Origin of the sequence: Yeguia hominis (genome assembly GCF_014384705.1) — a bacterium.
Classification (GTDB): domain Bacteria; phylum Bacillota; class Clostridia; order Oscillospirales; family Acutalibacteraceae; genus Yeguia; species Yeguia hominis.
Genome location: NZ_JACRSN010000004.1, coordinates 57,672 through 173,014 on the forward strand (window position 1 = coordinate 57,672; position 115,343 = coordinate 173,014).

Annotated in this window: 90 protein-coding genes and 4 tRNA genes (2 of these 94 cut by a window edge); 41 read left to right on the top strand and 53 right to left on the bottom strand. The window is 57.3% G+C overall.

Annotated elements, in window-relative coordinates:
• On the top strand, nt 1-117 hold the end of the coding sequence (locus IAG03_RS14385) for a hypothetical protein (protein ID WP_346726098.1). It extends 156 nt beyond the left edge of the window; only the last 117 of its 273 coding nucleotides appear in the window; its start codon lies off the left edge, out of view; the stop codon is at nt 115-117.
• Between the two features lie 180 nt (nt 118-297).
• On the opposite strand, the gene IAG03_RS03800 is transcribed toward IAG03_RS14385, so the two are convergent.
• From IAG03_RS03800 to IAG03_RS03815, 4 genes are all read right to left on the bottom strand, one after another.
• A tRNA-Ala gene (locus IAG03_RS03800) sits at nt 298-373 on the bottom strand.
• A 108-nt stretch (nt 374-481) separates the two neighbouring features.
• Nucleotides 482-1,501, bottom strand: coding sequence for a sugar-transfer associated ATP-grasp domain-containing protein (locus IAG03_RS03805; RefSeq protein WP_249318486.1), 1,020 nt, complete (start codon nt 1,499-1,501; stop codon nt 482-484).
• The gene (gene ectB / locus IAG03_RS03810; RefSeq protein ID WP_249318487.1) at nt 1,488-2,798 is read right to left on the bottom strand and encodes a diaminobutyrate--2-oxoglutarate transaminase; all 1,311 of its coding nucleotides are present in this window, start codon (nt 2,796-2,798) and stop codon (nt 1,488-1,490) included. The genes IAG03_RS03805 and ectB overlap by 14 nt, the downstream gene beginning before the upstream one ends.
• 133 nt (nt 2,799-2,931) lie before the next feature.
• Nucleotides 2,932-3,942 (bottom strand): sugar-transfer associated ATP-grasp domain-containing protein, encoded by a 1,011-nt coding sequence (locus IAG03_RS03815; protein WP_249318488.1) that lies wholly within the window; start codon nt 3,940-3,942, stop codon nt 2,932-2,934.
• A gap of 235 nt (nt 3,943-4,177) precedes the next feature.
• Here IAG03_RS03815 and IAG03_RS03820 point away from each other — a divergent pair, with 235 nt between their 5' ends.
• Nucleotides 4,178-5,305, top strand: coding sequence for a DnaD domain protein (locus IAG03_RS03820; protein WP_249318489.1), 1,128 nt, complete (start codon nt 4,178-4,180; stop codon nt 5,303-5,305).
• 32 nt (nt 5,306-5,337) lie between these two features.
• On the top strand, nt 5,338-6,336 hold the full coding sequence (locus IAG03_RS03825) for an ATP-binding protein (RefSeq protein ID WP_249318490.1): 999 nt from the start codon (nt 5,338-5,340) through the stop codon (nt 6,334-6,336).
• Between the two features lie 404 nt (nt 6,337-6,740).
• Here IAG03_RS03825 and IAG03_RS03830 read toward each other — a convergent pair whose 3' ends face one another.
• The 8 genes from IAG03_RS03830 to IAG03_RS03860 form a co-directional block, all read right to left on the bottom strand.
• Nucleotides 6,741-8,558 carry an InlB B-repeat-containing protein gene (locus IAG03_RS03830; RefSeq protein ID WP_249318491.1) on the bottom strand — a complete coding sequence of 606 codons (1,818 nt, stop codon included), beginning with the start codon at nt 8,556-8,558 and terminating at the stop codon, nt 6,741-6,743.
• A 297-nt stretch (nt 8,559-8,855) separates the two neighbouring features.
• Nucleotides 8,856-9,113 (bottom strand): TnpV protein, encoded by a 258-nt coding sequence (locus tag IAG03_RS14505; protein WP_430472434.1) that lies wholly within the window; start codon nt 9,111-9,113, stop codon nt 8,856-8,858.
• Nucleotides 9,034-9,915 (bottom strand): D-psicose 3-epimerase, encoded by an 882-nt coding sequence (locus IAG03_RS03835; RefSeq protein WP_249318492.1) that lies wholly within the window; start codon nt 9,913-9,915, stop codon nt 9,034-9,036. Before IAG03_RS03835 ends, IAG03_RS14505 begins: the two co-directional genes overlap by 80 nt.
• 63 nt (nt 9,916-9,978) lie before the next feature.
• Entirely contained in the window at nt 9,979-10,665 is a 687-nt protein-coding gene (locus tag IAG03_RS03840; RefSeq protein WP_249318493.1) for an MgtC/SapB family protein, read from the bottom strand.
• A gap of 111 nt (nt 10,666-10,776) precedes the next feature.
• Nucleotides 10,777-12,204 (bottom strand): FAD-dependent oxidoreductase, encoded by a 1,428-nt coding sequence (locus IAG03_RS03845; protein ID WP_249318494.1) that lies wholly within the window; start codon nt 12,202-12,204, stop codon nt 10,777-10,779.
• A gap of 670 nt (nt 12,205-12,874) precedes the next feature.
• The gene (locus tag IAG03_RS03850) at nt 12,875-13,291 is read right to left on the bottom strand and encodes a hypothetical protein (RefSeq protein ID WP_249318495.1); all 417 of its coding nucleotides are present in this window, start codon (nt 13,289-13,291) and stop codon (nt 12,875-12,877) included.
• Between the two features lie 96 nt (nt 13,292-13,387).
• Nucleotides 13,388-14,728, bottom strand: coding sequence for a glucose-6-phosphate isomerase (locus tag IAG03_RS03855; RefSeq protein ID WP_249318496.1), 1,341 nt, complete (start codon nt 14,726-14,728; stop codon nt 13,388-13,390).
• A 263-nt stretch (nt 14,729-14,991) separates the two neighbouring features.
• Nucleotides 14,992-16,128 carry a D-alanyl-D-alanine carboxypeptidase family protein gene (locus tag IAG03_RS03860; protein ID WP_249318497.1) on the bottom strand — a complete coding sequence of 379 codons (1,137 nt, stop codon included), beginning with the start codon at nt 16,126-16,128 and terminating at the stop codon, nt 14,992-14,994.
• A 156-nt stretch (nt 16,129-16,284) separates the two neighbouring features.
• On the opposite strand from IAG03_RS03860, the gene IAG03_RS03865 reads away from it, so the two are divergent.
• The 11 genes from IAG03_RS03865 (at nt 16,285) to IAG03_RS03915 (ending at nt 29,119) form a co-directional block, all read left to right on the top strand.
• The gene (locus tag IAG03_RS03865) at nt 16,285-16,770 is read left to right on the top strand and encodes a YbaK/EbsC family protein (RefSeq protein WP_249318498.1); all 486 of its coding nucleotides are present in this window, start codon (nt 16,285-16,287) and stop codon (nt 16,768-16,770) included.
• Nucleotides 16,771-16,932: 162 nt separating this feature from the next.
• Nucleotides 16,933-17,745, top strand: coding sequence for an amino acid ABC transporter substrate-binding protein (locus IAG03_RS03870; RefSeq protein WP_249318499.1), 813 nt, complete (start codon nt 16,933-16,935; stop codon nt 17,743-17,745).
• A gap of 149 nt (nt 17,746-17,894) precedes the next feature.
• Nucleotides 17,895-18,530, top strand: coding sequence for an amino acid ABC transporter permease (locus IAG03_RS03875; RefSeq protein WP_249318571.1), 636 nt, complete (start codon nt 17,895-17,897; stop codon nt 18,528-18,530).
• Between the two features lie 3 nt (nt 18,531-18,533).
• Nucleotides 18,534-19,301, top strand: coding sequence for an ectoine/hydroxyectoine ABC transporter ATP-binding protein EhuA (ehuA, locus tag IAG03_RS03880; protein WP_249318500.1), 768 nt, complete (start codon nt 18,534-18,536; stop codon nt 19,299-19,301).
• Between the two features lie 294 nt (nt 19,302-19,595).
• Nucleotides 19,596-20,885 (top strand): nickel pincer cofactor-dependent isomerase, group 22, encoded by a 1,290-nt coding sequence (locus tag IAG03_RS03885; protein ID WP_249318501.1) that lies wholly within the window; start codon nt 19,596-19,598, stop codon nt 20,883-20,885.
• A gap of 17 nt (nt 20,886-20,902) precedes the next feature.
• Entirely contained in the window at nt 20,903-21,940 is a 1,038-nt protein-coding gene (locus tag IAG03_RS03890; RefSeq protein ID WP_249318502.1) for a LacI family DNA-binding transcriptional regulator, read from the top strand.
• A gap of 436 nt (nt 21,941-22,376) precedes the next feature.
• Nucleotides 22,377-22,892 carry an N-acetyltransferase gene (locus tag IAG03_RS03895; protein ID WP_249318503.1) on the top strand — a complete coding sequence of 172 codons (516 nt, stop codon included), beginning with the start codon at nt 22,377-22,379 and terminating at the stop codon, nt 22,890-22,892.
• Between the two features lie 493 nt (nt 22,893-23,385).
• Nucleotides 23,386-25,431, top strand: a complete 2,046-nt coding sequence (locus IAG03_RS03900; RefSeq protein ID WP_249318504.1) for a pyruvate formate lyase family protein — start codon at nt 23,386-23,388, stop codon at nt 25,429-25,431.
• A gap of 48 nt (nt 25,432-25,479) precedes the next feature.
• Nucleotides 25,480-26,325 (top strand): glycyl-radical enzyme activating protein, encoded by an 846-nt coding sequence (locus IAG03_RS03905; RefSeq protein WP_249318505.1) that lies wholly within the window; start codon nt 25,480-25,482, stop codon nt 26,323-26,325.
• Between the two features lie 539 nt (nt 26,326-26,864).
• Entirely contained in the window at nt 26,865-28,298 is a 1,434-nt protein-coding gene (locus tag IAG03_RS03910) for an esterase/lipase family protein (RefSeq protein ID WP_249318506.1), read from the top strand.
• Between the two features lie 68 nt (nt 28,299-28,366).
• Nucleotides 28,367-29,119 (top strand): AAA family ATPase, encoded by a 753-nt coding sequence (locus tag IAG03_RS03915; RefSeq protein WP_249318507.1) that lies wholly within the window; start codon nt 28,367-28,369, stop codon nt 29,117-29,119.
• 369 nt (nt 29,120-29,488) lie between these two features.
• Here the strand turns inward: IAG03_RS03915 and IAG03_RS03920 are convergent, their stop codons facing one another.
• The 9 genes from IAG03_RS03920 to ligA all read right to left on the bottom strand — a co-directional run bounded on the left by IAG03_RS03920 (nt 29,489) and on the right by ligA (nt 40,241).
• On the bottom strand, nt 29,489-29,641 hold the full coding sequence (locus tag IAG03_RS03920; RefSeq protein WP_249318508.1) for a rubredoxin: 153 nt from the start codon (nt 29,639-29,641) through the stop codon (nt 29,489-29,491).
• A 19-nt stretch (nt 29,642-29,660) separates the two neighbouring features.
• Nucleotides 29,661-30,203, bottom strand: a complete 543-nt coding sequence (locus IAG03_RS03925) for a ferritin family protein (protein ID WP_249318509.1) — start codon at nt 30,201-30,203, stop codon at nt 29,661-29,663.
• A gap of 59 nt (nt 30,204-30,262) precedes the next feature.
• A complete protein-coding gene (locus tag IAG03_RS03930; protein WP_249318510.1) occupies nt 30,263-30,676 on the bottom strand; it encodes a Fur family transcriptional regulator in 414 nt (137 codons plus the stop codon).
• Nucleotides 30,677-31,711: 1,035 nt separating this feature from the next.
• A complete protein-coding gene (gene hydF / locus IAG03_RS03935) occupies nt 31,712-32,935 on the bottom strand; it encodes a [FeFe] hydrogenase H-cluster maturation GTPase HydF (RefSeq protein WP_249318511.1) in 1,224 nt (407 codons plus the stop codon).
• A 15-nt stretch (nt 32,936-32,950) separates the two neighbouring features.
• The gene (hydG, locus tag IAG03_RS03940) at nt 32,951-34,375 is read right to left on the bottom strand and encodes a [FeFe] hydrogenase H-cluster radical SAM maturase HydG (RefSeq protein WP_249318512.1); all 1,425 of its coding nucleotides are present in this window, start codon (nt 34,373-34,375) and stop codon (nt 32,951-32,953) included.
• A 654-nt stretch (nt 34,376-35,029) separates the two neighbouring features.
• Nucleotides 35,030-36,067: a [FeFe] hydrogenase H-cluster radical SAM maturase HydE gene (hydE, locus tag IAG03_RS03945; RefSeq protein WP_249318513.1), complete on the bottom strand. Its 1,038-nt coding sequence runs from the start codon at nt 36,065-36,067 to the stop codon at nt 35,030-35,032.
• 5 nt (nt 36,068-36,072) lie between these two features.
• Entirely contained in the window at nt 36,073-36,321 is a 249-nt protein-coding gene (locus IAG03_RS03950) for a TM1266 family iron-only hydrogenase system putative regulator (protein WP_249318514.1), read from the bottom strand.
• Between the two features lie 267 nt (nt 36,322-36,588).
• The gene (locus IAG03_RS03955; protein WP_249318515.1) at nt 36,589-38,238 is read right to left on the bottom strand and encodes a ribulokinase; all 1,650 of its coding nucleotides are present in this window, start codon (nt 38,236-38,238) and stop codon (nt 36,589-36,591) included.
• Nucleotides 38,235-40,241, bottom strand: coding sequence for an NAD-dependent DNA ligase LigA (gene ligA / locus IAG03_RS03960; protein ID WP_249318516.1), 2,007 nt, complete (start codon nt 40,239-40,241; stop codon nt 38,235-38,237). The genes IAG03_RS03955 and ligA overlap by 4 nt, the downstream gene beginning before the upstream one ends.
• 795 nt (nt 40,242-41,036) lie before the next feature.
• Here ligA and IAG03_RS03965 point away from each other — a divergent pair.
• From IAG03_RS03965 to IAG03_RS03995, 7 genes are all read left to right on the top strand, one after another.
• Nucleotides 41,037-41,924, top strand: a complete 888-nt coding sequence (locus IAG03_RS03965; protein WP_249318517.1) for a carbohydrate ABC transporter permease — start codon at nt 41,037-41,039, stop codon at nt 41,922-41,924.
• The gene (locus IAG03_RS03970) at nt 41,921-42,823 is read left to right on the top strand and encodes a carbohydrate ABC transporter permease (RefSeq protein WP_249318518.1); all 903 of its coding nucleotides are present in this window, start codon (nt 41,921-41,923) and stop codon (nt 42,821-42,823) included. The genes IAG03_RS03965 and IAG03_RS03970 overlap by 4 nt, the downstream gene beginning before the upstream one ends.
• A gap of 38 nt (nt 42,824-42,861) precedes the next feature.
• Nucleotides 42,862-44,331 (top strand): efflux RND transporter periplasmic adaptor subunit, encoded by a 1,470-nt coding sequence (locus IAG03_RS03975; protein WP_249318519.1) that lies wholly within the window; start codon nt 42,862-42,864, stop codon nt 44,329-44,331.
• Between the two features lie 18 nt (nt 44,332-44,349).
• Nucleotides 44,350-45,366, top strand: coding sequence for an ABC transporter permease (locus IAG03_RS03980; protein ID WP_249318520.1), 1,017 nt, complete (start codon nt 44,350-44,352; stop codon nt 45,364-45,366).
• Between the two features lie 12 nt (nt 45,367-45,378).
• Nucleotides 45,379-47,709, top strand: coding sequence for an ABC transporter substrate-binding protein (locus tag IAG03_RS03985; RefSeq protein WP_249318521.1), 2,331 nt, complete (start codon nt 45,379-45,381; stop codon nt 47,707-47,709).
• A gap of 2,139 nt (nt 47,710-49,848) precedes the next feature.
• Nucleotides 49,849-50,151 (top strand): hypothetical protein, encoded by a 303-nt coding sequence (locus tag IAG03_RS03990; protein ID WP_249318522.1) that lies wholly within the window; start codon nt 49,849-49,851, stop codon nt 50,149-50,151.
• A gap of 9 nt (nt 50,152-50,160) precedes the next feature.
• Nucleotides 50,161-50,991, top strand: coding sequence for a Cof-type HAD-IIB family hydrolase (locus IAG03_RS03995; protein ID WP_249318523.1), 831 nt, complete (start codon nt 50,161-50,163; stop codon nt 50,989-50,991).
• A 138-nt stretch (nt 50,992-51,129) separates the two neighbouring features.
• Here IAG03_RS03995 and secF read toward each other — a convergent pair whose 3' ends face one another.
• The 4 genes from secF to asnS form a co-directional block, all read right to left on the bottom strand.
• Nucleotides 51,130-52,086 (bottom strand): protein translocase subunit SecF, encoded by a 957-nt coding sequence (gene secF, locus IAG03_RS04000; protein WP_249318524.1) that lies wholly within the window; start codon nt 52,084-52,086, stop codon nt 51,130-51,132.
• On the bottom strand, nt 52,083-53,492 hold the full coding sequence (locus IAG03_RS04005) for a preprotein translocase subunit SecD (RefSeq protein WP_249318525.1): 1,410 nt from the start codon (nt 53,490-53,492) through the stop codon (nt 52,083-52,085). Before IAG03_RS04005 ends, secF begins: the two co-directional genes overlap by 4 nt.
• 171 nt (nt 53,493-53,663) lie before the next feature.
• A complete protein-coding gene (locus IAG03_RS04010) occupies nt 53,664-54,944 on the bottom strand; it encodes an aspartate aminotransferase type Ic (RefSeq protein ID WP_249318526.1) in 1,281 nt (426 codons plus the stop codon).
• A 1,291-nt stretch (nt 54,945-56,235) separates the two neighbouring features.
• On the bottom strand, nt 56,236-57,630 hold the full coding sequence (gene asnS / locus IAG03_RS04015; protein ID WP_249318527.1) for an asparagine--tRNA ligase: 1,395 nt from the start codon (nt 57,628-57,630) through the stop codon (nt 56,236-56,238).
• 156 nt (nt 57,631-57,786) lie between these two features.
• Between asnS and IAG03_RS04020 the strand changes: the two genes are divergently transcribed.
• From IAG03_RS04020 to IAG03_RS04045, 6 genes are all read left to right on the top strand, one after another.
• A tRNA-Ser gene (locus tag IAG03_RS04020) sits at nt 57,787-57,872 on the top strand.
• A 271-nt stretch (nt 57,873-58,143) separates the two neighbouring features.
• A complete protein-coding gene (locus IAG03_RS04025) occupies nt 58,144-58,656 on the top strand; it encodes a zinc-ribbon domain-containing protein (RefSeq protein WP_249318528.1) in 513 nt (170 codons plus the stop codon).
• A 1,468-nt stretch (nt 58,657-60,124) separates the two neighbouring features.
• On the top strand, nt 60,125-60,403 hold the full coding sequence (locus IAG03_RS04030) for an OadG family protein (protein WP_249318529.1): 279 nt from the start codon (nt 60,125-60,127) through the stop codon (nt 60,401-60,403).
• Nucleotides 60,404-60,437: 34 nt separating this feature from the next.
• Nucleotides 60,438-60,797, top strand: coding sequence for an acyl-CoA carboxylase biotin carboxyl carrier protein subunit (locus tag IAG03_RS04035; RefSeq protein ID WP_249318530.1), 360 nt, complete (start codon nt 60,438-60,440; stop codon nt 60,795-60,797).
• A 70-nt stretch (nt 60,798-60,867) separates the two neighbouring features.
• Nucleotides 60,868-62,085 carry a sodium ion-translocating decarboxylase subunit beta gene (locus tag IAG03_RS04040; RefSeq protein ID WP_430472437.1) on the top strand — a complete coding sequence of 406 codons (1,218 nt, stop codon included), beginning with the start codon at nt 60,868-60,870 and terminating at the stop codon, nt 62,083-62,085.
• 14 nt (nt 62,086-62,099) lie between these two features.
• Complete coding sequence (locus IAG03_RS04045) at nt 62,100-63,515, top strand: oxaloacetate decarboxylase subunit alpha (protein WP_249318532.1); 1,416 nt, start codon at nt 62,100-62,102, stop codon at nt 63,513-63,515.
• Nucleotides 63,516-63,714: 199 nt separating this feature from the next.
• Here IAG03_RS04045 and IAG03_RS04050 read toward each other — a convergent pair whose 3' ends face one another.
• The 3 genes from IAG03_RS04050 to IAG03_RS04055 are packed head-to-tail and all read right to left on the bottom strand — an operon-like array spanning nt 63,715 to nt 64,354.
• The gene (locus IAG03_RS04050) at nt 63,715-63,966 is read right to left on the bottom strand and encodes a hypothetical protein (protein ID WP_249318533.1); all 252 of its coding nucleotides are present in this window, start codon (nt 63,964-63,966) and stop codon (nt 63,715-63,717) included.
• Between the two features lie 47 nt (nt 63,967-64,013).
• On the bottom strand, nt 64,014-64,100 hold the full coding sequence (locus IAG03_RS14390; RefSeq protein WP_346726101.1) for a hypothetical protein: 87 nt from the start codon (nt 64,098-64,100) through the stop codon (nt 64,014-64,016).
• On the bottom strand, nt 64,073-64,354 hold the full coding sequence (locus tag IAG03_RS04055) for a hypothetical protein (protein ID WP_346726100.1): 282 nt from the start codon (nt 64,352-64,354) through the stop codon (nt 64,073-64,075). The genes IAG03_RS14390 and IAG03_RS04055 overlap by 28 nt, the downstream gene beginning before the upstream one ends.
• Before the next feature lie 811 nt (nt 64,355-65,165).
• Here IAG03_RS04055 and IAG03_RS04060 point away from each other — a divergent pair.
• Nucleotides 65,166-65,537 (top strand): hypothetical protein, encoded by a 372-nt coding sequence (locus IAG03_RS04060; RefSeq protein WP_249318534.1) that lies wholly within the window; start codon nt 65,166-65,168, stop codon nt 65,535-65,537.
• A gap of 806 nt (nt 65,538-66,343) precedes the next feature.
• Here the strand turns inward: IAG03_RS04060 and IAG03_RS04065 are convergent.
• Nucleotides 66,344-67,072, bottom strand: coding sequence for a histidine phosphatase family protein (locus tag IAG03_RS04065; protein ID WP_249318535.1), 729 nt, complete (start codon nt 67,070-67,072; stop codon nt 66,344-66,346).
• A 949-nt stretch (nt 67,073-68,021) separates the two neighbouring features.
• Here IAG03_RS04065 and IAG03_RS04070 point away from each other — a divergent pair.
• The 6 genes from IAG03_RS04070 (at nt 68,022) to feoB (ending at nt 76,447) form a co-directional block, all read left to right on the top strand.
• On the top strand, nt 68,022-68,282 hold the full coding sequence (locus IAG03_RS04070; protein WP_249318536.1) for a DUF2508 family protein: 261 nt from the start codon (nt 68,022-68,024) through the stop codon (nt 68,280-68,282).
• A gap of 20 nt (nt 68,283-68,302) precedes the next feature.
• Entirely contained in the window at nt 68,303-68,563 is a 261-nt protein-coding gene (locus IAG03_RS04075; protein ID WP_249318537.1) for a pro-sigmaK processing inhibitor BofA family protein, read from the top strand.
• Between the two features lie 1,659 nt (nt 68,564-70,222).
• Nucleotides 70,223-71,356, top strand: a complete 1,134-nt coding sequence (locus IAG03_RS04080; protein WP_249318572.1) for a CDP-glycerol glycerophosphotransferase family protein — start codon at nt 70,223-70,225, stop codon at nt 71,354-71,356.
• On the top strand, nt 71,349-72,629 hold the full coding sequence (locus tag IAG03_RS04085) for a CDP-glycerol glycerophosphotransferase family protein (RefSeq protein WP_249318538.1): 1,281 nt from the start codon (nt 71,349-71,351) through the stop codon (nt 72,627-72,629). The genes IAG03_RS04080 and IAG03_RS04085 overlap by 8 nt, the downstream gene beginning before the upstream one ends.
• 1,411 nt (nt 72,630-74,040) lie before the next feature.
• Nucleotides 74,041-74,280: a FeoA family protein gene (locus tag IAG03_RS04090; RefSeq protein WP_249318539.1), complete on the top strand. Its 240-nt coding sequence runs from the start codon at nt 74,041-74,043 to the stop codon at nt 74,278-74,280.
• A 28-nt stretch (nt 74,281-74,308) separates the two neighbouring features.
• Nucleotides 74,309-76,447 (top strand): ferrous iron transport protein B, encoded by a 2,139-nt coding sequence (gene feoB, locus IAG03_RS04095; RefSeq protein ID WP_249318540.1) that lies wholly within the window; start codon nt 74,309-74,311, stop codon nt 76,445-76,447.
• A gap of 10 nt (nt 76,448-76,457) precedes the next feature.
• On the opposite strand, the gene IAG03_RS04100 is transcribed toward feoB, so the two are convergent.
• On the bottom strand, nt 76,458-77,168 hold the full coding sequence (locus tag IAG03_RS04100; RefSeq protein ID WP_249318541.1) for a DUF6291 domain-containing protein: 711 nt from the start codon (nt 77,166-77,168) through the stop codon (nt 76,458-76,460).
• Between the two features lie 1,486 nt (nt 77,169-78,654).
• Here IAG03_RS04100 and IAG03_RS04105 point away from each other — a divergent pair.
• Together IAG03_RS04105 and IAG03_RS04110 are read left to right on the top strand one after the other, a co-directional pair.
• A tRNA-Ser gene (locus IAG03_RS04105) sits at nt 78,655-78,743 on the top strand.
• Nucleotides 78,744-78,784: 41 nt separating this feature from the next.
• A tRNA-Ser gene (locus IAG03_RS04110) sits at nt 78,785-78,874 on the top strand.
• Nucleotides 78,875-79,194: 320 nt separating this feature from the next.
• On the opposite strand, the gene IAG03_RS04115 is transcribed toward IAG03_RS04110, so the two are convergent.
• Complete coding sequence (locus tag IAG03_RS04115) at nt 79,195-79,437, bottom strand: Veg family protein (RefSeq protein WP_249318542.1); 243 nt, start codon at nt 79,435-79,437, stop codon at nt 79,195-79,197.
• Between the two features lie 59 nt (nt 79,438-79,496).
• Nucleotides 79,497-79,745 (bottom strand): hypothetical protein, encoded by a 249-nt coding sequence (locus IAG03_RS04120; RefSeq protein WP_249318543.1) that lies wholly within the window; start codon nt 79,743-79,745, stop codon nt 79,497-79,499.
• 303 nt (nt 79,746-80,048) lie between these two features.
• On the opposite strand from IAG03_RS04120, the gene IAG03_RS04125 reads away from it, so the two are divergent.
• Together IAG03_RS04125 and IAG03_RS04130 are read left to right on the top strand one after the other, a co-directional pair.
• Nucleotides 80,049-81,455, top strand: coding sequence for an MATE family efflux transporter (locus tag IAG03_RS04125; RefSeq protein WP_249318544.1), 1,407 nt, complete (start codon nt 80,049-80,051; stop codon nt 81,453-81,455).
• A gap of 739 nt (nt 81,456-82,194) precedes the next feature.
• Nucleotides 82,195-82,647: a low molecular weight protein-tyrosine-phosphatase gene (locus IAG03_RS04130; RefSeq protein ID WP_249318545.1), complete on the top strand. Its 453-nt coding sequence runs from the start codon at nt 82,195-82,197 to the stop codon at nt 82,645-82,647.
• A 73-nt stretch (nt 82,648-82,720) separates the two neighbouring features.
• Here IAG03_RS04130 and IAG03_RS04135 read toward each other — a convergent pair whose 3' ends face one another.
• The 3 genes from IAG03_RS04135 to IAG03_RS04145 all read right to left on the bottom strand — a co-directional run bounded on the left by IAG03_RS04135 (nt 82,721) and on the right by IAG03_RS04145 (nt 85,451).
• Nucleotides 82,721-83,980 (bottom strand): MATE family efflux transporter, encoded by a 1,260-nt coding sequence (locus IAG03_RS04135; RefSeq protein ID WP_249318546.1) that lies wholly within the window; start codon nt 83,978-83,980, stop codon nt 82,721-82,723.
• A gap of 839 nt (nt 83,981-84,819) precedes the next feature.
• Nucleotides 84,820-85,020, bottom strand: a complete 201-nt coding sequence (locus IAG03_RS04140; RefSeq protein ID WP_249318547.1) for a helix-turn-helix domain-containing protein — start codon at nt 85,018-85,020, stop codon at nt 84,820-84,822.
• Between the two features lie 161 nt (nt 85,021-85,181).
• Entirely contained in the window at nt 85,182-85,451 is a 270-nt protein-coding gene (locus tag IAG03_RS04145) for a hypothetical protein (protein WP_249318548.1), read from the bottom strand.
• 399 nt (nt 85,452-85,850) lie between these two features.
• Here IAG03_RS04145 and hcp point away from each other — a divergent pair, with 399 nt between their 5' ends.
• Nucleotides 85,851-87,422 carry a hydroxylamine reductase gene (hcp, locus tag IAG03_RS04150; RefSeq protein WP_249318549.1) on the top strand — a complete coding sequence of 524 codons (1,572 nt, stop codon included), beginning with the start codon at nt 85,851-85,853 and terminating at the stop codon, nt 87,420-87,422.
• Between the two features lie 95 nt (nt 87,423-87,517).
• Here hcp and IAG03_RS04155 read toward each other — a convergent pair whose 3' ends face one another.
• The 11 genes from IAG03_RS04155 to IAG03_RS04205 all read right to left on the bottom strand — a co-directional run bounded on the left by IAG03_RS04155 (nt 87,518) and on the right by IAG03_RS04205 (nt 103,861).
• Entirely contained in the window at nt 87,518-88,213 is a 696-nt protein-coding gene (locus IAG03_RS04155; protein WP_249318550.1) for an N-acetylmuramoyl-L-alanine amidase, read from the bottom strand.
• 1,728 nt (nt 88,214-89,941) lie between these two features.
• On the bottom strand, nt 89,942-91,039 hold the full coding sequence (locus IAG03_RS04160) for a DUF362 domain-containing protein (protein ID WP_249318551.1): 1,098 nt from the start codon (nt 91,037-91,039) through the stop codon (nt 89,942-89,944).
• 35 nt (nt 91,040-91,074) lie between these two features.
• Entirely contained in the window at nt 91,075-91,710 is a 636-nt protein-coding gene (locus IAG03_RS04165) for a glycerol-3-phosphate acyltransferase (RefSeq protein WP_249318552.1), read from the bottom strand.
• Between the two features lie 7 nt (nt 91,711-91,717).
• The gene (locus IAG03_RS04170; protein WP_249318553.1) at nt 91,718-92,839 is read right to left on the bottom strand and encodes an MGDG synthase family glycosyltransferase; all 1,122 of its coding nucleotides are present in this window, start codon (nt 92,837-92,839) and stop codon (nt 91,718-91,720) included.
• Nucleotides 92,840-93,418: 579 nt separating this feature from the next.
• Complete coding sequence (locus tag IAG03_RS04175) at nt 93,419-94,270, bottom strand: LicD family protein (RefSeq protein ID WP_249318554.1); 852 nt, start codon at nt 94,268-94,270, stop codon at nt 93,419-93,421.
• 39 nt (nt 94,271-94,309) lie between these two features.
• A complete protein-coding gene (locus IAG03_RS04180; protein ID WP_249318555.1) occupies nt 94,310-96,871 on the bottom strand; it encodes a glycosyltransferase in 2,562 nt (853 codons plus the stop codon).
• A gap of 2 nt (nt 96,872-96,873) precedes the next feature.
• On the bottom strand, nt 96,874-97,359 hold the full coding sequence (locus IAG03_RS04185) for a hypothetical protein (RefSeq protein ID WP_249318556.1): 486 nt from the start codon (nt 97,357-97,359) through the stop codon (nt 96,874-96,876).
• 429 nt (nt 97,360-97,788) lie between these two features.
• On the bottom strand, nt 97,789-99,627 hold the full coding sequence (locus IAG03_RS04190; RefSeq protein WP_249318557.1) for an iron-containing alcohol dehydrogenase: 1,839 nt from the start codon (nt 99,625-99,627) through the stop codon (nt 97,789-97,791).
• Nucleotides 99,624-100,745: a phosphonopyruvate decarboxylase gene (gene aepY / locus IAG03_RS04195; protein ID WP_249318558.1), complete on the bottom strand. Its 1,122-nt coding sequence runs from the start codon at nt 100,743-100,745 to the stop codon at nt 99,624-99,626. The genes IAG03_RS04190 and aepY overlap by 4 nt, the downstream gene beginning before the upstream one ends.
• A gap of 1 nt (nt 100,746) precedes the next feature.
• Nucleotides 100,747-102,081, bottom strand: coding sequence for a phosphoenolpyruvate mutase (aepX, locus tag IAG03_RS04200; RefSeq protein WP_249318573.1), 1,335 nt, complete (start codon nt 102,079-102,081; stop codon nt 100,747-100,749).
• Nucleotides 102,082-102,463: 382 nt separating this feature from the next.
• Complete coding sequence (locus IAG03_RS04205; RefSeq protein ID WP_249318574.1) at nt 102,464-103,861, bottom strand: MATE family efflux transporter; 1,398 nt, start codon at nt 103,859-103,861, stop codon at nt 102,464-102,466.
• Nucleotides 103,862-104,048: 187 nt separating this feature from the next.
• On the opposite strand from IAG03_RS04205, the gene IAG03_RS04210 reads away from it, so the two are divergent.
• Entirely contained in the window at nt 104,049-106,481 is a 2,433-nt protein-coding gene (locus IAG03_RS04210) for a cation-translocating P-type ATPase (RefSeq protein ID WP_249318559.1), read from the top strand.
• A gap of 458 nt (nt 106,482-106,939) precedes the next feature.
• Here IAG03_RS04210 and IAG03_RS04215 read toward each other — a convergent pair whose 3' ends face one another.
• The 7 genes from IAG03_RS04215 to IAG03_RS04245 all read right to left on the bottom strand — a co-directional run bounded on the left by IAG03_RS04215 (nt 106,940) and on the right by IAG03_RS04245 (nt 115,008).
• Nucleotides 106,940-107,491 carry an LOG family protein gene (locus IAG03_RS04215; protein WP_249318560.1) on the bottom strand — a complete coding sequence of 184 codons (552 nt, stop codon included), beginning with the start codon at nt 107,489-107,491 and terminating at the stop codon, nt 106,940-106,942.
• Between the two features lie 490 nt (nt 107,492-107,981).
• The gene (locus tag IAG03_RS04220; RefSeq protein WP_249318561.1) at nt 107,982-108,728 is read right to left on the bottom strand and encodes an N-acetylmuramoyl-L-alanine amidase; all 747 of its coding nucleotides are present in this window, start codon (nt 108,726-108,728) and stop codon (nt 107,982-107,984) included.
• A gap of 24 nt (nt 108,729-108,752) precedes the next feature.
• Entirely contained in the window at nt 108,753-109,655 is a 903-nt protein-coding gene (locus IAG03_RS04225; protein WP_249318562.1) for a polysaccharide deacetylase family protein, read from the bottom strand.
• Nucleotides 109,656-110,025: 370 nt separating this feature from the next.
• Nucleotides 110,026-111,720 (bottom strand): PASTA domain-containing protein, encoded by a 1,695-nt coding sequence (locus IAG03_RS04230; RefSeq protein WP_249318563.1) that lies wholly within the window; start codon nt 111,718-111,720, stop codon nt 110,026-110,028.
• A gap of 68 nt (nt 111,721-111,788) precedes the next feature.
• Nucleotides 111,789-112,526: a YebC/PmpR family DNA-binding transcriptional regulator gene (locus IAG03_RS04235; RefSeq protein ID WP_249318564.1), complete on the bottom strand. Its 738-nt coding sequence runs from the start codon at nt 112,524-112,526 to the stop codon at nt 111,789-111,791.
• Between the two features lie 1,509 nt (nt 112,527-114,035).
• The gene (locus IAG03_RS04240) at nt 114,036-114,314 is read right to left on the bottom strand and encodes a zinc-ribbon domain containing protein (protein WP_249318565.1); all 279 of its coding nucleotides are present in this window, start codon (nt 114,312-114,314) and stop codon (nt 114,036-114,038) included.
• A 106-nt stretch (nt 114,315-114,420) separates the two neighbouring features.
• Complete coding sequence (locus IAG03_RS04245; RefSeq protein WP_249318566.1) at nt 114,421-115,008, bottom strand: sigma-70 family RNA polymerase sigma factor; 588 nt, start codon at nt 115,006-115,008, stop codon at nt 114,421-114,423.
• A 218-nt stretch (nt 115,009-115,226) separates the two neighbouring features.
• On the opposite strand from IAG03_RS04245, the gene IAG03_RS04250 reads away from it, so the two are divergent.
• Nucleotides 115,227-115,343, top strand: the beginning of a protein-coding gene (locus tag IAG03_RS04250) for a YifB family Mg chelatase-like AAA ATPase (RefSeq protein WP_346726102.1). It continues 1,404 nt past the right edge of the window; the window shows 117 of its 1,521 coding nt (coding positions 1-117); its start codon is at nt 115,227-115,229; the stop codon falls past the right edge of the window.

Sequence of the window (115,343 nt, forward strand, 5' to 3'; positions counted from 1 at the left end):
CGCGTGACGGTTGATGCTTTAAACATTCGTAAAGGCGCAGGAACCCTCTGCAAAAAGGTCGGAATGATTACAGATCGGGGCGTGTATGCCACACTAAAGGTAATTGGGGTAAACTAAAATCTGGTGCCGGATGGATTTGCTTGAAGTACACGAAAAAGGTTTAAAAAACGGAGATCACCTATAATGGGTGGTCTCCGTAATTACCACATAAAAAAGACACTCTTTATTACAAAGAGTGTCTTTTGGTTTGGACGAAAACCGTCCCCCATACAATATAGGGTTCGGATATGCGTCCAATGGTGGAGCATAGCGGGATCGAACCGCTGACCTCTACACTGCCAGTGTAGCGCTCTCCCAGCTGAGCTAATGCCCCGAATCGGAGCCGCCATTTTGACGGCTCAATTATCATAGCACATTTTCCTGCGTTTGGCAAGAGGAAATTTCCGTTTTTCCGCAAAAACTTGACTGCAAAAGCGCAAACTCAAAGATTCGGCAGCAGAGACCGGTAATACGGCAAGAGGCCGATTTTATCCGGCGTGTGCTCCGGAAGCTGATAGAAATCATAACCCGGAAAATCATTGCCTTCGATGATTGCCGGGCCGTCCGGCATAATGCAGACATCCCAGCCGACATATTTGATCTGCGGCACTTCCAGCGCCGCGCGCTTGCACATCTCGATGGCTTCCTTGACGTAAGGCAGCTGATATCCGATCAGCGGGATCCCGGTATACGGGTGCGTATCGTAATTGATCAGCTTCGAGGTATGCGCAACACCGCAGATTTTTCCGGTTTCCTGATCGATCGGACAGGCAAGGCCGCTGTTTTCCATGTTGTCGACGAACTTGCCCTCATTTCCCATCTTGCACACCGCATAGGCGCAGTGCGCTATGCCGTCCGGCGCAACCAGCGTCACAATCCGCATGGTGTTGACCGCAAGCGGATAGAGCTTTGCCATGTCGGGATGCTGGACGATCAGCTCTTCCAGCACGCCGAAGTTCTTTTCCGGATTTTTCACATATGCGTACATCTCGGAAAGGTCCTTAAACGATGCGCGGTCGAGCTTTTCAATGCCCTTGCCGCTCTCTGCGACATTGGGCTTTGCAATAATCGACTCTTTGCCGTCCATAAAGGTGCAGAAGGCTGCCGCATCCGCCTCGCCAAGATCGAGAAAATCGCGGCGCAGATAGGCGCGAAAGCGCTTGTTAAAGACATTTTTCTCGTCAAAGATATACGAATACGCCTGGTCGTTGAGCATCATAATGATTTTTTTGTTGATTGTCCGCGTCACATAGGTTTTCCGCTGTTTCGCGTTCATATCATAAAATCCGAAAATGATGTAATCATAATACCCCGCACCGTACCGGACTGCACAGTTGAGGATATCAAAAAACAGAAAAACCTTGTTTTTGCCGCACCGGTCATGCACACGGTTGATGACGTCGGCCATCTTCCGGAAACGCGCACCGGTCAGCATCTGAAAGAAATATTTAACTCTGCTCATGTTTCTCCGCCTCAATCTGTTGATTTTCGGACGCTGCCGGCTGCTCTGCAAGAACCGTCTCGAGAGAGCGCCTGAGAATGCCCAGCCCCTCATAGAGATATTCGTCCTCGATCACAAGCGGCGGCATAATTTTCAGCACATTATTTCCGCGTCCGGCGCGTTCGGCAATCAGGCCGTTTTGGAAGCACGTTGAAACGACCTTGGCGCTGATGGAAGGATCCGGCATGCCGTTAAAGTCGATTCCCCAAATCAGGCCGATTCCGCGCGTCTTTAAACGGGAATCGAGCGGCTCGATTTCTTCCTTGAGGAATTTCCGGACAATTTCGCCTTTGCGCCGGGTCTCTTCTTCGATGTGGTTTTCCAGCATAAATTCCAGTCCGGCCTTTGCCGCAACAAATGCAAGCTGGTTGCCGCGGAAGGTGCCCGTGTGCTCGCCCGGCTTCCAGACATCGAGTTCCGGCTTGAGCATCACAACCGCAAACGGCAGGCCGTAGCCGCCGATCGATTTCGAAAGCGTGACAATATCCGGCACAATGCCCGCACGTTCAAACGAGAAGAACCAGCCTGTCCGCGCAGAACCGACCTGGATATCGTCGACGATCAGCAGAATTCTATGGCGGTCGCACAGCGCGCGGAGCTGTCTGAGCCACTCTGCGTCAAACGGATAGACCCCGCCGTCCGCCTGTACGGTTTCCAGAATGATCGCCGCCGGTTTTGCGACGCCGGAATGGTCGTCCGTCAGGATGGTTTCGAGATATGCAATGGTATCGAGCTCCGGGAACTGGTACGGCGCGGGAATATGTGTGACATCCGTCAGGGCAACGCCGGCGGCCGCACGGGATTCCGCGTCTGTTGTCAGCGAAAGCGCGCCGAGCGTCATGCCGTGAAATGCGCCTGTAAAGGCGAAAATACCCGAACGTCCCGTTGCCTTGCGCGCAAGCTTCAGCGCAGCCTCCACCGCGTTGGTTCCGGTCGGCGCCGGGAACTGCAGCTTGTAATGCAGTCCGCGCGGGTGGAGAATTTTGTCCTCGAAATAGGCAATGAATTCCCGCTTTGCCGTCGTGTACATATCGAGCGAATGGAGAATTCTGTCCTCAGTAAGATACCGGATCAGCTTTTCTTTAATATACGGATTGTTGTGTCCGTAGTTGACCGCGCCGGCGCCGCAGAAAAAGTCAAGATAGGACCGGCCGGATTCATCGCGCAAAAACTCGCCTTTTGCATATTCAAAAACAACAGGATAGTGCCGGCAGTAAGACCGCACCTCGGATTCGTATTGTTCAAAAATAGTTTCCACGAAACGATTCTCCTTTTTATTCTGGAGGGCAAAGCGTTCCCCACCATAATCAGATCGTTCTTATTATGCGGTTTTCCCTTCGGTTTGTCAAGAAGAGGCGTCCCGGCAAATTCTTAAATCTTTCTAAAAAATATCAGAGATCCATATATTGCCGGTACAGCGGAAGGTCCCCGGTCTTTTCCCCGGAAAGGCTCGGTTTCATCTGAAAGATTCCGCAAAACCAGTTTCCCTCAATCAGCGCGCAGCCGTCCGGCAGCACCGCAACGTCCCAACCGACATACCGCAGCTTGGGCACCAGACGCGCCGCTTCGCAGACCAGCGCGTCCGCTTCTTGCATCAGCGGAACCCGGAATCCGGAAAAGGGCACTCCGCTTGCCGGGTGCTTTTCAAACACATGCCCCTCTTCGTCTATGGCAGGCGCAAGCACCGTGCCGTCCGGCGCGCAGAACGTATACATGCCGCCGGAAGAAAAATTATCGGTCACGCCGCCGTTGCCGACCTTTAAGACCCGTTTGAGCACCACCGGCTCTCCATTCTCCTGCAAAAAGGTGATCATCCGCAGCGTATTGACCGCGCCGGCATAGAGTTTATCCATCTCCGGGTGCTGGATGAGCACTTCTTCCACCAGGACCTGTCCGTTTCTGCGCAGCCGGTGAAAGAGCGCCGACAAATCCGGCTCTTTTTCGGTATCGATCCGCTCGACACCGCGGCCGCCGCAGCCGCAGACCGGCTTGACGATCAAAACCGGGTGGCGCGCTGCAAAGGCGCGGAATGCCTCTTCCCCGCATTCCCGCAAATCCAGCCATTCCCGCTTTAAAAACCGGGAAAACATCCGGTTAAAGGCCGCTTTATCCTCCAGGCTTTCCCACGCAGATTTGTCGCAGTAACGCGTCACAATCGAATTGTTGATGCCGCTTGTCAAATAGGTTGCGCGCTCCTTGGCATTCAGAAGGTAAAACTCGAATTCATAGTAATCCATATATCCGGACTGATACCGCAGGCTGCACAGGATGATATCCAAGAGCACCGCCAAACCCGGACGCCGGGTCTTTTGGGCAACTTTCTTTGCAATCCGCCGCATATTTTGAAAATCAACATCCTTCAGGCGCGAAAGATAGTACCGTACCTGCTGTATTTTGTGCATATTCATTCCACTCCTACTCAAATTCCCTGTTCTATTATCATTCTGCAATGCGGGCTTGTCAACCATATTCCCAAAATCCGTGCCGAAAAACGCGAATTTGCGGAAATTCGCGCAAAAGGCCGGAATCCCTCTTTTCTCAGTATCTCCAATATGCTATAATAAATTAATCTGTTCTTTGGCGCCGGAGCCTTTCGGTACCGGCCCGATACAGAAAGAAATCGAGGGACAATGGATCATGGAATATTCTGTAAATCACGGCGCCTGGAATGCGGTTTTTGCCGTTCCGAGCAGCCTTGTTGACCAACATATCCGCCTTGCCGGCGCTTTGCAGCTTAAGGTGCTGCTCTGGGTGCTGCGCCATGCGGGGGAACGCTTTACACCGGAGATGATTGCCGAGGCGGTCGGCGCCAGCGCTGCCGACGTCCGCGACGCGATGCAGTACTGGACGATCACGGGTCTGCTCAGCGAAACCGCTGCACAAGACGACGATGCACCAAGCGCCGCTGCGCCTGCACCGCAAAAAAGCACAGCGGATGCGCATACGCCGGCTTCGCTTTCGGAACCGGCAGCCAACCCGCCGGCCAGACAGGCTCCAGCGGGCGATGCTGCCCAAACTGCCGCCGCGTCTGCGCCCAATTTTTCTGCTCCGGCGGCCGCTTCGGCAGCGTCTCCGGCAGCTGCGCCGAACGCCGCTTTTCCGGCGCCGCGCAGAATTCCGAAGCCGGACGGGCTGTTTCTTGCCAAGCGGGTTTCGGAATCGGAAGAGCTTTCCTGCCTCATGCAGGAAGCGCAGGTCATCCTGGGACGCGCGCTTTCTCCGGGGCTTTCTTCCGGGCTGCTCATGCTCTTTGACGATTACGGTCTGCCGGCAGACGTCATTCTGATGCTTTTGCAATACGCCAAAAGCCGCGGCCGCGATAACACAAGCTACATCGAATCGGTCGGTAAAAGCTGGGCAGACGAGGGGATCAACTCGCACGAGCGCGCAGAGCAGAAACTGCGCCGCCTGGATGAAACGGCGCTGGCCTGGCGGCGGTTGCAGACGCTTCTGGGAATTGACCGGCGCAGCCCCAGCCGCCGGGAAGAGCAGTTTGCTTCCGCCTGGATTACCGACTGGAAATTTTCGGATGCGCTCATCCGCGAAGCCTACAACCGCTGCATCGATGCAACCGGCAAGATGAAGCTCAGCTATATGAATAAGATCCTGGAAGGCTGGCATCTCAAGGGAATTTCCACCCTGGAGGCCGCACAGGCAGAGCAGCAGGCCGTTCGGGACCGCAACCGGAAAAAGGCGCAGCCGCGCGCCGTGACCTATGATCTCGATGCACTTGAGCAGATGGATCTGACTTCGCTGCCGAAATAACAAGCGAAACGAACGGGAAGGATCACAACGCCATGGGATACAGTAAGGAATTATATGACCGCGTTTTGAAAATTCTGCGGGAACGCAGGGTCTCGGCAGAATTGCAGGCCAAAGAGCGTGCAGCTGCCTTTTATGCAATGGAGCCGCGTGCAGGGGCGCTTGAGCGGGAAATCGCCTCGACTGCGGCAAAGGCCGCAAAAGCCATCCTGCAGGGGGCCGACGCCGTCGAAAAGATGAAGGCGCAGCGCGACCGCAATCTCGCCCTGCAAAAAGAGCGCGCCGCTCTTTTGCGGAAAGAAGGGCTGCCGGAAACCTACCTGCAGCCGGATTACCACTGCAAGCTCTGTAAAGACACCGGGTTTCTCGACGGAAAAATGTGCGGCTGCCTCAAGCGCCTGCTGCGGGAGGAGGCGTACCGGGAACTCAATGCACTGACGCCGCTGACGCTCTCTTCTTTCGAAAATTTTTCCCTCGATTTTTACCCGGACACGCCCACCGCGGACGGAAAGCCCTCCGCGCGCAAGCAGATGGAACATAATTTGCAGATCTGCAAGGACTACGCCCGCGATTTTTCGGAGGAATCCCCCAGCCTTCTGATGCAAGGCGGCACCGGACTCGGCAAAACGCACCTCTCCCTCGCAATTGCCCGCGCGGTCATCGACAAGGGCTTCGGCGTGGTTTACGGTTCCGCACAGAATCTTGCCATCAATCTCGATAAAGAGCGCTTTGGCAGCGGCGGCAGCGAGACCATGCAGCATCTGCTTTCCTGCGATCTTCTGATTCTCGACGATCTCGGAACCGAGTTCTCGACCAGCTATATCAGCGCCGCCATCTACAATATCATCAACACCCGCCTGCTCTCACAAAAGCCCACCATCATCAACACGAATCTTTCGACCCCGGAGCTGCAGGAACGCTACACCGAACGGTTTGTCTCCCGGATTATCGGCGCGTATCTTTTCCTGGCGTTTATCGGACAGGATATCCGGCAGGAAAAACGCCGGAGGAAAGTCGGCCGCTCCTATAGCTAAGGAAAGCTCTCCGCACCGGCATGCCGCGGCAATGAATGAAAGAAAGCGCCGTGCAAACTTCCGGAGCCAAACCTGAGGCTGACTTTCTGAAAATTGCGCGGAAAAGCGCGTGCAGCACGTTCCTTTTCGGAGCCAATGGGAGAGGCTGTTTTTTAACCCCTCTGCAAGATTTTTGAAGGTATCTAGAACGACAAACAGAGCCGGTACATAGTTTCATCAAAGCTATCGGCGAGAGATTTTCTCCCGCCGATTTGATGTGCTGTGTACCGGCTCTGTATTTCAGAACCCTTGAATGTTTGCCTTTTCCACATTGCAGGCAGATGCTGCTATGGGACGGCGGCGCCGCAATCTCTTTTTCGGCGGCTACCGTTTCTGATAGCCGCCGCATCCGTTAAACCGTTTTGTTATCTGTTGTACTTTCTCTTTCTGCTGACAACCATTGTACCGATGGCTGCGCCGCCGCTGACAAACAACAGCGTGATCCAGAGGATCAGATTGCCGGTGTCGCCGGTTTTCGGGCTGGTCGTTTCGCCTGTGTTCGGCTTGGTATCGCCCGGTGTTGCCGTCGCAGAGTCGGACTTCCAAGTCGCCTCATAGGTGGCGTTGCCTGTCACTGTGGCTGCAACCGCAGGCTTCCATCCGGCAAAGGTATAGCCCTTACGGGTCGGCGTACCGCTGAACGCAGGCGTCGCCTTGCCGGATTCTACGGTATAGGTCTGATCCTTGAAGATTTCTTCATTGTCAACACCGTCTGTATAGGTAACGGTGTACTTCTCGGAAGGCGTCAGCTTCTCCCACTGTGCGGTGTAAGTTACATTTCCGGTCACAGTATCGGCAACTGCGGGAGACCAGCCGATGAATTTATAGCCATCACGGGCAGGCGTACCGCTGAACGCAGGAGTTGCCTTGCCAGATTCTACGGTATAGGTCTGATCCTTGAAGATTTCTTCATTGTCAACACCGTCTGTATAGGTAACGGTGTACTTTTCGGAAGGCGTCGTACCGCCTGTCTCTGGGGTCATCGTCAGGTCGGTAAGAACCCACATGGTGCCGTCGGAACCGTCGCTCTCATCGCCTTCGTAGCGCGTGTAATTTACAAATTCGCCGTTGATCTTCAGCTTGGTGTCGGGGCCGAATACATAGCGGTCGCCATAAATAGTCGTCACATATACACCGTAATGATAGGTCTTTCCTGCTTCAAAAGCGGTGATTTTGTTATTATAAAAATTCCCGAAGTCCGTAGACATCGCGCCGGTCTTGCTGTCCAGCTCCCACCACTCGCACCGGTATGCGTAGTTTGCGCCCTCGGGCACCTTGCCGGTGAACACGGGCTTATCGCCATCCTTGAAGCTGACGGTGACACCGTCGATCTCTACCACATCAATGACGGTCAAGGTAGGCATCGTGATCGTTTTAATAGCGGGGATATACATAGAACCGCCGACGAAAGGTGCTGATACTTTTTGTCCGTTCACGGTAATGACGGTTTCACTGCTAAAGGAATATCCGTCTTTCGGCTCCAGCATAAGAGAATATACATAGCTCTTGCCGCTTTCAAACTGCGTGATGGCCGGCAGCGAACCGTGTGCGCCGTTATCAGAATACCAAGCGGCAACGGGTTGGTTGTTTTCAAACTGCTGCCAGCATTCATAAGCAATTTCGTATTTATCGGCATCGAAGTTTGGCACCTCGGCTGTTGCCTGCGGGGTATCGCCCGGCTGATAGTTGAAGTTCACATTCTGAACAGCGGCAGATGGGATTACTGAATCGTCAGGATATTCAGAGATCTGCTTAAAATGGGCCGTGAACGTCACGTCACTTTTCACGGTAACTTTGTTCTGTAGTTGATCAGAGGAAAGAGCGGTGCCAGCAGGAATGGCAGTATCACTGCCGACCTGGTAGACGGTAGCATCGGCTGTCCAGTAGGCGAACTCATAGCCTGAATTTGGAAGCAAAACATCGATGATGCTGCTGGCAAAGCTGAGCGTCTCTGTCTCGGATACATTCAGCTTGTAGTAGTAGGGCTTGTTAACATCATCGTCAATGCCATAATACACAAACGGAATCTGGTCGTTTTTAGTCATGGTTCCATAATCTCCAGGATAAAATTTAACAGCATACGTTCCAGATTCCGCAAACGCCGTCATCGGCATCAGCGTCAGCACCATGCACAGCGTCAGCAGTGCTGTCAGCAGTTTGGTTTTTATGGGGCTGGGTTTCATTGGGCTTGCTCCTTTCTGCGGCCTATGCCCGCAATCAACGCTCTTTTTTAAATGCTTTAAATGCAGTTTATCTCGCTGATAAACGCCCTAGCATATTTAGGCATGTCAATTATACCATATAAAGAGGTATGATTCAGCTTGTTTCCCAAAGTGTCAATTGACTCTTTTGGTAATTCTCCTTGTTCCTCACATTTTTTACGGAGAAACACGATATACCCGCCATAGATACTCTCTAAATTGACAATTTCGGAAGCCCTGTTTCGGATGCAGCTTATTTTACCCGCCCACAACATCGGTTCACTGTTTTTTCATCTTTTCGGTAATCCCTTCAGCTTCTGCCATCTGTTTTTCCAGCCGAAAAAACAAGTCCTTCGCCTGCTGGCCGATGCCGGCAAGATAACCGTTCCGCTTACCGCTGGTTATCAGATTGGTGCAGCACGCCCTGCGGCGGCTTTTCAGAAACCGGCAAAGCCGGTCAAACCGCGTGCTGCCGGCCGAGCACCATTCTGGAGAAGGCAAGCGCGTCCTTGGCGTCCCGATCGAGCACCTCGGCATCGGCGCCCTCGGAAAGATCGCGCCAGACCTTAATCGCGCTGCCGATCGTGCCGCCCTGCTGCACAAACGGCTCCATCACAACATCGCCGTCAAACCCGATTGCATGCAGCGCATTGCCGATTTCAAACCACGGCATTCTGCCCTTGCCCGGCACCCGGCGGTTTGCTTCTCCGGTGTGCAGACGGCCAAGGCGGCTTCCCGCTGTCACGATGGCGGAATAGAACGAATCCTCCTCGATGTTCATATGGAAGGTATCCAGCAGCAGCTTGACGTTCGGAAGGCCGACCTCCTCACAGAAGCGGACGCCTTCGGCTGCCGTATTGGTCAGGTAGCCCTCAAACCGGTTGAGGCATTCAATGCAGAAATCGACGCCGCAATCCGCCGCGACCTTTGCGACTTCCCGGACATTCTCAACGCCGATTGCCCAGTCACGGGCCTTGTCGACCGGTTTACTGTAATCGACCGGCCAATAGGAATTGAGCCCGCCTCCAATGGAGTCGATGCCCATTTTCTGCAGACGCTGCATCAAATCGATAAAATAGGCCTTGGCCGCTTTGGCAACCGCAGGATCCGACGAAGACAGATTCCGCTGCGGTGTCGGCCCATAGCCCGCCGTCAGACGAACGCCGTAATGCGCCGCCGTATCGCGCAGACGCGCCATGTAAGCGTCCGTGTAGTGCTCCATCGGTGCACAGCTGAGCTCCATGACATCAAATCCGAGATCCGCCGCTTTTCGAATATAGTGTTCATAGTCGGCGTTCCATTCTTTTTCCCAATAAGCAAAATAAATTCCAAATTTCACGCTGTATTCGCCTCCTTTTGTCCTGATTGTAGCATAACAGGCACATGCTTTGCAAGATCGTTTCTATACTTCTTCCAAACGGTGGACGCCCGGCGCACTGCCGAGCAGCTGCATCATTTCCATATGGCTGCGCGGAACCTCGCTCTTTGCCGTACAGAGCACGCAAAGCCCGCTGTCCTCGGTGAAGCCGTCTTTCATGATCTGAATTTCCGTCAGCGAAAATCCATGTTCGCGCGCGTAGTCGAAGAAGGTGGAAAACGCCACGCCTGCCTGAAATTCGGCATAGAGGTCGATCCACTTCGAGCGGCTGTGAATTTTGTTATCCAGGCGCTGTAAAACGGCCATGACAAGATAAATCGCCGCACCGCCGGCCAAGGCGCCCTCATAAAAGCCGATTCCAACCGCCAGGCCGCAGCATCCGGCTGTCCAAAGCCCGGCGGCAGTTGTGATGCCCTTGACCTGATTTTTGCCGGTCACGAGAATACTTCCCGCGCCGAGAAAGCCGATCCCGCTGACGACCTGCGCGCCCATCCGAACCGGATCCGATCCGCCTTCGGTCTGAAAAACGTATTGGTTCGTCATCATCACGATGGCGGCGCCAAGGCTGACGAGCATATAGGTCCGAAACCCGGCCGGACGGTTTTTGCGGCCGCGTTCGATGCCGAGCAGTCCCCCGATCAGGAGCGCCAGCAGAATTCTGACCGGAACGGAAATCCAGTTGAGCTCCCGCAGTACTTCGAGTTTTTGCATAAAGATCCCTCCTGCACGCCCGGAAGCAATCCGGGACGGCATGTTTCATTATATTATATAGAAATTTACGCAAAAGTTCAACTGGTTTTCCGCGTTTCTCCCTGCAGATGCCTACGCCAGATGGTGCAGCGCCGGGCCATCGAGCAGCCTGCCGTCGATGTCGAAGCGCGACCCGTGACACGGGCAGTCCCAGCTGTGCTCGTCCGGATTCCATTCAAGCTGGCATCCCAGATGCGCACAGCGCGTCGGCACGACGTGCACCGTGCCGGTTTCGTCCTTGTAGACGCCGATTTTCTGGCCGCGGAACTCAACAAGCTGACCCTGTCCGCGGGGAACCGCCTCGGCGGCCTCTGCAGGCAGGGTGAACCACTCTGCGGTCAGGCCTTTTACAGACTGCAAACTTTCGTCCATCAGCGCTTTCGCAGAAGCGGAAAAATGGAACCGCTGCGGCGAAAAGAGTGGATACCGCGCTTTTCCATGCAAAATTTCCTCCGAAAGGCTCTGCGCGGCGGCCATTGAGCCGGTCATCCCCCATTTTCGGAACCCGGCCGCAACGTACAGATCCGGCGTGCTGGCGGAGTATCGCCCGACATAGGGCAAGCCGTCCAGCGTTGCGCAGTCCTGCGCCGACCAGGCCGCTACCTCCCGGCTCTCCGGAAACAGCGTCTTTGCAACCGCGCGCAGGTCGTCATATTTTCCGCCGTGGGTTTCGCCGGTGCGGTGTCCGCCGCCGCCCAAAAGCAGTGTTTCCCCCGCGCTGCGAAACGAGTAGCCGTCCTCCTCGATGCCGTAATACGTCCCGAGCAGCTTCGGCGCGCCGCGAAGCGCCAGCACATAGGAGCGCTCCTGGTGCATCCGCATGAAATAGTACCCGGGGCGGTTTAAAAACGGAAAATGCGTCGCTATGACAATTTTTTCTGCTTCGACAACGCCGTGATCGGTAATTACCGCATGATCGCGCACGTCCATGGCGCGTGTGTGTTCGTAAAGATGCAGCTCTTTTGCAAGGCCGCCCAAAAATTTGAGCGGGTGCAGCACGGCGCTTTCCGGAAAACAGAGCGCGCCCTTTACGGCAAACGGCAGTTCTGTCCGATCGGTCAGCTTTGCGGAAATTCCGCAGAGCGCCGCCGCATGCGCTTCTTCTTCCAGCGGCGCCGCGGTACGCCTGGCGTAGAGAAAGGCCGGCGCCTTTTGCAAATCACAGGCAATTTCTTCCGCTTTCGCTACCGACCAATAGGCGGCGACTGCCCCAGCCATGGCGCTTGCGTATTCCTGTGCGGCAGGCTCGCCGAGTTTTCGGATCAGTTCCGCATACGTCAGACCGTGCTGTGCGGTCATTTTGGCGGTCGTCTTTCCGGTCGCGCCGCATCCGATGCGCGCGCCTTCCAGCAAAACGACCTTTGCCCCGCCTTTTTTTAAAAAATAGGCGGTCAAAACGCCGGCCATCCCGCCGCCGATCACGGCAACTTCTGTTTTGAGATCCTGATTGAGCCGATCGTGTTCCGGCAAGGCGCCGGTTTCATACCAAATGGATTCCATCTGCTCGCTTCCCTTTCCCTTTGCGTTTTGATTTTATTAGGATGGATCCGATCCGGAAAAATATGCAGAAGCGGGAATGGATTCGATGTATAGAGCAGAAGGCCTTTTGGCCCAAACACAGCATTACCAAGGCAGTCTGTCTGTTTGAAGCGTCAAAAATTCGGTCGGCGTGCAAGCGGACGCTGCAAAACCGGCTCTGCAAAATACACGAAACCGCGCAGGCCACCGGGCGCAGCCGCCTTTTTCGATGCAAACATGAGCATTCGGCGGGTCTTTTTCCAACACGCGCACATGCAAACACGCGCCGCCCAAAATTAGCCCCTTAGCCGGCTTTCCAAAACCGGAAGCGCATCCGCGCCGGCATCGACCCACCGGAGACACAGACTCCGTCAGCCCATCCAGTCTTGTTGTCCGCCGGATTGCAGATCGGCCTTCACAATCGCGCTGCACCGCGTCCGCCGAATGCATGCGGTTGATTCTCCGAGACAAACGGCGGCTTTCAAGCCAAATTGCAGGTCTGCGCGAACCGTGCCCTCCGAATTTATACGGTGAAGGGCATGCGGCAGCCTGCAGGCGCACACGTGCCGCAGAAATTTGAGCAGCAAAAAGCGCACCCAGCCGCAAGAGCAGGATGCGCTTCGATTTTTAAAAACACAGCAGACAGATTTCCTTACGCAAATTTGACGATGGATTTTACGCTCTCCGGCAGCTTATCGGACTCGAGCGACACTGAAAGCGTCACGTTCGTGCCGGTGTGCGTCGACATCGTGGACAGCTTCTCGACAAACGCCGCAAGCGTCTCAATGTCATCGCCGATGATTTTCAGCGTCGTGTCTACGAAAATGTCCGTGACGTCATAGTTGCCGGCGCAGATTCCGCTGAGGAAACCAAAGAGCATATCGACGCCCTGGATGCCGTATTCTTTGACATCGATCAGACGCGCTCTGTGGTTGATATCATAACGGAGCTCCATTCCCCGCGCAACAACTGCGACATATCCTTTCGAGCTCTCGATCGCTTCGTTGGCCTGTGCAATTAACCGCTTTGTTTTTCCTGTCCCTTTTGTGCCGATCAGTAAATTTACCATAGATAAACACCTTCCGCCTTTTTATTTCTCCGCGCAAAGCCGCGCGGGGATTCTTGATCTTTGTTTTGGATTTGTCCGTGCCGAATGACCGGCAGATTACTTTTGCAGGCGCGCTTCCAGCGCATTCTTTGCATCCTCATAGCCGGGTTTGCCGAGCAGCGCGAACATGTTCTTTTTGTAGCTCTCCACGCCGGGCTGATTGAACGGGTTGACGCCCATCAGATATCCCGAAATCGCGCAGGCCTTTTCAAAGAAATAGATCATCCGGCCGAGGGAATCCTCCGAAAAATCCGGTGCATGCAGCACGAGGTTCGGAACGCCGCCGTCGTTGTGCGCCAGGACCGTGCCCTCATAGGCTTTTTCGTTGACATAGGACATGGTTTTGCCGGTAAGGAAGTTCAGGCCGTCCACGTTCTCCGGATCGTTTTCAATCACGACTTCGCGCTGCGGGCGGTCGATCAGGACAACCGTCTCAAAGAGGTTGCGGGTGCCGTCCTGAATAAACTGACCCATCGAGTGCAGGTCCGTCGAGAAGATAACGGACGCCGGATAGACGCCCTTGCCGTCCTTGCCTTCGCTCTCGCCGAAGAGCTGCTTCCACCACTCGCACATCAGCGCAAAGCGCGGCTCATAGCTGACGAGAATTTCTGTTGTTTTGCCCTTGCGATACAGGATGTTCCGCGCCGCCGCGTACTGATAGCAGGGGTTTTGGGTCAGATCGTCGCTCGTATATTCCGCGCGGGCATTGGTCGCACCCTGCATGAGAGCCGAAATATCTGCGCCGGAAACGGCAATCGGAAGCAGTCCAACCGCCGAAAGCACCGAATACCGGCCGCCGACGTCGTCCGGAACGACAAAGGTCTCATAGCCCTCGCGGTCTGCAAGCTGCTTGAGCGTTCCGCGCGCCTTGTCGGTTGTGCAGTAGATCCGGCCGCGGGCTTCTTCTTTGCCGTATTTTTCTTCGAGGAGCTTGCGGAATACCCGGAACGCAATCGCGGGTTCCGTCGTGGTGCCGGATTTGGAGATCATGTTGATCGAGACGTTTTTGCCCTTGCAGATTTCAATCAATTCTGCAAGCGCGTCGCCGCTGATGCTGTTGCCGGCGAAATAGATCTCCGGCGTGCCCTTGCGCAGGGCGTTGTAGTTGTTTGAGTGCAGATACTCAATCGCAGCGCGTGCGCCAAGATACGATCCGCCGATTCCGATGACGATAAAGACGTCGGAATCCGACTGGATTTTTTTGGCCGCAGCCTGGATCCGCGCAAATTCTTCCTTGTCATACGCGACCGGAAGATCCAGCCAGCCGAGGAAATCGTGGCCTTCGCCGGTTCCTTCGTGCAGCACCTGATGCGCCGCTCTGACCTGGTGCGCAATTGCGCTGTACTCGTTTTCGCGGATAAATCCATCTGCATAGCGTGTTTGAAAATTCAGAGACATTGTGTTTCCGGTATTCCGGGTTTTGCAGTCCTTGTTTTTTGGAAAGCCTTGCGGCTTTCTTTCTAAAAACGGCCCCAAAACGAAAACCGGCACCCTCCCTTTTTCTTTTAGATTTGTCCGTTTCGGCGGAAAAATTCCGGACGGACACAGAATAGAACACAAAATATGGGGGATTTTTTCCAGCTCCATAAGTTGTCTTGTATTTATTTTACAATAGGTGCGGTTGTTTTGCAAGGCAGGCTTTCAGAAATTTACAAATTTCTTTAAAATCGAAGCAGTTCCTCCAAAAGTACTGTCAATGCCGACGGAAGGGTGATCTTTTCCACCGCCGCTTTTGTCAAAACCTTCCGAATCTGCAAGACTTCTCCGTCCAGGGTATAGGTCAGAACACCGGCCTCCTGCCCCATCTCGACCGGCGCTTCCAGCAATTCGCTGATCGACACCTCGCAGGTCACTTCGCTTTCGCTTCCCTTTTTCACCAGCATCGGCAAAGCCGCTTCCGCTTCGATTTCAACCTCTGTCTGCATGCCGTTTTTTACCGGAACCGGCACCAGCTCCGGCGTTTCCGGCTCTGTGACCGTCCAGCCCGCAAACCCGTAATCCAAAAGCGCCGCCGCGTCGGCAAAGCGGTCCTTGGTGCTCGGGCAGCCGAGAACCACCGCGATCAGCTTCAGGCCGCCGCGCTCGGCCGTCGCGCTGATGCAGCTGCCCGCCGCGCTGGTCGTACCGGTTTTCAGACCCGTGATGCCCGGATATGTTTTGATCAGCTTATTCGTATTGACCAGCTGCGTCTGTCCACCGCGAACCTCGTCGATCCAAATCGTCGTATAGTCGAAAATTTTCTCGTGCCGGATCAGCTCCCGCGACATGACGGCAACGTCGTGCGCGCTCGTCAGGTGGCCCTCCTCGTCCAGGCCGTTGCAGTTTTTGAACACCGTATCCGCCATACCGAGTTCCTTCGCGCGCGCGTTCATCATGCCGACAAATTCATCCTCTGTGCCCGCCACGTGCTCCGCCAGCACCACGGCGGCATCATTCGCGCTCATCACAACGGTCGCCTTGATCAGGTCGTCGACGCTCATCACTTCGCCTTCCTTGAGCCAGATATCCGACCCGCCCATCGAGGCTGCGTGCGCGCTGGCCGCGACCTCATCGGTCAGCGCAATTTTCCCGCTGTCGATGGCCTCCATGGTCAGCAGCAGCGTCATGACCTTCGTGATGGAGGCACAGGGCCGCACTTCGTGCGAAGCCTTCTCATACAGGATGCTCCCCGTCTCAGCCTCCATCAAAATGGCAGACGGCGCGCTGAGCTCCTCATCTGCAATCGCCTTTACGCCGGGCGCCGGCCACAAAAAGCACAACACTGCCGCCAAAAGAACCGCTATTATCCGTTTACGCATACCGCACCTCCAAGATTCTATCCTGTTTTCATGTCTATGCGGACAAAAAGCATGACATGCACACTTGCATCGCCGTACCGCAGGCCATATAATAGGAATCATGAGGCGGCAAAAACGCCCGGATCTCTTGTTACATGATAAAAGGAAGTGAATCCCATGTCCGTAGCATCCGTAAAAGCCTATCTGCGCGCATTCGGAAAAGAGGACGACGTGCAGGAATTTCCGGTTTCCAGCGCAACCGTAGAGCTTGCAGCACAGGCTTTGCAGGTCATTCCTGCGCGAATCGCCAAAACGCTTTCCTTTGCCCATAAGGACGGGCACGGCATCTTACTGGTTGCGGCAGGAGACGCTAAAATTGACAACGCAAAATTCAAGCAGCAGTTTTCCTGCAAGGCAAAAATGCTCACCCCGGAGGAGGTCATCGCCTGTACCGGGCACGCTGTCGGCGGCGTGTGCCCCTTTGCGATTCCGGACCCGCACACAGAAACCTACCTTGACCGTTCGCTTCTCCGGTTTTCTTCGGTATTCCCCGCGGCAGGAAGCGCAAACTCCGCTGTGGAGATGACCTGCGACGAGCTGTACGCTGCTGCAAACGCGCGCGGCTGGGTCGACGTCTGCAAGGGCTGGCAGACAGAAGCCTGACCAAATTTCGCGCAGTTTCACCGGTTTCTTTGGTTCCTTTTTAGAATTCGCCCGGAATCCGCAAAAAGTTTCCGCCCGGCATTGACAAGCGTGCTTTGTTATGCTATTATAGTCACAGTTTAGCACGCTAATACATTAAATTATCAACTGGAGGAACCAACCATGAAGAAACTTTTTGCATTGCTTCTCGCAGTTTTGATGCTCAGCGCCGTTCTGACCGGCTGCGGCGGCACAGAAAAATCCGGCGGCTGGGATTATATCGAAAAGAAGGGCGTTCTGGTGATCGGCCTGGACGATACCTTCGCACCGATGGGCTTCCGCGACGAAAACAACAACCTTGTCGGCTTTGACATCGACCTCGCAACCGCGGTCGGCGAACAGCTCGGCGTGGAAGTGGAATTCAAATCGATCGACTGGGACGCCAAAGAGATGGAGCTCTCCTCGAAAAAAATCGACTGCATCTGGAACGGCATGTCCGCCACAGAAGAACGCCAGAAGACCATGGCGCTGACGAAAAAGTATCTCAACAACAAGATCGTCATCATGACGATGGATCCGAACGTCAAGGTCGATTCCGTCGAAGATCTGCAGAATCTCAAAATTGCGACGCAGGCCGACAGCGCAGCGCTCGAAGCCATGCAGGCAAACGAAGCCTTTGACAGCTTCTCTGCCAACATCTCGGAATATCCGACCTATGACGAATGCATCCTCGATATGCAGAGCGGCCGGATGGACTGCATGGTCGTCGACCAGGTTCTCGGCGAGTACAAAAACTCCAAGATGGACGGAAAAATGACCGTCTGCAATTTCGATTTCGGCAACGACTTTTACGCGATCGGCTGCCGTAAGGACGACACCGGCGTTGCCGATAAAATCAGCGATGCCATCGGCGCACTGATCGAAAACGGCAAGGCTGCGGAGATCAGCGACAAATGGTTCGGCAAGGATATCGTCATCCTCGAAGATTACGAATAAGCAGGTCCTGGCAAAGAACAGAACAGCAAAAGGGAGCGCAGCGGGTTTGCGCTCCCTTTCGGACACTCTTAACGCTTTAGAAAACAGGTGAATGTATGCAGGAATTTTTCACACAGGCGGCGGATACCCTCTCCTACGTCGGGCTTTTGATGCCTTCTCTCTTGCAGGGTGCGCTCGTAACCGTCAGACTGTTCGTATGGACGCTGCTGCTCTCCATTCCGCTCGGTCTGCCCTTTGCGCTCGGCAGCAACAGCCGGTTTTTCCCGGTACGCTGGCTTTGCAAGGGCTATATCTGGATTTTCCGCGGCACGCCGCTGATGCTTCAGCTCTTTTTCTTCTATTTCTTCCTCCCGATTACCCTCAATATTACGCTCGACGAATTCACCACAGCGGTTGTGACCTTTGTTTTGAATTACGCCGCCTATTTTGCGGAAATCTACCGCGCCGGCATTGAAAGCATCGACAAAGGCCAGTACGAGGCGGCAAAGTCGCTCGGTATCGGCCCGCAGCGCACCATGTTCGGCATCATCATCCCGCAGACGATCAAACGGGTTCTGCCGCCGGTGTCCAACGAGGCCATCACGCTGATTAAAGATACCGCGCTGGTTTCAGTTATCAGCGTTGCCGAACTGATGAAAGCGGCAAAGGGCGCTGTGAACCGCGACGTCAACGTGACCGCCTATGCCATCGCGGCCATCATCTACCTTGTTTTTACATTCCTTCTGACCATGCTCTCGCGCTATCTGGAAAAACGCTTTTCGCGCCACGAGCAGAAAGGAGTCTAAGCGATGGAACCTGTATTGCAGATGAAACACATTCTCAAACAGTTCGGCTCCCTGCGCGCGGTCGACGATGTCAGCCTTTCGGTCTCAAAAGGCGAAACGGTTGCCATCATCGGGCCGTCCGGCTCCGGCAAGAGCACGCTCCTGCGCTGTGTCAACCATCTTGAAAAGATCACCAGCGGGGAAATCATTGTCAACGGCGAAGTCATGGCGCATACCGGCGCTTCCGGTGCGGCGCAGTACCCCTCCGACAAGGAGATCCGCCGAATCTGCCAAAACACCGGCATGGTGTTTCAGCATTTTAACCTTTTTCCGCACATGACCTGTCTGCGCAACATCTCCTATGCGCCCGTCAAGGTCAAAGGCATTCCGAAGGCGCAGGCCGAAGCGCGCGCCAGAGAGCTTCTGCAGATGGTCGGGCTCTCCGAAAAGGCGGATGCCTATCCCGCGCAGCTTTCCGGCGGACAAAAACAGCGGATCGCCATCGCGCGCGGACTTGCGATGGATCCTGCCATCATGCTGTTCGACGAACCGACCAGCGCGCTCGATCCGGAAATCACGAGCGAGGTGCTCAATGTCATGCGTTCCCTCGCACAGGCGGAAACCACCATGCTCGTCGTCACGCACGAGATGGGCTTTGCGCGCGAGGTTGCCGACCGCGTCCTCTTTATGAATGAAGGCAAGCTTCTGGAAGAGGGCACGCCCGACGAAATTTTCGGTCATCCGAAGAGCGACCGGCTGCAGGCATTTTTGAATATGACACTAAAAATCTGAGAAAACTTGGAACGCACCGGTTCCTGCACACATTTTATCCTGAAAAACGCGCCGCCGGACAGCATACCCGCATGAAAAAAACGGGCGTGCTGCCCGTTTGGCGCTTTTGCGTCTCTATTGTGCGCCGGCTCTGCCGCACAAAAGGCAGCCGCACGGCGCGCTTCGCTCACGGCTCGCTTTTATAGGGGGCGTTCTGCGCAGCCTCCGCACAAACACACCTTCGCCGTTTGCTGTGCGTCATTTTGGTCTGGTTTTTTATTTTGATAGAACAATTTATAGAAAGGATCCTGCCTGATGAGTATGATTTTTTCGCTTCTGCATGAAATTGAGATTCCAAAATTCTACCGAATTCAAAATCATCTGTGCGCGACGCACCTTACAGATGTTCCTGCCGCGGTACGCAGCGCGCTGACGCGTCCGGGGACGCTCGACCGGATCTTTCCGGGCGCGACCGTCTGCTTTACCGGATCCAGCCGGGAAATTGCAAACGCCGTCCCGATCCTGCGCACGCTGGCGGAGGAATTCCGGCGTGTCGGCGCAAACCCGGTTCTCGTGCCGGCCATGGGAAGCCACGGCGGCGCGCTCGCCGAAAATCAGCGCGCCATTCTCACGCACTACGGCATCACCGAAGCGAGCATCGGCTGCCCCATTCACTCCTCTATGGACACGGTCGAAGTCGGCAAAACGCCGGAGGGGCTTTCTGTCCACATGGACGCCTTTGCGGTTTCCTGCGACTTGATTGTGCCGGTCGGGCGCATCAAAGCGCACACGCAGTTCCACGGCTCTGTGGAGAGCGGCATCATGAAGATGATCACCATCGGACTCGGCAAACAGCACGGCGCCGATCTGTGCCACGCGTTCGGCATGCGCGCACTTGCCCGCTATGTGCCGGAGTTTGCGCGGGTTTCGCTAAAGAACTGCAATATTCCGTTCGGTATCGGCATTCTCGAAAACGGCGTGCACGATACCTATCAGATTGCGGCCATTCCGAGCGAACACATTGAAGAAGAAGAGCCGGAGCTGCTGAAACTCGCCAAAAGCCTGATGCCCTCTTTCCCCTATGATGAGATCGACATCGTGATGGTCGACCAGATGGGCAAGGAAATCAGCGGCGACGGCATGGACACCAATGTGATCGGCCGCGACTTCTTTGAACGTGGAAGGCGTCCCGGCATCCAGCGAATCGCGGTGCGCGATCTCTCCAAAAAGACCGGCTCCAATTTTTACGGCATCGCGCTGGCCGACATGGTCACGCGCCGGCTGTTCGATAAAATCAGCTTTGAGGAAACCTATCCGAATTTTATCACGAATGTCACACCGGAAGGCGTCACCATTCCGGCGGTACTCGCTTCCGACAAGCTCTGTCTGCAGGCCTGCATCAAGACCTGCACCCGCAAAGGTCCGGATTTCCCGCGGGTTGCGTGGATCCGGGACACGCTCCATCTCGGCGAATTCTATGTTTCGGAATCGCTTCGCCGGGCGCCGATCACCGAGGGGTATACCTGTACCTTCGAGGACACGCCGCTGCACGCGGAGTTCGATCCCGACGGGAATTTCCTCGGGTTTCAGCACGAATCTGCCTGAAAGGCTAGGAATACACTATGGACAAGCAACAACCCAAACGCCCAGTCACGCTCAAGGACATTGCCGCCGCAACCGGGTTTTCCATCAATACGGTTTCGCACGCGCTCAAGGACCGCGAGGACATCTCCCTTGCAACGCGCGAAACCATCAAGGAAACGGCCAAAAAAATGGGATACGTCGGAAACGCCTCCGCGCGGTTTCTGCGTTCCGGCGTCAGCAAGCTGATTGCCATCATTCTCGGCGACCTCTCCAACCCGCATTTTTCCATCATGGTCAAGGAAATTGAGACCTATTTTCGGCGGGAAGGGTATGTCTCGTTTGTGATGAACACCGACGAAAAGTCCGATGTCGAACGGCAGGCCATCCTGACGGCGGCGGAACGGAATGTGGACGGCATTTTAATTTGCCCGACGCAAAACAGCCGGGAAAATCTCGCCTGCCTTCGGAGCACCGGAATTCCCTTTGTTCTGATCGGGCGCCGGTTTTTGCAGGAAGACTGCAGCTATGTCGTCTGCGACGACGAGCACGGCGGCTATATCGCCGCGCGCCATCTGCTTCGGCTCGGCCACCGGCGGATCCTCTTTTTAAACGGCCCGGCTTCGATCTCCAGCGCCCGGGAACGCCGCGACGGCTATCTGCGCGCGCATCGGGAGGCTTCTGTTCCTGCGGATCCCGATCTGCTTGCCACAACGCCCGTGACGCTCGGCAACATCAGCGTTGACGGCATCGGGGAAGCCGTCCTGCAAAAAAAGGCCACCGCCATTCTTGCCTTCAGCGATCTGATTGCATTCGAGGCCATCACCGCGCTGGAGAGGCAGGGCATCCGGGTGCCGGAGGAGATTTCGGTGGTCGGATTTGACAATATTCAGTCGAAATATCCCTTTCCCGTGCTGCTGACCTCGGTCACGTCCTCCAAAACGACCATGGCGCGCAGAGCATCCGCGCAGCTGCTCCGGCTTCTGCGCGACCGCACGCTGCCGCCGGAACAGCTGATGCTCACGACGCAGCTTGTCGTCCGCGAAACCTGCGCGCCGCCGAAACCGCAGCCGAAATAGACGGAACAGACGGGCAGGCGCACCCATCCGGCACGCGCTGCTGCTCCGGCTTCTGCGCGACCGCACGCTGCCGCCGGAACAGCTGATGCTCACGACGCAGCTTGTCGTCCGTGAAACCTGCGCGCCGCCGAAACCGCAGCCGAAATAGACGGAACAGACGGGCAGGCGCACCCATCCGGCACGCGCTGCTGCTCCGGCTTCTGCGCGACCGCACGCTGCCGCCGGAACGCCCAAAATAGCGTCCAAGCCGCCGCTCGAAACGGAAGGATGCAGTGCGCGGTCTTTATGAGGCACACCGCTTTCGAAAGGCTCCGCCGCAGGGGCTATCCCACCGTTTTGCGGGTACATTTCATCGCATGCAGCCTTTGCAAACCGCCGCCGTAAAGCAAAAAACAGGCTCGGACGCGCGCCGGGCCGCAAAAGGAGGAGCAATTTCATGGAACCCTTCTGCATCGAACCGGCAGTCCCCGAAGAGCTGCCAAAAATTCTGGAAATTTACGCCGCTGCGCGCCGTTTTATGGCGCAGACCGGAAACCCGACCCAGTGGCAAAACGGATATCCGCCGCAAAAGCTGCTCGCAGCCGATATCGCGGCAGGGCAGCTCTATGTATTAAAAAGAGACGGCATCCCCCGCGCCGCGTTTTGGTTCTCAATCGGCGCGGATCCCACTTATCAAACAATCGAGCAGGGCAGCTGGCGTTCCGACACGCCGTACGGCGCGGTGCACCGGATCGCAAGCGACGGCACCGAACACGGCGTACTCCCGAAAATTCTCGCGTTTTGCCAAAAGAAAATCGGCCATCTGCGAATCGACACCCACGCGGACAACCGCGTAATGCAGCATCTGCTCTGCAAAAACGGGTTTCAGCGCTGCGGCATCATTCATCTGGAAGATGGTGCCCCGCGAATTGCATACGAACGGCTTCCCTCGGACGCCGTACAGCCCGGCTGATCCCGGGCTGTTTCTTTTTTCTGACAAAGCACACCGCGGGCGGCTTCTCCGGATGGTTTCACCGGAGGGCGGTACCGGGGCGGATTTTTTTTGGGTTGGGCTTGCCGACTTGCCTGTCCCGAAGCCGTTTGTTTTGCGTTTTGGCTATCCCGGAGACGCATCTGTCTCGGGTTTGTCTTCCCTGGCGCCCTGGTTTCGGCTTATCTACCTGTGTTTTGTCCGTCTTCGGCACGTCTGTTTTGCGCTTTGTGTCTCAGGCTTTGTCCGCCGCCGACCCGGCTGTTTGGGCCTTCCCTGTCGGCTGCCTTCGGCGAAGCTTGTTTCAGGCTTTCCGATCTCGAACCTTGGCTGTTACAGCTTGTGCCTGTTCCAGATTTTCCTCTTGACAGCAAATCGGAGATTTTGTAAAATAAATCCATACATTAACGTTAATGCTGTACAGTTCAACGGAACCGCACAGCTTCTCAAAGTTTGAAAAAAGGATGATGAACCGATGACCGAACGAATTGCCCGGATGCTCCACGCAGTCCGCAGCGGCGCGCACCACGTCTATCGCCGCGAAGTTTCCTTCCAGAGCGCCGAAACCTTTGCCGGCGTCTCCCCGACCCGGCGCGTTACCGAGCGTTTAAAGGAAGTTCTCGCCGCAGAAACGCCGGTTTTGCTGCCCGACGAGGCCATTGTCCTGACCCGCACGGTCAAAAATCTGCCGCCGATTTTCACGGAATCCGAATGGGCGGAGATTTCCGGAAGCCATTTTATCCACGAACAGGGCCGTGTCTGCAACCTTTCGCCCGACTATGCGCGCGTGATCCGCAACGGGCTGGATTTTGAACGTCAGCAGGCGGTTTCCATGCTGGAAGGCGCCGATGCCGCGCAGACGGAGTTCCTAACCTGTGTCATCGAATCGATCGACGCGATTCTTGCTTTCTCCGAACGCTACCGCAAGGCCGCAGCCGACGCCGGAAACGAAATCGCCGCCGACTGCTTGTCGCGCATTCCGCATCAGGGCGCGAAAACGTTCCGGGAAGCACTGCAGTTCTTCCGGATCCTGCACTTTTCGCTGTGGTGTGAAGGCGAATACCACAACACGGTCGGCCGCTTTGATCTTGATCTGCTCCCCTATTTTGAGGCGGACCGCAAAGCCGGTCTTCTCGACCGCGACTCCGCGCTGGAGCTTCTCGAAGAATTTTTCCTCACCTTTAACCGGGACAGCGACCTGTATCCGGGCATCCAGCAGGGCGACAACGGCCAGAGCATGATGCTCGGCGGCGTGGACGCAGACGGCAAGGCGGTCTATTCTCTGCTTTCGGAGCTGTGCCTTGAAGCCTCCCGGGAGCTGAAGGTCATCGACCCGAAAATCAACCTGCGCGTCAACCGCAATACCCCGATTGCAGTCTACGAAACTGCAACCCAGCTGACCAAAGCCGGACTCGGATTTCCGCAGTACGCAAACGACGACGTGGTCATCGAGGGCCTTGTGCGCAAGGGCTATGATCTCGAAGACGCCCGCAACTACGCGGTCGCGGCTTGCTGGGAATTTATCATTCCGAAAGTCGGCATGGATATTCCGAACATCGCCGCCGTCAACTTCCCGAAACTCGTCGGCGACGCGGTGCGCGAAGATCTTTCCGGCGCAGCAGATTACGACGCCTTCTACCGCGCGTTCCGGGAACGTCTGTTCCGCGAATGCGAAGCGATCAGCGCCTCGATCCATGATCTCTATATGATTCCCGCGCCGCTGATGTCCCTCTGCATGGACGGCTGCATCGAACGCCGCCGGGATATCTCTCTCGGCGCCAAATACAACAACTTCGGCTTCCACGGTGTCGGCATCTCGACCGCGGTCGATTCCCTGGCCGTTGTCAAAAAGTGCATTTTCGAGGAGCATTCGCTCACCAAAGCGCAGGCCGTCGCCATTGTCAGCGGTGCGGAAACCGACGACGTGCTATTGACCCATCTGCGCTATGAAGAGCCGAAATTCGGCGACGGAAACGCGCTGACCGATGATATCGCCGTCCGGGTCTTTTCCGATTTCGGCGACGCGGTCGAACCGCTGCGCAACGAACGCGGCGGCTGTATCCGCGCGGGCACCGGCTCTGCAATGTTCTATCTCTGGTGCGCCGCAGACGTTGGAAATGCGCTCAGCGGCCACCGGAAAGGCGAGGCGTTCTCCGCCAACTACGCGCCGGAGCTCTTTGTCAAAAACCGCGGCCCGCTCTCGGTGATCCTGTCGCTGACAAAGCCGGATCTTAAAAAGGTGCCGAACGGCGGACCGGTCACCATGGAATTCCACTCCACGGTATTCCGCGAAGAGGACGGCATCCGCAAGGCAGCCCAGCTTGTCCAGCAGTTTATCCGGCACGGCGGACACCAGCTGCAGCTCAATTCCGTCAACCGCGAAACGCTGCTCGACGCACAGCGCAAGCCGGAAAATTATAAAAACCTGATTGTCCGCGTCTGGGGATGGAGCGCCTACTTTACGGAGCTTGACCGGGAATATCAGGATCACGTCATTTCCCGTCAGGAATTCGTGGTTTAACCGGGCGGTCGGCAATCCGCTGTAATCCACAAAGAAAAGAGGATTCTCGTGGCAAAAGGCATTGTCTTTGACATTAAGGAATTTACCGTTCACGACGGGCCCGGCATCCGGACGACTGTATTTTTGAAGGGCTGTCCGCTCCGCTGCCTGTGGTGTCACAACCCGGAAGGCATGGACGTAAAGCCCCAGCTGATGATTCCGCAGAACGGCTGTCTGCACTGCGGAAAATGCATGCGGCCGTGCAGCCATCCGGAATGCGCACCGTTTTCGCGCTGCACCAAAATCTGCCCCAAGGGGCTCGTCAAAATTGCCGGAAACGAAATGGATTCGGAGACGCTTGTCGCGCAGCTTCGCGAACAGGCGATGTTCTTTGAGGACGGCGGCGTTACGATTTCCGGCGGAGAACCGACCATGCAGCCAACGTTTCTCTTTGCCCTGCTCGACGGGCTTGCGGGCATCCACACGGTGGTGGAAACCTGCGGGTATACGACGCCGGAGATTTTTCAGACGGTCGTTGAAAAGGCCGGAACCGTGTATCTCGATATCAAGCACATGGACTCTGCCGTGCATAAAAAGCTGACCGGCGTGCCAAACGAGCGCATTCAGGCAAACCTTTCGTATCTGATCGGACAGGAAAAGCCGTTTTTGGTTCGGATGCCGCTGATTCCGGGCCTCAACGACGATGCTGAAAACCTTTCCGCCCTTGCCCGGCGGCTATCCGGCGCCAAGGCGCTGCAGCGCGTGGAATTTCTCCCCTACAACCCCTTTACCGGCGCAAAATACGCGATGGCCGAAATGCCGTTCCAGCTTGCGGAGATTGACGGCCATTCCTATAAGCCCAGCATTCCAAACGAGGCGTTTGCAGCGGCCGGTGTCCCCTTCGCCGTCTTGTAGCGGATTTTCGGCGCGCATATGCGCGCATGGACGCGCGGTGATTTTTTGCGGGTCAGGCCGCATTCCAGGCCTGCGTGAACGGTCTCGAGCGGCTTTTCGCGGAGTCAGGCGCGGTCAGCGCAGCACTTTCGCCGTGCTGCCATCTTAAATTTCTGGGCTTATCAAAACAATCAGGTTATATGCCGTTATGTATTGTCCCGAAAAGTATGCAGTATTCGGGACGAAAATCCGTTGTATGCTGAATTGTATTGCTTTGCCAATCGCGCGAACCCGAAAAATTTTGATTCTGCACGCTGGCAAAACCGGTTCCAAACGATGCGTTTTTGCGAAAAATCCCGAAATCTCAATTTCTTTCCAATCCAAACGCAGGCCTGCACATTGCGGGTCTGCGTTTTTTGCGCTCCGGTTCGTTTTTCGGTTTGGCGTTTCACCGGACGCTCCGACGCTTTGCGCCGTTTTTTCGGAACCCGTCCGTCTCCGCTTTTCATCCTGTGCCGGATATGATAAAATGAAGAAAACGTCTCATGCCGGAGGACTTTATGGACATCTGGATTTCTCTTGCGGTCTCTTTGGGCGCGCTTTGCCTGCTGCTGCTCGACGCGACCGGCGTACTCGATCTGCTGCGCCCGGTCGGTCTTTTCTTTTATCTGCCGATTGCGATGAACGCGGTCGGCATCTATGCGCTGCTCATCGCCGCCGGGTACTTTTCCGGCATTGTGCCGATTCTCAGCGGGGTTCTTTTTGCGGTACTGCTGCTTTATCTCGGGGTTCGCCTGCAGATTGTGCCGGCACGCGCAAAACCGGACATTCCCAACCGCCTGCGCGCGTTAAACGGCGGCGCACGCCTGCTCGGCGCTTCGCTTTACGCCTCGGTCTTTCAGACCGGATTTTCCGTCTGGGTCATCGTCAAGATGGTGCAAAAGCAGCTGCCCCTTTTGCCCTGGATTTTCGATCTTGTACTCGCCGCCGGGCTGCTCCTGCTTTTGTTTTTCAACGGCCTTTTGCGCGTGCTGATCCTTTCCCGCCGGCTGAGCGTGACGCGCCGGGTTCTGACGGCGCTCTTTCTCTGGATTCCCGGCATCAATCTGGTTCTCTGCGCCGGCACGTGCCGCATTGTCCGCCAGGAATACGCCTATCTCTGCGAAAAGGAAGCGCTTTTGCGCACACGCCCGGAAAACACACTCTGCGCGACGCGCTACCCCCTGCTGCTCGTACACGGCATCGGGTTTCGGGACTTCCGTTTCTGGAATTATTGGGGCAGAATCCCGCAAACGCTCAAAAAGAACGGCGCGGTCCTGTTTTACGGCAATCAGGAAGCCCTCGGCACCGCCGCTGACAACGCCGCCGACATCAAAGCCCGGATTTTTGCGATTTTAAAGGAAACCGGCGCCGAAAAGGTCAATATCATCGCGCACTCCAAGGGCGGGCTTGATGCGCGCTATGCGATTTCCCGGCTCGGAATGGCGCCCTATATCGCTTCGCTGACCACCATCTCGACGCCGCACCGGGGCTGCCGGTTCGTGGACAGTGCCTGCAAGCTTCCCGACGGTTTTTACCGCTTTGTCGCCGGCCTTTTTGACCGAACCTTCCACCGGTTCGGAGATCGATCCCCGGACTTCTACACAGCCACGCGCCAGTTTTCGACTGCCTACAGTGCGAAATTCAACGCGGAAACACCGGACGACCCCGGCGTCTACTATCAAAGTTATGCCTCGGTGATGCGCGCCTGGTACAGCGATCTGCTGCTCGCGGTTCCCTATCTCCTCGCAAAAGCGTCGGGAGGCGCAAACGACGGGCTTGTCAGCGTCGAATCTGCAAAATGGGGTCATTTCGAGGGCACGTTTCAAAACTGCCGCGCGCGCGGGATTTCCCACGGGGACATCATCGATCTCAAACGCCAGGACTATCGGGAATTTGACGTGCAGGAGGCCTATGTTTCGATCGTTTCCGTGCTCAAAAAGCGCGGGTTTTGACACGCGTTTTTGTGTTACAGCGTCCTGCTTTCGAAAGAAACCATTTCATTTAGAAAGGAGCCATAACAATGGAGGATTCCATTTTTTTAAGGCGCATCAGCCTTGCCAGGACACCGGAGGATTATACGGCGGCGCTTCCGGTTGTCCGGGCGCTGCAAAAATCCGGCGGGCTTTCATTTTCCGCGCCGGTCACCTTTTTTGTCGGCGAAAACGGAAGCGGAAAATCGACGCTGCTCGAGGCGATTGCCGTGGCATCGGGCTTTAATCCGGAGGGCGGCAGCCGGAATTTCTGCTTCTCGACGAATGAAACGCACGCCGCGCTCGCTGAGGAGCTCCATCTGGTCCGCGGTCCAAGACGCGCGCGGGACGGCTATTTTCTGCGCGCGGAGAGCTTTTACAACGCGGCCAGTTACCTCGACGAACTCGATGAGATTCCGGCATACGCGCCGCATCTGCTGGATGCCTACGGCGGAAAATCGCTGCACGAACAGTCCCACGGCGAGAGCTTTTTCTCGCTGCTTCTCCATCGGTTTGCCGGCGGCGGGCTCTATCTGCTTGACGAGCCGGAAGCCGCGCTTTCACCGCAAAAGCAGTTTGCGTTTCTCTCGCGTTTGCACGCGCTGGTGCGCGCAGGCTCGCAATTCCTGATCGCGACCCACTCCCCCATTTTGAGCGCCTACCCGAACGCGGAGATTTTTGTTCTGTCGGAACAGGGCATTCAAAAGACGCCCTACCGGCAAACCGACCCCTACATTCTGACGCGTGAATTTTTAAACGCACCGGAGCACATGCTCTCGATGCTGCTTGCTGATCCGGACTAGCCGGGCTCAAAAGCGCGCTGAGTTTCCCCGTTTTTATTACTGCCGGCTTTTTCTTGCCTCTCTTTCCTCGGATTTCGCACGAATTGATATTATATGGAGCAGACAGGCAAAAAAGAACGAGCTTTTCTAAACTCGTCAGCAGGACCGAAAACAAGAGGACACCAGGACACCGTTTCGCAAGACGCATTTTCTTACTTTGGGACAACCGTAAAACGCGGCCGTTTTCCAGCAAAATGCCCTCGTTTTCTGCTGTATGAAACTTCTGCTGCATCCGAAAAAGCGGATATAAGCCGATAAAAAATTCCCAGATGCCGCAAGTGCGGGCATCTGGGAATTTTTGGTTTTTTCGATATTTAAAATCGATTCGGGTTATTCCGCTTCGAACGCGTCTTTGCCGAGTCCGCAGACCGGGCAGACAAAATCCGCAGGGACATCTTCCCATTTGGTGCCCGGCGCGATGCCGTTCTCGGGATCGCCGGCGACTTCGTCATAAACATAACCGCAGGGGCAAGCGTATTTCATCACAAATTCCTCCCGGTTCTTAGAAATATCTCTTCAGCAGACCCGCAAAGCCGCAGCCGTGACGGGCTTCGTCCTTCGCCATCTCGTGGACGGTGTCGTGGATCGCATCATAGCCGAGCTCTTTCGCGCGTTTGGCAAGCTCAAATTTGCCGGCGCAAGCGCCTTTTTCTGCTTCTGCGCGCAGTTTGAGGTTCGTCTTGGTGCAGGGCGTTACGACCTCGCCGAGCAGCTCTGCGAATTTTGCCGCATGCTCTGCCTCTTCAAACGCATAGCGTTTGTAAGCTTCTGCGATCTCCGGATATCCCTCGCGCTCTGCGACGCGGCTCATCGCGAGATACATGCCGACTTCCGAGCACTCGCCGTTGAAGTTCGCAACGAGACCCTCGTAAACGTCCTTTTCGACGTCTTTCGCGATACCGACGACATGTTCGGTCGCATAGGATGCGTTGTCTTCCTGAACCTCTGTGAAGCTGGAAGCAGGCGCTTTGCACTGCGGGCACGCTGCCGGCGGATTTTCTCCCTCATAGACATACCCACAAACCTTACATACAAACTTTTTCATTTTCTTATCCTCCTTAAAAATATGATTTTGGATTTTTTATTTTCTAAGCGGAAATCCGCTTATGCACTGGATGTTGATTCCGTTTTGGCAAGGCAGTCCTTGCAAATGCCGTGGAAGGTCAGCAGATAGGAGATCGCCTCTGCGCCGTATGCCTTTCGGATCTCGGAAACGGCGCCTTCGTCGCAGCCGACGCCGTCGATGTCGATCATCGCGCTGCACCGGTCGCAGACAAAGTGCGTATGCGGCAGGACGTTTCCGTCAAAGCGCTCCTGCCCGGCCACAACGCCCACGCTCGCGACCTTGCCCTCCGCTTTAAATGCGGCGAGGTTGCGGTAGACCGTTCCCATGCTCAGATCGGGAATTTTGGGTTTGAGCTGCAGATACACCCATTCGGCGGTCGGATGACTTTTGGTGGAGCAGATCACGCGGTAGATCTCTTCGCGTTTGTAGCTGTATTTCTTTTGCCGCTCCATACCGAACGTCTCCTTTCGCGTTTTGTAATCAATAATGATTACTGTTATTATTATAGCGGGTGCTTTCGCATTTGTAAAGTCTTTTTTGAAAAATATTTTTGAATTTTTCAAAGTTTTTTGCAAAGAGGCCTTCTGCCGCAACCAAGTCCCCCCAGCGCGCAGAACCATCCTCCGGCTTCACGGCGCGAACCCAAGCGCCGGATGCCGCAGGCGGCAGCAGCGCTCGGCGGCATCGGAATCTGCACAAAGCACAAAAGGCACGGCCCTCCCGCACAAGAGACGCGCCGGAAGAACCGGGAACCCGAAGTGCTTTGCAAAAGGCGTGGCGTGCCTGGCCGCCGCGCTGGAGCACGGAGCCGGAACGTGCCGTCAACGCCAGCATTAAAAAACACCCGAGCCGGAGAACGCCGGAACCGGAAAGCGCCGAGGCCGGAAAGTGCCGGAGCCGGAAAGCGCCGGAGCCCGGAAAGCGCCGAGGCCGGAAAGTGCCGGGGCCGGAAAGCGCCGGAGCCCGGAAAGCGCCGGAGCCCGGAAAGCGCCGAGGCCGGAAAGTGCCGAGGCCCGCCGGGGCCCGGAAACCCCAGCGCGCAGAACCATCCCCGGCTTCACGGCGCGAATCCAAGCACAGGATGCCGCAGCACATCCGATAAAATCGAAAGTGTGAGACTTCCCCCACGCAAAAGCTCCCTCCAGACAGCCGAATCGGCTGAAGGAGGGAGCTTTCTGACAGAACACAGAATATGGAAGCGTGTTTTTAAAATTCATGCCGGACACAGGATTCCGGCGCCGCAGGCGGCAGATTTCAAAGCACTGCTTGCGCGAAACTTCTTTCAGCGAAGCAGACCGCATAAAACCGGAAAAGTCAAATTTTAAACGGATTCGGCAGCACGCCGCCACACAAATTCCGACCAAATCGCGGTATCGATGCGCGGCGTGCGGACGCAGCCAGCTTCGGGTCCGGCAGCATCCCAGACTGGCCAAATTCACACGGGCACATAAAATCACATGCAAAAGGCACGCGCATCACACGCTTTGTCAGGCCTTGTCATGCCTGTCAAGCAATGCCGCGATCTCAGGAAAGGGCGCGACACTGCGTTTTAAGATGCCGGTCATATAGGCAATCAGGATCCCGTAATTCGTCACCGGGACGCCCTGCGCCTGTGCGCGCTGCAAGCGGGACTGCATTTCGCGTTCATTGAGCATGCACCCGCCGCAATGGACGACCATTTGATAAGAAGAAAGATCCTCCGGAAACTCCGTGCCGGAACTGAACACGAACTCCGGTTCGCACCCGGTATGCTTGCGGATCCAGCGCGGAAGCTTCACAGTGCCGATATCATCGCACTGCCGGTGGTGCGTACAGCCTTCGGAGATCAGGATCCGGCTGCCGTCCCGAATTGTCTCAATTGCGCGGGCGCCCTGCACCGCAAGCGCGAGATTGCCCTTATACCGGGCAAACAGAATCGAAAACGACGTCAGCGGAATCTCCGGCGGCGTATCCTTAGACACCTGCGCAAACGCCTGGCTGTCCGTAATCACAAGGCGCGGCGGTTTGGAAAGAGACGCAAGCGCTTCCCGCAGGCCGGTTTCCTTCACCACAACCGACACCGCGTCCGCATCGAGGATATCGCGGATCGTCTGCTGCTGCGGCAAAATAAGCCGTCCTTTCGGCGCGGCGGAATCGATCGGCACCACCAAAACCACAAGATCCGACGGCGACAGCAAATCGCCGACAATCCTGCGCTGCGGCGCGTCCGAGACCGAAAGATGGGCAATCCGTTCCTTGAGTTCCCGGATGCCCTCGCCGGTTTTGGCGCTGACCAGAACCGCATGCTCGGCGTCCGAAATCTGCGGCTGCGTCTGAAGCAGATCGCTTTTATTATATGCGATGAGATACGGGACGCGCTTTACGCGGAATGCTTCAAGGAGCGCTTCATCCTCCGGCGCCATACCGGTTTCGGCGTCGACCACCAGCACCGCGACGTCGGTTTTTGCAATCACCTGGCGGCTTTTTTGGACGCGCAATTCGCCGAGTCCGCCCTCGTCGTCGATGCCGGGGGTATCAATCACCATCACCGGGCCCATCGGCAACAGCTCCATCGCTTTATAGACCGGATCCGTCGTCGTCCCCTTGACAGCCGAAACAATGGCGAGATTTTGTCCGGTCACTGCGTTCACGACGCTCGATTTGCCCGCATTCCGGCGTCCGAAAAAGCCGATATGCACGCGCTCTGCAGAAGGCGTATGATTTAAGCTCATGGCAAACCCTCCTTTTTAGAACCGGAAATCGCGGCTTCCGAATTCGATATCCTTGAGATTTTTCAGCACAATCGCCCGCACCTTTTCCTTCGGCACATTGAAAACCTCCTGGCCGATCAGGGCTTCGCCGATCTTTCTGGTCTCCGGAGAAGCATAGTCCATGAGGTATTCCTTGAGCGTCATCAGCGCGTTCGGGTGACAGCAGTTCTGGATCTGGCCGCTCTTGCACAGGCTCATGAACCGGTCGCCGGTTCGGCCTTCACGGTAGCAGGCGGTGCAGAAGCTCGGGATATATCCCAGCTGCATCAGCCAGCGCACAACCTCGTCGAGTGTCCGGCGGTCCTCCACCTCAAACTGCGCCGAGGATTCCTCCTCCGGCTCCGGCTCGTCATAGCCGCCGACGCTCGTTCTTGAACCGCCGCTGATCTGGGAAACACCGAGATGCAGCACGCGCTCGCGGCATTTCTGGCTCTCACGGGTGGAAATAATCATGCCGGTATACGGCACCGCCACGCGGATGCACGCGACAATCTTCGCAAAGGTATCGTCATCGATGCCGTTATCGAACGTCGAGGGATCGATATCATCCGCCTGCCGGATGCGCGGAACGCTGATCGTATGCGGACCGACGCCGAACGCGGCCTCGAGATGCTCTGCATGCATGAGCAGACCGGCGAACTCATACCGGTACAGCTCCAGTCCGAACAGCACGCCGATGCCGACATCGTCGATGCCGCCCTGCATCGCGCGGTCCATGGCCTCGGTGTGGTAGCAATAATTGTGCTTCGGTCCGGTCGGATGCAGCTTTTCGTAGCTTTCTTTATGATAGGTCTCCTGAAAAAGGATGTAGGTGCCGATTCCGGCATCGCGCAGCTTGCGGTAATTTTCAACGGTGGTGGCGGCGATATTGACGTTCACCCGGCGGATTGCACCGTTTTTGTGCTTGATGCTGTAAATCGTGTTGATGCAGTCAAGGATATATTCGATCGGATTATGGACCGGATCCTCGCCCGCCTCGATAGCAAGCCGCTTATGCCCCATGTCCTGCAGCGCGATGACCTCCCGGCGGACTTCCTCCTGCGTAAGTTTTTTCCGCGGAATATGTTTATTTTTGGCGTGGTACGGACAGTACACGCATCCGTTGACGCAGTAATTGGAGAGGTAGAGCGGCGCGAACATCACGATTCGGTTGCCGTAAAAGTCCTTTTTGATCTGTTCCGCAAGTCCATAGATCGCCTGGTTGCGGTCCTCAAGCTCACAGGCCAGCAAAACGGACGCTTCGCGGTGGGAAAGGCCCTTGCGCAGACGGGCTTTTTCGAGGATGGAATCGATCAGCTCCGCATTTTGGGCGTTTGCTTTCGCATAAGCCAGCGTGTCCAAAATTTCCTCGTGATTGATAAATTCTTCGGCTTTCATGGATTTTGCGTCATACTTCGGCATGGTGATTTCTCCTTTTCTTTCCGGTCAGGCGGCACGCGCCTTTCCTGTCAGATTATTTCATGAATTTGATCGATGGATTCTTTTTGGTTTTTTCCGGGCACGTTTCATCGTAACAGCTTTCGCTGCCGAACAGGTCAATTAGAAAGGACGGTTTCGGTAGTTTTACAGCAAAGCGCAGGTTCTTTTTTCGTTTTCGAAAATTCACTTTACGAAAATTGAGAGGGTCCTTTTTTGCGGCCTCAGCTTTTCTGCGCCTGCAGCCGAAGCAGCGGCGCGTTTCGGCAAAGGAAATTCGGAACGGTTCCATTGCAGCCGCATTGCGGCAAACCCGATTTTCGGGGACTGCCTGTAAGCGGAGGAAAGGGCTTGTGCAGGCGAAACGCCGGACAGAACACGCAAGCTTTCTGTGCAAATGCGGCTTATTCCGGGTTCCGGCAATGCGGAATTTCATGGCTTTGCGAAAACGCAGCGCCCGTAGGATCCGAAAGCCTCTTCGGTCCGCGCCCGCAATCGGCTGACGGGAAGCTTCCCTGCGCGCCGCGCTGGAAAAGCGCCGCTTTTCCAGCCGGGCCGGACGCCGCCCCGGCGGCGTCCGGCAGCACTTTTTCAAAGTGCGGCGGCGCGCAGGGCTCATGGGCTTTCCGCAGGCTTCCGTTAAACCGCAGGATCCCCGCGGCCGACAACCACCCGATAGCCGGCGGACGCCATCTGCTGCTTCAGGCGCTCGAGGCTTTCGGCGGCCTCCAGCCCGACAGCAGCCTTGCCGTCATAGAGCAGATATTTCCCGCGGTTCTTCTCCGGAGAAAGATTCGGCATCACGACATTCGCACCGGCCAGAATCCCGCGGACGCGCCCGGTCGGGTCGACGCTTCCCAGCGCCGTCGTAGCGGGCAGCAGCACCTTCGGCAGCAGCAGCCTTGTCAGCGCCAGCATCCGGAGAGAAAGCTCCAGCGAACCGGCGGGTTCTTTGGCAAACGGCGTGTCGTGGTGCGGCAAAAACGGGCCGATTCCGACCATCTGCGGCTTTAATTCCTGCAAAAACAGCATGTCGTCAGCCAGACATTCCGCTGTCTGTCCGGGCGAACCCACCATAAACCCGGCGCCGACACTGTACCCGAGCGTCTTGAGCGTCCGAAGGCAGTCCTGTCTGTGGGTAAAAGAAAGTTCCGGCGGGTGCAGCCGCGCATAGTGCGTCCGGTTGGCGGTCTCGTGCCGGAGCAGATACCGATCGGCGCCGGCTTCGCGGAAACGCGCGTAGCTTTCCGGCTCTTTTTCCCCCAGAGAGAGCGTCACGGCGCAGTCCGGATAGCTGCGCTTGATTGCGGAGACGATCGACACCACGCGGTCGTCCGTAAAATAGGGGTCTTCCCCGCCCTGCAGGACAAAGGTCCGAAAGCCGAGCCGATAGCCGGTTTCGCAGCACAAGAGAATGTCCGATTCCGGCATCCGGTAGCGTTCCGCGTGCGGGTTGCTGCGCCGGATCCCGCAGTACAAACAGTCATTTTTACAGTAGTTGGAAATTTCAATCAGACCGCGGATGTAAACATCCCGCCCGTAGTGCCGGTGCCGCACGGCGCGCGCCATCTCGAACAGCAGCTGATCTGTTTCCGGCGTACTGTCAGCGATGAGCGTAATCCAGTCTTCCCTTGTGAGGGAGCCGCCTTCCATGAGGCGTTTTAGCAAGATATCCATCGGCTTCACACCTTCGAATAGACCGCTTTGGAGCTGACCCCCGGCAGCATGCCGAGTTTGCCGGAAAGCGCGCTGATGACATCCGACGGCGCATCGACTGCGACGCTGATGATGTTAATGTTTTTCGCCCGGTAGGGAATCCCCATCCGGCCGATAATATACTTGCCGTACTGGTGCAGGATTTCGTTGAGCGCATCCGCAGAAGCATAATCCTCCACAATAATGCCGATCATGGCAACTCTGGTGTCCTGCATCGAATCTTCCCCTTTCAAGATTTACACGAAACTGCAAAAAAGCGCGCTCCACTGCTGGAGCGCGCTCAAAAAATCCCGGATTTGCGGGCGCCTTCCACGCAGGAAATTCCTTCTGTGTCAGTGTCGTGTCTGCATTTTTAGAAAACCCGTCCGCTTTCCGGTCGGAAACACCCTGCCCGGTCAGCTTGCTGGTTCTTTATCTGTAGTATACCGCATTTTTTGCTTTTTGGCAAGTCAATTTTTGAATTTTAAGAACAATTCTTATTTTTAGAATCGACCTTCTTCTTCCATTTTCCGCGCCGCGCTGCAATATCGCCGGTAATACGGCTCCAAAACGGCGTGCCGGCTCTCCGAAGGCGTATAGATTTTGGAAAACCCGGCGGACATGCCCGTCTGCGCGTCCGAAAGCGAAGCATAACAGCCCGCAGCCGTTGCCGCCGCCATCGCGGCGCCGAGCGCACAGGCCTGCGGCGCGGCGCAGATCCGGATCGGTCTTGCCAGGACATCCGCCATCAGCTGCATCACAAACGGAGATTTCCCCGCAATGCCGCCGAGTGCATAAATTTCCGAGACGGAAAGCCCGTTTTGCAGGAACGAATCGAAAATCCGGCGGGATCCGAACACCGCCGAGAGCGCAAGCGACTGATACACCTGCACCGCGCTGCTGCTGAGCGTCAGCCCGAACATCGCGCCGGTGGCCGTCTCGTCAATCCCCGGATACCGGCGGCCCGCAAACCAGTCGAGCGTCAGGAGGTGCGGATCCCACGGCGCGGTCTGTGCCGCCCGGTCAAGCTGGGAAAGCAGCGCCGCGCTGAGTTCTGCCGCCGCTGTTTCGGAAATCCAAGGCCGCGCAAAGTCCTGTGCAAGCGGCCAGGAAAGCAGCCGCCGATACCAGGAAAACAGGTCGCCGAACGCAGCCTGTCCCGCCTCTACACCGACATAGCCGGGCAGAATGGACTGTTCCGCCTGTCCGCAGATGGTCCCGAGCCGTTTTCCCTTCAGCAGCTCCGGACGGGTCACCAACAGATCCACCGTCGAGGTTCCCAGCACCTTGACCAGCGTGCCCGGCGCAATCCCGGCGCCGACCGCACCGGCGTGCGCGTCAAAAGAGCCGGTGCCGACCACCGTATCCGGCAGAAGCCCCAGCCGGTCGGCCCATTCGCTGCAGAGCGTCCCAATTGCCGTCCCGGCGGCTTCCGGCGCGCGGAAAGTTTGGGCGATTCGGCAAAGATCGGGATCCAGCATAGAAAGCCGCGCCGCATCCGGCAGCCCGCCGAACGCGGAATGCCAGAGCGCCTTGTGGCCGGCTGCACAGGCGTTGCGGTGCAGCGTCTGCGGCCGGGTGTTGCCGGTCAGGACACCCGGGATCCAGTCGCTGTGCTCCACCCAGGAGCACAGCCGTTCCCGGATGCCGGTTCCGTTCCGGAGTGCGCGCAGCAGCTTTGCCCAGTACCACTCCGAGGAATACACGCCCTGATACTGTGTATAATCGACCGCGCCGCCCTTTGCCAGGGCTGCGTCGAGTTCTTTGGCTTCCTGTACGGCAGAATGATCCTTCCACAGCCAGAACATCGCATCCGGATTTTCGGAAAACTCCGGGTACATTGCCAGCGGCACGCCGTCCGCGTCGACCGGCGCAGGCGTCGAGCCGGTTGTATCGACGGCGATCCCGCAAACCCGCCGGCATGCATCCTTACCGGATGCCTCCAGCGCCTGCCGGACGCAGGACACCAGCGCGTCGAGAAAATCCTGCGGGTGCTGGCGGAAAATCTGGTTTGCCGGGTCGCAGCAGCACTGGGCCTTCCAGCGCGGATATTCCGCGGCGCCGCTTCCAAGCAGCGCGCCCGTCCGGCTTTCCACGACCGCCGCGCGGGCGGAATCCGTTCCGAAATCGACGCCGATTGCATACGTTCTCATAGAGCTTCCGCCTCCAAGCTTTCTCCGGCCATCTGCAGCAGCGCGGCTTCGTCCAGCACCGGAATCCCGAGGCTTTCCGCTTTGGTCAGCTTGCTGCCCGCCGCCTCTCCGGCCACCACATACGTCGTCTTTTTCGAGACCGAGGACGCGGCCTTGCCGCCGAGCCGCTCAATGATCGCCGCCGCCTCGCTGCGCGCCAGGTGCGGCAGCGTGCCGGTCAGAACAAAGGTCATGCCGGAAAAACGCCCTTCGCCCGATGCTTCCGGCTCTCCGGAAAGGGTCAGCCCCGCTTCCCGCAGCCGCCCGATCAGGTGCCGCGTGCCGGAGAGCGAAAAGAACTGCGTCGCTGCCTGCGCCATGATTTCGCCGTAGCCGTCGATGGCGGCGATCTCCTCTGCGCTGGCCGCCAGGATCTCGTCGATGCCGCCGAATTTTGCACAGAGCAGCTTTGCGGCCTTCTGCCCGATATGGGGAATGCCCAGCGCAAAGATCAGGCGCCAGACCGGGTTTTGTTTGGAGGTTTCGAGCGCCGCGATCAGGTTTTCGGCGCTCTTTTCGCCCATGCGTTCCAGGCCGGAGAGCTCTTCCCGCGTCAGCGCGTAGAGATCGGCCGGCGAATGCAGCTTTCCGGCTGCGACAAGCTGTTCGAGCACCGCCGGACCGAGTCCGTCAATGTCCATCGCATCGCGCGAGGCAAAATGAATCAGATGCCGCAGAAGCTGAGCGGGACATTCGGGATTCGTGCAGCGCACAGCGGCCTGGCCTTCTTCGCGCGACGTCCGGTTGCCGCAGGAGGGACAAACTTCCGGAATCCGGAACGGCACGCCGCCGGGCGCATGCGCCTTGACTGCGACAACCTCCGGGATGATCTCGCCGGCTTTGCGCAGGATGACCCGATCGCCGACGCAGATGCCCTTTTCCGCGATAAAATCCTGATTGTGCAGCGTCGCGCGGCTGACGGTCGTTCCGGCAAGCAGCACCGGCTCAAACACGCCCGTCGGCGTCAGAACGCCGGTCCGTCCGACGTTGATTTCAATCTCGAGAAGGGTCGTCTCTTTTTCCTCCGGCGGATACTTAAACGCCTCCGCCCAGCGCGGAAACTTCGCCGTGCTGCCGAGCGCTGCCCGGGCGGCAAACGCATTGACCTTTACGACCGCGCCGTCGATGGCGTAGGGCAGCGTGCCGCGCATCTCCCCGATCTTGCGGATCTCCGCGATGGCCTCGTCGATTTCGCGGCAGGTGCGGTAAAACGGCGGAACGGAAAATCCGAGCGACCGGAGCAGCTCCAGGGACTCGTCGTGGCGGGAGACCGTCTCGCCCTCGATGCGCTGGATGTTGAACACAAATATGTCGAGCTGCCGCTGTGCGGTCACGCGGCTGTCCTTCTGGCGCAGAGACCCGGCCGCCGCATTGCGCGGATTCTTCGGGATCGGCTTTTCGAGGTCCTCCTGCATCTCACAAAAGCGCAGGAACGACTCGTTCGACATGTAGACCTCCCCGCGCACCTCAAGGAACGGAATGGGACGCGAGAGCGTTTTGGGCACCGAACGGATGGACCGGATATTTTCCGTGACATCCTCGCCGGTCAGGCCATCTCCGCGCGTAGAGCCCCGCACATAGACGCCGTTTCGGTATTCCAGCGCAACCGAAAGCCCGTCGAACTTCGGCTCCACCACATATTCGATGTCCGGCGCGGTTTCGCGCACCCGGCGGTCAAAATCCCGCAATTCGTCCTCGGAAAAGGAATCGTGCAGGCTCTCCAGCGGCACCTCATGCGCAACCGGCGCAAAGGTGTTGCGCGCCGGGCCGCCGACCTTCTGGGTCGGGGAATCCGGCGTGCGCAGCTCCGGAAACTGCGCTTCCAGCGTCTCGAGTTCCCGATACATTCGGTCGTAGGTAAAGTCGTCGATCTCCGGCGCATCCTCGACGTAATATTTTTCGTTGTGATATCGTAATTCTTTTGTGAGCGCTTCAATCCGAAGCCGGGCTTCCTCTTTCTGCAAGACAGAACACAGCCTTTCCTAATAAAATAAAATCAAACGGATTCGATCCTTCCATATCAAGACTTGATAAAAAACGGACGCCTGCACATCCGATCGCCGGGGAACCGGGTTGTCCGGCCGAACCGCAAAATCTTTTGCGTCCGGATGAAAAAGGGCGGCAGGCCCCTATCCTGGCGGTCATGGAACCCGCATCCGCAAATTTTCTTCTCCGCCGGCGCCGACGGCATTTTTTTATAGTATAGCATTTCCCAAGGGCGGCGCGCAATGCGTTTCCCGGTTTTCGGCAAAGAAACCCGATTCAAAAGGCCGGCGGCCGCACCCTGCCGGTGCATGCGTTCGCACCCGCCGAAACGCAAAAAAGCACTGTGCGGGCAACCTTCCGGCAAGGCACGTCTCATTTCTTAAAGCTTTCTTAAATCCCGCGTTTTCAATTGATCCTCCCAATGAGAGTGTGGTATCATCAAACAGGAGACCCGCCCTGCGCGCCCGCAGTCCCATATTTTTTGCGCAGAAGCTTCCGCACGCGCAACATTTTGTGCCGAAGCCGGGTATTGTGTGCGGAGCAGCTGCACTTTCAGCGGCAAGGCTGTGCAGGGCGCACGTCGAGCCAATGCCGGCAAAGTGCGGATTCCTTTCTGCATCCGCACAAAAGAACTCGATTCCTGCCGGTCTCCTTTGTCACGGTCTTCATTGTAAACAAGACCGATTCAAGACCGATTATTAAGAAAAGACCGATCCTAAGATTCGTAAGATCCGTCTGGCCAAAAAGTCCGATGAAAGAATGAGGCGTTCGCTATGAATTCATCCAAATCTGTTTCCGCCGCACTGCGAAAAGAGCGGCGGCAGACGCTGCTTTTTCTGCTGCCGAGCCTCGGCGGCATGCTGCTCTTTTTTGTGCTTCCCTTTTTTGTCGTGATTTTTTATTCGTTTGTCGATAACCCGATCAACTGCGAATTTGTCTTTTTCGATAATTATGCCAACACGCTCCGGAACAGCGCGTTCCAGCTTGCGCTGCGCAACACGGCGCTCTTTTCGGCGATTGTCGTCCCGCTTGCGGCGGTGATTCCGCTGTGTCTTTCCATTGTGCTGGACGCCGGCGTTCCCTTCCGGAGCCAGTATCGCACCATTTTCTTAAGCCCGCTGATGGTTCCGGTCGCTTCGGTTGTGCTGATCTGGCAGGTGCTGTTTCATTTAAACGGCGCGCTCAACGATCTTTTGCAGGCGCTCGGCGCGGCCCCGATCGACTGGCTCAAATCCGACTACAGCCCCATCGTGGTTGTCGTGCTCTTTCTCTGGAAAAACATCGGATACAACATGATCCTCTTCATGGCGGCGCTCAGCAACATTCCGAAAGACCTGCTCGAAACCGCCACCATGGAAGGCGCCGGGCCGTTTGCGAAGTTCTTCCGCATCAAGCTGCCGTTTCTTTCCTCCAGCATCGTCTTTGTCGCGATTCTGTCCCTCATCAATTCCTTTAAGGTGTTCCGCGAGGTGTATCTGCTGACCGGAGACTATCCCTATGACAGCCTCTATCTGCTCCAGCACTTTATGAACAACACCTTTCAGTCGCTTGACTATCAGAAGCTCTCCAGCGCAGCGATTGTGATCTGCCTGATCATGGCGCTGATTATCGGCGCGCTGCTCTTTGCGGATGACCGGATTGGAGGGAGTGTCGAAGAATGAAAACCCAGTTATCGAGAAAAGCGGCGCACCGGATCTACATCGCCGCCGCCGTGGTCATTCTCACGGTCATCGCCGTCGGATTTTTGCTGCCGATTGTTTTGACCGTCACCAATTCCTTTATGGAATCGACGGAGATTTCCGCGAACTACGGCGTGATTTTCGGCAGCGCCGGCACCGTCAACAAGACCTATATCGCCGAAAAGGTGAATTTAAAGTTCATCCCGGATCAGGTCAGCTTTTCCCAGTATATCACCGCGTTCGTCAAAAGTCCCGCTTATCTGCTCAAATTCTGGAACTCCGTGATTCTGGTCGTCCCCATCACAATCTTCCAGATCTGCGTGGCGCTCGGCGCTTCTTACTGCTTTGCCCGGTTCACCGGAAAATTCCGCAGCGCCGTCTTTTTCGTCTACATCATTTTGATGCTGATGCCCTATCAGGTCACGCTGGTGCCGAACTTCCTCGTCGCACAGTGGCTCCATCTTCTCGACACCTGGTGGGCCATCATCCTGCCCGGCATCTTCTCCCCGTTCAGCGTCTTTATTTTGACGAAATTCATGCGGCGGATTCCCTCCGCCATGACAGAGGCGGCCAAGCTGGACGGCGCCGGGGAATGGAAAATCTTCTCCAGCGTGTATATCCCGCTGTGCAAAAGCGTCATTTATTCGGTTGCCATTCTCGTGTTCATCGACTATTGGAACATGGTGGAGCAGCCGCTGATTCTGCTCTCGGACCCGGAGATGCATCCACTCTCGGTATTTCTCTCGAAGATTAACGCCGGCGACATCGGGCTTGCCTTTGCCGTCGCGACCATATATATGGTTCCGCCGCTGCTTTTGTTTCTTTACAGCGAAGATTATCTCATCGACGGAATTTCCTATTCCGGCGGAATCAAAGGCTAATGTACAATGGAAACCTTGTTATGGAGGGTCGTTAGAATATGAATGAAAAAGTCCTGAAAAAACGCGCCTGGATAAAAAACGCCATCATCATCTTCCTTGCCGTCATGCTCCTGCTGACGTTTTTTTCCAACACCATTCTCAATTATTCGCTGCCGGAGGTCGCCGCGCAGTACCCCGCTTCCGGCACAGTCACCTCGAAGATCCGGGCCTCCGGCACCGTAGAGGCAAACGAAAACTACGAGGTCGTGCTCAGCGAGAGCCGAACTATCAAAAGCGTGAGCGTCAAAAACGGCGATACGGTCAAAAAGGGCGACGTGCTGTTTTTGCTCGAGGACGCCGAAAGCAGCGAACTCAAAGAAGCCCAGGCAAGCCTTGAGGATCTGCAGAGCCAGCTCAAAAAAGCGCAGCTGACTGCGACGCCGGACTATTCCGCACAGGAAATTGAAATTGCCAACGCCGAAGAAGACCTGCAGAAAGCCAGACAAAACAAGGCCGCGATCCCCGAAAAACAGCAGGCGCTCACAGACGCCAAGCTGGCCGTCAAGAAGGCGCAGCGCAAGGTCGACGAGCTGAACAAGAAGATCGAAGCCCTGCGGACGCCCGATGAAAACGGAAACCTGCCGCCGGACGCCGAAAAAAAGCTCGGCGCGCTCACCGCAGAGCTTTCTGACGCGCAGGATACCCTCGACGCCGCCACAGAGGCCCAGGCATCCGCAGAGGCTGCGGCGGGTCTGACGGAGGAGCAGGCGGATGAAGCGATCAAGACGCTGGAGCGCCAGGTGGAAAGCCTGCGCAATGCGCTCCGCGTGCAAAAAGAAGAGGACAGCCGCAATCAGGCGATCAGCAATATTGACCTCGAAGCGCTGAAAAAGAGCGTCGACAGGCAGCAGGAAACCGTCAACAAGCTCAAGAGCAAAGCGGTCGACGCGAAGGTCACCGCGAAAATGGACGGCACCGTGCGCTCGATCAGCTGCGCCAGCGGAGAGACCGTCGAAGCCGGCACGCCGCTTGCCCAGATTCAGCTCAGCGGAAAGGGCTATTCCGCGACGTTCCCCCTGACGCCGGAGCAGGCCAAGCGGGTCAATCCGGGCGACGAAGCCAGCATCCAGTATTACTGGGATTCCGACGTTAAGGCAAAGGTCGAGAGCGTCAAAAACGATCCGGATAACCCCGGAAAGAGCAAGCTTGTGACCGTTGCGGTCGACGGCAACGTCGAAGTCGGCGAAACCCTCAACTTTGTGCTCGGCGAACGCGGGACCGATTATGACATTCTTGTCCCGAACAGCGCGCTGCACGAAGATAACAACGGCAAATTCGTGCTGATCGTCACGGCCAAGTCCACGCCGCTCGGAAACCGGTATCTCGCAACGCGCGTCGATGTCCAGGTGCTCGCAAGCGACGAGACAACCACCGCTATTTCGGGCGCGCTCAGCGGCAGCGATTTTGTCATTACCACCTCCACCAAACCGCTCGAACCGGGCGACCAGGTCCGGCTCATGGAATCCTGATGAGGGACGGCGATGTCTATGAAACAACATACTGGCAGAAAAATCGCCATTCTCTGTATTTTTGCGTGCTTTCTTATTTTGTTCTTTGTCCTGATGGCCGTTCGGCTGCAGCTGGCGGCTGCCCAGACCGGCCAGTTCCGCAACAAGGTCTGGCAGGGCGACGAGACCGTCTATTCCCAAGTTTCGTGCTATCTCTCTGAGGACGCCGGGCTTTCGGCCGATTCCATCACGGAGCTTCGCCGCGGTCTCGACCTGGAGCTTGAGACCGCTTCCTTAAAGCCGGCAAACGACAGCGCCCGCCTCTGGATTGATGCCTACAGCACCGAAACGACCCTCACTGCCGAAAACGGCGGCAATTCCGTCAAAGTCAGCGCAACGGCCGTCGGCGGCGAGTTTTTCTTCTTCCACCCGATCCCCCTGCTCTCCGGATATTATTTTTCGGAAGAGGAGCTCATGCACGACCGGGTTGTGATCGACGAGAACCTTGCCTGGCAGTTTTTCGGCTCTTCCGACGTTGCCGGACAGCGCATAACAATTGGCGGCAAGCCCTTCCTCGTTGCGGCCGTCACCCAGCCGGAGGACAATGCCCTGTTTGCGGCCTCCTACGGCAAAAAGCCGCACCTCTATTTATCCTATTCCGCGCTTGCGGAGATGCTTCCGGAACGCAAGATCACCTGCTATGAGGCGATTCTGCCGAGTCCGGTCACCGGATTCGGAAAGGAGCTTGTCGCAAAGGGACTTTCGGACGCGGGCTTTTCGGCCGAAGCCGTCGAAAACTCCGCGCGGTTTTCGATCCCGAATCTCTGGGAACGGCTCAAATCCATCGGGAACCGCTCGATGCGGCTCGACACCATCCAGTATCCCTATTGGGAAAACATTGCCGTTGTGATCCAGGACCGCTGCGCGCTGTTTCTCTTCGGAGAGCTTGCGGCGCTTGCGCTCAGCCTCATCGCGCTGGTCATCGCGTTCCTGATCTTCAAACAGGATCTCAAAGCGCTTGGGGGAAAGCTTGTCCCCAAACATTTTAAACGATAAGGAGACGTTAAGATGAAAAAACACACCTTTCTTCGCGCGGTACTTACCGCACTGCTCGCGGTGCTCTTCGTGCTGACGCCGCTCTCGGCGTGCAAGCGTTCCGATTCCGGCAGCAGCACGGCGAAATACGACCACGTTTACAAGCAGACCTCCATTGAACTGCCGGAGGAAATGACCAATGTCGATACGCTCTACTACCGCGACGGGACGCTCTATGCGCTCGGCAGCGCCTATGAGGATGTTTCCGACGCAAAACCGGATGAAGACGACGTAAAGCCCGTCCAGATGACGCTCATGCTCTGCACGGTGGGCACGGACGGCACACAGGGCAAGCCGCAAAAGCTCGCGACACCTCCGGAGGGCAGCTACATCAGCAGCACGATGTTGAACCCGGATCTCACCATTTCCTATCTCCTCAATGAGTACACTTACGACGAAAAGACCGACAACTACGAGGATAAATACACCTACAAGAAGGTCGACCTGGAAGGCAACGAACTGGCAAGCGTCCCGCTCTTTACGAACAACAACGACACCGAAAACGCGATGTATCCGCAATATTTTGTGGGCGACAACGACGGCAACTTCTATCTCGCCTCAAACAATCAGATTTTCGCCTATGATTCCAACGCGACGCAGCTGTATTCTGTCTCGGTGACGGGCTATATCAACCGCCTTACCAAAGGCCCGGACGGCAAGGTGCTCGTATTCTGGCAGGAAGAAAACGAGACAAAAATGCGCATTCAGGCGCTTGACAACGCCGCAAAACAGCTCGGCAAGGAATACGAAGTCGGTGACGAGGTCTCGAACTACATCTATAATATGTTCGGCGGAGACGACGGAAATCTCTATTACGACAACAGCAGCTCTCTGATGCAGTATGACCTTTCCAGCAAAAAATCGACGGAACTCGTCAACTGGATCAACTCCGATCTCAACATCAGCAACATCGATACCTCCCGCGTGACCATCGCTTCCGAGAAGGAGCTCTATCTTGTTTCCAACAGCTATCACGATGACGCCGGAAAGACGGAAATCATCCGGCTCGACTGGGTCGATCCCAAGGACCTCAAGGAGAAATCCATTCTGACGCTCGCCGCCTCCTATATCAATTACGACATCCAGATGGCGGTTGTGAACTTCAACAAAACAAGCGACCAGTACCGGATCACGGTCAAGGACTACTCCACCTACAACACCGAGGAGGACTATGACCGGGCAACCACGATGCTCAACAACGATATCGCGTCCGGCAATATTCCCGACATTCTGCTCGTTTCTTCGGATATGCCGTTTGACAGCTACAGCGCCAAGGGGCTGTTTGCGGATCTGAACCAGTATTTGAACGCGGATTCGGACATCAAGCGCGAGGATTACCTTGAAAACGTGCTTGCGGCAACCACCGTGGACGGCAAGCTCTACTCGATCATTCCTTCCTTCGGCATCTATACGATCGCCGGAAAGAGCAAATACGTCGGAACCGAACCGGGCTGGACGATGGACGATCTCAACGCGCTCATCGACAAGCTTCCGAAGGACGCGCGCCTGTTCTACGACATGACCCGCGACGACCTTTTGCAGCTGGCCTGCATGATGACCAAAAATGACTTTATCGACAGCCAGACCGGAAAATGCTCGTTTGACAGTCCGGAATTTGTCAAGCTGCTCGAATTCACCAACACCTTCAGCAACGAGAGCATCTGGGACAGCGTGGACTGGGACAATGTCGACGAGTCCTTCTGGAAGGACATGGAAACCGCCTGCCGGGACGACCGCGCCTACCTGCAGTCGACCAGCATCTACTCCTTTGACGATTACTGGCAGCTGAAAAAAGTGACCTTCGGCGATGACATCACCTTAGTCGGCTACCCGAGCGCCTCGAAGCAGGGCTCGCTCATCACAAGCAGCCTCGAACTCGCCATGTCGGCAAAGTCCAAAAATCCGGACGGCGCATGGCAGTTCATCAAGTATTTCCTCGGCGACGAGTATCAGTCCGCCCTCTCCTATCAGTGGCCGATTAAGCGCTCGCAGATCGACAAACTTGCGGAAAACGCCATGAAGGAACCGGAATCCAGCGATGAGACGTTCATCGGCTCAGCCGCCTCCAAGGTAGAACCGGCAGAGGCTGCCGGAATGGGAAATATTGGCCAGATCGACCAGCAATCCGTTGACGCGCTCAAGACCTTCATCGAATCGGTCAGCCAGGTCATGCGCTATGACAGGAGCGTCCTCGACATCATCAAAGAGGAGGCCTCCGCCTACTATGCCGGCAAAAAGAGCGCGGACGAAACCGCCAAAATCATTCAAAACCGCGTCCAGATTTACGTCAGCGAGAACCGCTGACCGCCGGGGCACGGAATATCGGCGTAAAACAAAAAAATCCACAGCTCCCCGCCTGCACCGGAATGCCCGGCACAGGCGGGGTACTTTTCTGCGCAAAACGGCTTTTGCATGCGCAGGCGCGGCACCGGCCCCGCCCAATTGCCCGCCAAGCGGAACGGAAAAGCACCGGAAAAGTACTCCATGCCGCAGAAGTGCAGTCCACACGCCCGCACGGGGCAGCTGGGTACACCGGACTGAACCCTGCCGCAAATCGGAACGGATCGAACAGAACGCCCCGGAGCATGCACGCCCGGAACAGGGTCGTTCTTGTCAAAAGCGATTGCGGCACGCAAATCGAGCGCGGTGCGCGGCGCGGCACAAAGTAAAGCCGGGTGCGCATGCATTTGGGCACGATGCGCTGGGCAGTATGAAATGCGCGGCGCGTTATAAAACCGGGCGCGTAACGCATTCCTGCGGCACAGTCGGCAAGGTGTCCGGCACAAAAAAACCGCCGGGTGCGGAATGCGCCGGACTGAACCCTGCCGCAAATCGAAACGGATCGAACAGGGCTCCCCGGAGCATGCACGCCCGGAACAGGGTCGTTCGGATGCGAACGCACCGATGCGGTCAGATCGCGAACAGAGCCCGCTGGGCACAAAACGCCGAGGCAAGAGACCGTTCGGACGGCACGTGGAGAGGCCGGTGCTGTTCCCCACGCAATTGCGGCGCAAGTCTTTCAAACGGCCACTGGCGCGGAGCATATTTGTCCGCCGGTGGTTCCGCCCTCTGCGGCAATGTCTCTGTGCTCTTTTCTAAAAGGCTGATAAGATCGGCGACACGGCACGTAAATTGCGTATTGCGCATGGCACAAACCCGCGCCGGAACACAAAACGCTTCGGCGTAAAACGCACGAAACACACTGGCCCCCGCCTGCACCGGAATGCCCGGCACAGGCGGGTATTTTTCTGCGCAAAACGGCTTTTGTCTGCGCACGACGCGGATTTTCCCGAATTTTGCGGTTTTTTCTGGTATTGACAGAGAAAACCTGGTATAATGAGACTGTTTTGCGGCACATGCCCGAACACAATTAAATGCAGCAACGTGTTCTGCGGCTGACGGCCTTCCGTCAAGGCGTTTTTGCGCAGTGGAGCCCCCTGAATCTGCGCAAAAACATGCCGGAACACGCAACGTATAAACCGAAGTACCGGTTTTGTGCATATTGGGAGTCATTGCGGATTTCCAAATGTTGGCCGCAACGTCCGAAAGGCTGCGCTGTGCCGCAAACGGCGCTTTCCGTTCCATAAAAAATTGCGGCATCCCGCCGCAGTCTGTCGCGCGTTTCGCGTTCTGCGCCCCGCGTTTTGGCGGGACTGAATGCCCGGCGCACTATCTCGCGGCACGAACGCCGCCGGCATAACGTGCGAACACCCGCCAAGCAAGAAACCGCGGCGCAGTCTTTGGTGTAAAGCCCGGTGTGCCGGACGAAAAGCCCGCCGGTGCGGCACATGCTGCGCCGGATCGGCTGCCCTTCTTCGCTGCGTCCGGTTTCACATTGCACCCCGCCGCAGTCTGTCGCGCGTTTCGCGTTCTGCGCCCCGCGTTTTGGCAAGACTGAATGCCCGGCGCACCATCTCGCGGCACGAACGCCGCCGGCATAACGTGCGAACACCCGCCAAGCAAGAAACCGCGGCGCAGTCTTTGGTGTAAAGCCCGGTGTGCCGGACGAAAAGCCCGCCGGTGCGGCGCGTGAGCCGGCGCACCATCTCGCGGCACGAACGCCGCCGGCATAACGTGCGAACACCCGCCAAGCAAGAAACCGCGGCGCAGTCTTTGGTGTAAAGCCCGGTGTGCTGGACGAAAAGCCCGCCGGTGCGGCGCGTGAGCCGGTGCAAGCCGGGCGCCTGCATTGCAAAGCGGCGCAGGACGGACAAGAAAACGCCGGTGCGGCACATGCTGCGCCGGATCGGCTGCCCTTCTTCGCTGCGTCCGGTTTCACATTGCACCCCGCCGCAGTCTGTCGCGCGTTTCGCGTTCTGCGCCCCGCATTTTGGCGGGACTGAACGCCCGGCGCACCATCTCGCGGTACGAACGCCGCCGGCATAACGTGTGAACACCCGCCAAGCAAGAAAGCGCGGCGCAGTCTTTGGCGTAAAGCCCGGTGTGCCGGACGAAAAGCCCGCCGGTGCGGCGCGTGAGCCGGTGCAAGCCGGGCGCCTGCATTGCAAAGCGGCGCAGGACGGACAAGAAAACGCCGGTGCGGCACATGCTGCGCCGGATCTGCTGCCCTTCTTCGCTGCGTCCGGTTTTGTATTGCGGATTCCGGCCAAGATCGGGAATGCCGCTTTCCTGTTGAATTGCATGTGCAAGCGCCGCATTTCAGGCGCCGACACCAAACAGCCGGACTCGCGTTTTTTGAACCCGGATCGCATGAAATCCCGTAATTCATTTCATCCCGATAGATAGGAGTCAATCATGAAGCCAATCAAACTCATCGCGCTGGATCTCGACGGCACCGCGCTGGATTCCAACCGCGACCTCAGCCCCAAAACGGCCGCCGCCATTCATGCCGGCATCGCAAGCGGCATCCAGGTGGTCTTTTGCACCGGCCGGACGCTTCCCGAAATGCGGCCGCTGCTCAAGCTGGTTCCTGACATGCACTACCTGGTCTGCGGAAACGGGTCGAGCGTGCTGGATCTTACTTCCGGAGAGACCATCTACGAGAACAAGCTCTCCTACCCCATGCAGGAAAAAATTCTCGATGTGCTTGCCGGCCGGGATGTGATGCTGGAATTCTTTTTCGGCCCGGAGGTCTTTGTCGACGCCGCGTGTCTTGCAAATTTGGAGCGCTACGTCTTTGATTCCTTTCAGCGGGTCGTCCGCGAAAGCCGGACGCCGACGCCCGATGTCCGCGCCCTGATCCGCGCCAAACACGCGCCCGCGGACAAGTTGCATGTATTTTTCCGGACGCTGGAAGAGCGGCAAACGGTCTGGGATCTGTTAAAGCCGCTGCCGCTGCAGCTCTCCTCTTCCCTGCAGAACAACCTCGAAATCAACTCCGCGACCGCCGATAAAGGCGAAGGCCTCCGGCAGCTTTGCAGCCATCTACACCTGACCGCCGAAGAAACCATGGCGGTCGGCGACAACTGCAACGATTTTACCATGATGGAGTTTGCCGGACTTGCCGTGGCCATGGAAAACGCGATTCCGGAGGTTCGGAACATGGCAGACCGCATCACAAAAACCAACGACGCGGACGGTGTTGCCTACGCGATTGAGCAGTTCGCGCTCTCGCAGCGCGGCTGAACCGCCCGGTTTGATCCTGCCATTTTGCGTGTGTCTGTTTTCAGGCGCACGCTTTTTTATACAAAAAAGCTGCCCTGCACCTGCAGGACAGCTCTTTTGATTCCTGTAAAACTTCTTGCGCAGCTTACACGCGCAGCCTTACGCTGCTTTTTCGGCCTTGTTCTTTTTGTGATACTGCCAGGCGGTATACAGCGGACCGGCAATGCAGACCGACGAGAAGCATCCGGCCACAACGCCGACCATCATCGGAAGCGCAAACGTCGTGATGGAGGAAAGATCGTAAATCATGCCGACCACGAACACGACGGCGACGGAAATAAACGTCGCAAGCGACGTGTAGATCGAACGGGTCAGCGTCTGGTTGATACTCGTATTGAGCAGGACGCTGTACTCCACCTTCGGGCCGAGCAGACGGCGGTTTTCACGGATACGGTCATACACCACGATGGTATCGTTGAGCGAATATCCGAGGATCGTCAGGATAACCGCGATAAAGTTGTCGTTGAGCGGGATCCGGAAGATCACAAAGGTAAAGTACACGATCACCACGTCGTGCAGCAGCGCGACAATGGCCATAACACCGGACGCAGCGCCGCCGATTTTGCGGAACCGCAGCGCGATATAGACGATCAGCAGCACCGCCGCGATCAGCACGGCGATGAGGCATTTGAGGAAAAAGGACTTGCCCATGACCGGATTGACAGAGTTCGAGCTGACAACCTCAAACCCGGCGTCCGGATAAGCGGCATTGAGCTTCTCCATGACAGCCGACTGCTCTTCGAGGGAGATGGAATCCGTGCCGCCGAAGGAGACGGTCGCGTTTTTCAGGCCCTCTGTGCCGTCAGCGGTCTTGACGTTTTCGTTGATCACAACAGAGACGGTATTTTTTCCGGTTGCATCCGAAACGATGGACGCAATTTCGTCCTGGTTGACTTCGCCGGTGAAGGAATATTTAATCACCGCGCCGCCGGTAAACTGGATGTCCATCTGTGTGCCGAAAATGACGTTTACGATCAGCCCGATCAGGATGATCGCAAGCGAAATCAGGTAGTACTTTTTTCTATTTTCAAAAAAGCGGATGTGAAACTGTTTCATTTTGCGGCACCTCCGAACAACCATTTCTTGCGGAACACCTTAAAGCCCGAAAGTGACTTTGTCATGAGACGGGTCGCAACCACGCCCATCAGGAAGTTGCCGATGATGCCGATGAGCAGCGTGTACCCGAAGGAATAGATCGATCCGGTCGTCGAAGCGCCGAAGATCGAGGAAAGAATGTTGGTCGGTCCAAAGACGAGCATCAAAATCAGCGCAACGATGATGACGGTGATGTTGCCGTCGAAGATCGCGGAGATGCTGTTTTCATCGCCGTTCTTGATCGCGCCGTCGATGGTCTTGCCCATCCAGATTTCTTCTTTGATTCGGGTTGCCGTGATGATATTGGCGTCAACGCCCATACCGATCGAGAGGATGATACCGGCGATGCCCGGCAGCGTCATCGTAAAGCTCTTAATGAAGGAGAAGTAGCCCGAAACCGCCGCGAAGCTGAGCGCGATCTGTCCCAAAAGGGAAATGACCGCGACCACGCCCGGCAGACGGAACAGGACGATCATCAGAATGGCAACGAGGCAGAACGCAATGATGCCGGCAATTGCCATCGCATTTAAAGAGGACATTCCAAGCGTCGGGTTGACGGTGCTGAAGTTTTCGGTTTTGAGGGCAAACGGCAGGGCGCCGGCGCTGATCTTGGATGCAAGCGCAGAAACCTCTTCCGCCGTAAAGTCGCCTTCAATCGTGCATTTTCCATCGGTGATGACGGCGTTTACCGTCGGGTAGGAGATCATGACATCATCCATCCAGATGGAAATGACTTTTCCCTGGAGCTCTTTGGTCGCATCGGCAAAGGTCTTTGCCGCGCTGTCGCTCAGCTCCAGTGAAACGATGTATTTCATGGTACCGGTCTGCTGATCCTGCATCATCTGGGGCTCGGCTTTGACGATGTCGTCCCCCTGCAGGATGATATGTTCGGCCGTCACGCCGGTCGGCGTCTGATACACCATCTCGCCGTCCGCGCCGGTCGTCGCTGTTTCATATTCCATTCCCTCGCGGAAGGTCAGAAGCGCCGTTGCGGAAATCTCGTTGATGGCCTCTTCCGGATCGAAATTCGCCTCGTCGTTTTTCCACGGGAACCGGACGATAATCCGATCCTGGTTGTAGTCGGTATACAGTTCATAGTCGGTGATGTTGCTCGACACCAGACGCGTCTCGATGATTGCCTTGGCAGAATCGATCTGCTCTTTGGTCGCCTTTTCGTCGGTTGCCGGCGTAAAGGTTGCTTCCACACCACCGCGGATATCGATACCCCACCGGATATCGCTGACGCCTTTCAAATAGGTGATCTTGTTATCACCGTTCTGGCCGGAAATTCCGAATGCCGCCGTAATCGTAAAAAACAGGATGATTGCAGCAACAATAAAGAAGACCGGCTTTTTTACCCGCTTCATGGGCATGTCCTCCTTGTTGAAAATAAATTCTGCGGGCACACAAACAAGCCGGACGCATCCTCCTCCGGCTTATCTGCATGCTCGCAAATGCCATAGATTCTATTATATTGTTTTTTCGCGCAGAAGTCAACAATTTGCACGAAATTTATCATCCTGCAGGAATTGTATCCCCTATTTTTGTAAAAGGTGCTCAACTGCCGCCAGCTTTGTGCAGACAGCGAAAATTTCCGCAGCCTTTTGGACTTCTGAAACCGGCGGGAACGACGGCGCCAGCCGGATGTTCGAGTCCTTCGGGTCTTTGCCGTAGGGATAGGTCGAGCCCGGCGGGTTCAAAATCACGCCGGCGTCTTTGCAGAGCGCAACCACGCGCCCGGCGCAGCCCTCCATCACATCGACGCTGACAAAATATCCGCCGCGGGGATTCGTCCACTCCGCCGCGCCCGTTCCGGCAAGCTCGGTATCGAGCGTTTCGACCAGCGCGCGGAACTTCGGCTGCAAAATGGCGCGGTGCTTTTTCATAAGCGCCAGAACGCCGGCCTTATCCTTGAGGAACCGGATGTGGCTGAGCTGGTTGAGTTTATCCGGCCCGATGGTTTTGACGGAAAAATGCTTTCTCAAATCCGCAAGCGTGCTGCCCCACGCGGAAACCGCCGAGACGCCCGCGCCGGCAAAGGTGATCTTGGAGCTGGACGCAAACATGATCGGAAATTCGAGCGAATCCTGCTCCTTGCAGGCGTCGAAGAGGCTCAAAAGCTGATCCGGCGTGTCGGTCAGGTCATGGACGCAGTAGGCGTTATCCCAGAAGATCCGGAAATCCTTCGCAGCAGGCCTGAGCGCGGCAAACCGGCGCACCGTCTCGTCCGAGTAGGTGATGCCCTGCGGATTCGAGTACTTCGGCACGCACCAGATGCCCTTGACTGTCGGGTCGTGTTCGACATACGCTTCGACCTGGTCCATATCCGGGCCGGTCGCCGTCATGGGAATCGGGATCATCGTCAGGCCGAAATATTCCGTGACCGAAAAATGGCGGTCATAGCCCGGCACAGGACACAGGAATTTGACCTCCTGCTGCTTGCCCCAGGGCTGGCATCCGCCGAACCCATGCGTCACGGCGCAGGAAATCACGTCGAACATGATGCTAAGGCTCGAGTTATTTCCGATAATAATGGACTCTTCCGGCGCATCCAGCAGGTCGCCGAAGAGCTTCCGGGCAAGCGGAAGGCCGTCCGGATTACCGTAGTTGCGGCAGTCCTCCCCGCCGGAGGACTGCATATCCGAAGAAGAGGTCAAAACGTCGAGCATGCCCATCGACAGGTCAAGCTGCTCGGTGCAGGGTTTTCCGCGGGTCAAGAGCAGATGGTTGCCCTCTGTACAAAGCGCGCGATAGCGTTCCGTCAGCGTTTTCTGTTGCTCCGAAAGTTGTTCCTTCGTCAGTTCCTTCAAGTTCAACATGAACACTCCTCTTCAAATAATATGCAAAAAATCTTGTGAAACCATAAACATTTTAACTCTTCACCAGCAAAAATGCAAGTTTAAAAGCAAATTCCTGCATTTTCCGCATTTTCACCACGAAACGCCCGATTCTAAACCGCTTTCTGTCTATTCCGGATAGAACGGTTTGCGTGCGAAGGCCGCCGGTGCAAGCCGGGCGCCTACAGCGGATCGAAGCCGTCGAGCAAAGCAGAACCGCGGCGCAGGTACGGTGCACCGCGCGCCGAAGAGCAGATCAGCTGGCATCGAACACAAATCGCGGCCGGACGCCTGCGGCGCAAAGCCGCGCAGGACGGACAAGAAAAGGCCGGTGCCTGAGACGGTGCAAGCCGGGCGCCTGCGGCGGATCGAATCCGTCGGGCAAAGCAGAACCGCAGCGCAGGGCACGGTGCACCGCGCACCGAAAAGCAGATCAGCTGGCATCGAACACAAATCGCGGCCGGACGCCTGCGGCGCAAACGCTCCGTGCAAAAGACCGGAACTGCGCAGATCGGCGCGCAAGCCGGGCGCCCGCGTTGCAAAGCCGCGCAGGACGGACAAGAAAAGGCCGGTACGTGAGACGGCGCAAGCCGGGCGCCCGCGGCGGATCGAATCCGTCGGGCAAAGCAGAACCGCGGCGCAGGGTACGGTGCACCGCGCGCCGAAAAGCAGATCAGCTGGCATCGAACACAAATCGCGGCCGGACGCCTGCGGCGCAAACGCTCTGTGCAAAAGACCGGAACTGCGCAGATCGACGCGCAAGCCGGGCGTCCGCGTTGCAAAGCCGCGCAGGACGGACAAGAAAAGGCCGGTACGTGAGACGGCGCAAACGCTCCGCGTGAGAGAGCCGGCGCGGCGCGCCATCTCGCGGCACAAATGCCGCCGGTATAACGTGCAAACGCTCGCCAAACAAGAAAGCGCGGCGCAGTCTTTTGCGTAAAGTCCGGCGTGCCGGACGAACGCTGCCCTGCATCCGTCCAGATAACGAAAGGCGGCGGAGAACGCTTCCCCGCGCGCCTTTTCCAATGTCTTGCAACGTTCCTGCCGGGAAGCCCGGCCCGGCTGCTGCAGCCAAAACGAAGCAGCAGCGTTTTTCTGTGCGCCTGGAATGCGTCTGCAAATGAACCCTTGTGCAAAACCGCTGACCGCCAAATGCACGGACAAACACTTCTACACGAAAGGAACCTTCCGCCTGCGTGCACGCCGCACTCGCGGCGATTTGTGCAGGCCGCACGAAACAAACCCTGTTCGTAAGCGCTTAAAAATCTAGCGCTTAAAATTCTGCGGATCCGGTCGTACGCGGGAAAGGCAGCACGTCGCGGATATTCGAAATGCCGGTCAGATACATGACCATCCGCTCAAAGCCGAGACCGAACCCGGCGTGCTGGACGCCGCCGTATTTCCGCAGATCGAGATACCACCAGTAGTCCGCCGGGTTGAGTCCCAGCTCTGCAAGGCGGCCGAGCAGCACATCCTCGCGCTCCTCACGCTGGCTGCCGCCGATGATCTCGCCGATGCCGGGCACCAGAAGATCCACCGCGGCGACCGTTTTGCCGTCGTCATTGAGCCGCATGTAAAACGCCTTGATCTCCTTGGGGTAATCCGTCACGAACACCGGACGGCCGAACACCTGTTCGGTCAGGTATTTTTCGTGCTCGGTCTGCAGATCGCTGCCCCAATGGACTTTATATTCGAAGCGGTCGTTCACCTTTTCGAGGATTTCAATCGCTTCCGTGTAGGTGATGTGTCCGAAATCCGACTCTGCCACGTGCGAAAGGCGCTCCAAGAGTCCCTTATCGACGAACTGATTGAAGAACGCCAGATCCTGCTGGCAGGTCTCCATCACATAGCGGATGATAAACTGGATCATATCCTTTGCAAGCGCCATGTCATCCTGGAGATCGGCAAAGGCGATTTCCGGTTCGATCATCCAGAACTCCGCCGCGTGGCGCTGGGTATAGGACTTCTCCGCGCGGAAGGTCGGCCCGAACGTGTAGATTTTCCCGAATGCAAGCGCCATGCACTCGCCTTCAAGCTGTCCGGAAACCGTCAGGGACGCCGGCTTCTCGAAGAAGTCTTTCGAATAATCGACCTCCCCGCTCTCTGTACGCGGAACGTTTTCGAGGTCGAGCGTCGTGACGCGGAACATCTCCCCCGCGCCCTCGCAGTCACTCGCCGTAATCAGCGGGGTATGCGCGTAGACGAACCCGCGCTCCTGGAAAAATTTGTGAATGGCAAACGCCGCAGCCGACCGCACACGGAACGCTGCGCTGAAGAGGTTCGTCCGGGGACGCAGATGCGCGATGGTGCGCAGATACTCCACCGAGTGGCGCTTCTTCTGCAGCGGATAATCCGGCGTGGATGTGCCTTCGACCGCGATTTCCCGGGCGTGAATTTCAAACGGCTGCTTGGCTTCCGGCGTTTCGACAAAAATGCCCGTCACCCGGAGCGCCGCGCCGACGTTCTGTTTGGCGATTTCCTTATAGTTTTCTACGTGCTCCGCTTCAAATACAATCTGCACGCCTTTGAAGCAGCTTCCATCGTTGAGGTCAATAAACCCGAGCGTTTTGGAATCCCGGATGGTTCTGACCCATCCGCAGACCGTCACACGCTGGCCGGCATATTGGGAAGCCCCCGCATAGAGCGCACGGATCTCTGTTCTCTGCATCTCGTTTCCTCCCATATATCGATAGAATCGGAATGTAATCTATTATAGCATACCCAAAAACGAAACGCGAATCTTTTTTTCAAAAAATTGTAAAAAAGACCTTGATTTTTCATTTTGTATCGGATATAATAGGAAAGCGCTGTTGAGAGTACACATGGAGAGGTATTCTAATGGTAAGGAGCCACATTGGAAATGTGGTGCACCGCAAGGTGTTGTGCGTTCGAGTCGCATCCTCTCCGCCATGCCGTCGCGAACGAGATTGTTCGTGACGGCTTTTTTCTTGTTTTTGTTCCTGCCTACACCGCACACAGAGAGTTCCGCTTGCGCGGGCCGGCTATGCTTGTGCGCGCTAAATTTACGCCTGCGCGGGCTTTTTCTGCGGGGCGCGGCCGCCGTGCCGTATCCCATCGGGATCCCTTTTCATTATATATATATCATTTCTATCCGATGATATCTCTATCCGATCCCGTTTCGGTTTATTCTCTGATGATTTTGAAAAAGGAGCTGACTGCTTTGAAAACCTGTCCATTTTGCGGCGCACAGATTCCGGACGCCTCCCGATTCTGCAGCGCCTGCGGCAAAACGATAGAACCGGAGCCGACCAAAGTCGAAGAGGCCGCGCAAAAAATTGAGGACGCCGTCACCGAATTTCAGAACACCGCCGATCACACCGCCGAGTTTTCGTCTGCGGACATCCAGAGCGGCTTGGGGCTTTCGGTGCTCGCCTATCTCTCGATTCTGGTGCTCTTCCCGATCTTCCTCGGCAAGAAGTCGCCGTTTGTGCGCTTTCATGCGAACCAGGGCCTTTTGCTCTTCATCGGAGAAATCGCCTACCAGATCGTGACCCGGACGCTGGTGCTGCTGCTCTCGCTTTGCATGCCGCACATTGCCGTGCTGATCGTGGACAAGCTGTTTTTGCTGGTCTCGATGCTGTTTGTCGTGTTCGCCGTCTGGGGAATTGTCAATGTGGTAAACGGAAAAGCCAAGGAGCTGCCGCTTATCGGGAAAATCCGCCTGCTGCAATAAGCCGCTGCCCTTTTGGCGGGTTTTGCGGGCGCAGGCAGAACCGCCTGCGCAGCCGAAAACGCCGGTTCGATCCGGACACGCCCGGCGGATGCAGCGCGCGGTACGGGTCATTTCGCGCAAAATTTCCTGCAGAATTGGATGCGCCTGAACCGGCAGGCTTTCGCAGGAGCGCCGCGCGGATCTTGAACACGCGAATGAAAACGCAAAAACGCCGGCGGAAGTCCGGGCAGATTAAATCGGGCAGACATTCATTTTAGAAACGAGCAATGGGGCCGCACCGCGCGGTCCTTTTTTTCTTTATATAGGATGGAGATGTTTTATGTGTTATACGGCTCTGCAATCCTGCGCTGTGCTTCGGCGCAGGATACACGATTCCGCTGCATGTCCTGCGCGCTGTGTTGCGGGCGGGCGTTTCGGCGGGCGTTTCGGGTACGCGCGGCGGACGGCGTTTTTGCGGCGCTGGGTTGTGCAGCGTTCCGATAGGGCGCGGCGACAGGTATTTTTGCGTGCGCACCGGCGTGTATTCCGGCGGGCGCGGCGGACGTGTCCCGACTTTGGGCGGCGTTTTGCGCGCGTGGTGCAGGTCTTGCGGCTGGGCGTGCGTTGTTCCTCTCGGTGCGCGTTTGGCGGGCGTTGCCATACACGGGTTTCTACGCGTACGTCGTGCACGATTCCGCTGCATATCCTGCGCGCTGTGTTGCGGGCGGACGTTTCGGCGGGCGTGTCCCGATGCCGTGCGGGCGTCCCGGCGGGCGTTTCGGGTACGCGCGGCGGACGGCGTTTTTGCGGCGCATGGCTTGTGCAGCGTTCCGATAGGGCGCGGCGACAGGTATTTTTGCGTGCGCACCGGCGTGTATTCCGGCGGGCGTGTCCCGTGCCGTGCGGGCGTCCCGGCGGGCGTTTTTGCGGCGCTGGGTTGTGCAGCGTTCCGATAGGGCGCGGCGACAGGTATTTTTGCGTGCGCACCGGCGTGTATTCCGGCGGGCGTTTCGGGTACGCGCGGCGGACGGCGTTTTTGCGGCGCATGGGTTGTGCAGCGTTCCGATAGGGCGCGGCGACAGGTATTTTTGTGTGCGCACCGGCGTGTATTTCGGCGGGCGCGGCGGACGCCCAGAAAATTTCGCGCGGCGGACTGTATGGTTTTCCGGGGATCGGGCATCCTGTTGCTGAGACCCGGCTTTCTATGCACTCTTCCTGGCAATCTTCCTGCAAACGTATTCCCGCACGGCGGCTTTTTGCCCGTTTGGGAAACCATACAGCCGATTTAAATTGTAAATAAATTGTTAACAACATGAATTTTCTGTTGCCTTGACGTACTCATAATGTTATGATATCTTTGGTAAATTTGGCAAATTCGTAATTTTTACGTTTTTCGTCAAATTTTATCCTTTGTTCTTTTTTCTCCATCATACGGGTCAAAAACCGGATCTATGAAGGAATGATTTTTCCTGAAAGGAGGTACATCGATATGTCTAATGGATTTGTTGTCCTCATGGGAATCGGGACCGTTTTCATCGGATTGATTTGCATCATCGTGCTCTGCACCATCATGAGCACGCTCTATAAATCCTTCTCGAAAAAAGACAGCCAGACAGCAGGCGCTGGCGCTCCGGCTCCGGCGGCTCCCGCAGCAAATGAGGCCATTGCAGACAGGCCGGCTTTCATTGCCGCCGTTTCTGCGGCGGTGGCGGAAGATCTTGCGACAGATGTCTCCGGCATTCGTATCCATTCTGTAAAGCGCGTATGAACCCCAAAATATTTTCTGTGATGAGGTGGCAGTAATGAAAAAATATCGTGTGAATGTCAACGGCACCAACTATGAAATCGAACTCGAGCTCGTCAGCGAGAATGACGCGAAGGCTGCTGCTCCGGCTGCTGCTGCGCCCGCACCTGCGGCTGCTCCGGCTCCGGCTGCTGCTCCGGCAGGCGGCGAGAAGATCACAAGTCCGATGCCCGGCACCATTCTCAGCCTGAATGTTGCTTCCGGCGACGCCGTGAAAAAGGGCCAGGTTCTGATGGTTCTCGAGGCGATGAAAATGGAAAATGAAATTATGTCCCCGATCGACGGAAAGGTTCTGTCCGTAAATACTTCCAAGGGCTCAGCCGTGGAAGCCGGAACACTCCTCTGCGTACTGGGCTAATCGCGGCATACATTGGAGGGACAATTACATGGACGTTATTTTAAATTTTATCAACCAGACCGGTTTCAGCATGATTGCGAACAACTGGAAATGCCTTGTGATGATCGTCATCGCGCTGGTGCTCTCCTATCTCGCAATCGTCAAGAAATTCGAGCCGCTGCTGCTTTTGCCGATCTCCTTCGGCATGCTGCTGACCAACCTCCCCGGTGCGGAAATGTATCACGAAATTCTGTTCGCCGGCGGACACATCCACTGGGATCTGATCGGCGGCGCAACCGTTACGCAGGAGTTCCTCAATGAGCTGGCGTCCTCCGGCGTTTCCGGAACGGTTCTCAATTCCGTAGCGGTTGGAAAATCGATCTCCATCGGCCTGATCGACATTCTCTATCTCGGCGTCAAGCTCGGCATCTATCCGTGCCTGATCTTCCTCGGCGTCGGCGCAATGACCGATTTCGGCCCGCTGATCGCAAACCCGAAGAGCCTGCTGCTCGGCGCTGCTGCACAGCTCGGCATCTTCATCACCTACATCGGTTCCCGCCTGCTCGGCTTTACCGGTCAGGAAGCAAGCTCCATCGGCATCATCGGCGGTGCAGACGGCCCGACGGCCATCTATGTCACGACCCGCCTGGCGCCCTGGCTGCTCGGACCGATCGCGGTCGCCGCTTACTCCTACATGGCGCTTGTTCCGGTCATCCAGCCGCCGATCATGAAGCTCCTCACAACGAAAAAAGAGCGCATGATCACCATGAAGCAGCTGCGTCCGGTTTCCAAGACCGAAAAGATTCTCTTCCCGTTTGTGGTTACCATCTTTGTTGCGCTTCTGGTTCCGTCCGCGGCTCCGCTGGTCGGCTGCCTGATGCTCGGCAACCTCTTCCGTGAGACCGGCGTTGCGGATCGTCTCAACAAGACCGCACAGAACGAGCTGATGAACATCGTCACGATCTTCCTCGGCGTCTCCGTCGGTGCAACGGCAACTGCCGCAACCTTCCTGAGCGTTTCGACCCTCAAGATCATCGTCATGGGCGTTGTCGCGTTCGGCCTCGGTACTGCCGGCGGCGTGCTGCTCGCAAAACTGATGAACCTCTTCCTCAAAGAGAAGATCAATCCGCTGATCGGCTCGGCCGGTGTTTCCGCTGTTCCGATGGCAGCCCGTGTTTCGCAGGTTGTCGGACAGAAGGAAAATCCGGGCAACTTCCTGCTCATGCATGCAATGGGTCCGAACGTAGCCGGCGTTATCGGCTCCGCAATCGCGGCGGGCGTACTGCTCGCGCTGTTCGGCGCCGCTTAATGGAGGTGTAAGATATGGCAAATCCTTTGAAAATTACCGATACCATCCTGCGTGACGCGCACCAGTCTCAGGCTGCAACGCGGATGCGCACCGAAGATATGCTTCCCGCGTGTGAGCTGCTCGACAACATGGGCTACTGGTCCCTCGAGTGCTGGGGCGGCGCAACGTTCGACGCCTGCATGCGGTTCCTCAACGAGGATCCCTGGGAGCGTCTGCGTACGCTGAAAAAAGCCATGCCGAAAACGAAGCTGCAGATGCTGCTGCGCGGCCAGAACATTCTCGGCTACCGCCACTATGCAGACGACGTGGTTTCGGAATTCTGCAAAAAATCCATCGAAAACGGCATCGATGTCGTCCGGATTTTCGACGCGCTGAACGATCCGCGCAACATGGAAATGGCCATGAAGGCCGTCAAGGAATACGGCGGCATCTGCGAAGCGGCGATCAGCTACACGATCAGCCCGGTTCACAACGAGGACTATTTTATCAAGCTTGCGATGCAGCTTGAAAAAATGGGCGCTGACGTGCTCTGCATCAAGGACATGGCAAACCTGCTTCTGCCCTATGAGGCCTATTCCCTCGTCAAAAAGCTCAAAGAAAACATCGGCATTCCGGTTCATCTGCATACGCACAACACGACCGGTACCGGCGATATGACCTATCTGATGGCCGCACAGGCCGGCGTGGATATCGTTGACTGCGCGCTGTCTCCGCTTGCAAACGGCACTTCACAGCCCGCAACGGAATCGCTTGTTGCAACCCTCAAGGGTACAGAGCGCGACACGGGTCTCGACCTTGCCAAGCTCAGCGAAGCCGCTGCGCATTTCCGCAAGGTGGCGCAGAAGCTCAAGGATGAGGGCAGCCTCGATCCGAAGGTTCTGCAGGTAGACACCAACACGCTGCTCTATCAGGTACCGGGCGGCATGCTCTCGAACCTGATTTCTCAGCTTAAGCAGGCAAACGCCGAGGATAAATACTATGACGTGCTCGCGGAAGTGCCGCGCGTCCGTAAGGACTTCGGCTATCCGCCGCTGGTCACGCCGACCAGCCAGATCGTCGGTTCGCAGGCGGTGCTCAACGTCATCTCCGGCGAACGCTACAAGATCTTCACGAAGGAATCCAAGGGCCTGCTCCGCGGCGAATACGGCCAGCTTCCGGCTCCTGTCAATGAGGAAGTCCGCAAAAAGGCAATCGGCGATGACGAAGTCATCACCTGCCGTCCGGCGGATCTGCTCGACAATGAGATGGAGAAGCTCACAGCGGAAGCCAAGGACTTCGCAAAGCGTGAAGAGGATGTGCTCAGCTACGCGCTCTTCCCGCAGGTCGCAAAGAAATTCTTTGATTTCCGCGATCACAAGGCCGAAGAGCCCGCGCCGAAAGCAGACTCTGACGGTGTTCGCACCATCTATGTACAAGACCTCTCCGTTTAACTTTTCCCATATTCGAAAAACAGCACGCGCCATCCGGCACGTGCTGTTTTTCTATGTTCTGCCGCTTTGAAGCGGAGCTGACTGTAGCAATCCCTCATCAACGGTATTCGATTCAGATGTTTCTGTAATTTCTGTTCATGCATCTAGGTCAATCGATGTTTTATTCTCTGAATAATACCATGTAATCACCAGACGGTCATTAATTATACACATATATCTTATCTGCAAAACAATCAAGCACCCGATTTCGTGTATCTACATCGTCAAAATCTGCTTTCGCATACATTTCAAAACCGTTCTTTATACTGTTTTCATCTTCAGCAAGTGTCTGTTTCAACTTTACAGTTTTAACGGCTTCTGCAATGCCTGTCTTTTTGTTCTCTAGCTCTGTAAGCCTGCTTGTCACTGCATCTGATAAAACGCCCTTTTCCATAACCTTGATAAGATTCATGAAAAAAGAGAACCGCTTTCGCCATTCTCTTTTCTACAAACTGGAATTCATCTTGCTTCCTTTAACAATTCTTCAGCTTCTGCACCAAAGAGTTTTGCCAGCGCCATTAGATTCGTAGTGCTTGGATCAGACACACCACTTTCCCATTTAGAGACAGCCTGACACCTAATGTTTCTGCGACAAACTCCTGGGTCATTTTACAATCTACCCGATGCTGTTTCAGCACTTCTCCAAGAGTCCTTGCGTTTTCTGCTCTTTCTTTTCTCACCGGTGCTGATTTTGTATACTTCCGCAGTGCTTTGATGATTAGGCTAACAACATAGATGATAATCGCTACCCCAACAAGCCACATGGCAATCATAAGATACTGAAATAGACCAGAATTCATTTTTTTGTCCTCCTTTCTATTTGATAGCCTAATTATAGTGCTTTTTCTATGGTTGCACCACCAACTATAACGCAACTTTTCGGTTGCGAAGCATTTATGATAATAAATTCCGATTTGTCAAATTCACATCCGCATTCGGCTTGTTGCATTTTCGTGGCTCTCAACGGAGTTGGACGCTTGATTTACCGGGATTTTCCGTCGTTTCGGCGCGGTGTCAGCGCAGGTGCCGCGGCGCGGTGTCAGCAGGGTGTCTCGGCGCGGCGCCGGAGCATTTGCGCGGTTCCCGGTTCGTGACGCTGTTTTGGGCTTTGCCTGTCCGCGGGTGCCGCGGCGCGGTGTCAGCGCGGGTGCCGCGGCGCGGTGTCAGCGGGGTGTCTCGGCGCGGCGCCGGAGCATTTGCGCGGTTCCCGGTTCGTGACGCTGTTTTGGGCTTTGCCGGTTTGCAGGTTTCGCGGCGCGGGGTCAGCGCGGGTGTCGCGGCGCGGCGCCGGGCGTTTGCGCGGTTCCCGGCTTGTGATGTTGTTTTGGGCTTTGCCGGTTTGCAGGTTTCGCGACGCGGTGCCTGCGGGGCGTCTCGGCGCGGCGCGGGGCGTTTGCGCGGTTCCCGGTTCGTGACGCTGTTTTGGGCTTTGCCGGTTTGCAGGTTTCGCGGCGCGGTGTCAGCGCGGGTGTCGCGGCGCGATGCCAGCGGGGTGTCGCGGCGCGGGGCGTTTGCGCGGTTCCCGGCTTGTGATGTTGTTTTGGGCTTTGCCGGTTTGCAAGTTTCGCGGCGCGGGGCCAGCGGGGCGTCTCGGCGGCGGCGCCGGAGCGTTTGCGCGGGGCCCCGGTTCGTGACGCTGTTTTGGGCTTTGCCGGTTTGCAGGTTTCGCGGTGCGATGTCAGCGCAGGTGCCGCGGTGCGCGGGGTCAGCGGGGTGTCGCGGCGGCGGGCGTTTGCGCGGTTCCCGGCTTGTGACGCAATTTTGGGCTTTGCCGGTTTGCAGGTGCCGCGGTGCGATGCCAGCGCGGTGCCTGCGGGGCGTCTCGGCGCGGCGCCGGAGCGTTTGCGCGGTTCCCGGCTTGTGACGCTGTTTTGGGCTTTGCCGGTTTGCAGGTTTCGCGGTGCGATGTCAGCGCAGGTGCCGCGGTGCGGGGTCAGCGGGGTGTCGCGGCGGCGGGCGTTTGCGCGGAGCCCCGGTTCGTGACGCTGTTTCGGGCTTTGCCGGTTTGCAGGTTTCGCGGCACGGTGCCAGCGGGGTGTCGCGGCGGCGGCGCCGGAGCGTTTGCGCGGGGCCCCGGTTCGTGACGCTGTTTTGGGCTTTGCCGGTTTGCAGGTTTCGCGGCGCGATGCCAGCGGGGTGTCGCGACAGCGGGCGTTTGCGCGGGACCCCGGTTCGTGACGCTGTTTTGGGCTTTGCCGGTTTGCAAGTTTCGCGGCGCGATGTCAGCGCAGATGCCGCGGCACGGTGTCAGCGGGGCGTTTGCGCGGTTCCCGGTTCGTGACGCTGTTTTAGGCTTTGCCGGCTTGCAGGTTTCGCGGTGCGATGTCAGCGCAGATGCCGCGGCACGGTGTCAGCGGGGCGTCTCGGCGCGGTGCCGGGCGTTTGCGCGGTTCCCGGCTTGTGACGCTGTTTTGGGCTTTGCCGGTTTGCAGGTGCCGCGGTGCGATGCCAGCGGGGTGTCTCGGCGGCGGGCGTTTGCGCGGTTCCCGGCTTGTGATGTTGTTTTGGGCTTTGCCGGTTTGCAGGTTTCGCGGTGCGATGCCAGCGCAGGTGCCGCGGTGCGCGGGGTCAGCGGGGTGTCGCGGCGGCGGTCCCTCTGCAGAGTCTGCTGTTCTTTCCGCGCTGCGCGCCAAACGGCGGCGCCTCTTCCCTGCGTTCCCGTTTGTCCGCAGGTTTGCAGAACCCCGGACAAGCAAACCGCAGGCGGCTCTGCCCTGCGGCAGATATGTTCGCAGAAGCGAAGCCGCCGGACTTCGATACCCGGCCGCGCGGGCGAATCCGGCAGAGGCTCAGCGGTGCTCGTCTGCCTCTGTATAGAGCTCGGGATAACGCGCGTAGAAGGAGGCCGGCTCGCCGGCGGCCTCCAGATGGGACAGATCGCCGAACCGCGACATGCGGAACACGGCGGTGCCGGCCTGACGCTCTTCGGTGGAGAGGATCGTGACGCTGCTCGGCAGCGCAACCGCAAAATGCCACAGCGGCACCGGCGACAGGCCGAGCAGATGCGCCAGCAACACGCATTCCACGCCGAAATGGCAAAAGAGGATGAGATTCTCCCGATTCGGACGCTCTGCGCGGTACAGATGCCCGTCGCGGACATAGCCGTGCGTTTTTAGAAGGGCATCCAGGCCGTCGCCGACAGCGTCGAAAGCCGCGCGGATGCCAGAGTCGCGATAGAGCGGGCCGGTCGACCAGCGTTCGCGGTCGTAATAGACCGGATCCTGCGCCCAGTCGGCGGGCAGCACATCCCATGCAATCGGGGCAGGATGGCCGCGGTGCGAAACGCGGTAGCCGTAGTCAAACTCGTGCAGCCAGCTTTTCTCCTCTGCCGTCGCCTGTGCGGCGCGCAGCGTGAACGAGGCCGTATCCTTCGCGCGGCCCAGCGGCGAAACGTAATACGATGCGGGCGCGATCTTCGCAAGGCGTTTTCCGAGAAGCGCCGCCTCACGCCATCCTTTTTCGGTCAGGGAATCGACAGCATAATCGGGCTCTGCATGTCGGACAATGTAAAGATTCATAACGGAACCTCCTGTAAGCATTGGAAATCGACGCGCTATGCGCCGATCTGATTTTAGCAGATTTCACGCAAAATGGAAAGCCGGATTTCATTTTCGCACCGGAGAGGGTTCGCTTTCGCGGCGCGGAGGAATCTTCAATCGGGGCGGGCCGCAGCCGCGCACTCTCTGGGTGGCAGGTTCGGCCAAACCGCGTGCGGCCGACGTCCGGGTACTCTGCGGACGGGCGCGGCTTCGGCAACGTGCAATCCGGCAAGGCGGCTCCGGCCAGGCCGGTTCGGCAATTTAGAATTCGCCCCAGATAAATTTTGAGCAGGCAAATACGGTTTGCGGCAGGCAAATATGCTGCCTGCGTGTGTCTTCCCCCGGGTGGGATCCCGTCACACCAAGCTTGCCGGCCTGTGCTTTTGCCGACCGGTGCCCCTGCGGCTGGTGTCTTGCCGGCCGGTGTCTTGCGGACTCTACCCTTGCGATCGGGCACGCTTGCGGTCAGTATCCTTGCGGACTCTACCCTTGCAGACGGGCACTTTGCGGCGCGGAGGAATCTTCGATCGGGGCGGCGGCCGCGCATTCTCTGCGGGGTCGGGTTCGGCCAAACCGCGTGCGGCCGGGTGCCCGTTCGGACGGGTATCCCTGTGGCCGGCACCCTTGCGGCGCAGAGGTTCCCCAAAAATCGGCGCGGGATCAAAAATCGCGGCGGGTCTTTCCCCGGAAGTGAATTTCCCTTTTCGGCGTTTCAAAGCTTGTTTCGAAACGGATGCAGAGATTTCGGAACGAAAAAAAGCGGAAGTGCGGTGTATAAAACTGGAATAAATGCCCAAGCTACTTTCGTATATATAAAGCATGGCAGATCCCGAAACGGGATTCCACTCCTGCGGGCTTGCCGGTCAGGCGGCCTGCTGATCGCCATGCTGAAGGTGAAATTCGCCGTAAGGCTGAAAGGCGGTATCAAATGGAACTCGCATTAAGGCGCGCGGTCAAGGTGCGCGAAACGGACGTACAGAGCCAGGATTCCTGGGAGCTGATTTCCGAAATTCGGGAAGTAGAACGAAAACTTGCCTATACGGAGGAATGGTTTTCTCTAGAAAAGGACGAAAATCTGATTGATGCCTGCATTTATGAGCGGGAATCGCTCTGCGCGCGGTATCGGTATTTGATCAGCCTTGCCAAGCGTCAGGGAATTTCGTCCCATCCGTTCCGCGCAGGCATGTAGAAGAAACAGGAGGGAGCACAATGGGAACAGGCGGGACGTGGCTGATTGCGGGCGGGGTGTTTTTGCTGCTGGTCGTCATCCAGTGGATTTTGCGTGCAAAGCGCCCGGTTCGAACGGCAGCGTGCGGCGTCCTGACCGGACTCGCTGCGCTCCTTACTGTCAACCTGACCGGGGTGTTCACCGGGGTGACGCTGCCGGTGAGCATTCTGAGCATCGGGATTTCGGCGGTGGCGGGGATTCCGGGCGTGACGATGCTGCTTTTGCTCAATCTGATGCTTTGAAGCGGCCTAAAAAATAGAAAACCGCGGCACGAGACGGACCGCAGTTTGGGGCTTGCCCAGCTGCCATCCGTCTCGTTTTTTTGTTCTGTTCTATGCTCCTACGCGCCCGTGTCCGCGCCGGACTGCCCGGCAAAAAGCCCACAGGCGGCCGCCCGTTGGATTTTTTCTTTTTCCTTTCCAGAAGCCGTGCGCGCCGGTGGCTTTGTTGCACGGAACGCGCACCCTCTGCCGCGTGACACCCGCGCCCCTACCACACAACCCCATCATGCCCCTGTCATGTGTAATCCGCCGCCCTGCCGGGCGCGACGCGCGACCCCGTCACGCAGAACCCCGCGGCTCCATCATACGACCCCTATGCCCTGTCATGTGTGACACCCGCATCCCCTGTCGCGCAAAGCCGGACGGCACAGCATTTCAAAACCGCCCTGCACCGTCCTGCCCTGCATAGATACCGCGCGCTTTTTCTGCACGGAACGCGCGCCCTCTGCCGCGTGACACCCGCCGCCCCAGCCACACAGCCCATGCCCTTGTCATGCGTGACTCGCAGCCCTACCGGGCGCGACGCGCGACCCCGTCACGCAGAACCCCGCGGCTCCATCATACGACCCCTATGCCCCTGTCATGTGTAACACCCGCGCCCCTGCCGCACAGCCCCACGCCCCTGTCACGCAGGCCCCCGCTCCTCCATCATACGACCCCTATGCCCTGTCATGTGTGACACCCGCGCCCCTGCCGCACAGCCCCATGCCCCTGTCACGCGTGACCCGCCGCCCTGCCGGGCGCGACGCACGACCCCGTCACGCAGAACCCCGCGGCTCCATCATACGACCCCTATGCCCTGTCATGTGTGACACCCGCGTCCCCTGCCACACAGCCCATGCCCTTGTCATGCGTGACCCGCAGCCCTACCGGGCGCGACGCGCGACCCCGTCACGCAGAACCCCGCGGCTCCATCATACGACCCCTATGCCCTGTCATGCGTAACCCGCAGCCCCAGCCGCACAGCCCTATGCCCTTGTCATGCGTGACCCGCAGTTCCTGCCGCGCAAAGCCGGACGGCACAGCATTTCAAAACCGCCCTGCCCTGCATAGATACCGCACGCTTTTCTGCACGGAACGCGCGCCCTCTGCCGCACAGCCCCATGCCCCTGTCATGCGTGACCCGCAGCCCTACCGGGCGCGACGCGCGACCCCGTCACGCAGAACCCCGCGGCTCCATCATACGACCCCTATGCCCTGTCATGCGTAACACCCGCAGCCCCTGCCGCGCAAAGCCGGACGGCACGGCATTTCAAAACCGCCCTGCACCGCCCCGCATGGATACCGCGCGCTTTTTCTGCACGGAACGCGCGCCCTCTGCCGCGTGACACCCGCGCTCCTGCCGCACAGCCCCATGCCCCTGTCATGTGTAACCCGCAGCCCTACCGGGCGCGACGCGCGACCCCGTCACGCAGAACCCCGCGGCTCCATCATACGACCCCTATGCCCTGTCATGCGTAACACCCGCAGCCCCGTCGCGCAGAGTCCCATGTCCTTACCGCGCAGACCGACAATTCCGTCGCGCAAAACCCGCGCCCTCTGCCCGCCGGCTTGCCGGGCGGGCAAAAATGTGCTATGATACTGTCACCATTGTTTAGGAGGCGTTTCATCTTGAAATGGATGCTGCTTACCGTTATCGCCGGTCTATGCAAAGCCGTTCTGCGCGGCATTTATGCGTTTTTAAAGCTCTTCCCCGCCAAAAATAAAGTTTCCTTTTTGAGCCGCCAGTCCGATTCCGTGCGGGAAGATTTCACCATGATCGCCGCTGCGCTGCAAAGCGCTTCGCCGGACACGCAGTGCGTGTTCCTTTGCCGCACGCTCCGCGGCGCCGCCGACGCGCCCGCCTATTTTCTGCATCTTCTGCGCTGCATGTATCATATCGCGACCTCGAAGGTCTGCATCACCGATACCTATTCCATTCCGCTTTGCATTCTGCACCACAAAAAAGGGCTCACGATCATCCAGATCTGGCACTCGCTCGGCGCAATCAAAAAATTCGGCTATCAGTCGCTCGGACGCACCGGCGGCCGCAGCGAAAAGATGGCGCGCCTGATGCACATGCACCGCGGCTACAGCTATGTGCTCTGCGCTTCTGCGGAGACGCGCGCGCTCTACGCACAGGCTTTTGACATGCCGGAGGAGAAAATCCTTTTGACCGGCATTCCCCGGATCGACGCCATCCTGCACGCCGGAGAAGAAGAAAACCGCGCGCGCCTGCTTGATGCATATCCGGCGCTCAAAGAGAAAAAAATACTCCTGTACGTTCCGACCTTCCGAACGTCAGGTCTGCCGGATCTCGACGCCATGGACGCCTGCATCGACCACGACCGCTATGAGCTCGTCGTCAAGCTGCATCCGCTCGACGCCGAAAAGCTCCGCAAGCAGGGCAAGAGCTTCGACCGCTATCCGGAGATTCCGACCCTGCGGCTCATGACCGTTGCCGACGCCATTATCACCGACTATTCGGCCATCTCCATCGAGGCCAGCCTGTTAAACCGGCCCGTCTACTTTTATCTTTACGACCTTTCGGAATACCTGACAGAGCGCGGACTGAACTTTAATCCGCTGACCGAGATGCCGGACTGCGCCTTCTGCGATTTTCCGTCGCTTTTCCGCCGGATCGACGCCGGCAACTACGACTTTGCAGCGCTTGCTGCCTTTCGGAAGCGTTTTGTAGAAACCTGCGACACCCAGAATACGGAACGGATTGTGTCGCTGATTTTCAATCATCTGGAGGCGCCTTCGCTTGCGTAATCCCATCCGACTTGCCAAAACCGGATTTCAGCAGCTGCTGGAGTCCCATCCCGCGCTACGCCGACCCGTACACGCCGGTGTGACTGCCGTCCGCCGCGGACGCTACGCGCTGCGCAAAGCTGCCGCTCCCCTTTCGGAGCACAGCATTCTCTTCTGTGCCTATCAGGGCCGCTCCTATTCCTGCAGTCCCAAGGCCATCTACGAGTATCTGCTCACCGATCCCAAATTTCGGGATTATACCTTCACTTGGGTGCTCAAAGACCCGGCGCGTTACCCGTTCCTGCTCGAAAACCGGAACACCTTCCTCGTGCGGCCGGGCACCCGCGACTATGAGCATGCGCTGGCCCGCGCCAAATACTGGGTCTTTAATTTCCGCACCGCCGATCACCTTTCCCCGCGCCGCGGACAGGTCTATCTGCAGTGCTGGCACGGCACGCCGCTCAAGCGGCTCGGCTGCGACATCGAATTTTCGGGCGCTTCGTTCCACACGCTGCCCGAGATCCGGCGCCGCTACCACCGGGACGCCCGGCAGTTTCACTATCTGCTCTCGCCCTCTCCGGCCGCAACCAAAACCTTTATCTCGGCCTGGGATCTCGACCGGCTGCTGCCGCCGCTCTCCATTTTGGAAATCGGCTATCCGCGCGACGATATCCTGATCCAGAACCCGCCGCAGGCCCAGGCGTTCCGCAGGGCGCTCGGCATTCCGCCGGACAAGACGGTCGTGCTCTATGCGCCGACCTGGCGCGACGACCAGCATCGCGCCGGCGTCGGCTACACCTACGCGCCGGCACTCGACTTTGCCCGCCTGCAGTCGCTGCTCGGCGACCGGTTTGTGATCCTCTTCCGCGCGCATTACCTCATCGCCAGCCAGTTCGACTTTTCGCAGTATGCAGGCTTTCTCTACGACGTCTCGGCCGTCGACGATATCAACACGCTCTATCTGATCTCCGATCTGCTTGTTACCGATTATTCGAGCGTCTTTTTTGATTATGCGTGTCTTTGCCGCCCGATCCTCTTTTATATGTACGATTTGGAGCATTACGAGTCGCAGATGCGCGGGTTTTACCTCAAAAAGGAAGCGCTGCCCGGCCCGATTCTGCAAACGGAAGAGGCGCTCGCCGATGCCATTGTGCAGTACAGCGCGCATTTCTCCTGCGACGAGCGGTACCAGGCGTTTAACCGCGTCTATAACGCGCTCAACGACGGCCGCGCCGCACAGCGCTTTGTGGAGTTCTGCTTCCGGGAAACACCCGTAGACGCACAGGACAGGTAGCACGATCCTGCCAAGCCGCACAGGCCGCTGTTTCGGTGCGCCGCGCCCGGAAACGAGCCGGGCAAACAGCCAAAGTGCGCCGTGCCTAGAATGACCGGCCAACACTCGGGTCGGCCTGACCGCCCGGCCCCCGCATGGTGCGCCAAAAAGCCGCGCCGAGGATCCTTTTTCGGAACGCTGCACGGCATGCAAACCGGCGCACTGGCGGCGGTCGGCACGCGGCGTTCCAAAAGGCCGCATGCCGTGGCGCCGGTATCAAACGCCGCCGAAATTCCGCACAGGCCGCTGTTTCGGTGCGCCGCGCCCGGGAACAAACCGGCCAAACAGCCAACGCGCGCCGCGCCCAGAATGACCGGCCAACACCCGGATCGGCCTGACCGCCCGGCCCCCGCATGCCGCGCCAAAAAGCCGCGCCGAGGATCCTTTTTCGGAACGCTGCACGGCATGCAAACCGGCGCACTGGCGGCGGTCGGCACGCGGCGTTCCAAAAGGCCGCATGCCGTGGCGCCGGTATCAAACGCCGCCGAAATTCCGCACAGGCCGCTGTTCCGATGCGCCGTGCCCGGAAACGAGCCGGGCAAACAGCCAAAGTGCGCCGTGCCTAGAATGACCGGCCAACACTCGGGTCGGCCTGACCGCCCGGCCCCCGCATGGTGCGCCAAAAAGCCGCGCCGAGGATCCTTTTTCGGAACGCTGCACGGCATGCAAACCGGCGCACTGGCGGCGGTCGGCACGCGGCGTTCCAAAAGGCCGCATGCCGTGGCGCCGGTACCAAACGCCGCCGAAATTCCGCACAGGCCGCCGTTTCGGTGCGCCGTGCCCGGAAACAAACCGGCCAAACAGCCAAAGTGCGCCGCGCTTAGAATGACCGGCCAACACCCGGGTCGGCCTAACCGCCCGGCCCCGCATGCCGCGCCAAAAAGCTGCGCCGAGGATCCTTTTTCGGAACGCTGCACGGCATGCAAACCGGCGCACTGGCGGCGGTCAGCACGCGGCGTTCCAAAAGGCCGCATGCTGTGGCGCCGGTATCAAACGCCGCCGAAATTCCGCACAGGCCGCCGTTTCGGTGCGCCGTGCCTAGAAACGGACTGGCCAAACAGCCAAAGTGCGCCGCGCCTAGAATGACCGGCCAACACCCGGATCGGCCTGACCGCCCAGCCCCCGCATGCCGCGCCAAAAAGCCGCGCCGAGGATCCTTTTTCGGAACGCTGCACGGCATGCAAACCGGCGCACTGGCGGCGGTCGGCATGCGGCGTGTGCCATTTCCTAAAAAACCGGGCTCTGCCCGCAAATTGCTTTTTTGCTGGGAAACAGGCCCGTCCTGCTGTCACACACCCAGAGGCCCTGTCATATGTTAGGAAAGAGAAACGAAGTTTCCTTCTTCTAAAATTCGGACAGGAGTGATCGATCCATGCGATACATTACGAACCTCGACAAGCTCGGCGAAGGCCAACACGCGCGGGTGCTCCGCCTGACGGCGGACGACGGCATCCGGCGGCGCATGCAGGACATCGGACTCATCCAGGGCACGCCGGTCAAATGCCTGCAAAAAAGCCCCTTCCGCGACCCGATCGCCTTTCTCATCCGCGGCGCCGTCATCGCGCTGCGCGCCGAAGATTCCTCGCAGGTCCTTGTCGAGTACGACGCCTGACGGCATCTTAGGAAAGGAGGGAGTTCTTGTGGGACTTACCGCGGAATCGAGCGGGCTGCACGCCGTCGATCACGGCCTTTCCGTCCGCAAACGGCAGGCATCCGACCGCGTCCTCGCGCTGGCCGGCAACCCGAACGTCGGAAAAAGCACCGTCTTTAACGCGCTGACCGGCCTGCGGCAGCATACCGGCAACTGGCCCGGAAAGACCGTCACAAACGCGCAGGGCTTCTGCACGCACGACGGCCAGGGCTTTACGCTCGTCGACCTGCCCGGGTGCTACTCGCTGATGGCGCACTCGGCAGAGGAGGAGACCGCGCGGGATTTTCTCTGCTTCGGCAAGGCGGACGCGGTGCTCATCGTCTGCGACGCCACGTGCCTGGAGCGCAATCTCAACCTCGTGCTGCAAATTCTGGAGCTCACGCCGAACGCCGTCGTCTGCGTCAACCTCATGGACGAAGCCGCGCGCAAGGGCATTTCCATCGACTTTTCCGCTGCACAGGCGCGCCTCGGCGTGCCGGTCGTCGGCACCTGCGCGCGGGAAGAAGCATCTATCCGCGCCTGCATGGACGCCGTCAAGGCGCTGCCCGAAACAAGCCGCACGCCTTACCGCGTCACCTACGGCGCAGAGCTGGAACACGCAATCGCCCTCCTGCAGCCTGCCCTTGAGACGGCCGGCATCGGCGGCATTCCGCCGCGCTGGCTCGCGCTGCGGCTGCTCGACGCCGATGCTTCTCTGCAGCAATCGCTGCAGGAGGCGCTCGGGAAAGATCTTCTGCAAGACGCGGAAGTCCAGTCGGCGCTGCAGCTGGCCAATGCATTTCTCGAATCCGCCGGGCTTTCCCCGCAGGCGCGCAAGGATCGCATCGCCGCCCGGCTTGTCATCGCGGCGGAGGATCTCGCGCTCGACATCGTCCGCACGGAACCGACCGCCTGCCACCAGCGCGACCGCAAGCTTGACCGGATCTTAACCGGCAAATGGACGGGATTTCCCATCATGCTGCTGTTGCTCGCCGGCATTTTCTGGATCACCATCACCGGCGCGAACATTCCCTCGCAGTGGCTGCACACGGCACTGTTCCGGCTCGAAGAAGTGTTCTACGACGCGCTTTGCAGTGTGCAGGTGCCGGTGGTTCTCTGTGAGCTCATCGTGCACGGCGCGTACCGGGTGCTCGCCTGGGTGGTCTCCGTGATGCTGCCGCCGATGGCCATTTTCTTCCCCATTTTTACGCTGCTTGAGGATCTCGGATACCTGCCGCGCGTGGCGTTCAATCTCGACAAATGCTTTCAAAAATGCCATGCCTGCGGCAAACAGTCGCTGAGCATGTGCATGAGCTTCGGCTGCAACGCCGCCGGCATTGTCGGCTGCCGGATTATCGACTCCCCCCGTGAGCGGCTGATTGCCATTCTCACGAACAATTTCATTCCCTGCAACGGCCGCTTCCCCGCGCTGATTTCGATCATCACCATGTTTTTCATCGGCTCGGCCGCCAGCGCGCCGCAGTCGCTGCTCTCCGCGTTTTTGCTCGCCGGACTGATTGTGATCGGCATCCTGATGACCTTCGCCGTCTCGCGTCTGCTTTCCGCCACGATTCTAAAGGGTCTGCCCTCGTCCTTCACACTGGAATTGCCGCCCTTCCGCAAGCCGCAGATCGGCAGGATCCTTGTCCGCTCCGTGCTTGACCGGACGCTCTTTGTGCTCGGCAGAGCCGTCTCTGTTGCGGCGCCGGCCGGGCTGCTGCTCTGGCTCATGGCGAATGTGACGGTGTCCGGCGAAACGCTGCTCCATCACTGTGCCGGGTTCCTCGACCCGTTCGGCCGCCTGCTCGGCATGGACGGCGTCATCCTCATGGCGTTCATCCTCGGGTTTCCGGCTAACGAGATCGTGATTCCCATCATGATCATGGCCTATATGGCAAACGGCAATCTCGTGGAGATGAACGACCTCGCTGCGCTGCGGGCGCTCTTCGTCGACAACGGCTGGACGTGGCTGACAGCGGCGAATGTGCTGCTGTTTTCGCTGATGCACTGGCCGTGCTCGACGACGCTCCTGACGGTCAAAGCCGAGACGCAGAGCCTCAAATGGACGCTGCTCGCGTTTTGGATTCCGACCATCGCCGGCATCTGCTGCTGCTTTGCGTTTACGAGTATCGCGCGGATATTCGTCTGACGCCGGACGCTTAAATCTGCGTCAGATCGATGTCGGCAAGCGCAGTAAGGTCGTAGGACGGCTGACGCGGCGAGAGCTGCGGGGACTTGTTGTCGTAGTTGCCCTCGCGGATTTTCTGCCAGTTTGCGGGCTTTAAGATCCAATCGAGCGAACAGCCGTCCCATTTTTGGGAGCGTCCCGACAAAAAGTCGCTCTGCTGCACTTTTGCAAAGACTGCGCGCATTTCATCGGGCGTCATGCCCTTTGCACGGATCGCCTGCTTGCGGGCAGCGGTCCATTTGCCGGTCTCGGAAGGCTGCGGCAGCGAGGGACATTCCTCGATAAACGCAGACCGATACGCTTCGAGAAGATGCGCGCCGGACGCGGAAGCGTCTTCATCATCCCGTTTGGCTTTGCTTTCTTTTTCTCTTTTGCTTTTGCTTTTGGTTTTGCTTTCGCTTTGGCACGTTTCGCATGCGGTCGCATGCGACGGCAAGCGGTCGTACTTTTTCTTTCCATTTTCGCGGTTCCGATCGCACAACTCGGAATAATTCTGTTTCGCCCTGTCGATATCATCCGCGATAAAATCAAATGCAACCGACTCCCGTCCCGCAAGTTCCGGAGCCTCGCCGGTCTCGCTGTATTCGAGCAACGACCGGAATAGTCTCCCTACCTCTTGATCTGACAGCTTCGCAATTTTACGGCGGTAGGAATGATAACAGGGGAAATATTCGAGCGCCATGCTCCGCCTCCCTGCTGAAAGCGCGCCGCCATGCGGGAACCGCCGGCGGTTTTGCCGCAAAACGGCGCAGCTTTCGTTTTATTTAGCTTCAGTCTACCGCAAACGCCGCCGGTTTTCTCCCCGTTTTCGCCAAAGCGCCAAAAAGTTTGGAAGTTTTTTCGCGGCGGACGCGAAGGGGCGCGCTTGCGGAAGGTTTTGCGCAGCGTCTGTGAAGGGCGCGCAGGTAAAAGACCGGGCGCGCGGGCGGTAATTCCGCGCTGAATCGGCTTCTGTGCCAGGGCATTCCGCGCGCAAACAGCAGGTGGCTGGCCGCGCGCAAAAAGCCGGGTGCGGCGCCGCCCATTTTTCGGTCGACACCGCGCGGGCGGAACCTTCGAGCAGACACGCCCCCCTGCCGCGCTTTCAGAGACCCCGCTCGGCTTTGGCGCGGGTCGGGCGCGCAGACCGCCGCGCGGGCGGCGGGCGATCACGCAGAGCGGCAAGGCCGGGCGCAAACAGAAGGTGGCCGGTCAGACCGCAGAACTCTTTCGCGGCGTCTGCGAAGGGCGCACAGGTAAAAGACTGGGCGCGCGGGCGGCAATTCCGCGCTGAATCGGCTTCTGTGCCAGGGCATTCCGCGCACAAACAGTCGGTGTGGCCGGACGCGCAGACGGGAAGCAGACCGCGCAGAGCGGCAGGCCGGGCGCGCAGACCGCCGCGCGGATGGCGGGCAATCACGCAGACGGCAACCCCGCCGCACGGGCGGCAGCTGACCGCGCAGAGCGGCAAGACCGGGCGCAAACAGCAGGCGGCCGGTCAGACCGCAGAACTCTTTCGCGGCGTCTGCGAAGGGCGCGCTTTCGGAAGGTTTCGCGCAGCGTCTGTGAAGGGCGCGCTTTCGGAAGGTTTTGCGCGGCGTCTGCGAAGGGCGCACAGGTAAAAGACTGGGCGCGCGGGCGGCAATTCCGCGCTGAATCGGCTTCTGTGCCAGGGCATTCCGCGCACAAACAGTCGGTGTGGCCGGGCGCGTAGAGCGCCGCACGGGCGGCAGCTGACCGCGCAGAGCGGCAAGACCGGGCGCAAACAGCAGGTGGCCGGTCAGACGCGCAGAACTCTTTCGCGGCGTCTGTGATGGAGCGCGCGCAAAAAAAGCCGGGTGCGGCGCCGCCCATTTTTCGGTCGACACCGCGCGGCCGAAATCTTCGAGCAGACACGCCCCCCTGGCGCGCTTTCAGAGACCCCGCCCAGCTTTGGCGTGGGCCGGACGCGCAGACCGCCGCACGGGCGGCGGGCGATCACGCAGACGGCAACCCCGCCGCACGGACGGCAGCTGACCACGCAGAGCGGCAAAGCCGCGCGCAAACAGTCGCCGCCGGCCGCGCGCGCATAGAATAGAAAAACCGCCGCGCAGAGCCTTTTGGATGCCCTGTTCCGGATTCGGATAAAAAAATTACTTTTTTCTTGACTTTTTTAATGGGAAATGGTAAGATAATATTCGCACTGATTCGGAGGGGTGTCCGAGTGGTTTAAGGAGCTAGTCTTGAAAACTAGTGATCTCGAAAGGGACCAAGAGTTCGAATCTCTTCCCCTCCGCCAAACACCTCACAAAACAGAATCGAACAACAAATGTTCACCATGGAGAAGTACCCAAGTGGTGAAGGGGCTCCCCTGCTAAGGGAGTAGGTCGGGCAACTGGCGCAAGGGTTCAAATCCCTTCTTCTCCGCCAACGGGAACCGCATAAACCTAGTGTTTATGCGGTTTTTCCAATACATATATTGCAAAAAAGGAAGCATCTATATTTGGGAACAAATCTCGATGTGAATTGCGAATTTGTTCCCAAATGGTATATCCGCATTTTTGAATTGGCGGAAAAAGAAAGGGCGCCAAAAAGCGGATAGCGCAAAGGCAAAACTTCCTTATTTCTTTCCGTAATGTAATCACGTCTTTGAAAATCAACGGTTTGCTGCAATATTAGCGAAACATTTTAATATCAAAATCCGACAGTTTTTAACTGTCGGATTTTTTACGCATATTACCAACTTTTCTTTACTCCATATCAAGTATTTCAATATGACCGATCAAGATATCGCTGTATTGCAGGGTTTGCTTTTTCGGCGAACCGCTGCTTCGTTCTTCAATTTGAAAAATGTGCGGGTAAATGCCGGTAATCGTTACCTGCTCATTTTTTAGATTAATTTTCGGATTCGTTAACGCCACATTTATGCGAATATGCGGATCGGTATTGTAGAGTCTCTGAAGTTTGGCTCTTATAGTATCAAGAGTGTTCATTTTCTGCCTCCATGAATAATAAGGTAAGCCGCCCGATATGCTCAGGCGGCTTTGGGGACTTACTCGAAATATTCGGAAACATCGGCTTTGTCGTTATACTGTTTTCTGACATGAACTACAACAGAGCCGTCTTTCTGCTCGACGGCATCAACGATCTGATATCTCGTCTTTGAACGTTCAAGAGTCGCTTTGTAATGCTCGACTTCTTCTTTGTTGATCTGCAACGCACGGTCCCTGGTGTAACCCGTTTCCGGCTTCTGTGCGAAAATCAAGGTTTGAAGAATACAAGCTGCCTTCACACGCTTCACAGCAAACACCTCCTTTTGGTACAATACATTACGGCAGAAGTATCAGACCTATAATGCGGAGAGATGTTTGAGCAAAAACAGTGACGGTGATAAGACGGCTGCCGTCGAATTATCGGCTGAAATCACTCTCGCGGTAGCTTTGCTACATATCCATTATAGCATATTTTCTGAAAAAAATCACGCAAAAGCATTTGAAAAATTTTGAGTTTCCTGTTATAATAATGATATCGTGTAGCAGAAAATGCGTAAGTCCAGGTTAACGGACTTGCGCATTTTCTATTTTTTGAAAGAAGGTTAATTTTTATGGATACCGGAAATCAGTTTTTGGGGACAGCGCGTATCAGCAACCTCATGCGGCAATACGCCGTTCCCTGTATCATCTCGCTGCTGGTCGGCGCGCTCTATAACATTGTCGACCAGATTTTTATTGCCAACGCCAGCTACCTCGGCTCTTACGGCAATGCGGCCAACACCGCCGTATTTCCGCTGACGGTCGTCGCTTTGGCCATCGCCGTCATGATCGGCGACGGCTGCTGCGCCTTTGTCAGCATGGCGCTGGGCAGAAACGAGGCGGACAACGCCAGGCGCAGCGTCGGCAATGCCGTCGTGCTGGTCGTTGCAGGCAGTCTTGTTCTGGCGGCAGTTTATCTCCTTTTTGCGGACGGCATCATCGCCATGTTCGGCGGTACGGTCAACGAAGAAACCTTCCGCTATTCACAGGAATATTTCTTCTATATCACGCTGGGCATTCCGTTTTATATGTTCGGGCAGGCCATGAACCCCATCATCCGCGCGGACGGCAATCCGCGGTTTGCCATGTTCTCCACGCTGGCGGGCGCGGTCATCAATCTCATCCTGGACCCCATCTTCATCTTTATCTTCAAATGGGGCATGATGGGCGCAGCAGTTGCCACGGTCATCGGACAGGTGGCAACGGCGGTTCTTGCCGTGTGGTATTTGCTGCACATGCGGATCATTCGGCCGGCGCGCCGGGACTATGCCTTGCGGGGAAGCATCTGCAGGCGGATGCTCTCCCTGGGCATTACCAGCTTTCTCTCCCAGATCAGCCTTGTGGCGGCGATGGCGGCCATCAACAATATGCTCCGCAAATACGGCGCGCTGGATGCCGTTTTCGGACAGGCGCAGTACGCCCAGATTCCCATGGCCGTCGTGGGCATCGTGATGAAGTTCTTCCAGATTGTCATTTCCGTCGTCGTCGGCATGGCGGCGGGCTGCATTCCGATTGTCGGCTATAACATGGGCGCAGAGAAACAGCTTCGCGTCCGCGAGCTGTTCACAAGGCTGCTGCTTGCCGAGGCGCTGGTGGGCACAGTCGCGCTTGTGCTGGCAGAGGGCTTCCCCCGGCAGCTTATCGCCATTTTCGGCGCAGCCAATGAGAGCTGGTACTATACCGATTTTGCAGTCAAGGCGTTCCGCGTTTACCTGTGCATGATGGTGCTGGCCTGTGTCAACAAGGCGTGTTTCATCTTCCTGCAGGCCGTCGGCAAGGCGCTCTCGTCCACGCTGCTGTCCATGTTCCGCGAGGTGGTGTTCGGGGTCGGGCTGGCGCTGCTGCTGCCGGTGTTCTTCGGCCTGGACGGCGTGCTGTATTCCATGCCGGTTTCGGACGGTTTGACCTTTTTCATTGCGGCCGTCCTGATCGGAAAACTGTATCGCGAATTCCGCACAGCGGACGTGCAAAGTGCATAGCAGAGAACCCATTTCACCGCGCCCGCCGCGTGCTGCTCCGCCCGAAACCATTGCGCGCTGTTCTGCACGCCCGCCGCATTTGGCTGCGCGGTACGCCATTTCACCGTTCCTACCCGCCGCGCGGGCAGTCTATCAAACAAATGTTCTCTATTGAATCTCTTCTTTGGACCCACCGCCGCATCGCGGACGCCGCAGCGCCTGCGATGCGGTTTTTGTCGTGCATCTCGGCTTTTTCTTTCCGCTTTCTTTGTAAACATGTAAGAACGGCAGACGCGTCCGGAACAGTGGCGCGCCCTCTCGCGTCCAGAGTACCACAGAACGGCAGACGCGTCCTCTCGCGTCCAGCGGGTGTTCAGAACGGATTAAAACTCTGGCGCGATGAAAGGCACTCTGTGCCCGCGGTGAAACACACTTCGTGTGCGGCGCGATGGAACACGCTCTGCGTGCGATTGGCAGGAAGAAGCGTAGATAATGTTTTTCAGAGCGGCAGGCGAGGAAAATCAGAAAGTCGCAGAACGGCAGACGCGTCCTCTCGCGTCCAGCGGGTGTTCAGAACGGATTAAAACTCTGGCGCGATGAAAGGCACTCTGTGCCCGCGGTGAGACACACTTCGTGTGCGGTGGGACGCTCTCCGGAAAAGCCGAACCCGTCCGGCGGAACCGTTTGCAACAGGTTTGAAATCGGTCTGAAAATCTGCTAAACTATGGGAAGGTTTTACTTAAGAAAGGACACAGCAGCAATGACAAAGATTTTATTCATCTGCCACGGCAATATCTGCCGCAGTCCCATGGCCGCGTTCGTTATGCGCGATCTGGTGAAAAAGGCCGGCCTTTCCTCGCAATTTTCGATTGCATCCGCCGCCGCCAGCCGGGAAGAACTCGGCAACCCGGTCTATCCGCCGGCGCGGCGCAAGCTTGCCGAACACGGCCTTTCCTGCGACGGCCACGCCGCACGGCAAATGACGCGGCAGGATTACCGCGAATACGATCTCTTAATCGGCATGGACAGCGCAAACCTTCGGGCGATGCAGCGGATCTGCGGCGGCGACGCTGCCGGCAAGATGTCCCTCCTGCTGGAGCACGCCGGCCGCTGCGGCGATGTCGCCGATCCGTGGTACACGGACGATTTCGAGGCGACCTGGCGGGATGTGCTGGCAGGCTGTCAGGGCCTCCTTGCGGAGCTGACCAAATAAAAAACGAAGCAGCCCGCGGGGCGCTGCTTCGCTCGATCTGGATCGTTTTTTCCGGCCGGCATCACCGCCGCGCCTAGTCCTCCTCCGTATTCGTCGCTTGCGGGAACCGCCGCCTGGACGGACGGCAGTACAGCAGCGCGATGAAAATCAGCAGCGCCGTCAGGAACAGGCTGACGGGGTATGCCGTCATGATCGTCTGAAAGGTCCTGCTTTTCGGAAATACAAACTGAATCCAGGCGATGCGGACACCGCACACGCCGACCACCGTCAGAAGCGCCGGCGCCAGAGAAATGCCGAAGCCGCGCAGATACCCGCTCATCACTTCATAGAGCAGGCTCATCGAGTGCGCCAGCATAATCATCACCAGCCGGATATAGCCGGTCTCTATGACCTGCGGATCGCTGTTAAAGATCGCCAGCAGCGATTTCCCGAAAAACAGGATCACCGCAACGGGCACCGCCAGCGCGGCCATGCCCTCGATCAGGCAAAGCGCCAGCGTTTTTCGGCATCGGCGCAGGTTTCCCGCGCCGAAATTCTGTCCTACAAAGGTCGTACACGCTTGGGAGAACGAATTGAGGATATCATAGGTGATGATCTCGATGTTAAAGGCCGCGCTGGACGCCGCCATTACCACCGTGCCGAGGCTGTTGATGGCGGCCTGTACGACAATATTTGAAAGCGCAAATACGGCGCTCTGCACGCCTACGGGCAAGCCGATCCGCAGAATGCGGCACAGGATTTCCCGGTCAATCCGCATCTGTTTCGGATCCAGCCGGATCACCTGCGCGGTGCGCCGGAGCCTGTAATAAAGCAGCGCCGCGTTGACCGCGTTGGAAATGGCGGTGGCAACAGCCACGCCGTCGACGGTCATCCGCAGAACCGCCACAAAAAACAGGTTGAGCAGCACATTCAGCACGCCGGAGGCCGTCAGCGCCAGGAGCGGAATCCTGGTTTCGCCGATGCTGCGGAAAATGGCCGCCTCAAAATTATAGAGCAAAATCACCGGCATGCCGGCAAGATAGATCCGCAGATAGAACAGCGCCATCGGAAAGACCTCTTCCGGCACATGGAGCAGCCCCAGCAGCGGCGCGGCGATGCCCTCGCCCAGCAGCGCCACCAGCACGCCGCCGAAAACCGCAACCAGTACGGACGTATGCACCGCTTTCTGGACCTCGTGCTGGTCTCCGCGTCCAACCGCGTGGGCAATGACCACGTTTGCCCCCAGCGCGATGCCGATGAACAGATTGACGATCAGCCCGATGACCGCGCTGTTTGCCCCAACCGCCGCCACAGCGGCCGTGCGCTGCGCGGCGCCGGTGAAATTGCCGGCCACCGCCCCACATCGGAGGCGTTAAAAAGCTGCTCCAGAATCGCCGTTGCCGCAACCGGCAGCGCAAAGCGCGGCAGCTTGTTCCAGATCGGTCCGTGCAGCAGATTCATCCCATCGGCGCACAAGCGCAAACGCGCCGGCAGCGTGCCAGCCCGCAGGATTTTTAGCAGCACCGTGCTTTTTGCGCGTTCTTTTCTGGTTCGGATTCTAAAACGCGCACCCGGATCATATTCTGATTTGTGTGACACGGACGGCGGCGCATTTTGCCGCCACACGCCTGCCTTGCCCTAACCGCCGCGCGCTGCTCCGCTTCAATCGCCGCAGGCCGCTTTGAAATCTGCTTTCTGAAAAGCCGTCCCTGAAAAAACCGCCGCGCGCTGTTCTGCCCCTAACCGTCGCGTACTGCTCTGCCTTAACCGCCGCGCGCTGCTCTGCCCTAAACCATCGCAGTCTGCCTTGGGTTCCGTTTTCCGAAAAAGCGTTCCCGAAATATGGCCGGGCGCCGCGGAACCTTCCCAGCCTTCCTGCGTCTCTCTGAAAGACACTCGCTGCGCGCTGTTCTGCCCCAAACCATCGCGCCTGCTCCGCCCTAACCGCCGCGCACTGCTCCGCCTTAACTGTCGCGCACTGCTCTGCCCTAACCCATCGCAGTCTGCCTTGGGTTCCGTTTTCCGAAAAGTGGTTTTACTCGCGGAAACATTAAGGGGAGCACCAGTTTCTGTTTCGCGAGAGATAGGTTCCGTTGAATCCTGCAATGCGTCCCGGGTAAACAAATTTGGAGCCGTCTGCCGATGAAACCGCCATCGGCAGTGCGCGTTTGTCAATAGTGCGGCCGCAAACTGTTACGCGATATCTTTTGTAAACTCGCACACGTCACAGCCCAGCGCGGCGGCAATTTCTACGCTAAGGGCCAGCGTCGGGCTTTTCGTCCCCCGCTCAATCTGGCAGATCATAGATTGATCAACGCCCACTTTATCGGCCAATTCTTTTTGCGTTAGCCCACATTCAAGCCGTTTCGCCTTAATACTTGCGCTAATATTCATCTTTTCCACCTCCTTAAGCATGCTACAATCAGAGCAGCATTAGAAATAATTAGCAGTACATCAACAATTAAATTGATATTCTCCATGATTTCCTCCTTTTTTATATTGACAATGAGCCTTGAAAAGATTATCCTTTAGTCAAGGGGGTTTGCCCCCTTGACTTACCCGGTCAGATTGTTAATCAGATCGATTAACGCTTTGATCAGGCTAAGGATTGCGGTCGCAAGAATTAACTTTTCTAGTGTGTCGTTCTTGCGGCCTTTCTTTTTCTTACTCGCAGTTGAAACACGATAGAAGCTTTTTAGAATGATGTGTTTGTAAGACTGGTCTTGGGGGCAGCCGGATGGGAATCCACTGCCCCCTTTTTTTGGAAATCCGGCCATACCTGGGAGGAACCCGCCATGCAAAAAAATGATCTCCGCAAACTGCACCGCACGGAGCTCTTGGAGCTTTTATTGGAGCAGAGCCAAAAAGTTCAGTCGCTGGAGGAACGTCTTGCAAAAACGCCGCAGCCTTGCTTTCCCCAAAAGCGCCCCTTCCCGTACTTTCTTTCCATACCCCGACAAATTCCGCGTATCGCGAGTCCGCAACACGCGCAAAAAGCGCTCTCTGTAAGCCAAGTGCACCGCACAGCCTGATGCGCGCCGCACGCTCCAAACTTCCCGTTGCAAGGGCGTTTTTGCACCGCAACGCTCCAAGTTCTCTTGATCGGGGAGAAGCAGCAGAACTCCAGCGCACCGCGAATTCCTCTTTTTTGGCATGCGCCGCTTTTCTGTATAAAAGAAATCGCGGCTGCAAAAAATAGGAAAAACACAAAAGGGGATGGTTTTTTGTCCGATATGTTTTGCTTTCAGTGTCAGCAGACCGCCGGAAACAAGGGCTGTGTGCGCACCGGTGTCTGCGGAAAGCAGCCGGAAACCGCCAATTTGCAGGATACGCTCATCCGCGAATTGATCGGGCTTGCGATAGCTTCAAGGCAGGCCGGCGTCTACACCGACAACGCGAAGCGGCTGCTGATCGACGGCCTCTTCACCACGCTCACGAACGTCAATTTTGACAACGATGCAATCCGCAATTTTACCGAGCGGGTCATCGCAGAGCGAACCGCATGCGGCGGAAAAGAAGCGCCGGATCTCGAACTCTGGCACGGCGAAACAGACCTCGTCTCGCTGCGCTCCACGCTGCTTTTCGGCATGAAGGGCATGGCCGCCTACGCGCACCACGCCTTCAATCTCGGCTATGAGGATCCGGAAGTCAGCGACTGGTTTGTAAAAGGCCTTTGCGCCGTCGCGGAATCCCACACGGTCGAAGAATGGCTCGCGCTGATTCTCGAATTCGGCAAGATCAATTTCCGGTGCATGGAACTGCTCGATCAGGCAAACACCGGCTCGTTCGGGACGCCGGTGCCGACGAGGGTGAACGTCGACATCAAGGCCGGACCGTTCATCGTTGTCTCCGGCCATGATCTTGACGACCTCTCGCAGCTTTTGGAGCAGACCGCCGGAACCGGCATCAACATCTACACGCACTGCGAAATGCTGCCCGCGCACGGGTATCCGGAGCTGAAAAAATACCCGCATCTTGCCGGAAACTTCGGCACCGCCTGGCAGAGCCAGCAAAAGGAATTTGCGGATCTCCCCGCGCCGATCCTGTTTACCACCAACTGCCTGATGCCGCCGCGCCCAAGCTACCAGGACCGCGTCTATACGACCTCGGTCGTCGGCTATGCGGGTCTGCGCCATATTGCGGCAGACGCAAACGGCCGGAAAGACTTTACCCCGCTCATCGAACAGGCGCGCGCGCTCGGCGGATATGCGCACGACCGCAGCATGAGCGGCATCAACGGCGGCCATATGCTGACGACCGGCTTCGCGCACGGCACAGTCCTTGCCAATGCCGGCGCGATTCTCGATGCCATCCGCGCCGGAAAAATCCGGCACATTTTCCTCGTCGGCGGCTGCGACGGCGCACATCCGGGCCGGAACTACTACACGGAATTCGTCAAGCAAACGCCGATGGACACCCTCGTTCTGACGCTTGCCTGCGGAAAATACCGCTTTAACGACCTCGATCTCGGCGAAATCGGCGGGTTCCCGCGCATCATGGACATGGGACAGTGCAACGACGCCTACAGCGCCGTCAAGGTCGCGCTGGCGCTGGCAGATGCCTTCGGCTGTACGGTAAATGCGCTTCCGTTGACGCTGGTGCTCTCCTGGTATGAACAGAAGGCGGTCTGCATTCTGCTGACGCTGCTCGCACTCGGCGTCAAAAATATGTACCTCGGCCCGACGATGCCCGCCTTTTTGTCGGAAACCGTCGTAAAAACCCTCGTTGATGCCTACGGCCTGCAGCCGACCACCGCGCCGGAGCAGGATCTCGACGCTATTTTAGGCCGGAAATAGGCGTTCCCGCGCCGCATCCGGTCTTTCTATGCGCTGTGCAGGATAGCCCCGTCTTTGCGCCCGACTGTTCGGTTACGGCCGGGCGCAAAAAATTGTCAGGATCTCAGCGTATCCGCCTTCACAATCGGTTTGTATCCGTCCTGTTTCAGACGCTTTGCCAGGGCATCCGCATTTGCTTTTTCGTAAAAGGCGCCGACCTGCACGCGGTAAACCGTCTGGGACGCTTTCGGCACCGACGGTTTTTCCGGCTGATAGGTTCGGTTGTCCGCCTTGCAAATTCCCTTCGCAATGGCTTCACCCAGCCCGTCAACATTCGCGACGATCCACTTGGCAAGCGGTTCCTGATCGTGGAACTCGCATTCACAGTAAACCGCAACCGCATTTGTCCCGCTGAGTTCTGCCGGCATATAATTTCCCGCCGTCATCTCGGTACCAACCCGCACGCCGTACCCCTTTTTTCGTGCGGAACGGGTTAGCAGCGCATCATAAACCGGCTGTGCATACTTCAGGTTGCCCGGCGCTTTGGAATAGACCATTACCAGCGGCCCGGAACCGCCGCCCGCATTGGTGTGGATGGCAAGATGCAGCGCTGCGCCCCATGCGTTTGATTCCCGGATGGACTGCGTCATATCCTGTCCCTTCGGTGCGCGTTTCACTTCATACCCATTGCGCCGAAGATGTTTTTCCGCTGCCGCCGCAATTCGGTTGCACTGCTCCATTTCATTGGTGCTGCCATATGCGTAGCGGTTCCCGTTCTGGTTGCTCGGCGAAAGATAAATTTTAACTGCCATGGTTTCCCTCCTTTTCGGATGCTTGCCGGTTTCCCGCGCTTTGCAGACGCCAAACCGGCAGGAACCTTTTTTTACAAACGCGGGCGTTTTCTTTCCCGTATCGGGACTGGTCGTCCGACCCAGTGCCCCCATTTGCATAAACGGTCCAATCCATACTATGCGCCGGCTTGCCGGTTTGCTGCCCGAACAGGCCGCTTTATGGATGCAGGGCGCGCCGCCCGGCCGCACGGCGCCGCTTTGCGCTTTTAAGAGCCGCGCGCTGACGGTTCCCGGGCAGCTCCGCACGAACCCGCCTGAAAAGCCGCCGCACAAAAAGAACCTCCGTATGGAAAAGCATCCACACGGAGGTTCTCTGTTTTGAGTTTTAAGTACCGTCTCGAATGTAGGAGACGCTGCCAAACGCTGTAAATCATCCGGCCGGCTAAAACGCAGCGCGTTTTTAGGCAAAAACTGCAGCCGGGTTCTCCTCGATCCGCGCTTTGCGCGGTTCTGTGCAGCGCGGCGGCCGCCGATCGAACACAACCGATGACGCGGTTACGTAGGTCTTGTGGCTCCGTCGCGCGGAACACTGCAGGACGCTGCACGGCAGCCCTGTCACGCCGGACAACCGGGTGCTTTCGGCCTTGGGAACGCGGCGAGATACGCTGCGCCGTAATGATGCGCCCGCAAATACGCTGCGTGCTGTTTTGGCCTTGCCGCGCGGAACACTGCAGGACGCTGCACGGCAGCCCTGCCACGCCGGACAACCGGGTGCTTTCGGCCTTGGGAACGCGGCGAGATACGCTGCGCCGCAATGATGCGCCCGCAAATACGCTGCGTGCTGTTTTGGCCTTGCCGCGCGGAACACTGCAGGACGCTGCACGGCAGCCCTGCCACGCCGGACAACCGGGTACTTTCGGCCTTGGGAACACGGCGAGATGCGCTGCGCCGCAATGATGCGCCCGCAAATACGCTGCGTGCTGTTTTGGCCTCGCCGCGCGGAACACTGCATGACGCCGCATAGCAGCCCTGTCACGCCGGACAACCGGGTACTTTCGGCCTTGGGAACGCGGCGAGATACGCTGCGCCGCAATGATGCGCCCGCAAATACGCTGCGTGCTGTTTTGGCCTTGCCGCGCGGAACACTGCGGGACGCTGCATAGCAACCCTGTCACGCCGGACAACCGGCGCCGTCACGCGACGCTTTCTATCTCTTGTCACACGGAACACTGCAGGACGCCGCATAGCAGCCCTGCCACGCCGGACAACCGGGTGTTTTCGGCCTTGGGAACGCGGCGAGATGCGCTGCGCCGCAATGATGCGCCCGCAAATACGCTGCGTGCTGTTTTGGCCTTGCCGCGCGGAACACTGCGGGACGCTGCATAGCAGCCCTGTCACGCCGGACAACCGGCGCCGTCACGCGACGCTTTCTACCTCTTGCCACACGGAACACTGCAGGACGCTGCACGGCAGCCCTGTCACGCCGGACAACCGGGTACTTTCGGCCTTGGGAACGCGGCGAGATGCGCTGCGCCGCAATGATGCGCCCGCAAATGCGCTGCGTGCTGGCACGCTTTTAACCATACACGCAGACCGGCCTTTCCAGCCGGCGCAGGGCGCAAAATCATTTTCGTCCTGTCCCATGCTGCATAAATCCAGCTTGCGCCGGATTGCGCCCCACAGCCGCATACAAGGCCCGTGCGGCGCGCCAAAGCCAAAAACCTGCACGCGCGCGGCGGCTGCGCAAATTTATTTTACCGTCACAAGTTCATAGTCCTGCGTGCCCAGTCCGACCTTTTCGAGACATTCCAGCTGGACAAACGGATTTTTCCCGTGCAGCTGCTGGAAGAGATGACCCTCCCCGCTGAGCTCCATGCCCTGCGGAATGCCCTCCGGGATCAGATTTTCCATCTTGATGGCATCGATGCACGCGCGCTCAATCGCGACAATATCCTCTCCGGCCATGATGCCGATATCCGGAACCAGCGACGGCGTCGTCATGCCCCAACAGTCGCACAGCGCCGTGATCTGCGTCAGGATGCTGATGTAATAGACATTTCCCGGCGCAAAGGTATCGAGCACCGCTTTGGTGCAGACCGCCATGCCCATCTGAAAGTCCGCGTAATCGTGCGAATCGAGCGTAATCGCGTGCGCCGGACAAACTTTGAGGCAGTGCTGGCACATGGTGCAGTGGTGATAGTTGACCTGATAGCTGCCCTTGTTGTGCGGCTCCGAGAATGAATTCGCGTGGTGGTTGCAGGCCGGAATGCACTTTCCGCAGTGTACACAACGCGCTTCGTCCCAAACGAGTCCGCCCTCCAGCGAATGGATCTCGTGGCGCGTGCGGTCGGTAACGCAGCCCATCGCGATGTTCTTGCAGGCGCCGCCGAAGCCGCAGCTTCCGTGCCCTTTGATATGTGAAAAGTCGATCATCATATCGGCGTCGTGGATCAGCCCGGCAACATCGACGTGCCGCAGCGACCGGTAATCGACCTCTTTCGGATAAAAATACTTGCCGAGATGCCCGCAATCGTCCAGAACCGGACATCCGAGATTGTTTTCCGTGTACCCGCGCCGTTCCGGATGCCGGGAATAGACATAATGATCCGTGATGAACGGTTCTCCGCCGTGCGCTTTGAGAAAATCTACGAGTGTCCGCACGAATACCGGATGAATCGTCGAATAGGTGATGCCGTCCCCGACGTGCATCTTGATTGCGATCGATTTGCCGTCGACCTTTTCTGCGAGGCCCGACTGCCGGAGCATCCGCTCAAACTTCGCGGGCAGCGTCTGGTTTGCCTCATAGCGCGTGTACGCCATCGGCGCAAATAAAATTTTGGATGCCAATTGAACGCCCTCCGTCATTTGCGTTTTTTTTACAATCAGAATGCCATTTTATCCGGCGGAACCGGTTCGGGCGCCTCCGGTTCTTCAGAAGGCGCTTTTCCGAATGCATCCCGCCAATTTTTGTAGATCACCACATCCGCGATGAGCAGCATGCCGATTTTGACCGGAATCGGATGCGGCAAAAAGATCTGCGCCGCTGCAAAAAGCAGAAACGTCGCGACCGTCCGGCGCTCGTTCGGATGGATGACCAAAATCACCGAAAAGAAAATATAAAAGCCGGCTAACAGTAAGAGCAGAATAAAATCCGGCAAAAATGCCAGCAGCGTGCCGAAGGAGACGGCAATCGCCTTGCCGCCTTTGCCCTGCAGAATCGGCGAAAAAGCATGTCCCAGCGCAGGCGCCGCCAACACCAGCGAAAACAGCGGATGGAACGGCGAAAGCGTATGCAGCGCAAGCCACACCGGCAGAAAGCCCTTCAATAAATCCATAAACAGACACAGAAATCCGACCGGCGCACCGGCAAACTTCATCGCGTTGGCTGTCCCGGGATTTTGATCGTCGCTCAGCGCAAGAATGTCGATTCCGCGCAGCCACTTCGGAAGCAGATAGCTGTAAAGGACGCTTCCGGAAAGAAATCCCATAGCCATAAACAGCAAATACTGCCAGATCATTTCCGCGTTACCCCCCGCACTGTGCAAGCACAAATTCGCAGATTTCATCGGCCGCCTTGGGGTTGATCCATTCCCGCTGCGCGCTGAGCATGCGGCTTTGCCGCTGTGCATCCCAGGCAAGCGCCACCGCTGCCGCCGCACACTCCTCCGGCGTCTCTCCGCTAATGGAAAGCCCGTGCTGCCCGAAGAAATTCCGGTTGCAGGTCTCACAGCCCGGAATCGGCGCCGTGTGCACGAGCGGCACATTCTTCACCGCCGCCTCTGTGCTTGTCAGGCCGCCCGGCTTCGTCAGAAGCACATCGCAGGCATCCATATACAGCGCCGCCTCTTCGGTATACCCGATGAGCGTCAGCTGCGTTTGCTGCGCATACCGCGCGGCAAGCGCTCCTTTCAGCGACGCATTGTTGCCGCAAATCACCGCCACATGGTCGTGCTCACCGCAGGCCGCCAAAAGTGGGTCGATGAGTTTGCCGAGGTTGCCGAACCCCATGCTGCCGCTCATGATCAGATACAGTTTTCCCTCCGCAGAAAGCGAAAGCCGGGCGCGCGCCTCCTGTTTGGCAGCTTTCTCCTGAAACGCCCGGCGCACCGGAATGCCCGTTGCGCAAAGGCGCTCCTGCGGAATGCCGCGATCCAGAAATTCCTGCGCAAGCGACGCGTGCGGAATGAAAAACCGGTCCGGCGCCGTCTCTTCCCAAAACGGAATACAGGTATAGTCGGTCGCAACCGCATACCAGTGCACCTGCGTCATGTCGTGCTTGCGCATATGGGTCAGCGCCTCCGCCGGAAACAGGTGCGGCGCAATCACCGCGTCAAATTTTTCCGCCCGGATATATTCGCAAAGCGCGCCGGCATACGCGCAGTTGACGGCGTACACGATCGAGCGGTGTTTGTCCGAACTGATAAAACCGCCCGCCTCATATAAGAGATGAAAAAAACGCGGCGCCTTGACTGCAACGCCGATATACGATTTCGAGATCACGCGCGAAACATTTTCGCCGGCAAACGAGAGCGCGTCCTGTCTCTGACAATCTGCGCCGTGCGCCAGAAATGCCTCGGTGACCGCCTGCGCAGCAGAATTGTGCCCCTGCCCGGTATTACAGGAGAGGACTAAAATCTTCTTTTGCATGCAAGACCTCCCAAATGCTCTTTTGCTTTCTTTTGCTTCTATTATACATCAAAATGGAAAACCTGCAATCCTCTTTTTTGGGAAAAGTTGTGTCCGGCATTCCGGCTCTGCCCCGGCGGTTTTACGGATTTTGCCCCCGATCGGTTTGCAACAAAAAAGCAAACCGCACCCCGACGGATTCCTGCCGAATCGCCGCACCTTTTGCGCAAGCCGAAACCGTCTCCGTCCGCCTTCGGCTTGCGAAAACATGAAATGCGGCCGAACGCCGTCTTTGCGGGATTCTGCTTCCATTTCGGTTGCCCGGCGCGTTCACACCGAAGCCGACGCAGCAGACCGAATACGCCGGACAGGCCGGCGCATTCCGGGGCCGCCGAAAGAAAACCCGCTCACAAAAGTCGGCATTCTTAAAACTTGCAATTCAGAAGAAAAAGCACGGCGCTCTTTTGCAGGAGCACCGCGCTTTGATTCATATAGGCTTTTATCCATACAGCTTGAAAAACCGGCCGCCATTCCGGAAAGAAAAGCCTCCGTCTGTGCAGCGCCGCGCCTTTTTCCGGCGCATCTGCCGCAACACCCGTCTTATTCTCCGTCGTCGGCGTAAAAATGGTGCTTAATGACGCGCTGATCCTCCGGCGGCGGCGTCATATAGTCGCCGTAAATCGTGGTCAGCAGCGTCTCATAGCCGCAGGGGACCGGCAGCATATGCCCTTCAAACGGCACGTCGACCGCCTTGTCATACACCGAAGCCGGAACCGTCTGGCACGAAAGCGGATGATAGCTCGCCAGCGTGGCGATATACGGCTGCGGGTTCGGGCCATACTTTGTAAATTCCTTTTGCAGGCATTTGTGGATCCGCGGCACGCTGTAAAAGACCGAAAGCGCGCGCATCACATATTGTCTTGCGCCCTTGGGCGGATGCAGGTGCAGCTTGAGCGAAAGGATTCCGCGCAGAAACCGTATATACAGGCTCTGCACGGTCTGGCCGAAGCTTTCCTTTTTCGGCACATATTCCATCGGGAAAATGTCGATATACGGCCCGTTGTGATCCGTCAGGTGCGCAATATGCGACTGCCGGTACGCCGGCGCGCCGTCGATCAGCCGCACCTTGATAAACGGCGACCAGTAGTTTTCGACCGTCGTCGGGTGCTGCACCTCATATTGTTTGCCGAGCCCCTCCGGCGCAAGCTGCAAAAAACGCTCATAATCGGCCCGTTTCATGATGACATCGACATCGTCGTCCCACGGAATAAACCCGTGATGGCGGATTGCGCCCAGCAGGGTCCCTTCTCCGAGAAAGTACGTGATGCCGTTTTCCCGGCAAAACCGGTCGACATCGAGCAAAATCTCGAGTTCAATGTCCTGAAGTGCATGGATTTCTTCCAAAATGGCCTGTTCTTCCTGCGAAGAGGGAGTCGGCTGCTGAAAACGCATAGGGTTCTTTCCTTTCCATCTGCTGGTTCTTCCGTCGTTTTACGAAAGAAACAGGTGTTCAAATTCGGCATATGCCTTTCGGTTATATTTTTCAACATCAAACTGATAGTCCCGCGGAACCTCGCCGCGGAAATAGGCGCAGAGACCTTCGTACAGGTCGTCCTCCTCCATGCCGACCACCAGCTGGCCGTCCGGAACACAGACATCCTCGACCACCGAGAAATTGCTCACGAGAAGCGGAAGCCCCAAAATGCGCGCTTCCAGCACCACAAGGCCCTGGCCCTCATAGCGTGAGGGAAACACAAAGCAGTCGCAGCGGCGCATGATGGCAAACGGATTTGACAGATTCCCCGTGAAAATCACGCGGTCCGAAAGCCCGAGCCGGTCGCAAAGGCGCCGAAGGCGCGTCCGGAGCATGCCGTCGCCGATGATATAGAGCCGGCTTTCCGGGTGTGTCTGGCAAACGCGCTGGAACGCCCGGATGAGATTTTCGTGGTTCTTTTCCGGAGAGAGCCGTCCCATAGTCACAAAAACTGCGCCGTCCGAAGCGTCCGGCAGATGCTGCCGCTGATAATCGGGATAGAGCGTCAGCTTCAGCGCACCGCCGCCAAGCGGTTCGCGGATCGGAATATAGTCGGTGCCGTCGAGGGTTAAAAGCGGGTCCCCGATCGCGCCGAGAATGCGCGCGGGATCCATGGTATTCGTCGCATAGGTGAATTTCGCGTACGTTTCCGGCGTAGAGAGATTTTCGCGGTTGAGACGCATCACCGACCGGCTGCAGGAGACCACCTTGTCAAAATACGGATAGAGCGAAACCAGTCCCTCGAGCGAGATCTTGTTCGAGCGGTAATTCTTCAGCTTACGCTTGTCGGCGTTCTGCATATCGTGGTAGAGGTCGTTGTGCTGCCAGATCATGCGCTTTGCGCCTTCCGCCTGCATCATCAAAAACGGGAAAAAGACCCCGTAGCCGGAAAAATCCACCACGTAATCGAAGTGCACGTTGCCGAAGCAGCGCACAAATTCCCGCTGGTAGAGCGACTTGGGAAACACTTTTTTGCGCCAGCCGCAGAGGCCGCCCTTGCGGACCATCTGGTCGCGGAAATCTTCAGAGAGCGTCGCGGCTGCAGCGCCGCAGCGGTTAAAGACCCGCACATGGGGGTCAATTTTCAGGATGCTCTCCATCACGGGCTTTTTCTGCGCGTTAAAGACGATCATCGAAAAATCGAACTTCTCGTAATCGACCTTCCGCAGCAAGCTCAGCGCAGAGCTCGTTACGCCGTTGACATCCAATGCGCCGGCATAAAAGAGCACCTTCTTTTTCGGCGTCCGGAAGTCCGTAATCTGATTGCCGTGCGCCGCGCCGTCAAAGACGACCTCCAGCACACGCTTGGAAACCTGTCCGTCGTCAAATTCGCACGCCCAGGCCTTTGTCTCCTGATAGCGCGCCCGGTAGTCCGCCTGAACCTTGCCGATGCTGCAAATCCAGTCCGCAATCTGTTCTGCGGAGTCGGTCGCAGGGCCGGGCAGATCGTCCGTCGTGAAATACAGGCCGCGATATTCATTATACCGCTCCAGGTCCGGAATGTAAAATAAAATCGGACGTTCTGTGAGCATAAAATCAAAATAAATGCTGGAATAGTCGGAAACGAGAAGATCGACCGCCGATAAAAGCGCATTGGCGTCGATCGAACGCGGAACATATTTCCCGCTGGCCTTTTCTTCGGCGCTCAGATGCTTGTAAACCGCCTGATGCGGCTTGACGAGGATCTGGTACTGCGCGGTGTCGATCCGGCGCATCACCGTCTCGACAAAGGACGTATACTTGTCGATGTCGACGGTCGGGTTTGAAAAGCTGGTCCCGCGCCAGGTCGGCGCATACAGGATGATTTTCTTGTTTGGATCCACCGAAACGCCGCGCGCCGCAAGCTTTCGGAGCACCGTCTCGCGTGCAGAGCCGACCACCAGATCGTTGCGGGGATGGCCGGTCTCGAGGATCATGCCCTCGTAAAGGCCGTCCAGCTTATAGGATTCCCGGAAAACCTTTGTGGTAAAGCGGTTTGCCGAGAGGATATAGTCCGCCATGAGCAGGTTGCGCAGCATGTTTCCGCTCGAGATCCGGCCGTCCGGAACGTCGAACCCGAGGGTTTTCACGGTAATGCTGTGCCAGGTATCGATGAACACCTGTCCGGGCTTTTTCGCAAAATACGAAGAAAACGAGGTGTTGTTGATGAGGTATTTGGCTTCGGTAATCGCGCGCAGGTACTGCTTGGAATTTTTGCGGACGAACCGGACATTCGGATACGCCGCATATTCCGCCTGCAGGAGAAGCAGTTCTTCCTCGTCCTCAATGGCCCAGATATGGTGATACTCCCGGAAATCCGGACGCTGCAAAAACGCGAGAAAGAGCGCATACGGATTGCACACCATGCCCGCGCCGCCGTGCGCCTCGTAAAAGACCATGTGCGGATTTAAGCGGTACCGGTGATAGTACCGGGAATACCGCAGCGCCGTCCGGCCGGGATAAATCCGCTTTGCAAGCGCGATCAGCTTATTGGCCACCGGCTCCGGAAGAACTTTTTTTAACGTACGTTTGGAAAACAAGGCTACGCCTCCTCTGTGGAATCGTCCGAACTGCGTCCGGCCCGGATGTATGAAGGATGAACGGAAAAGGCTGAAATTTCGCGCCGGGTGTTTGCCGCATGCCTTTCGCAGCCGCCGGCGCTCGTTCCGCATGACCCGGCGGCGATATAAATCGGCAGCCGGCCGAAATACGCTTTTTGATTCGCAGCCGCGATTGACCGCGCGCCTTTCGCACCGCCGGAACCCAGCCGCGTACTTTGCGGCGTCCGGCTCGTTTCGCGGATGGTGCGGCACCGGAACTGCGTGCTTTTTCGCACCGCCGGAACCCAGCCGCGCACTTTGCGGCGTCCTACCCGTTTCGCGGATGGTGCTGCACCGGAACTGCGTGCTTTTTCGCACCGCCGGAACGCAGCCGCGTACTTTGCGGCGTCCGGCTCGTTTCGCGGATGGTGCTGCACCAATTTTCGAACCGGAATCACACGCGCACTTTTCGAACAGGAATCGCTCACAGCACCGCCGGCAAAATTTCTCTGCACTTATATTCCCGGCATTTGATCCGCGGGTTTGCCAGCGGGCATTTCGCCGCTTCCGGAAGCGCTGTGGTTTCACACCGCCTGCCCCGCAGTAACCGCTCCGCATGGCGCAGCGGCGATATAGACCGGCAGACGGCCGAAATACGCTTTTTGATTCGCAGCCGCGATTGACCGCGCGCCTTTCGCACCGCCGAAACCCAGCCGCGCACTTTGCGGCGTCCTACCCGTTTCGCGGATGGTGCGGCCGCAAAATGCGTGTTTTTTCGGCCAGACAGCATAGCGTGGTCAAATTGGCCATTATTGTAAATTTTCGTTTAAAGTGGGCTTTTTTGACGGCAGTTGCTGTCAAGAACCGCGGCCGTATCGGATCCCGGCCGCCTGTTCTGTTTTGGAATGTGCCGTCCGTCACGCGTTCTGCGGGGGGGTCCCGGCCGCAAAGACGGCGCGGTACAGTGCGCGGATCGCATCGGCATCCATCGGAACCGGACTGTTCCCGAGACGCTCCGGATTGACCGCCGCAACCAGCGTTTCGAGATTTTCCGGCCCGCCGAGCGCCGGAACCGCAAGCTCCATTTTGGCAAGCAGCGTCTCAAACGCCGCTTCGGCGTCTTCGGGCGTCGCTGCGTGGAACGCCTGTTCATACACGGCAAACGCCGACGCAAGATGCTCCGGCGGCAAAGCCGATTCCGACCGGTGTGCCAGCAGGTATTTCCAGACCTGCGGCAGGCAGAGCGCCACCGCGTGGCCGTGCGCAATGCCGTAAAGCGAGGTCATCTTGTAGCTCATCGCGTGCGCGGCTGTCGTCTGCGAAAGATTGATCGCCCGGCCGCTATAATTGGCGCCCAGGAGAACCTTCCTCGAAGCCGCCTCGTCCCCACACAGATAGGCTTCCCAATTTTCGAGCAAAAGCTGCATGCCTTTCTGCGCATAGGCGCGGCAGGGCGCGCTGCTGTTCACCGACCAGACCGCCTCGATGCACTGGCAAAGCGCGTCGAGGAAGGTCGCTTTTTTCTGGTATTCCGGCAGGCTTTTGAGCAAACGCGAATCCAGCACCACGAAATTCGGCAGGATGCAGTCATGCGCCACGGAATGCTTTTCTCCGTTTACATAAATCACGCTGAACCGGGTCGATTCACTGCCCGTTCCGGCGGTTGTCGGCACCGCGAGATGCCGCACCGCCGTATAGGGATACGTTTTGCGGATCAGCGCCTCGCCTTCCGGAAGCGCCGCGAAAAGCTGGATGCATTTTGCGGTGTCGATGGCGCTGCCGCCGCCGACGGAAACGACCATGTCGCAGTGTTCTTTCCGGAACAGCGCAAGGCCTTTCTCAATCTCGGAAAGCTTCGGATTCGGGCTGAACTCCGTAAATTTCACAAAGGAAACCGGCAGCGCTTTCAGTTCTTCGCGCAAAAAGCTCTTCGCAAAAGAATGTCCGCAGACGAGCATCGGCCGTCTGGCGCCGCACTGCTCTAAAATCTTCCCGATCTGTTCACCGGCATTTACGTCCGAAGCGATCTTCTGTCCGGCAAAATCAAACGGCCGGATCTCCGCCGATACGCGCGCAAGGTCCGCAAGGTTGTCCACCTCGTCGACATAATCCCCCGCATAGGAGAATGCCCGGACATGCAGCGACGGCAAAATCTCATTGAATGCATTTTCCGCGTAGACCTTGTCGTTGCCCGCCGCAATAAAGTCGCAGACGCGCGCAAGCCACGCAGCCGCCGTTGCCCGGCTGAGTTTATACAGCGCCTGGAACGCGAAACAGTCCTTGTCAAAAATATGGATGGAGACCTCTTGAATTTCCCCGTTTTTCACGCGCGCCTTAAAATCTTTTTCAGGCTGCGGCTTTTCGCGGCTGACCATGCCGAGATCCGGCGACGGATCCTGCAGCATGCGCGCAATCAGGTGTTCATTAAAGACGAGATCCCCGTGCAGAAGCAGCAGGTCGTCCTGCAAATATTCCCGCGCCAGGTACATCGAATAGATATAGTTCGTCTGATCGTAAATCGGGTTCGGCACAAACGTGAACGAAACATCCGGAAATGCTTCGCTGACCGCGTGCAGCTGCTCTGCGAACGGGCCGGTGGTCACAACAAATTCACGGATGCCGAAATCGCGCAAAATCCGGATCTGCCGGCCAAAAATCGTCTCGCCGTTTTGCAGGCGCGCCATCGATTTGTGGTGGGTCTTTGTAAATTCCCCCATCCGGTTGCCGAGGCCGGAATTGAAAATGACTGCTTTCATTTGCCGTCTCCCCCTGCAAAAGCGGCCATCATGGCTCGCTTGTTCTCTTCCGGCGATACGGTCGGCCGGCCGAGGTCGTCCCGTGAGCCCTGGTTGACGGCGATGACCAGCGCGCCGTGCGGCTCTGCTTTCAGACGCCGAAGCGCCCGCTCGATCTCCTCCGGATGCTCCGCATGTTCGACATAGGCAAATCCGACCGCACGCAGCACCGCCTCCACGTCGATGTCAAAGGCGATGGTCGGCTGTCCGCCGACCGATTCGTGCGCGCCGTTATTGATGAGCACATACCGGAACTGCGCTCCTGCATTTTTGGCGGCAATGCCCATGCCGCCCATATGCATCAGGAAGGAGCCGTCTCCGTCGATGCAGTAGACCGGCCGGTCGCTGCCGATCGACATGCCAAGCGCAATCGAGGCGGTGTGCCCCATCGACCCGACCGTCAAAAAGTCGTGGGCGTGCCCCTCTCCCCGGCGTTCGCGAATTTCAAAAATTTCCCGGGAGGTCTTGCCGGTTGTGGAGACGAGAAACGCGTCCGGTTCCATCTCCGACAAGATCGTCTCCAGCGCTTCCTCACGCCGGATGAAGTACCGGTCGGGCGCTTTTTCGAGCGCATACGGACTGAAGGTTCCCTTGCGGATCACGAGCGCCGCCGGCTTGCCCTCCTCTTTGAGATAGGCAAGGCAGGCCGCAATCTGCGCCGGAGGATCGTCTCCGAGCACCCAGTAGGGAATGCCCATCGTCTCGAGCAGCGGCAGCGTCAGCTTGCCCTGCTTTTTGTGCTGCGGCTCATCTTTGACGCCCGGCTCTCCGCGCCAGCCGACAATCAGCAGCATCGGGATCCGGTAAACGTCCTCATCCGCAAGCGAAAGCAGCGGATTGACCGTATTGCCGAGGCCGGAATTCTGCATATACACGACGCCCAGCTTGCCGGTCGCAATGTGGTAGCCGCTTGCAATGGCGATCGCGTTGCCCTCGTTGGCGGCGATGATGTTGCGGTTGTCCGGCGTGTTCTCCTTGATGCAGGCGCAGAGGTTTTTCAGCAAAGAATCCGGGACGCCGGCAAAAAAGTCGAGTCCGTTTGCGATGAGCGTATCATAAAAGGCTTTGGTATCGATCATGTTATTTTTCCTCCGGAATCAGCGTGAGCACTTCTTTGATCGGCATAATTTCGGCGTCCACTTCCTTGCTTCTGCCGCATTCGAGGATTTTCTTCGCCGTCTTGAGCATCGCCGGGTAGGCGCTGCGCAGCAGATGATTCGCGTGAATGATGATATTCGCGCCCATCTCATGCAGCTGATCCTCATAGAACTGGTTGTAAGAGGTCGGCACCAGCACCACCGGAATCTCCGGAGAGAACTCCCGGAACCGGCGCAAAAATTCACGGATCTCCGCGCCGTCCTTCTCTTTGCTGTGGATCATGATGCCGTCCGCGCCTGCGCCGACATAGATCTTCGCGCGCCGGATGGCATCCTCGATGCCTGCGCCGGCAATCAGGCTCTCCAGCCGGGCGATAATCATAAAGTCCCGCGTCACCTGCGCCTGTTTTCCGGCGTGAATCTTCTTTGCAAAATCATAGGGGTCGTCCAGCGTCTGCACCGCGTCCGTGCCGAAGAGCGAATTCTGTTTCAGGCCGGTCTTGTCCTCGATGATGACCGCCGAGACGCCGAGGCGTTCCAGCGTCTTGACATTGTAGACAAAGTGCTCGATCCGTCCGCCGGTATCGCCGTCGAGAATGATCGGCTTTGTGGTGACCTCCATGATCTCGTTGATCGTGTTGATCCGGCTGGTCAGGTCGACCAGTTCGATATCCGGCTTGCCCTTAAATGTCGAGTCGCACAGGCTGCTGACCCACATCGCGTCATATTCCTTGACCGACATATTCTTCTCGTCCTCGACCTTGACATTCTCGACAATCAGCCCGGAAAGGCCGTTGGAGGCCTCCATCACGCGGACATAGGGCTTGAGGCGGAGCATCTTGCGCAGCTTTGCCCGACGGACATCCGGCGTATTGAGCACCGGACGCAGGCGCGCGTCCAGCTCTTCTCCGGACACGCCTTTCGTGTACGGTACTTCAATCAGCTCTCCGCCGTATTCCTTGAGAATTTTCAGCACCTCCGCCCGAACCATGGACTGAATGCCGAGCTTCCAGTCGTCTCCGTGCACCACATAATCCGGCCGGAGCTTGCGCAGATTTTCCGCATAGGAGAGCGTCTCCTGCTTGACCACGCGGGAAACCGGCTTTAAATTCTCAAAAATTTTGCGCCGGGTCTCATAATCCAGAATCGGCATCCGCTTGTAGGTTGCAATCGCCTCGTCGGTCAAAAGGCCGATGATGACGTCGCCGTATTTTGCGCCTTCCTCAATCACGTTCATGTGTCCGCTGTGGATGATATCGGAAGAAATCGCGATATAAACGGTTTTGCGCGGCGCGGCCGCATGGTTGGTTTCTGTCATCAGAATCACCTGTCCTATCTTTTCCAATTCATTTTTCTTCGCAAAATCGGGAACGCTTTTCCCGTTCTGAATCGAGTACCTGTTTTCTTTGTTATTTACCGGATTGCGGAAAATACGCATCCGGATTCCGGCCAAATGCGATTTTCTGAAACGATCAAATCCGGAAGCCGGAAAACCGGCAGTTCCTATCTTACCACATTTGTCCAAATTATGCAACTACTATAAAATATGTCATGATGTTTTTACAGAATGACCAAAAGACAAAACGACAACTTCGACGCGCCGCCGCACGCCGAAACGCCAGCCGGCGCCCCCGGTTTTTCGCATCAAACCGCGCAAAAAAGCGCCTCCGGACACGCCGGAAGCGCTGCTTTTTTGGATTTTACGAAACACCGGACGCAGAAATACCCAGCTTTTTCCGGTAGCGAAGCCCAAACAGCAAAAACCGGATTGCCTGATCGGCCGCAAGTCCAACCCAGACGCCCAGAATCCCCATTCCCACGCAGGAGGCAAACACCCAGGCAAGCAGCGGCCGGACAAACGCTGTCCCTGCCAGCGAAACCGCCGCCGGAAACCGGAGATCCCCCGCACCGCGCAGACAGCCGGAAAATACCGTCTGCAGCATTTCCAGCAGCACAATCGGCGCCAGCATCCGCATCATGGAGACACCGTCCGCCAAAACGGCCTCGTTGCCGGTATACAGCCGGAAAAATTCCCTGCCGAACAGCAGGAATATCAGCGCCAGTGCAAGAGAAAACACGCCGCCGATGCGTCTGCAGACCGCGCCGTAAACCTGCGCAAGATCGGTCCGTCTTTTTTGCAGGCTCTCACCCGTCAGCGAAAGCGCAGCAACCGAAAGGCCATCTCCGAAAGAAAAGGAAATCGCCATAAAATTGAGCGTGATCTGGTGCGCTGCAAATGCTTCTGTCCCAAAGCTTGCAGCCAGAACTGCAACCAGCAAAAGCCCCGCGCGCTGGAGAAGCTGTCCGGCAATCGGCCGGGCGCTTGTGCGGAAAACCGTCTCAAGCGGAAAAATCTCCAACTCGATCTCCCGCACGTCGTACACGCGCAGAGGGCTTTTTTTCTGAAAGAGCGAAAACACGCTCAGTCCGCATGCAACCGCAGCGCCGATCACCGTCGCGATGGCGGCGCCGTGGACGCCGAGGGCCGGAAATCCGCACTTTCCGCCGATTAGCAGATAGTGAAAAAGAATATTGACCACATTGGAAATCGCGCTGGTGCGCACCGCCATTCTGCTGTTTCCTGCACCGCGCTGCGCAGCGTTGATCAGCAGCGAAACAACGTTCAGCCACATGCAGCCCATCACCGTCTGGAAATACAGAACGCCCTCCCGGTGCGTATCGGCGTTTGACCCGACCGCCCGGAGAATCGGATTGGCAAAAACCACGCACAGCACGCTCAGCGCCACAGACAGCGTCAGAACAACCAGCAGCATCTGAAACAGAAGCCGGTTCGCGCCGTCGCGGTCGCCTTCCCGGATTTTGCGGGAAATTGCCGCAGAAACCGCAAGATTCAGGGAGAGAAATCCCGTGATGACAAAAAGCCGGGGCTGAATTGTCAGCGCAGCCGCAGCAATTGCAGAAGCGCCCAAAACGCTGACCAGAACCGTATCCATCATGCTGACAAACGCCGCCAGGAACGATTCCAGAATCACCGGCCACGCAAGCTGCATCGTGCGCACAGAAACCGCTTGTTCCGAAGGGATCTTTCCTTCGGGCCGGATCCGGCACAGCAGCCGGTCCATCTGAAATATCTTCATCAAAAAGTCCTTTCTTTTCCGGAACGAACTCTTCGTTCCACACGAGGTCTATTATGCACCTATTTTCGAAATTGGTCAAGCTGCACCGCACGGCGAATTCTTAATTTTTTATAATTCCTACCTTTTTCCTTCCATATGATGTATAATAATAAGAAAAATCACGCAGGACAAGGAGGCGTCTCTTTTCATGCTGGTTTCCCGCCATTCCAAACAGGAACCCTCCCCAAAACCCCGCGCGCATTCTGCGCAGCAGTGGGCGCGGTATACCCCCGCGCCCGATACCGGCCTTTCGGAAGAACAGGTTCAGCAACGCCGGAATGAAGGCCTTCTCAACGGGGAAACGGAGATCAAAACAAAATCCATCGGACGAATCATCCGCGACAATGTGATTAACCCGTTTAATATTCTCAATATGATTCTGGCCGCGCTGGTGTTGTCGGTCGGTTCCTTTAAGAACATGCTGTTCATGAATATCATCCTGATCAACACCTGCATCGGCAGCTTTCAGGAGATCCGCGCCAAAAAGACGATCGACAAGCTTTCGCTGATTTCTGCGCCGAAAGCCTCTGTCGTGCGCGCCGGAAAGACGCAGAAAATCCCGGTTTCGGACATCGTGCTCGACGATATTCTCCATCTTTCCTCCGGCAACCAGGTCTGCTCGGACTGCATCCTTCTGGAGGGCGAATGCGAGGCCAACGAGTCGCTCATCACCGGCGAATCGGATCCGGTCACCAAAAAGCCGGGCGACCTTCTGCTCTCCGGCAGCTTTCTCTCCAGCGGATCGTGCTACGCAAAAGTAGAGCACGTCGGCGAGGAAAACTACGCCACGCAGATCTCCAGCAGCGCCAAATATGTCAAAAAGCCGAATTCGGAAATTCTCTACTGGATGAACATCATCATTAAAATCATCGGCTTTGTCATTATCCCCGTCGGTGCGCTGCTGTTCTACAAAGAGATGTTCCTTTCGGATATTTCGTTTCAAGAATCCGTTCTCGATGTGGTCGCCGCTTTGATCGGCATGATTCCGGAGGGGCTGATGCTGCTCATCAGCGTGGTGTTCGCCGTCGGGGTTCTGCGCCTTTCCCGCCACAAGACCCTTGTCCAGGAGCTTTACTGCATCGAAACGCTCGCGCGCGTCGATACGCTCTGTCTCGATAAGACCGGAACCATCACCGAGGGCACCATGCAGCTCGATGAGATTCTTCCGCTTCACGATACGCCGCAGGAATCCATCGAAACGGCGCTTGCCGCCATGATGCAGTCTTTGCACGACAGCAACCCGACCTCTGACGCCCTGCGCAAAGCCTTTCCGGATGCGCCCGCCTGGCGCGCCGTCGCGGAGGTTCCGTTTTCTTCCGCACGGAAATGGAGCGGCGTCTCATTCCAGACGGAGGGCACCTATGTGCTCGGCGCGGCGGAATTTGTCCTCAAAAGCGCCTTTGAAGCGGTGCGGCCGCTTGTGGAATCCTATTCCGATCTCGGCCACCGGGTGCTGGTGCTGGCGCATGCAGACGCGCCGTTTTCCGGAAAAGAGCTTCCGCTCGGCCTAAATCCCGTTGCCCTGATTCTTCTCAGCGATAAAATCCGTCCGAGCGCCAAACGGACACTTGCCTATTTTGCCGATCAGGGCGTCACGCTCAAGGTTATCTCCGGCGATAACGCGCACACCGTCTCGAACATCGCCGAAAAGGCCGGCCTCGAACACGCCGACCGCTATATCGACGCGACCACCCTCCAAACAGACGCGGAAATTGCTGCCGCAGCAAAGGAATACACCGTTTTCGGGCGCGTGACACCGCAGCAAAAGCTCCAGCTCGTCAAGGCGCTCAAACAGGACGGACATACCGTCGCCATGACCGGAGACGGCGTCAACGACGTTCTAGCGCTCAAGGAAGCGGACTGCAGCGTCGCGATGGCTTCGGGCAGCGACGCCGCCCGGACAGTCTCGCAGCTGGTGCTGCTCGATTCCGACTTTGCCTCGATGCCCCTTGTCGTCAAGGAAGGCCGCCGGTCCATCAACAATCTCCAGCGTTCAGCTTCGCTGTTCCTCGTGAAAACGATCTTTTCCACGCTCATCGCGGTGTTTTTCATCTTTGCGCCGGTCACCTATCCCATGGAGCCGATCCAGCTGACGCTCATCAGCTTTTTCACCATCGGAACGCCCTCGTTCCTGCTTGCGCTCGGCCCCAACAAAGAGCGCGTCCACGGGCATTTTATCTGGAATGTTCTGCAAAACGCCCTGCCCGCCGCGCTGACCATGACGCTCAATCTCATCATGATGACCGCCATCTTTCAGTTCGTCGGGTTTACCGGCAGCGAATTTTCCACGCTCTGCGTCCTGATGAACGGCTTTACCGGCCTGCTCATGCTGCTCAATGTTTGCCGGCCGCTCAACTCGGTCCGCACCGTTCTCTTCTGTGCAATGGCCGCAGGCTTTACCGTCGCCACCATCTTTTTCCAGCCGCTGTTCGGGCTGGTTCCGGTTACGGCCAGCATGCTGGTGGTGCTGATTCCGATGATGTTCTTTGCGGTCTTTTTGATGTCTATGCTCTCGCAGCTGCTGCGATATTTCGCCGCGCGGGTCTCAAGCGGAAGCAAACGGCGGCACACACGCCGATAATCCGCACAGCGCCGTGCCAGCCAACGGCTGTACGAAAACGCGCTGCGAACAGAAACAAATCCGCGCGCGTTCCCTCCTCCAGACAAAATCCCCCCGGCCGAGATCCTTTCGGGATCCTTTCCGGAGGGATTTTTCTATTTTGTTTGGCGCGCGTTGCCGACGCGCGATGGATCAAACTCTGCCGCATGAAACGGTGCGCAGCGGCACGTGCTAAGCCAGCCCCGCGCGCCGCAAACCGCTTTTGGAACCGGCCTGCAGCCGCAAAAACGGCACAGCATTCCTTGCGCCACGGCGGCTCCGGGGTTATCCTAGACACACAATACTCCGCCTTTTCGGCACGCTGCAAAACGCTTCAGCCGGCGGGGAAAACCCGAAGTTCCCGGACATCACCGCAGAATATCCGGCTTTTTACCGCACAGGCGGGCAGGACAGCCCGGCAGGCGTCCCGGCAGGCTGCATCATCGAACCCGCGAATTCCATTTCAGCAGAATGGCTTCGATCTCTGAAAGTGTCCCGGCAAAATAGATGCCGCTTTGCCGCTCCGGCGTTGAAAGGCCGGTCTCTATCATCTGCGTGAGGAGCCTCTGCAGGCCGTCGTAATACCCGTTCCGATTATATAGCATGCAGGGCGCATCGAGCTGTCCCAGAGACACCATCGACATCACCTCCGCGATTTCTTCCAGCGTACCGGTTCCGCCCGGAAACGCCAGAAATGCGTCGCCGAGTTCGATCATTTTCGCCTTGCGCTCTGCCATATTCTCGGTGACCATCAGCCGGGTCAGGCCGCCGTATGCAAAGCCCTCGTCCAGAAAGCATTTCGGCTCGACGCCGGTCACTTCTCCGCCGGCAGCCAAAACGCTTCTGGCAAGCTCCCCCATCAGCCCGGTTCGCGATCCGCCATAGACCAGCGCATTTCCGCTCTCTCCAATCCAGGTTCCAAAGTCTCTGACCGCAGTTTCGAGCGCCGGGTCGTTTCCCGCAGTCGCGCCGAGATAAACGGTAATGTTCATGGATTCTCATTCCTTTCGCCGGCATTCCGGCTTTTTTCTGTTTGCTGCAGGCTGCACGCGAGCATTGCGCCGTACCCGTGCAGTGGGTTCACCCTGCGCTGATTACACTGGGGGGATCCGGCCTGCACTTCGCCGTGCTGTCCTGTATTTTGTGCGGCTGCCGCCTGTGCGTCCGCACCTTTGCCCAGAGTGCACGCCTTTGTCCAGAGTACGCGCCTTTGACCGGGGCGCACGCCTTTGTCCAGAGTACGCACCTTTGACCGGGGCGGCGCACGCCTTTCATCAAACCTGCAGAAGAAAACCCTCACACAGCCCGCCAGCCGTCCGACGCTGCCGGCCGATTCTGCCGCCCATTTCCCACACATCTGCGCTTTGATACGCCCAGCGCCTTCTATGATACCAGAACACTGTCAAAAAATCCATCTCTCCCGCAAAAAGCGTCCGGAAATTCGCTTCCGGGCGCCCGGTGCACCGTATCATTCCGCCAAGCTCAGACGAGTCGGACATATTGCGCGCTGACATAACCGGTGATTCCGTTGTATTCGATCGCATACCAGCCGTTCCATTCCCCGTTTACCGTGAGAGTCGCGCCTTTCGGTGCCGATCCGATCACCGCGGCGTCCGTCGAAGGCTTTTCCCGGATGTTCAATCCGGTTGTCTCGGTAATGACAATGCCCTTTTGCGGCTGCTCAGGCGGCGTGATAAAGGGAATGCCGAAATAGATCGTCAGGCTCTGTACGATATTCTGCGCGATCTTGTCAGTATTTGCGAGAATCCAGGCCGCGTCCTCGGGATTATCGTGATAGGCAATCTCCATCAGCACGGCGGGCGCGTTGGTTTTCGTGAGCTCCACCAGACGCGTCGTCGGCACTGCGCGCACCTTGGAGGGATCCGGGTAGATCTTTTTGAAATTCTCCGCCAAAATCTCCGCGGCGCGTTTGCCCTGGCTGCTTCCCGCATAATAGTAGACGTCCGTTCCCTGCAGTTTTCCGGAAAGCGACTCCGGCGCGGCGTTGGAGTGCAGGGCAAGGTGCAAATCATAGTCCCCGGCGTTCGATTCGCGAATTGCCTGCCCGAGCGTCATTCCGATGGCATTCCGGCTGAACGTGATATCGTTCGTGCGTAAGTACGGCTCCATCGCGTCCGCAATCCGGTTCATTTCCGCCTGTTCGCTGGTCTCTCCGCCGACGTACAGATTGTATGGCTGGAGAGACGGGCTGAGATAAATACTTGGCATCATACCGCCTCCTTTCTTTTCAGTTTATGAGAGACCGACCCGTTTGGTGAAATAGGTTTCGCTGTCGATGCCGGACGGGCGCAGAAAGCGTCCGAGTGTAAAGAGGCACTCTGGATCCCTTGTCAGCACATTCATCTGCTCATTGCAGGTAAACGCCGCCTGAAATCCAAAACTCCGGATAATTTTCAGACTGTCGGCGCAGTAATCTCCGAACGGAAATACCATCGTGTCCGGCGTTTTTCCCGTACAGCCAAGCAATTTTTCCTGCATGGGCAAAATATCCTCCCGCAATAGCGCCGCATAGGCTTCAAAACTCTCCCCCTTTTGTTTCCCGGCGCCTTTCCGCGCGCCGTATTCGTGCAGATTGTAGGTGTGGTTTTGGAATTCCACCAGCCCGGATTCGGACATCTCCCGGATCTGATCCCAGGTGATGTGCGAATAGTTGGCGTGGTTGTCTTCTGTCCCGCTGTAAAGGTCCGTATAATACCCAATCGGCGCAATGATCAGCTTCATCCGGTACTTTTGTGCGAGCGGATAGGCGTAAAGATAGTTGTTGTAATAGCCGTCGTCAAAAGAAAGGATCACCGGCTTTTCCGGCAGCGGCGTCCCCTCCTGCACATAGGCAATCACCTGCGCCATATGAACCGGCGTGTATCCGTTTTGCGAGAGATACTGCAGATCCTGCTCCAAAAGATCCGGGGAAATCACATATTTTCCGTGATAGGCGCTGTCCTTCAGGAGACTGTGATACATGATAATCGGCAGCTTGATTTCCTCGTCCGATGCAGACGAGACGACTTCTGCGGCGGGCGCCGCTGTCGATTTCCGCTGCGCTGCAAATACGGCCGCCGTTGCCGAACCTGTCAAAATTACCGCCGCAGCCGCCGCGAAAAGGCGCCGCCATCTGATTTTCCATACCCGAAACACCGTGCATCCCTCCATCCTGCTACCATACATACCAAAACGGCCCCGCGAATATACATTGTCCGCAGATTCTTTCGCAGAAAATCCGCTTTGGCCGCAAAATCGGAGCCGGCTCCGTCACTTGGATGCACGCCGGCTTTGCTTTTCCGGCCGCAAAACCGAAGGCAATTCCGCTGAAACGGAACATGCAAAACGACATGCGCTCGGCAGCGGGACTGATCGGCCCCGCGTCCCGGCAGACATCAGCCGAACACGCAAAAAGCGCCGGGCCGCAAGGCGGCGGCGCCTGCTTGCGCACAGTCATTTTCATAAAAAACAGCGCCGCATCCAATCCGATGCAGCGCTGTTGTGCACATAGATTTGTTACGCGTGATTACGCGTCGGGATCCGGCCCCATGCTGACCTCCAGTACGACCTGCGAACCGTAGGGCAGGCTCTCTCCGGGGCTTGCGTTCTGATAGCCGACCACATAGCCGACCGCATAGCTGTCGCTGTAAACATCAACCTTCCGCGGAATAAAGCCGAGACCGCTCAGCGTTTCCGAAGCAGACGCAAGAGAATTGCCCTCCACATAAGGCAGCTCCCGCTGTGCCGGACCGCGGCTGACGGTGACGACAATCGACTCGCCCTTCTGCATATACTTGCCTTCTCCGGCTTCCGGAGACTGCGACAGAATTGCGCCCTCCTCCACCGTATCGTCAAATTCCTTTTCGCCAAGCAGGATTTCATAGTCCGGATCCGTCTTTTGCTCCAGCTCTGCGAGCAGATCCTCATAGTTCTGGCTGCGCAGATCCGGCACCAAAATGGCGTCCTCCGGCACCGAGGATTCTTCCGAAGAAAGGCCGCTTGACACTTCCAGTTCACTGACGACCGAACTCATCGCGGAAGAGGCATCCCCCTCCTCCGGATTGGTTCCGCGGATCGAAACCCAGAGGTATACAATCAGTCCCAGCACCGCGACCGTCGCCAGACAGGAGACCAGAATCCAGACGGAATCCGGCAGTTTGCTGGTGTTTTCCTGCTTTTTCTCCGTCTGCGGAACCGGCGGCTGATACGGCGCGACAATTTTGCGGATCGTCTGCGTCTCCTCGATACTCGCCGTGACCGTCGGCGCAGCGGAAAGCTCTGCGCGCAGGCGCTCAAACGTCTGCGTCCGGTTTTCTCTCGAAATCTGCAGCGCATTGGCAAGCGCCGTAACCACATGCGGCGGAATACTTCTGAGCGTTGCAGTCGGAATCATCAGCCGGGAATCGGTCTTGCGCTTTAGCGCATCCTGCGGCAAAACGCCGGTCAGGGCAAAGAACAGCGACGCCGCAAAGCCGTACACGTCGGTCGCTTCGTCAAACGCAGCGTCCGCATCATACTGTTCCAGCGCCGCACAGCCCGGAACCAAATCCGGCACCATGCCCGATCCGACCCGCCGGATGGACTCGATTGCAAATCCGCCGAGCCGCATTTTTCCGTCCGGCAAAATACTGAGCGTTGCGGGAGAAATTCCATAATGCCCGACACCGCCCTCATACATCGCACTGAGCGCGGACAGCACCGGCATAAACAGCTGGCGCGCGGCGTTCCAGTGCAGGCTGCCGCCGCTGCGCTCCACAAAATACCGCAGCGAAATGCTTTCCGCCCATTCTGAGACCGTGTATGCGGTCTGATTTTCTTCAAAGATATCGTAAATCTGCTCAATGGCAGACAATTCGCGCATATGCGCAACCCTTCTGGCATAGCTGAGGAACGCCGCCATGCACTCGTCAAAGGGAATTTCCTTGCCCGCTATCGGTGCAACCGACTTTCCGTCGGCGGTGCGCAGGCAAAAATTCTGCGGATACAGCTCCCGCAGCTGGACCGGCGCGCTCAGCACCAGGTCAAACCCGATGTACGTAATGCCCTCGCCGTTGCGGAACATGCCCCGGCCGACGAGATAGCGGTTTTGAAGGATTGTGCGGTACGGAAGCGCCTCCGGCATCTGCCGGTCAGCGTCCGGATGGTATCCGCAGCGCGGGCACACCGGATGATCGCCCATATCGTTCATACAGCTCATGCAAAGATGTTCGATATTCGCCATTGCTCCCCTTCACACTCCTTCCATTCCGAAATAGTTTGAGAAATATTTGAGAATCCGCTCATGGAGCATTATTCCACGTTGCTGTCGTCCCAGTTGTGCCAGACGTTCTGCACGTCATCGTTATCCTCCAGCGCATCCAGCAGACGCTGCATCTTGAGGATCGTGTCCGGATCTTCGAGTTTGGTGTAGGTACTCGGCACCATTTCGGTCTCCGCGGAGACGAAGGTGTACCCTTTGGCCTCGAGGTCATCGCGCACGCCGCTGAAATCCTCCGGTTCGGTGTAAATTTCAAAGACATCCTCGTCCGCCTGGAAATCCGACGCGCCGGCTTCGAGGGCATCCTCCATGACCTTGTCTTCCTCGAGATCCTCGCGGTCGATGGCGATCACGCCTTTTTTCTCAAAAAGGAAGGAAACGCAGCCGTTGGTTCCAAGGTTTCCGCCAAATTTATCAAAATAATGGCGCACATCGCCGGCGGTACGGTTGCGGTTGTCGGTCAGCGTCTCCACGATGACGGCAATTCCGCTCGGACCGTATCCCTCATAGACGATGTTCTCATATTTATCCGCATCGCCGTCGCCGGCCGCTTTTTTGATGATCCGCTCAATGTTGTCGTTCGGCACATTGTTGGCCTTTGCTTTTGCAATGCAGTCCTTGAGTTTGGAGTTTGCATTCGGATCCGCGCTGCCGCCTTCTTTGACCGCAACCGCAAGCTCACGCCCGATTTTGGTAAAGATCTTCGCTTTTGCGCCATCCGTCTTTTCTTTTTTCCGCTTAATATTGTTCCATTTCGAATGCCCGGACATTGGTTCTGCCTCCTGTGAAAACCGAAAAATCGGTTTCGTAAAATATCATTTGGAACGGCGTCTTTCGTGACAATTCCGCACGTTCCTGGGAAACGGGTCTGCGCCAAATTTGCAGGCTGGAAGCCAATTTTGCAAGTCTGACGCTGCCGCAGCAAAAAGTGACCATGAATAAAATCATATTAGCATAATTTTTGATGCTTTGCAATACAGAATTTTGCTCACTCTGCGAAAAAGCAGGGCTTTTGCGGGTTTGCTTCCGGGTTTGGTTCTGCAAGGCGCGCAAATTGCCGTTTCAAACCGGCGATTTTCCCGCAATTTGCGGCCGTACAAAATACGTACAAAACAAAAGAAAACCTCAATTGGCACCAGCCAGCGCAGAATATCCGACTCTTCATCGCATGGGCGGGACAGTCGGCAGGCATCCCGGCGGCTCCGAAGCGTTCCCGAACGCGCATACTCCGCCTTTTCGGCATGCTGCAAAACATTTCGGTCGCCGCTTATCCGCGAACCTGATTTTAAACAGCGCGCGGCCCGGCGCGCTGCAAAACGCTTTGGCCGACGAGAATCCCGGCGGCTCCGGTCTCCGCAAACTATCCGGCTTTTCATCGCGCGGGCAGGACAGCCCGGCAGGAACCATCGTTGCGGATGATCGCGCCGCATTTTTCATCCGTGCGGGCGGATCTGCACAGCGCAAAGGAGACGGGCGCCGTTTTGCTTTCTTTGCGCCTCTGCGAAACACGCTGCTGGTTTTCCATAAACATGCGTATAGAGCCGGTTTCTGCCGTACAGCGCGCTCGCTTTCCCGCGCTGCAAAACGCTTTGGCCGGCGAAGAACTCCGGCGGCTCCGAAGCGTTCCCGAACGCACAATACCCGCCTTTTCGGCATGCTGCAAAACATTTCGGTCGCCGCTTATCCGCGAACCTGATTTTAAACAGCGCGCGGCCCGGCGCGCTGCAAAACGCTTTGGCCGGCAAAGAACCTCGGCGGCTCCGGTCTCCGCAAACTATCCGGCTTTTCAGCGCGCGGGCAGGACAGCCCGGCAGGAACCATCGTTGCGGATGATCGCGCCGCATTTTTCATCCGTGCGGGCGGATCTGCACAGCGCAAAGGAGACGGGCGCCGTTTTGCTTTCTTTGCGCCTCTGCGAAACACGCTGCTGGTTTTCCATAAACATGCGTATAGAGCCGGTTTCTGCCGTACAGCGCGCTCGCTTTCCCGCGCTGCAAAACGCTTTGGCCGGCGAAGAACTCCGGCGGCTCCGAAGCGTTCCCGAACGCACAATACCCGCCTTTTCGGCATGCTGCAAAACATTTCGGTCGCCGCTTATCCGCGAACCTGATTTTAAACAGCGCGCGGCCCGGCGCGCTGCAAACCGCTTTGGCCGGCGAGAATCCCGGCGGCTCCGAAATTTTCCCGAACGCACAATACCCGCCTTTTCACCGCGCCGAAAGACAAAAAATAAATGCCCCGGCATTCACCGGAGCATTTATCCCTCGAGCAAGACGAACTTATGCCTCTTCCCTCATCTTTGCAAAGCACTCGCTGCAATATACAGGACGGTCTTCACGCGGCCGGAACGGCACTTTAGCTTCTTTTCCGCAGCTTGCGCATACGGCTGTGAACATCTCGCGTTCCGGCTTCGCAGCGTTCTTGCGAGCATCGCGGCAGGCCTTGCATCTCTGCGGCTCGTTTACAAAGCCCTTGGATGCGTAAAATTCCTGCTCACCGGCGGTGAAAACGAATTCAGCGCCGCATTCCTTGCATGTGAGTGTTTTGTCTTCGTACATCTGATTTACCTCGCTTTGGATTAAAGATATTGAATTTGCCCATAGACGGATTCGCACCGCCGCCTTTGAAGTTCAACGCTCTACTTAAGCTATCCGGGCATATGGATCAAAAAGTAAGAAGCCGCTTCATCTTCTGGCGAACCCGCTGGATGGCATTATCCACGGATTTACCGGAGAGATGCAGCTTTTCGGAAATTTCTGAATAGCCGTAGCCATTCAGATAGAAAAAGAACACATCCCGTTCGAGTTTGGTAAGAGACTGTCCAATCTGATTGCGAACCGTCTCAAACCGCTCCCGTGCAATCAGGAGCGATTCCGGATCGGAATCATCCTGCAAAGCCAAATCGAACGCTGTGTGATTCTGATCGTCATCCAAAGAAACGAGATCACAGGGCGGAATTCGTTTTTCCGCAGCCTGCGCACGAAGCGCAGACCGCAAGCGGTTGACAATGCAGACCTCTGCGTATGTTCGGAACCCGGCGCGGTTCTCCGGAGAATAGCTCCGCGCTGCGCTGAAGAGTCCCAAAAGTCCCTCCTGACAGGAATCTTCGAGTTCCAAGGTCGAAAACTCCGCCGCCTTTTTGCGAATCAGCGGAAGATACCACGCCGTCAGCTCCAGAAACGCATCCGCGTCTCCATCCTGCACTTTTGATATCAAATTCCATTGCGCTTCCCGGCCGTTTTCGAGGGACAAACCTAAACCCACCTCATGGCAGAACTTTTTTATTGCTTACTCATCATACCCGAAATACGCGGAAATGTCAACCACAAATTCAACAAATTCAAGAAAAATTACAAACAAAACCCCTACTATTTTTCGCGAATTGTTGAATCCGGAACGTTTTGCGGATATAATGTCGATAGATGACGGAGATTTGGAGGTGCCAAAAAATGCTTTCCCGCGTGTTTAGTATGGGAATTTTTGGAATGGAAGCCTTTCCCGTAGAGGTCGAAACCGATCTTTCCCGCGGGCTGCCCGCGTTTGAAATTGTCGGTCTGCCGGACGCCGCTGTCCGGGAATCGCGCGAT

Coding starts and splice junctions, on each gene's coding strand:
- IAG03_RS04115 (WP_249318542.1), bottom strand. CDS start 79,437: ATGAACACTCTTGATACTATAAGAGCCAAACTTCAGAGACTCTACAAT.
- IAG03_RS03860 (WP_249318497.1), bottom strand. CDS start 16,128: ATGCGTAAACGGATAATAGCGGTTCTTTTGGCGGCAGTGTTGTGCTTT.
- IAG03_RS04165 (WP_249318552.1), bottom strand. CDS start 91,710: ATGATCTGGCAGTATTTGCTGTTTATGGCTATGGGATTTCTTTCCGGA.
- asnS (WP_249318527.1), bottom strand. CDS start 57,630: ATGCAGAGAACAGAGATCCGTGCGCTCTATGCGGGGGCTTCCCAATAT.
- IAG03_RS03985 (WP_249318521.1), top strand. CDS start 45,379: ATGAAAAAACACACCTTTCTTCGCGCGGTACTTACCGCACTGCTCGCG.
- IAG03_RS04005 (WP_249318525.1), bottom strand. CDS start 53,492: ATGAAGCGGGTAAAAAAGCCGGTCTTCTTTATTGTTGCTGCAATCATC.
- IAG03_RS03890 (WP_249318502.1), top strand. CDS start 20,903: ATGGACAAGCAACAACCCAAACGCCCAGTCACGCTCAAGGACATTGCC.
- IAG03_RS04090 (WP_249318539.1), top strand. CDS start 74,041: ATGCGATACATTACGAACCTCGACAAGCTCGGCGAAGGCCAACACGCG.
- IAG03_RS03885 (WP_249318501.1), top strand. CDS start 19,596: ATGAGTATGATTTTTTCGCTTCTGCATGAAATTGAGATTCCAAAATTC.
- IAG03_RS04030 (WP_249318529.1), top strand. CDS start 60,125: ATGTCTAATGGATTTGTTGTCCTCATGGGAATCGGGACCGTTTTCATC.
- IAG03_RS04065 (WP_249318535.1), bottom strand. CDS start 67,072: ATGAATCTTTACATTGTCCGACATGCAGAGCCCGATTATGCTGTCGAT.
- IAG03_RS03950 (WP_249318514.1), bottom strand. CDS start 36,321: ATGCAGGACACCAGAGTTGCCATGATCGGCATTATTGTGGAGGATTAT.
- IAG03_RS04155 (WP_249318550.1), bottom strand. CDS start 88,213: ATGGCAGTTAAAATTTATCTTTCGCCGAGCAACCAGAACGGGAACCGC.
- IAG03_RS04170 (WP_249318553.1), bottom strand. CDS start 92,839: ATGCAAAAGAAGATTTTAGTCCTCTCCTGTAATACCGGGCAGGGGCAC.
- IAG03_RS03830 (WP_249318491.1), bottom strand. CDS start 8,558: ATGAAACCCAGCCCCATAAAAACCAAACTGCTGACAGCACTGCTGACG.
- IAG03_RS03900 (WP_249318504.1), top strand. CDS start 23,386: ATGACCGAACGAATTGCCCGGATGCTCCACGCAGTCCGCAGCGGCGCG.
- IAG03_RS03930 (WP_249318510.1), bottom strand. CDS start 30,676: ATGGAGCGGCAAAAGAAATACAGCTACAAACGCGAAGAGATCTACCGC.
- hydG (WP_249318512.1), bottom strand. CDS start 34,375: ATGCCGAAGTATGACGCAAAATCCATGAAAGCCGAAGAATTTATCAAT.
- IAG03_RS03850 (WP_249318495.1), bottom strand. CDS start 13,291: ATGGTAAATTTACTGATCGGCACAAAAGGGACAGGAAAAACAAAGCGG.
- IAG03_RS03980 (WP_249318520.1), top strand. CDS start 44,350: ATGAAACAACATACTGGCAGAAAAATCGCCATTCTCTGTATTTTTGCG.
- IAG03_RS04075 (WP_249318537.1), top strand. CDS start 68,303: ATGGGAACAGGCGGGACGTGGCTGATTGCGGGCGGGGTGTTTTTGCTG.
- IAG03_RS04230 (WP_249318563.1), bottom strand. CDS start 111,720: ATGGCGAATATCGAACATCTTTGCATGAGCTGTATGAACGATATGGGC.
- IAG03_RS03875 (WP_249318571.1), top strand. CDS start 17,895: ATGCCTTCTCTCTTGCAGGGTGCGCTCGTAACCGTCAGACTGTTCGTA.
- hydF (WP_249318511.1), bottom strand. CDS start 32,935: ATGAGCTTAAATCATACGCCTTCTGCAGAGCGCGTGCATATCGGCTTT.
- IAG03_RS03820 (WP_249318489.1), top strand. CDS start 4,178: ATGGAATATTCTGTAAATCACGGCGCCTGGAATGCGGTTTTTGCCGTT.
- IAG03_RS04215 (WP_249318560.1), bottom strand. CDS start 107,491: ATGAACATTACCGTTTATCTCGGCGCGACTGCGGGAAACGACCCGGCG.
- IAG03_RS04235 (WP_249318564.1), bottom strand. CDS start 112,526: ATGTCCGGGCATTCGAAATGGAACAATATTAAGCGGAAAAAAGAAAAG.
- IAG03_RS03915 (WP_249318507.1), top strand. CDS start 28,367: ATGGAGGATTCCATTTTTTTAAGGCGCATCAGCCTTGCCAGGACACCG.
- aepX (WP_249318573.1), bottom strand. CDS start 102,081: ATGACAGAAACCAACCATGCGGCCGCGCCGCGCAAAACCGTTTATATC.
- IAG03_RS04045 (WP_249318532.1), top strand. CDS start 62,100: ATGGCAAATCCTTTGAAAATTACCGATACCATCCTGCGTGACGCGCAC.
- IAG03_RS03840 (WP_249318493.1), bottom strand. CDS start 10,665: ATGCAAAAACTCGAAGTACTGCGGGAGCTCAACTGGATTTCCGTTCCG.
- IAG03_RS04205 (WP_249318574.1), bottom strand. CDS start 103,861: ATGAAGATATTTCAGATGGACCGGCTGCTGTGCCGGATCCGGCCCGAA.
- IAG03_RS04040 (WP_430472437.1), top strand. CDS start 60,868: ATGATTGCGAACAACTGGAAATGCCTTGTGATGATCGTCATCGCGCTG.
- IAG03_RS04210 (WP_249318559.1), top strand. CDS start 104,049: ATGCTGGTTTCCCGCCATTCCAAACAGGAACCCTCCCCAAAACCCCGC.
- IAG03_RS04080 (WP_249318572.1), top strand. CDS start 70,223: ATGCTGCTTACCGTTATCGCCGGTCTATGCAAAGCCGTTCTGCGCGGC.
- IAG03_RS04240 (WP_249318565.1), bottom strand. CDS start 114,314: ATGTACGAAGACAAAACACTCACATGCAAGGAATGCGGCGCTGAATTC.
- IAG03_RS03995 (WP_249318523.1), top strand. CDS start 50,161: ATGAAGCCAATCAAACTCATCGCGCTGGATCTCGACGGCACCGCGCTG.
- IAG03_RS03910 (WP_249318506.1), top strand. CDS start 26,865: ATGGACATCTGGATTTCTCTTGCGGTCTCTTTGGGCGCGCTTTGCCTG.
- hydE (WP_249318513.1), bottom strand. CDS start 36,067: ATGGATATCTTGCTAAAACGCCTCATGGAAGGCGGCTCCCTCACAAGG.
- IAG03_RS04130 (WP_249318545.1), top strand. CDS start 82,195: ATGACAAAGATTTTATTCATCTGCCACGGCAATATCTGCCGCAGTCCC.
- IAG03_RS03825 (WP_249318490.1), top strand. CDS start 5,338: ATGGGATACAGTAAGGAATTATATGACCGCGTTTTGAAAATTCTGCGG.
- ehuA (WP_249318500.1), top strand. CDS start 18,534: ATGGAACCTGTATTGCAGATGAAACACATTCTCAAACAGTTCGGCTCC.
- IAG03_RS04190 (WP_249318557.1), bottom strand. CDS start 99,627: ATGAAAGCAGTCATTTTCAATTCCGGCCTCGGCAACCGGATGGGGGAA.
- IAG03_RS03870 (WP_249318499.1), top strand. CDS start 16,933: ATGAAGAAACTTTTTGCATTGCTTCTCGCAGTTTTGATGCTCAGCGCC.
- IAG03_RS04100 (WP_249318541.1), bottom strand. CDS start 77,168: ATGGCGCTCGAATATTTCCCCTGTTATCATTCCTACCGCCGTAAAATT.
- IAG03_RS03815 (WP_249318488.1), bottom strand. CDS start 3,942: ATGCACAAAATACAGCAGGTACGGTACTATCTTTCGCGCCTGAAGGAT.
- IAG03_RS03955 (WP_249318515.1), bottom strand. CDS start 38,238: ATGAGAACGTATGCAATCGGCGTCGATTTCGGAACGGATTCCGCCCGC.
- IAG03_RS04035 (WP_249318530.1), top strand. CDS start 60,438: ATGAAAAAATATCGTGTGAATGTCAACGGCACCAACTATGAAATCGAA.
- IAG03_RS14505 (WP_430472434.1), bottom strand. CDS start 9,113: ATGCCGAGGTGCTCGATCGGGACGCCAAGGACGCGCTTGCCTTCTCCA.
- IAG03_RS03855 (WP_249318496.1), bottom strand. CDS start 14,728: ATGTCTCTGAATTTTCAAACACGCTATGCAGATGGATTTATCCGCGAA.
- IAG03_RS03895 (WP_249318503.1), top strand. CDS start 22,377: ATGGAACCCTTCTGCATCGAACCGGCAGTCCCCGAAGAGCTGCCAAAA.
- IAG03_RS04070 (WP_249318536.1), top strand. CDS start 68,022: ATGGAACTCGCATTAAGGCGCGCGGTCAAGGTGCGCGAAACGGACGTA.
- IAG03_RS03975 (WP_249318519.1), top strand. CDS start 42,862: ATGAATGAAAAAGTCCTGAAAAAACGCGCCTGGATAAAAAACGCCATC.
- IAG03_RS03920 (WP_249318508.1), bottom strand. CDS start 29,641: ATGAAATACGCTTGCCCCTGCGGTTATGTTTATGACGAAGTCGCCGGC.
- IAG03_RS03845 (WP_249318494.1), bottom strand. CDS start 12,204: ATGGAATCCATTTGGTATGAAACCGGCGCCTTGCCGGAACACGATCGG.
- IAG03_RS04055 (WP_346726100.1), bottom strand. CDS start 64,354: ATGAATTCTGGTCTATTTCAGTATCTTATGATTGCCATGTGGCTTGTT.
- IAG03_RS04140 (WP_249318547.1), bottom strand. CDS start 85,020: ATGAATATTAGCGCAAGTATTAAGGCGAAACGGCTTGAATGTGGGCTA.
- IAG03_RS03970 (WP_249318518.1), top strand. CDS start 41,921: ATGAAAACCCAGTTATCGAGAAAAGCGGCGCACCGGATCTACATCGCC.
- IAG03_RS03925 (WP_249318509.1), bottom strand. CDS start 30,203: ATGAAAAAGTTTGTATGTAAGGTTTGTGGGTATGTCTATGAGGGAGAA.
- IAG03_RS03865 (WP_249318498.1), top strand. CDS start 16,285: ATGTCCGTAGCATCCGTAAAAGCCTATCTGCGCGCATTCGGAAAAGAG.
- IAG03_RS04220 (WP_249318561.1), bottom strand. CDS start 108,728: ATGCCAAGTATTTATCTCAGCCCGTCTCTCCAGCCATACAATCTGTAC.
- IAG03_RS04050 (WP_249318533.1), bottom strand. CDS start 63,966: ATGAATCTTATCAAGGTTATGGAAAAGGGCGTTTTATCAGATGCAGTG.
- IAG03_RS03965 (WP_249318517.1), top strand. CDS start 41,037: ATGAATTCATCCAAATCTGTTTCCGCCGCACTGCGAAAAGAGCGGCGG.
- IAG03_RS03805 (WP_249318486.1), bottom strand. CDS start 1,501: ATGAGCAGAGTTAAATATTTCTTTCAGATGCTGACCGGTGCGCGTTTC.
- IAG03_RS04175 (WP_249318554.1), bottom strand. CDS start 94,270: ATGCGTTTTCAGCAGCCGACTCCCTCTTCGCAGGAAGAACAGGCCATT.
- IAG03_RS04125 (WP_249318544.1), top strand. CDS start 80,049: ATGGATACCGGAAATCAGTTTTTGGGGACAGCGCGTATCAGCAACCTC.
- secF (WP_249318524.1), bottom strand. CDS start 52,086: ATGAAACAGTTTCACATCCGCTTTTTTGAAAATAGAAAAAAGTACTAC.
- IAG03_RS04010 (WP_249318526.1), bottom strand. CDS start 54,944: ATGTTGAACTTGAAGGAACTGACGAAGGAACAACTTTCGGAGCAACAG.
- aepY (WP_249318558.1), bottom strand. CDS start 100,745: ATGATCGATACCAAAGCCTTTTATGATACGCTCATCGCAAACGGACTC.